Origin of the sequence: Granulicella mallensis (genome assembly GCF_014203225.1) — a bacterium.
Taxonomy (GTDB): Bacteria; Acidobacteriota; Terriglobia; order Terriglobales; family Acidobacteriaceae; genus Granulicella; species Granulicella mallensis_A.
In genome coordinates this window covers 113,478-228,820 of sequence record NZ_JACHIO010000009.1, presented here as the reverse complement: position 1 = coordinate 228,820, position 115,343 = coordinate 113,478, and the positions used below count along the sequence as shown (strand labels likewise).

The window sequence follows — 115,343 nt, the reverse complement described above, 5'->3', positions numbered from 1 at the left end:
TTCCTGCTTGTTTCTGCCGTTCATGCGGAAGAAACCGTTCTGGTCACAATCAAACTCGTCAAGACGGCGAATGCTCCAGCGGACCTGCCCAGCACGATCCATTTCCCTGCAACCTGCAGTGATTGCAAAACGATCGATGATCCTGCTTATGCGAGACAAAATGCTCGGGAGACAATCCTGGCGATGCGTATTCCGCGTTCCACCTTTATCGATCTCCAGGTGGACACGGAGAGCAACGCCTTTGAACGCGTCCTGCTTGAGACTACGGATCTCTCCTTTGAACGGACCTCCAACGGCATTCACTTTACGGTGCCGTCGCAGATTGCCGACCGGCCTAATTCAGGAGAGTTTCAGACACACCTTTATTGGCAGGGAGTAGAGTTGCGCTTCGAACATGGTGATCCGGCCAGGCGCGCTGGTGCCTACGCTACAGGCGATTTTCCAGCGGTGCAACGCGAAGCCGCAAACAATTTGGAGTTTGGCTTGTTGGAAGCAATTCGCGAGCTGGGACTCGATCACTATGTGGACGACCAGAATCTGGGACGGCTCTTTCTCATGGGGTTCGACACAAACTATCCGCATGGACACCTCGACTCTCCGCCGCACTTTCATCTCGCGTTATGGCTGGGAAATTATCGTGGCACGGGGAGTCTGATCCCTCATCTGTATCTCACTCCGGAAGGTTTGATCTCGCATTCTTTAGTGGGACCCTATGCCGGGGCTGGCGATCTGTCGAATCTTGATTACAAGGCAAACCAGAAGTTCACTGCGGTGGATATGCTCGGCCGCCCTGTGTTTTCTCTGATCCTCACGCCGGAAGGCGGAATCAATTTCGCTCGTTACGATGGTCTGCAATGTTCTTTGCGTCCCTTAGCGCAGGGTTTTCAGAGCGGCATTGAGGTGAGCTGCCCGCCCTTTCCAAAGAAAATCATCAAGGTGGAAGACGATCTAAAGACTGGAGAGATAAAAGAGTCTATCGATGGGGAGATCTCGTCGATCTTCCACTACGATAGTGCGAATGGGGCGCTTCTTCAGCCATAACGATGCAGCATCATCCCTGGGGATCTCTTCGGCATTCTCGAAAGGTCGCCAGGGATGAGTGTCAGGATCAAACGGGTATATCTGGTGCCTGAAGACACCGATGGAACTCGTATTCTTGTCGACAGGTTATGGCCCAGAGGCCTTACCAAGGAGAGAGCAAAGGTAGATCTCTGGCTAAAGGACATTGCTCCAAGCACGGAGCTGCGCAAATGGTTTGCCCATGATGCGGCGAAGTGGGTGGAGTTTCAGGAACGCTATGCGGAAGAGCTGAAGTCGAAGGGGGAACCGCTCGCATTGCTGAAGCAGAAGGTGTCGCAAGGGCCGGTGACGTTGGTTTATGGCGCGAAGGATGAAGCGCATAATGAAGCCGTTATCCTGCAAAGAGTGCTCCGACACAAATGACTCGCGCCTTGCCGAAACCGGTCCTTCTCCCGCGTAGCTTTTATCTGGATTCCCCGGAGATCGTCGCGCGTGCTCTGCTGGGCAAACTGATCACACATCATCGTGACGGAGAACGGCTCACGGGCCGTATCACCGAGGTTGAAGCTTACCTTGGCTTCGCCGATCCGGCATCCCATACGTACGGCGGTCGTACAGACCGCAACTCCGTGCTCTTTGGGCCTCCGGGGTTTGCTTATGTTTACTTCATCTACGGAATGCACTACTGCTTGAATGTCTCCTGTCTTCCCGATGGGCAGCCCGGCGGTGTGCTCTTCCGAGCGCTTGAGCCGATCGAAGGCCTTGAGACGATGGCCGAGCTTCGTGGCCTGCAGAGCGGTGTGAAGCCGCAGTTGTTGACGGGAGGCCCCGGTCGTCTCACCCAGGCCCTGGGCATTACGCGCGCACCGATCAATGGCATTGACGTTACGCTTCGTGGTTCACCTCTGCAGATACTCGATGACGGCTACCGCCCGGATCACATCGACGTCACACCCCGTATCGGAATCAGTAAAGCTGCCGATCGGCTTCTGCGCTTTGTCGTGAACAAGAAAAAGTAAGATTACGGCCCAAGGCGTGCCGTCAAAGTTCGAGATTGGACTGTGCCGCAGCAAGCTACCTGAGGTGGGCGGGTTGAGTGAGGCGTTTGTTCTCGGGTAGGATCGAGAGGTAGGAAAAGGAGAATGTTGGGATGAGTGCATCGAGTGAGTCGTCTTGGTTGGAACGCTGGTGGCCGTTGTTGGTGATTCTTTTTGGGGTGACTTGTATCCTGTGGCTGGCGCTGTATTCGCCATCTTACTAAGCTTTGAATCGAAGACGGCTGATCTTGCCGTTTGTGCTGAGAAAGGCCTGGGGGTAGCCCAGGCCTTTCTCTTTTAACAACAGAGCAGGGGGCTGCACCGAAGTCAGGCTCGAGATCTCGTTTCCTGTTGTAGCAGACGGAGCGTAATGACGAACGCTGGAATCAGAAAGGCCATCGACCCGACGACCCACATAATCACCGCACCTGCCGTCTGATCGGAGAGCGGCGAGATATGGAACGGGTTCGGTTGCTCTACGTAGTAGCTATAGACAGGGCGATCGCAGAAGGCCAGGAAGGCTGAGAGCGCCGTGTTGACGATGTCCGCAGCCACCAGGTAGGGCAGGATGTACCAGCCCGGATAGCGTGAGTTCGTCGGCCAGGGGCGAATCAGGGGCCACCAGAAGAGAATCGACGAGCCGAGGAAGCAGAGGTGCTCGAACTCGTGCCAATGCTCGTGCTCCAGCGCGAAGTCGTAGGCCCCTGGGATGTGCCAGCCGAGGAAGATAAAGTTCATCGCGATCCAGGCGACCACGGGCGTGGTGAGGAAGTGGCCCAGGCGGCGCAGGAACTTCAGGCGGAACAACGGTCCCAGCCCACGCATAAGTCCGCGAGGCAGACCGCGCAGAAGAGGTACTATGGGATAGCCTAGCAGCAGCAGCGGCGGAACGAAGGACATCAGGAGCAGATGCTCCACCATGTGCGCGCTGAGGAGGGCATCGGCGAAGCCGTCGAGCGGTGAGCCAATCGCAATCCAGATGATCGCAAGGCCCAGCAGGAAGGTGCCTAGCCGCCAGGACGGAAAGAGCTCCGGCCTGGTCTTCCGTATGGCAAACCAGCCGCGTGTGTAGACGATGGCGGTAAGAAGGATCGCCGTCGTAAGAAAGATAGGCGGCGACCACTCTGCAAAGATAGCCCGGCACTCAGGAGGCATGGGCGTAGGGGAAACACACAGCTAATGCTCCTTGGGAGGGCCTGCGGGCTGTTCACTGGAGGACACCAGATGCTGAGAGGCATCGATGGCAGGGGATAGATCGTCACCGCGCAACGTTGTCAGGAAGTGGACGAGCGCGGTGGTCTCGGAAGGATTGAGTGCGTTGCCGTAGGCCGGCATGTTGCCCCCACCTTGCAGCACCTGGCGGATGATCTGGTCTTCCGTCATCTTGGAGGCAACAGCGTCAAGTGCAGGCCCACGCATTCCACCGGCGCCGCCGATGGAGTGACAGTTACGGCACTGCTTGTTCTGCAGGACGAGCGCGCCCTCTCGTTCGAGGGGAGTACGGTCTTTCAGATAAGCCGCAGGGATCGGGTCACTGGTCCAGGCGTTCATGACCGGGCTCCACGGCGTGTACATTCCGAGACGGGTGAAGGCTCCCAGGATGACGGCGATCACAGCCACCATCAGCACGGCTACAGGACGGCGCGACCAGTGCTTTTCTCCCTCTCCGGAGAGAAGCGGCAGCAGGAGCATGGCTCCAATCCCGAGAACAGGTGCAATGAAGAGCACGGGAGTCTCAAGGCTCGGAGGCAGATAGGCCAGTACCGCGTAGATCCAGAGGAAGGCGAAGTCAGGCTTGGGTGCTGTCTGGATGATAGTGGGGTCCGGCTGGCCGGTAGGGCCGAAGGGGCCGAACCACAGGGCGCAGGCCATCACCGCGAGCATGATGGCTGCGGCGAAGAGCGAGTCCTTCCAGGCGGCATCGGGAACGAAGGGGATGCCGGTCTTTTCGGTGAGGTGGTGATACTCGCTGACGTAGGTCTTCCGGTTGACGAGACGGCCGGGCATCGGCCAGTCATTGATGCCGAGACGCAGCACCATCCAGATGTGCAGGCCGACCATCGCCAGCAGGATGCCAGGAATGACGAAGACGTGCAGCGTAAAGAAGCGGGAGAGCGTAGGACCGGCGATGATCGGGCCGCCCAGCATCAGGCCGACGAGCGGAGCACCGATCAGGGGAACGCGGCTGACGATGGAGGCTCCGATGCCGAGGCCCCAGTAGGCGTCCTGATCGAAGCGCAATACCTGCCCGGTGAAGGCCATGCCGAGGGTGAGAAGGAGAAGGAAGACGCCGATGATCCAGGTAAGCTCGCGAGGAAACTTGTACGCGCCGAAGAGGAAGACCTGTGCCATGTGGATCAGCACGATGGCGACCATGAAGTCGGAGCCCCAGCCGTGCATCGCGCGTAGGAACCAGCCGAGTTTGACGTTGTGGTCGAGGAACTCAAGGCTGTTCCAGGCATGGCCCGCGGTTGGAGCATAGACCAGCGCGAGCAGAATGCCCGTCATGACCTGGAGGACGAGGATGACCGTCGCGGCACTGCCGAAGACGTACCACCAACTGGCCGTGTTGGCCGGGACCTCGTGCTCTGCCGCCTCAATGACAGGGGCTCCCAGCCCGAGCCGCTGCTCGAACCAGTTATAGACCTCGATGCTGCGTCGCTTTAGCTCTGACATGAGCTGCACCTCGGTTTGGGTAATGGAGCCTCTGTTGATGTGGCCCCTTCAAGCTGGACCAATGGCGACTCGTTCTTGGCCTGGTTGGCGAGCGTCGGCATCTTTCCGGCGCTGATGACCAGGCTGCCCGAGACGACCTGGTACTCATACTCGAAGAGACCGCGCTCCGGCGGACCCGACGCGCGGGAGCCATCAGCATAGTACGCGCCGCCATGGCAGGGACACATAAAGAGTTGTGACTGAGCGAACCAGCGGACGGGGCAGCCGAGGTGTGCGCAGTTGATCGCGAATACCTGGAAGGTGTTTCCGGAGATGCGGCGAACCCAGCAGGGAATGTCGCCGGTCTGGCCATCCCAGGAGGTGGTGACAGGATTGCGGAAGTTGACCAGGCGGGTCTCGCCTTCGGGAAAGTCGGCCAGAGGGCCGAGGTTGATCCAGGAGTTGTCGGCAGAAGTCTTCTTCAGCGCAGGCCCCAGAAGATAGCCGAGGATGGGCACGGCCAGAACCGCGCCGACCGCTCCATTTACCAACAACGAGAGCTTGAAGAGAAAGACGCGGCGCGAGTGGCCGGCACTCTTATGGCTCTCCGGATTCGCCGGCTCGGTCAGGGGGGCTCCCGGTGGAATTTGCTGCTCGCTCGGTGTCATCGCGTCTTTGCTCCTGTGCTCTCTTCGTGTTGAGCGATATTCATTCGACCCATGGTTTAAGGGTGTGTGCGATAGGGCTGGCCCGGGTCGGAAACACGCTTTGAGGCAAGCCATGCTGTGATGTCGGTAATCTGCTGATCGGTAAGGGGATGGGCGGAGTCGGTGCGCCAGTCGGGCATTCCTTCGTCGGGCCGGCCGGCGATCATGAGACTGCGCAGGTCCTGATCGCTGATGAGCGCGAGGTAGGAGGGATCGACGATGGAGCCGAGTTTGCCCTTGGTCCCTTGCGCGCTTCCTTCACCCGTCGCTCCGTGGCATCGTGCGCAGGAGGTGGTAAAGGCCTGTTGTCCGTGCTCGGCATCTCCCGGCAGAGTCGCCAGGTAGGGCGGAGGATTCTGGCCTGCAAGAATGTTCGGTGTTCCCCACGTCTGCAGAATGCCTTTCGCCAGCACTGTGACCTGCTGATCGGTCAACATGCCACCCGCACTCTGAGCGAAGGGGGGCATCAGCTTGCCGTTGACTCCCTTAGAGATCGTTCGCTGCAGGTTGTCTTCTCCGGCCACGGCAAGATACACCGGGTTAGCAAGCGCGAGGGCCGCTCCCCCCTTGCCCGTCGCTCCGTGGCAGGCAGCGCAGTTCTCTTTGTAGAGGGTGGGGAAGTCGAGGACCTCTTCGGGGCGTACGACTTCGGGTCCAGGGCCGGGACGGCCATGGATGTGGTTGCAGCCGGTGAGGGCCATGCCGCCCACAGACAGCGTGAGAGTGCCAAGCACGTTAAGTCTTCGCGAGGCAGGTCTCATACGACGAATTTCTTGGGGCGATCTCATTGGTCTTCCTTATGAGAGGGATCTTCCTTGTGAGATTGGTCGCTGTGGATACCGGCACGGACAGAGAAAGGCAGCGCTCGGAACTGTGGCGTCCGTACCTTGACCTGCAGGTTGACGATGAAGCCGCAGACCAGGCCGAAGGCTATCTGCGAAATGACGAACCAGAGCCAGTCGATACGCGCATTGAGGATGGGGCTGATCACTCCCAGCGCCGAGTAGAGAATGCCTGTCCAAAGTAAGGGGGCGACGAAGCCCGCTGTAAGAATGGGTTTGCGCGGAAACATGGGAAGCATCGCGCCGTAGAGCAGGCCGATAAGGATCGAGGTGAGGCCGTGGATGGCGGTAGCGGCGAGAAGACCGTACAAGTGAAACTGGGCCAGGAAGGCGTCGCTTTCGCCTGCCCAGTGAACAAAGCCGCCCGCGGCCAGCAGATTCACGGCATACCAGACGCTGTGATAGCGGATGAGGCCAAAGAGAGCTGCAGGCAAGATCATCGCGATGCCGCCTACGATGCCGCCTTTGAGCCCGGCGGTAACGCTGAAGGTCTCAATCGGAATCAACTTGCGATGATCGACACCGACCGGCAGTTGAGAGCGGGTGGTTCGAGTGCTGGTGATCTCGATGATTCCAGCCTGGACTGGGACGTAGATGTGTTTCTCGTGGGGGAAGACATCGAAGAACCAGCCGACCATGGAGCGCAGAGTAAGAACGAGGCCAAGCAGGCTGACGACCCAATGCGTCACCATGCCGGTAATCGACAGAGCGAGGCCGAGCGAAAGCACCATCGGCCAAGGCGTCGGCTCCGGAAGGAGGACGGTGTCAGCATGGTGCTCCGGGCTATGCTGCTGCTCGGGCTGATTGATTGGATGGTCCTGTTGCATGGCGCTCCTCCTTACCCTTGAAAATCAACAGATCAGCGTCCCAAAACATAGACGACCAGAAATACGACGACCCAGACTGCATCGACGAAATGCCAGTAAAGAGAGAGCACTTCGAGCTTCTTCTCATGTTCTTCTTTCAGGTGCCCGGTCAAGGCGAAGAGAAGCGCGAGAGTGAGCATGATGAGACCCACAACGACATGGGTCGCGTGCAGACCGACGAGCGAGTAGTAGGTCGTTCCGAAGAGGTTGGTCTGGATGGTCAGGCCCTTATCGTAGATAAGGTGGTGCCACTCCAGGGCGGTGGTAACGAGGAAGATCGCTCCCAGAAGAACGGTTCCTGCCAGAAAGGCCGTGCAGCCGCGCAGGTTATTTTTGCGTAGCGCACTACTGGCGAAGTGGACGGTGATGCTGCTGGAGAGCAGGCAGATGGTGCCAAAGATCGGCAGCTCCAGCACCTGCGCCGGGGTTGGCCCGCTGAGGCTCTTGCCGATGTAAAAAATATAGGCGACGACGAAGATGATGAAGATCGCGGCTTCCGCCAGGATCAGGCAGGCCATCCCGATCGTGCCACGATAGGGCAGCGTCCAGGGTGTTTCACTCGATCCGGCGACGGGAATTGTGCTTGATGTATTCATCATTCGTAGTCCGAGTCAGGATCTTCAGGATGTTTCAGGTCCCATAGCGGGCGGCGGCTATTGACCGTTGGCTCAATAGCAAAGTTATAGGCGGGTGGAGGGGACGGTGTGGACCACTCCAGCGTCCAGGCATCCCACGGATCGTGTCCGGCTTCTTTGCCCCGGTAGTAAGACCGCACCATGTTGTAGCAAAAGACCAGAATGCCGGCAGCCTGGAAGATGGCTCCGATGCTGACGATGAGGTTCCACGACTCCCAGCCCCGGCCTGCTTCGTAGGTGTAGATACGGCGTGGCATGCCCAGCAATCCCGGGACGTGCATGAAGTCGAAGGTGAGGTGGAAGCCGATGATGAAGAGCCAGAAGTGCCACTTGCCCAGCGTCTCGCTCATCATGCGACCCGTTACCTTGGGATACCAGTAGTAGAAGGCCCCAAAGATCGCAAACAGGATCGACCCTACAAGTACATAGTGGAAGTGCGCCACCACGAAGTAGGAGTTGCCCAGCTGCCAGTCGAACGGGGCAGCCGAGAGCATGATGCCGGTCAGACCGGCGATCAGGAACTGAAAGAGGAAGCCGACGCAGAACATCATTGGCGTCGCGAAGATGACTTTCCCACCCCAGATCGTCGCCAGCCAGTTGAAGATCTTGATCCCCGTCGGCACCGAGATCACCATCGTGGCAAAGACGAAGAACGTATTGCCGACCGGGCCCAGACCGACGGTGAACATATGGTGCGCCCATACGCTCAAGCTGATAAAGCCGATGGAGACCGAGGCCGCTACCATCGCCGGATAGCCGAACATGGCCTTGCGGGAGAAGACGGGAACAATCTCGTTGACAAAGGCGAACGCCGGCAGCACCAGTACATAGACTTCGGGGTGCCCGAAGATCCAGAAGAAGTGCATCCACAGCACGGCCGAGCCGCCTGCCTGCGTATCGAAGAAATGGGAACCGATGTAACGGTCCAGGGTCAGCATGATCTGCGCGGCGGTCAGGGGGCTGACTGCGACGAAGACCAGGCTGGCCATCACCAGGTAGAGCCAGGGCAGCAGGGGCATGCGGCTCATCTTCATCCCTTTGCAGCGCATGCAGAGGATGGTGGTCACGATGTTGAGCGCCGTGCCGATTGACCCGACACCGCTCAGAAAGACCGCCAGCGTCCAGTAGTCCGTGCTGTGACCGGGAGAGAATACCTTGGCTGTAAGGGGCGCGTAAGCAAACCAGCCGACGTCCGGCGCTGAACCGGCGGCATAGAGGCCGCTTGCGCCGAAGTAGCTGAAGTAGAGCAGCAGTCCGGCAAACGCGGAGATCCAAAAGCTGAACGCATTGAGCCGTGGGAACGCCATGTCCCGGGCTCCGATCATCAGGGGAACCAGGTAATTCCCAAACCCGAAGAGGATCGGCATGCCGACGAAGAACACCATCGTCGTGCCGTGCATGGTGAAGAGCTGGTTGAAGACCTGCGGCGACACAAAATGATTATTGGGAATCGCGAGTTGAATGCGCATCAACACCGCTTCAACGCCGCCGACAAGGAGAAACACCAGCGCGTAGGCGATGTACATCAGGCCGATTTTTTTATGATCGACCGTTGTCAGCCACGCATAGATCACATTCGGCCTTGGAGGGCCCTGCGGGGGAGACTGCGTTTGATCGATTGCTTCCATCACCGGGGTTGCCATTATGCTGCGCTTCCTTCTAGTGAAGCTCTGTGAGATAGGCGGTAATCACGTTCAGATCATGTTCGTTCAAGTGCATGGGCGGCATCAACGAACCGGGTTTCATTGAATCTGGATTGTCGATCCACTTCCTTAGGTTTTCCGGAGTATTCTTGACCGCTCCGGAGGCAAAAGTGTCGCGGCTGGCAAGGTGGGAGAGATCGGGCCCAAACCTTCCTGTCGCTGCTGATCCCGAGACCGTATGGCAGTTGATGCAGGCATTATGCATGAACACGGTCTGTCCTTCGGTGGCGGCGGGATTGCCGGGGAATTCATGCTGTGCGGGCTTTTGCTGCTGTTTAACCCAGGCCTCAAAGTCTTCCGGGGACTGGGCGTAGACCCGCAGCAGCATCTTCGCGTGCTGGGTTCCGCAGTACTGGGCGCATTGGCCGAGATACAGTCCTGGCTCTGTGGGATCCATCCACATGGTATTGACCCGGTTGGGGATAACGTCCATCTTTCCAGCCAGGCGCGGTACCCAGAAACTGTGGGACACATCGGTGGACGACATCGTGAGATACGTCGGCTTAGGGCTCGCCTTATCACTGATGGGAATATGAAGCTCGTTGGCTGTAACGATTCCCAGCTTCGGGTAGCGATACTCCCACCAGAACTGATGCCCGATCACCGTTACATCCATGGTGTTGTCGGGCTTGGGAATCGCTTCGGTCCTGAGGATGACACGCGTGGTGGACAGGAAGAGCATCACAACGATCAGGATGGGAATGACCGTCCAGGAGAGCTCAATCTGGTTGCTGCCATAGATCTGCGCTGGTTCGTGCTCGGAGTCCGTGGGGCGATGCCGGTAGCGAATCAACGCATAGAGCAGCAACCCGCCAACGATAAGAAAGATGGCAAAGGTAACCGAAAGCACCAGCATCGAAAGGCCGAAGATCGAATGCGCTGGTGTAGCGGCGGGAGCAAAGATGTTTGTGGGAGACTGTGCAAACGCCGCGCCGGCAAAGAGAGGGGTGCTGCACGCCGCAACCCTGGTGACAAAAGCAAGGCTGCGTGCGGAGCGACGAGAACCGCCCTTGCTGGAACGTGTTGCCGGAGATCTGGAGAAGAGTGGCAAAGCAGTTTAACCCCGCATGCGTTGAATCGCCCAAAGCACCTGAATACGTATCATGCGTCTGGGACGATGCTAAATCAAATGAGCGAGTTTGCGGGTAAATCCTACCCATAATCGCACCACGACAACGAAGCCGCTTACGAACCTGACAAGGGGACGTTGTATCATCCAACCGAAAGATAGTGGCGGGAAATCTTACGATCCGCGTACTCAATTTGCAGCAGGACATGTGAGATCACGATTGACGCATGTCGATGTTCAACGATCCACCAGACGAAGGGAAGAGGAAAAGATCAGATGCAACTTGGAATGGTAGGACTGGGAAGAATGGGCGCGAACATGGTGAAGCGGCTGGTCGCGCATGGACATGAATGCACGGTCTTCGACATGTCGCCGAAGGTTGTGGAAGAACTGGCGCAGGAAAAGGGCATCACGGGGGCTTCCTCTATGGAGGATCTCGTGAGCAAGCTGGCGAAGCCGCGTGCGATCTGGCTGATGATTCCGGCGGGCGTCGTGGAGAAGGCCATCGCCGAGATCGCTCCTCATCTGGAGTCTGGCGACATTCTGATTGACGGAGGGAACTCTTACTACATCGACGATATTCGCCGCGCCAAGGAACTGGCCCCGAAGGGAATCCAGTATGTCGACGTAGGAACCAGCGGCGGCGTATGGGGACTGGAGCGCGGCTACTGCATGATGATCGGTGGACCGAAGGCTGCGGTAGAACACCTCGACCCGATCTTCAAGACAATCGCTCCCGGTATCGGAGATATTCCGCACACGCCAGGACGCGAGAACGTGGTCAGCACCGCGGAGCAGGGATACCTGCACTGTGGCGATAGCGGTGGCGGACACTTCGTCAAGATGGTGCACAACGGGATCGAATACGGCATGATGGCTGCCTATGCCGAGGGTCTGGGCGTGTTGAAGTCTGCGAACATTGGCAAGCACACGCATGAGATCGATGCGGAGACGACGCCTCTGCGCGACCCGGAACACTACCAATATGACTTCAATCTGCCGGATATTGCCGAAGTATGGCGTCGTGGCAGCGTGATCGCTTCGTGGCTGCTGGATCTAACTTCGTCCGCGCTGGCGGGAGATCCTGAGCTTGCGAAGTTTGGAGGCCGTGTCTCGGATTCAGGCGAAGGACGCTGGACCATCAAAGCCGGAATCGACGAAGGTGTGCCTACGCCCGTGCTGACGGCTTCGCTCTACGAGCGATTTACTTCGCGCGGTGAGGCTGACTTCTCCAATAAGATTCTCTCCGCACTTCGTTATGAGTTCGGCGGGCATCTTGAAAAGCCAGCGGCTAAGTAATACGGAGAGCCACTGCCTGGTTTCTAAAATTACGCCGTCAAACGAAGGGTCAGCCACTTGTGGCTGGCCCTTTGTGTTGTTGGGGATTTGTTTTGAGGGTAAAGCCGTCTATTTTTTCGATAGCTGATGATGGCTTAACCATATCGGGCTACTCGCACATATTTTGTGCAGGAAGCGTCCATTTTTTTCCTGTTTCAGCCTGGGCCTTGTTCTGGGCTTGCCTCGGAAAACGATCTGCGTAGCTCGATTTCGGAATGTAAGTGTTTTTTACAAAAAAAGGTGCCGGTAATTTAGCCTTTTCAGTTACTTCATATGCTTACATTGAAAGCCTCGGCTCAGCGTTTTTGCGTGTTTTCTCTGTGATGTCCGTGCGAGCTTGATTGCGATTTCTCCCTGTAGAAACAAGATGTTTACGATAGTTTCGCGGGATGTTGTGAATGAAATACTCTTGCTAATTTTTGAAAGCTACAGGTCTAACGAGGAATGCGATGGATGTAAAATCGAGTTAGCGGAGGTCTGCGGAAAGTGCCGACAGAGATATGGAATGGAATTGAATTAGCAGCGCAGACCGACATAGGCTGCCACAGGCAGAATAATGAAGATCGTTTTGCCTATGATCTGCCGTTGGGCATCTTTGCCGTTTCAGATGGAATGGGTGGCTGTGCAGGCGGTGAGATTGCAAGCCAGATGGCTGTCGAACAGCTTATTACTGCCTATCGGCTGCTGCATAATTCCACTAGCAGTGCAATTTCCATCTCTGATGCGCTTTATCATGCCGTCGCCAGTGCCAATGCAGCGGTGTATGCGCGCGCAGAAAGCGACCCTTCTCTACGTGGAATGGGGGCGACACTGGTTGCGATTGCTGTCGAAGGGACATCCGCGGTCATCGCGAATATAGGAGACAGCCGGGCCTATTTACTGCGCCAGAACACAGCAACGCAGATTACTCTCGATCATTCCTTTCTCGCGGAACAGGTGAGGGAAGGGACGATCCAGGCCAGGGATGCAGCTAACTCGCCGTTACAGTCCACGATCACGCGTGCGATTGGCATTGGAGCTGTAGTAGAAGCAGATTTATTTGCAGCAGAGCTCGAGCCGGGCGATCGAATATTGCTTGCGAGCGATGGCCTGACGCGTTATGTTCACGACGAGGAGATTGCCGCTATGGCTTCACCATCCATAACTTCCGATGCTGCGTGTGCTGCTCTCATCGAGCTCGCCCGCAATCGCGGAGGAGCCGATAATGTTACCTGCCTACTACTCAACTGGCTTGAGTAGTAGGCAGTAAGTATTTTTACCTTGCCACACTATCCACGCAGCGTAAGCCACTCATCGATCCTGGGGCGAGTACTGAAGCCCCGGGTCCCGAAAGCTCATAGTCCACGACGATTGGCGTTCCGTCCGGCGCCCGCACCGGAGTATTGGCAAGCTCCAAAGCAAAGCTCAGATCGTAAGTGTTAGGCGTAATGCTGCGTTCGATCTTTCCTTTGTCGAGCATCTCAAAGACTGCCCATACCCCAGTAAAAGTAAGTGGAAGATCGTTCGCCGTAAGGCTGGCATTGGCTGCCGTGGCTGCCTGCCAGGTGAACTGCTTCGGAGGATCTTTCAGCGCAAGCGTCTGCGAATCTACCTTCAAAGTAGCCTTCTGCACTCCGTTACTCGGGAGGTTATGTAGTGTGAAGGTGAGTGAAGGTGCGGTAGCGCCCGCAGGGAAGAATGCGGCCGAGAGATCAGCAGCACGGTTGAAGAAACGCAGGAACGCGGGGTTCACCCGTATGGGCGGGTTTGGTGCCTCGCTGTAGTGGGTGCCCTGCTGTACCAGTAACGACTTCAGATTCGTGTTGTAGAACTGCCATAACTCACCCGAGTTAGGTTGCAGCACGGCTGTCACTTCGGCTGGCGTAGCCTGCACGGAGCTTGCAGGGTTGAATGGGAACTTTGAGAACAGTCCATTGACGGCGGAGCAGAAACTTCTGCTGCCTGCGTTGGCGGCGGCTGGTCCGAGACCGTGCAGCAGCGCATCGGCTGAGGTAATGGGAGCTTCCATCAGCGCGAGTGTTACTGCATCGGTGTGTGCCTGCGCATCGATATGGAAGGCCTGCGCCGTTTGTTGTGCAGCAAGATGTGCGGCAGAGGCTGCGGAGGCGATAGGCGCGGCTGCGGCAGGATCAAGCGTGCCGGTGGGCGATGCCGTTACCTGTTGAATGCTGCTACGCAGCGTTAATAGACCGTCCACGTAGTTCTTGTTGCTGGATGTAAGGTACTGGTCTTTGTTTGCCGGAGGCACAAGTGTCTGCGGAGCCTGAAAGGCATCGGAGATGGACTTATCCTGCACCGAGGTGTTGTAAGAAGCTGTTTGGATAAGTGCCAGCAGCGGTGAGTTTGTTCCGGAGACGATACCCAGCTTTGTTCCGGCTTCCGCCAGGCTGCGGGCCTTTACTACATGGGCCTGATCCAAAAAGGCTCGCCACGTCGTTATGTAGTCCGTGTCATATCTTGTGGTTAATTGCTGCTTGAGTGAACCGGTGTCGATGGTTGCCGGGGCCTTATCGCCGAGTACCCAGGCCTCTCCACGGAAGTAGACCTCGGGGTGAGCAAGAGCGTTCTGCATAAAGGTATAACCCGATGGAGTAAAGGCTCCTAACACGATATGCGGTTCCAGAATCGTCTCCGCAGAGTGGGGAAACTGAGCATTGAAGTCGATGGAGGCCGTTTGCCTGCTGGCCGCGGTGAGTATGCTCTGGTAGATACGTTCGAAGCCGCCGAAGCCTGCAAGGTAGGTGCGTGCCTGATTTACGGAGGTGTCGACTGGCTTGATCGAATAAGGATTGTCCAGCGTGAGTTCATCCGCATAGAACGCGAATTGACGCTGTGCGAGAGCGCGGTGTTCGGAGGATATGGTTGCGCCATTCTGCCAGTGGTTGGTTAATACAGGAGCCAGAAAGGCTGACGTGCTGTACTGCGGGTAAGACGTTGTAATCAGGTATCCGCGCAGGGCCTCGTAAGTGCTGTTGTAGTCGGCATTTTGTGGAGGCGTGGCCGGCAGTCCGCCAAGCTCTGCGATAAGGTTATTCTGGGTTCGCGTGAGTAGCAGTGCGCGGAAGTGCTCGAAGTACAACCGGCGTGCGGGTGCAAGCAACGTATTGCCGTGATAGAGGCCCCAGCGATATCCCAGGGGCGCTCCTTCACGCTGCCATTGCTCAAGCTGTACCAGGTGAGAGCGCAGAATATCGAGTTGCTCGAGCTGGGACATGGCCGCGAGCTCGTTTGCTCCTCCTACAGCTTCGTTGTGCGCGAGTTGTTGATCGGCGGCGTTCAGCTGCTTCTCGATCGTATGGTTGTTCGAGTAAGAGACTGTGAATGCTATCAAGAGCAACAACAAGAGAGCTGCAGCTGTCCCGTATACAAAGCGCTGAAACAGAGAAGCCTGCCGTGTCGTGCCACTCCCGGCGAGCGCCGCCGCGTCGCGAAGCACTGCCTGAGGAAAGAAACGCGGCAGAAAGGCCCACTGAGCCGTCTTCTTTGAGGAAGTACGCGGAGCAAAAGAATCCGCAGATGTTGCGCCTTGTTGCGCAGATAAGGCCGAAAATATTCGGGTGGCGCCGGCATCCTGTTGGGCTATTGCTTTTGGAGTGGCTGCCGCCTCTGAGATGATTTGTTCCACCATGTGCGCGCGAACGCCGGTGAAATAAAAGCCTCGCAGCAGAGGGCTCACATGAAGCTGGCTGGGGCGAACTAACTCGATCAGAAATGCAGAGAGTGAGTTACGCAGCTTGCGCATCTCTCGCGGGAACTCGTAGTTCTCCGCTGCGACAGGACCATCAGTCTCACGTGCCAGCAAGGGGAGCCTTGTTCCCTGGAGATCAGACAGCAGCCCGTCGTAGCTTTGCAGGATGGTCGCTGAGGCAGTCTCTGCCCATGTGCTGCCCGGACGTACAGAAAAGTCCCGCGGCGCGGCACCCAGCAGCAGGCTTGCCTCGTCAGTCGACAGGTTGCGTACCCACGCGGCGAAGAAGGGGATGCGATCCGCTTTCGTGAAGAGTACGTAGACCGGCACAGCGGTACCTAGAAATTTTGCGAGCTCGCGTAGTTGCTCACCTGTCTTTGCGGCTAGTGCCGCAAGCTCTGAGGCTGCATTGGCCCCGAGCAGGCGCTCACAGCTTACGCAGACCACGGCAGCGCGCAGAGGTGCGTCTCCGCGAAAAGAGGTTCGCCAGGAGCCTGGACGTGTCTTTGCGAAAAGTCGACGCATCTGCGCAGGAGAGTCGTTGAGCGCGACGCCTGTCTCCGCCAGGAGCACTCCATCGGCAAACCAAAGGTTCAGTGTGGAGGTCGGGCAGACTTCGCCATCACGCATTGCTTCGCCGGCGATCAACTCCGCATTCCAGTCCGTGCGCAGGACGGCTGTTGTCTTGGCGGCATTGGTATCACCCAACAGGTACAACATGGGCAGTGTGTGCAGTGTCTTGCCCTTGCGGCCTGCGGAACCAAGCTTGTTTTCGGCTTCGCGCAGTAGCGCATCCAGCATGCTCGTATTTGCTGTTCTGTTTCCCATCACTATCCTCGCCACTCGGGCCGCACATCTGTCGCTGGAACTTGCAGGGTTCCTTGCTGTAACACGGGGCCTGGCATCCTTTCGTTTTGGGCGAGTCCTGCTGCGCCCACCTTTAGCGACAGGCTGTAAATCACGAAGCAGAGTATTACCACTGCTGTCAGCACCATCGCCGCAATCATCAGGCGGTAGCTCCACCGATCGCGCCCTGTGGCAGTGGGCAGCGGCAGCGTGGCAGGGCCTGGCAGCAAAGTGCCTGCTCCTCCACGAGCGCGAGCGATCTTCTCCTGTGCGGCGCGCAGCAACTGCGCAAGTTCACCCGCGTTCCCGAAGGCGTAGCGTCCCTTGTAGCCAAGCATCAGGCAGTGACAGTGCAGTTCCAGCACATCGGCTACCTTTGTGCTGTTCTCTTCGCGCAGCAGTGCCGCGAAGTTTTGAAAGAAGGTCTCGCCTGCGACGTGTCCACCGAAAAGCTCTTCCTGCATAGGCCGCCGGGCCCAATCTGGGGGAGCAGCGCTCGCAAGGTTAAGCACACTCTCATCAAGAAAGCCGACGGTCGCGAGTACTGCCATCTGAATGTGTTCGCTCGAATACCCCAGACTGCGAGCTTCCTGCATGGCTGTCTGCAGCAGCCTGCGCATATGCTCGCGGAAGGAATGCGTGTCGCCAATGGTCTGCTTGCCATAGCGAATCCGGAGAATCGCGGTCAGGACTTCGCTGAAGAGAGAGGCGATCGTGTGTGTTGCCGCAGCAGGACGAGCAGGTGGTGCAGTCGCCGAGGGTGAACTAACTGCCATAGATAATTTGCGCCTTTCTATCTTCCTGTCGCCAGATCGAATATGAGGAATGGGAAGTCATCGAACGAACCTGCATAGACTCCGGCATCCAGGTTCTGCTTTACGCGCAAGGCTTTCCCGTGAGATTGCCCCACGCAATCCCTCGACGAACAAAGCAGTCCTGCAGGTAAAACACGTGAGCTGATTTTTTATTCCCAGGGATCGGCCAAATAAATCTTTGGCCTACGGAGCAGGCGTAAGTAGAGGCAGGTCCGTTTAAACGGATAAGTCCTGACATTCCCAGGAGATGGGGCTGTCAGGACTTATTCGCCTTGTACGGTGCTTAGGCTTGCAGGTTTTGCAGTGTCAGACGTTGGGCTCGACCACCACTGTGAGGTCAAAGTCCGCTTCGGCAATCTCTCCGGGAATATAAACACCGACGCGCTTGCTTTGGAGGATATGTTCCCAGCAAGGGCCTGATAGATCAATCGCGAAGTATTGTTTGTCCGCTTCTGCGCGAATAGCCGAAGGCGGCACAGGAAGATGCAGCAGGGTGAGACCCGGCAGAGCGCGCCGTACGAGTTCAGGTACGAAGCGTGCGGAGCAAACCTTGATGAGCCTTGGCACACCGTCGATAAGATCCGCTTCGCCGAGATTGGCCCGAATGCCCAGTATCCAGCGGGCGCGCCGCAGACACCGCTCGTCCAGAACATCTGCTTCCTGAATGTAAGGAGCACCTGGAGTGAAGGTGAGCGTGATCGTGTTGGTCGGCATGATCATCTCAAGATGCTTGCGAATGTGCGCATCGAGTGCCCGAAACGCGTGCCCTGGGCTGCGGTGATCGTAATCAGGCAACTCATCGAGTGAAGTTTCCGTGGCAAACGTTGAGAGTGCGCCTGCGAGTCTCGCGAGTTCCAGATAAAACTGCTCGGGGTGCGCGTGGCGTGTAGCGCATAGATGCCGCAATACCGGCGCAGAGGTGGACAGTGCATGGAGAAACCAGTAAGTCGCCACATCGAGCGGGGCTGTGCCGGCTTCAAATCTTCCGCGCGGTCGCATGGCGCGTGAGAGCGGTCCCATCTTTTCGGCAAGAATTTCGAGCAGGCGTTTGCCGAGTAACATCAGCGCTGGGCTAGCGGACATGCGCAGCGTAGGAGCGATGTATTCAGGGTCATACAGCAAACCACCCCGGCCATCGCGCATCAAGCGCGCAAGCGGAATGGTCGACATCTCGGGAGTCACTTCACGTTCCGTAAGCAACGAGAGGTTTCCTTCTCCGAGAGAAACTTCACGTTCATCGATTCCGTTCGTGTTATCTCGCAAAACGCGCGCTATCGTACGGAATCGGAAGGAGTTCTCATTGTGCTCCTCTTTCGACGAATCAAGCACGCTGTAGACCTGGCCAGAAGCATGCGTACCCGGTACTGCCAGATGCAGGATTACAGCGGCGTCTGTCGGAAGTAAGAGTTCTTCAGCGCTGCGTGGTGCTGCTGCGGGAGTTTTTCCGCGGGTTTCAAACGCAAGGCCGTCTTCAAATACGCCTGCCGCTTCAAGCAACACGATTCGCCCGTTCCCCAGGGCATCTTCATCAAGGCGTGCGTGGAGCAGGCCCCACGGCTCAGACCATAGACTCCGTGTGACGAAATCAACGGTGTCTTCATAAAATCGGCTTTGTGCCTGGAAATGCTGGGGGCTCATATACATGCCCTCGGTCCAGACCACTCTGCTAAGAGACTTCATAGTCAGGCGGTTCTCCTGCTCTTCACGTGTGTGGAGTTGATGACGTGCTGTTTGATGGCCTTGGATGCGCCACTATGCCACTTCGGTTTTGCTGCCCTTTGCTTCATACCACACCTACTCTACCGCGTTTGCAGTTACGTATAAATCTAACCGCAAAAAAATATGGCTCAATTTATGAGCTATATTTTGTGGCAGACTTATACCAAACGCGTTGTAATAAACGCGCGCAACTATCTTTGGCTTTGGGTGCCTCCAAACGCAGTGGAGCGTATGAGTTTTTCTGTGGGAGCACTTAGTGGAGTAGGCAAGCGTGGGCAATCAAAAAGAAGATTTCAAAGACAATTCTGAGCAGGGCAGAGCACGTTTTTCCAAAGGTGCTAATCCTTTGAGAGAAGAAGCCTCTTTCGAACAGCTATTAGGGCAGCTCGACATTCAGAGCTCGCGACCTGCGGCTGAAGGCAGCGTGACCCGGCTTTTTTCTCTTGTGAATGATAGTGCCGAGTCGAATCCTGCTGCGGCGGTACAACCTGATGCAGGGAGACAGGAAAGCCAGCTACCTGCAGTCCCCGGCATGAACGCTTCTGAGAGCAAAAGCCGCGAGGTTCCGGCAATACCCCCTACGCAACAGGAACCGCGCAACGAAGCTCCGGGGGATTTCACTCGTATCTTCACGAAGCTGCCCACACCACGCACGGCACAACCTGCCATCCTGAGTGAACTGCCTGCTGTAAACCCGCCTGCTCCCTCGAGTTCTTCTGGAGGAGACAGCTTTACTCAGTTTTTTCAGACAGTTGAACCGGCCAGGGCATCCTCTGTAGATTCGGGCAGATCTTCAAGATTATCTCCGGCAACAGAGCCTCCCGCCAAAGGTACACCTACGCCTGCCGAGACATATCCAGCTCCGCCCTCTTCGGCTTTTTCCGATCCTGTACGCAGCCAGCCTACAAGCGGTGGATTCACTGAATTGCTCAACTCCCTTGGGAGTGATCGGGCCTCTAACTCCAGTAATGCTCCCGTCGATGCGGCGAAGTCATCTTTCGCATCGCCTGCGCGCCGTTCGGATGAAACACGTGCTTTCGGGGATCGCTCCTTTGCGCAGTCTTCTGCCTCGTTTGCCTCTTCATCCGCGCCGGATACTGCTCCGCGTCCGGGTGAATTCACCCAGTTGCTTCAGAGCCTCCAACGCCCCTCCGAGCCCAGGCCGGGAGGCAACCCCACTCCCACCCCTTCATTGCCCGCGCAGGCTCCTTCTTCGGAGCGCAATGCTGCAGAAAATAATCCAACGCCGGAAGCTTCCAGCGACTTTACACGCGTGATGAAGAGTGCGGCTGCCAGATCAAACAGTGAGGCTGCTCCTTCACAACCATCAGCCTCGCCTGCAGTGCCGCCACAACAAAATAGCGCAGCAGCAGGAGGGGCGGTGAATGTTCTCCAGGCTGTGCCGCATATGACTCCCGCCGCGCTTCCTGCAATTGCTGCTCGTACTTTACTGGAGAGGCTTGCGCCCTGGCTGCTTGTGATGAACGGTGTACTGTTGGTGCTGCTTACCGTGCTGGTATCGCTGTTTCTCCTGCATCAACACCACTGAGCTGGTCCAGGGGTGTTGACGCAGATGCATGGCCTTACTGCGGCAGGATGATTAGCTCCATCTGGGGATCCCCAAGTTCGCCTGGAGCATACACGGCAATATTGCGTGCTCGTGTAACCGATTCCCACATCAGTCCGCTTGCTTCGATGGAGAAGTACTGGTAATCGAGGCGTACGGGAATGGCGCGGGGTGGAACAGGCACATGGACGAGCCGGAGACCAGAAAGCGCCTGCCGAATAAGATCTTCGATCTGTGTGCCTGAACCGACCTTCGAGAGCATAGGGAAGCGTGAAATCAATTCTCCCCGTCTTATCGTGGAAGACACGGCGAGATAGAAACGTGCAGAACGAAGATATTCATCCTTGTCGATCACGGCCGCATACACCGTTGGATGCACCAGTTTCAGTGGCAGTGCGATGAAGTTGCTGGGAACGACGGTATCGAGCAACTCACGCAGCAGGGCATCGAGCACCGAGAAGCAAGCCCCGAGATTCTCATGATCGTAGCGGGGTAGATCACGTGCTTCTACTGTGCTTGAAAAGGTCGTAAGGGATCCGGCGAGTCGCAGCATCGCTGTAAACAGCGTCTCAGGATGCACCCTGGTTGCGCCCAGCAGATGCCGCAGGCCAGGCAACTCCGTATTGAGGGTGTACAAAAGCCAAAAGTTTGCGATATCCGATGCGCTAAAGTCGGCAAGACTTTCATTGCGTTGCCGGCGCACCCCTGCAAGTTGGCTGCTGCGTGCGACGAGTAACTCCACAAGGCCGCGCAGAATGCCGAGCAGATAGCTGCTGGCGTGGACATCGAGCAGGGGTGGAACGAACGTAGAGCTCAGTTGATAGAGACCTGCTTCCGTCCGCTCTACAAGCGCGAGCGGCAGAAGTACCGAACCTTCCATCGTCTCGCCTTCAGCAAGGATGGCGAGGTTGTTGCGAGCCAGTGCCACGGGGCGTTCGCTGGCCGTCTGTCCGGTCTCGTCACGAAGCAGTTGCAACTCAGAAAAGAAGCGAGTGCTCAGTCCTCCGCGTTCCGACCCAATGTTCAGACCGCCTTCGCGATGTTGCGGGATGGCCAGAAAGAAGGCGCACCGCTGCCGGCCTTCTGGAAAACACTCTTCGAGAGAACGGGCACGTGGCAAAGGGCTGCCGTGATTCGTGTCGAAGGCGAGATGGTCGGGGAAGAGACCACTGCAGGAGGTAATCTCGAGGCTGCCACCTGCTACGCCGCCACCGTCGATGGCAAGCTCCATGAAACCCCAACTGCGGAATGTGAGCGCATCGACGCGAAAACTCAGTAGGTCCTGAAAAAACCGATCTTGTGCCTGAAGGTGCTGTGGAGATAGAAATACGCCCTTTGTCCACACTACAGGAAGCATTTTAGACATTGTGAAGCGCTCCTTGCGCGCGTTTGAACAGGGCCACTGGTGCATTTGCAGAATTAGCACAACCACTGAGCGGCGTCATGTTGGGTTTTGCTTTGCTTTTGGAGCGTCTGGTAGTTTCCTGCGATGTCAGACCTGCAAAGCTGGTTACGATTATCCCCGAAGAAGGGGTGCAGGACAACAGTCCATCCGTGAATCATAAATCTCAAATTGATTTTCTTGTGAGCCTGGGCGGCGTGAAAACCCTATCGCGATTTTTTTGAGGGCAGCACCCAAAATAAATCGCAGGAGTGGGAATAAACGACGACGGCGCGGGTTTAGACATGCAGGTACGTGACGTAAAGGAGCAAAGTTCAAAGGAATCAGCTACTCGACATCGGCGATGGTCATATTTTCGTCCTGATGCCAATCGTTACTGTTCGGGTGAGGCTTGAACTCGCTCCGTAATTCCTCCGTGCAGTTGTAATGCGCAGTCAACCAGATTTCATGAGGTGCCGCTATGGCAAGAGAAAGTACACAGCATAAGCTTGATCGCGTACGTTCGCCGCGCGTTCAGATTACCTACGACGTCGAGGTGGGTGATGCGATCGAATTGAAGGAGTTGCCGTTCGTGATGGGTGTGCTCGGAGACCTGACCGGTCAGCCGAAGACGCCGCTCGAGGCTCTCAAGGAACGCAAGTTTGTCGAGATCAACCCCGACAACTTCGATACCGTGCTCAAGGGGATGGAGCCGCATCTGGCCTATTCGGTCGCCAATAAATTGAGTGATATGGGTGACGGAGCGCAGATCAAAGTCGATCTGACCTTCGAGTCGCTCGAAGATTTCGAGCCGGTAAATGTTGCACGGCAGGTCGGACCGCTGCGCGAACTCCTCGAGTTGCGCACGCGTCTGTCGGATCTTCGCGGCACCCTCCAGGGCAACGACAAGCTGGATGAGATGCTGCTGGCTGCGGTATCCAACACGGAAACGCGCGACAAGCTGCGTAAAGAAGTTACTAATGGAGGTGCGAATTGAGCACAACCAAGACAGCAGTTGCAGCAGCGACCTCTACGGTCGCTGCGAACGGCGAAGCACAGGAAGCATCTCTTCTCGATCAGATTGTTGCCGAAGGACGCTTCAGCAAGGATGCTGCGAGCCAGGAACGTGGCCGCGACATGATCAAGGAATTTGTGGCCCAGGTACTCGAGGGGCACATGACGGTGAGCCGGGATGCTGAAGCTACTATTCAGACCCGCATTGCACAGATCGACCAGTTGATCTCGCTGCAGTTGAACGAGATCCTCCACCATCCGTCTTTTCAAAAGCTTGAAGGGACTTGGCGCGGCATCCGGTACCTCATGGATCAAAGCGAAACCAACTCCATGTTGAAGATCAAGGTCCTCAATGTTTCCAAGAGGGAGCTGCTCAAGGATCTGCAGAGGGCTTCGGAGTTCGATCAAAGCTCCCTGTTCAAGAAGGTCTATGAAGAAGAGTTCGGAGTCTTCGGCGGTGCGCCCTTTGCCGCACTGATCGGTGACTACGAGTTCGGACGTGGGCCGGAAGATATCGAACTGCTGGAGCGTGTGGCACAGGTGGCTTCGGCCGCACATGCACCGTTCCTCTCCGCCGCCTCGGCTAATCTGCTTAATCTCGAGGACTTTACCCAGCTTGGGAGCCCGCGCGACATCGGAAAGATCTTCGATACGACCGAGTACGCCAAGTGGAAGAGCTTCCGTCAGTCTGAGGACTCGCGATATGTAGGGTTGACTCTGCCTCACGTCCTGATGCGTCTACCTTATGGAAAAGAGACAAAGGCTGTCGACGACTTCGACTATGAAGAGGCAGTCGATGGCACGGACCACTCCAAGTATCTGTGGGGCAATGCCGCTTATGCCTTGGGTGCCCGTCTTACGAATGCATTCGCGAAGTATGGCTGGTGCGCTGCGATTCGCGGTGTCGAGGGTGGCGGCCTTGTAGAGGGGCTTCCTGCTCACACCTTCCGTACCGATGAGGGCGATGTCGCTCTCAAGTGCCCGACGGAGATCGCGGTTACGGATCGTCGCGAAAAAGAGCTTGCCGATCAGGGCTTTATTCCGTTGGTGCACTGCAAGGGCACAGACTACGCAGCTTTTTTCAGCGTTCAGTCCGGCAACAAGCCGAAGCTTTACGACAAGGATGCGGCGAATGCGAATGCCCGGCTCTCCGCTCAGCTCCCGTACATTCTCGCGATGTCGAGATTCGCGCACTATCTCAAAGCGATTATGCGCGATAAGCTTGGCAGCTTCATGTCGCGTGACGAATGCGAGATATTCCTGAACCAATGGATTTCGCATTATGTGTTGTCGAACGATGTTGCGACTCACGCTGCCAAAGCAAAGTTGCCACTCCGTGAAGCTTCGATTCAGGTGTCGGAGGTTCCCGGCAAGCCTGGTGCCTATCGTGCGGTTGCTTTCCTTAAGCCGCACTTCCAGCTGGATGAACTTACCATCTCCCTCCGCCTTGTCGCGGATCTTCCTGAGTCTGCGCGCAGCTAAACCTCGCGCAGTACTTCTCTACAACCCTTTGCAATAGAACAAATAGATTAGGAGAATTTCTATGCCATATGCAGGCGAACTTGATTACTACCTCAACATTCCGGGTTGCCAGGGTGAGTCCCAGACCTCGGGCGCTACCAGCCAGATCAAGGTGAATAGCTTCAGCTTCGGCGGCAACTCCGTGAGCAGCGTGGATGCAACCTCGGGTTCCTCTTCGGGGAAGGTGATCTGCGGCGATCTCAATCTCGATCTGGTAATGGATAAGGGCGGCCCACTGCTGTTTCAGGGAATGACAAAGGGTACGCACTTCGCTACAGCCACACTGACCGGATTGAAGACAGCCGGTTCTGCTCCCGGAGTTTACTTTACTCTCGCGTTGACAGAGGCCTATGTGTCCAGCACACAGTTCAGCGGCCAGTCTTCCATGCCGAACCTGGGCATCTCCCTGTCCTATAACCAGATCACCATCACGTACTACATGCAGTCGGCAACAGGCACCCTCACCTCGACGGGCGCTGTTTCTTATTCGCGTACGACACAGGTAAGCAGCTAGGTATAGAGCAATGATGGATGCACTTTCACTTTACAAGGCCGGGCAATTGGGCCCGGCCATTGAGGCCCTTGGTGTTGAGCTTCGTACGCAGCCTGGTGATATCAGGCTGCGCACTTTTCTCTTCGAACTGCTTTGCTTCGCGGGCGCTTATGATCGTGCGGAGAAACAACTCGATATTCTTGCTGATGCAAATCAGGATGCTTTTGCCGGCGCGCTGTTGTATCGCGCCGCGCTACATGCACAACGCACTCGGGAAGAACTCCTGCTTAGTGGGCAGCTTCCAGCAAGAGATCCTGATCATGGTCCGGTCTCCGGATCATTGAACGGGACAGCTTTCAGCTCTTTTGAAGATGAGGATCCACGATTTGGAACTCATCTTGAGGTCTTTATCGCAGGCAGCTATACCCTTATTCCTTTTCGATATATCCAGCGGGTAGAGATCGCGCCGCCTAAGCGCCTGCGGGATCTGCTCTGGGCTACGGCTATCCTCACGACGACTCCGGATTTTCGTTTGCAGGATCTTGGAGAAGTCCTGCTTCCCGTGCTTTCGCCGGGCAGTTCAACTTTTCCTGACGATCTGGTGCGTCTGGGGCGCACAACGGTATGGCAGAACACAGGCAACGAGGAGGACGAGCTTCCTCTGGGGCAGAAGAGCTTTCTTGTCGATGGTGAAGCCCACTCCTTACTCTCCGTGCGCGAGCTCACTTTTACCCGTAATTCATCGCTTACTGCAGAGGAAAAATAATGCCACTGCGTGACGATCTACTGACACCTATTGCCGGGGATAATCCAGCAGGCGCAAGCCTCCGCTATGACCGGGTCTATGACCAGATCAAAGAGGCTCGTACGGAGGATGACGACTCTCTTCCGACGGGTGCCTGGGAGCGGCAGAGCAAACGTGCTGACTTTAAGGTTGTTGCGAAGTTAGCCGGCGAGGCGTTGGCAAATCGGAGTAAGGACCTGCACCTTGCTGTCTGGCTGGGAGAAGCTCTCCTCAAGCAGGAGGGCATCTCTCCGCTGACGTCTATATTGCAGCTTTGTCTTGATTTACAGCAGAACTTTTGGGAGACGTTATACCCGGAGATTGATGAAGGCGATCCGGGCATGCGCGTTGTCCCTTTGCAGTGGGCCGCAAATCGCTATGCTGCGCTTGTCTATGGTGCCGGGCTTACATTGGAGCCCATTAATTTTTTTGAGTATAAAGCCGCACGTGTTGTCGGTAGGGAAGAAGACGCGAACAATAGCGAGCAGCAGCGGGAAGTCCGCGCCAAAGCGATCGCTGATGGAAAGCTCACAAGTGAAGAGGTAGATGAAGCGATTGCCGCTACGCCGAAGGCGTTCTATGTGGCTCTCGATGGATCGTTGGTCTCCGCTATCGAAGTGCTGCGTGAACTGGATGTCTATTGCGAGGAGAGCTATGGGCAGGAGGCTCCTTCGTTTCGCAAACTGCGGGAGGCTCTCGAAGAGGTACAAAATCTCGTCGGCTCCTTGCTGCGTGACAAGCGTCGGCTGGAGCCCGACCCGGCGGAAGATACATCGGGTGGAGAGAGCGAACGCGAAATCTATGCTTCTGATGGTGAAGCTTCCAGCGCGTTGACGGCCTCCATAGACGAAGAACAGAGATCAAACGATCAGTCTGCTCAGGCTCCCTCCCACTCCGCTTCGAAACAGCCACTGCGCTCGGAAAAAAGGCAGACATCGGCATGCGAAAGTTGGGACGACGCTCTCGATCACATCGAGACTGCGGTGACTTATATGGGGGGCCAGGATCCCAGCAGCCCTCTGGCATTTCTGCTGCGAAGCTCTATGCGGCTCGCTGAGTTACGTGGGATTTCCGTAAGTCGCCAGATGGAATACCTGATAGCTCCCTCTTCGGAGTTGAGGCAGGCCCTTAAAGGAGTGGCTGGTTCTGGGGACTGGCTGGAGCTGCATCGCCAGAGTTTCGAGGCCCTTGGAACTCCCTGTGGCCGCGGATGGCTTGATCTTTATCGTTACCTCTGGACCAGTTGCAGAGCCATGGGCTGGGAGGCACAGCAGCTTTCTATCGCCGTCGCTATGCAGCAGATACTGCGTGAATTGCCGGATCTGCGGGAGTGGACGTTGAATGACGATACGCCAGTTGCGAATGCAGAGACAATGCGCTGGCTTGCAGAAGAGATTGCTCCCCCTATAGCTCACGGTAACCATGAGGAGGAACATCCGGCAGCAGCTCCTGTTGCGATAGCCATGCCTGTGGTCGCACTGGTATCTGAAGGCGAGTCCTCCGGCGCGGCAGAGGCAGAAGACCTCTTCCATACGGCCCAGGAGCTTGCTGCCAGGGGACAGGTTCAGAGTGCCATCCAGATGTTAGCGCGCGATGCGGAGCATCAATCGATTGGGCGTTTGCGATATAGCCGCAACCTTCAGATCGCAGAGCTGTGTCTGCAGAGCGGCAATAGTGCCGTTGCAGTGCCGATGTTGCAGGAGCTTATACGCGAAGTGGAAGATCGCAAGCTTGAAAGCTGGGAACCACGCGGGATCGTTGCAAAGCCTTATGTGCTGCTGCTGCAGTGTGCCTCCGCCGTTACGCTCGACGCGGCCTCTCTCTTTGCGCGCCTGTGCGCCATCGATCCGAGTGTTGCGCTTGCCATTACCCCACCCGCACAGAGCTAAGAAGGGAGACGAGCATGGCAAGAGCGCCTGAGTTATTGGTAACGCAATCTGTACTTGACCGGTTGAGCACGACCGAAGACTGGCCAACGACCCGCGCGCAATCCATTCGATTTCTACGTGACAGCATCAAACGCAATCTTGAATGGCTGCTGAATACGCGCCGTCCTCCTATCGAAGGTATTGAAGGCTACCCTCTTGCCCGCAACACGGTTCTTTATTACGGGCTACTGGATCTTGGCTCTCTTAGTCTCGCTTCAACCGATGACCAGAAGCGTTTGCAGCAAAGAATCGCCGAGATGGTGGAGCACTCTGAGCCGCGTTTGCAAGAGGTGCAAGTGCGGCTTGAAGACGGAGACCTGCAGAAAAAGAAGCTGCGCTTCCATATTGGAGCTCGCATGCAGATGAAGCCTTTGCCGGAGGAGATCGCCTTCGACACCGTGCTGGATCTCGCTACTGGCGAGTATCAGGTGGATTGAAACCATGAGGCCTGAGTTACTGGATTCCTATGAACGCGAACTAGCCTATCTCCGCGATATGGGCGCGGAGTTTGGCCGTAAGTACCCGCGCGTAGCAAGTCGGCTGCTGCTCGAACCGGATCGTTGCGAAGACCCTCATGTCGAGCGGTTGATCGAGTCGTTCGCCTTTATGGCGGCCCGGCTTCATCTGCGCCTGGATGACGATCTGCCTGAACTGACATCCTCGCTCCTCAACCTTATTTATCCGCATTACCTGCGGCCCATTCCGGCGATGACAGTTGTGGAGTGTCAGATCGAGCCTGAGAGTGCTGGCAAACAAAGTTCCTCTCTGATGATGCCTGAGGGGACGATGCTCAATACGCGAAGAAACGTGGATGGCATGACGTGCCGTTTTCGCACCACCTACCCGGTCGAGCTGTGGCCGATCACCGTAGCGGAATGTTCCTGGCGTATGCCCGAACAGTTGCCGCGTCCGGTAAGGATTGCGGGTGCTGCGGCCGCTTTGCGTATGGTGCTGCGCGGCGGCAAGGATGTTAAGCCCGGTGCGCTCGGAATCTCGTCATTACGCTTCTATATCTCTGGTGACAGCAACGTTGTTTTCACGCTGTATGAGTTGTTGGCGAGTAAGTGCATCTCCATTCTACTAAGAGACCCTCGTGCCCCTGAGGGAAGAACGATCACTATCCCGCCGTCGGCGCTTAAGCCTGTGGGCTTTGAAGAAGAGGAGAGCCTGCTGCCTTATCCGAGGCGCTCGTTCGACGGCTACCGGCTCCTGCAGGAGTACTTTGCCTTTCCGCAGAAGTTTCTCTTCTTCGATCTCTCGGGATTGGAAGCTATGTCAGCGTTCGCAGCGAGTGATGAGGTTGAACTCCTGTTTCACTTCAGCCGATTCGAGAGGCCGGAACGTCAGCAAGTTCTCGAGGTCGGTGTCTCAAATGAAACTCTGCGTCTTGGCTGCACCCCGGCTATTAATTTGTTTTCTCAGGCAGCCGAACCGATACTCCTGACGCAGACGCAACATGAGTACCGCGTGACGGCCGATGCGCGCTATACCCGCATGATGGAAGTTTTTTCGATCGACGACGTGCTTGCAACCAGCCCGAGCAAGCGGCAGACTACACCTCTCGCTCCTCTCTATGCCTACCGTTACAACACAATCGCGCAGGAACAGGGAGTGTTCTGGCATGCCAACCGCCGGTATTCATCGTTTGAAGAGAGACAACCTTCGTCCGTGTTTCTGTCGCTTGTCGATCTGAACGGTTCACTCACAGAGCCGGGTGCGGAAGTGCTGACTGTGCACTGCACCTGCTCTAACCATGACCTGCCATCGCAACTGAGCTTCGGTGCCGCGGAGGGTGACTTCGAGGCCGTGAACTTTGCGGGCGTACAGCGCATCCGAGCGTTGCATCGACCCACATCTTCGCTCGATCCGCCTGCGGGCAAAGGCCAGTTGTGGCGACTCATCTCGCAGCTATCGCTCAATTATCTTTCACTCGGAGAAGGCGGCCTGGTAGCGCTGCAGGAGATCCTTCGCATCCATAACTTTTCAGAATCCTCGCAGGTGGAGTCGCAGATTGCTGGACTGATTGCCATGCGAAATAAACGGCATTTCGCTATTATGCGTGCCGATTACGGCAACACTCCGGCACGAGGGACGCGCGTTGAAATAGAACTCGACGAACGGCAGTTTGCTAATGGTGGAGCTTATCTCTTTGCGAGTGTGCTGGAGAGATTTCTCGGTTCCTATGTGTCGATGAACAGTTTTTGTCAGCTGCGAGCAGAAAGCAATCTACGAAAGGAGGGACTGGGAACATGGATGCCACGAGCGGGCAGTCGAGTGCTGCTATAGAAGTTGAAAGTACCCGCGAGCATGAAGCGTTGTTTCATCTGCTGCGTGAAGAACCCTTTTCCTTCCGCTTCTTTCAGTCCGTGCGTCTGCTGGAGAGATTGTTTCCCGAGCGGAAGCCGGTAGGCTATTTTGTCTCTCCTCAGAGCGAGGTCGTGCGCTTCTCCTCACGTACATCACTCAATTTTCCTGCGAGCGAGATACAAAGCTTTCGTGAAAATGATTCGCGGCCCAATGATATGGAGGTCAACTTCCTCGGCCTGACTACCGTCAACGGGCCGTTGCCGCATCCCTATGCAGAGCATCTGCTGGACCGTATGCGCGCGAAGGATTATGCGCCGGGTGATTTCTTCAACCTCTTCAATCACCGTTTTGTCTCTCTTTTCTACCGTAGCTGGAAGAGATATCGCTTCTTTATTGGTTACGAACTGGATAAGACGCGCGGGCAGGTTAGTGGAGACCCGGTCACGGCGAGCCTCTATAGCCTGCTTGGATTCGGCACTGCTGGTTTGTTGCAACGCACTGCCGTGCCCGATGAGGCCATGCTTTACTACGCAGGTCTGCTGGGACGCAATGTGCCGACTTCGCAGGCGCTGAAGCAGCTGCTCAGCGACTTCTTTGAAGTGCCGGTACGAATCGAAGAGTTTACCGGAAACTGGAACCTTTTGCCGGAAGAGGATCTGACCTATCTGAACGATACCGGTCTGCAATCGGAGTCCCTGGGTATCGGCACGATTGTAGGTGACGCCGTATGGGATCAGCATGGCACGGTAACGGTACGCCTGGGGCCTATGCCACTGAAACAGTATCAGGACTTTCTTCCCGGAGGCGTTGCGGCCAGGCAATTGGAAGCCTGGTTGCGGCTCTTCGGACAGGGAGAGTTCGACTTCGCAGTGCGTTTGGTTCTTGCACGCGAAGAGGTGCCAGGAGTGTTGCTAACGCCGGAACAAAACGGAATGGGCAGGCTCGGGTTTGAAAGCTGGTTGAAGAACCGTCCGTTTCTGCACGATGCAGAGGACGCTGTGTACCGCCTGCACTAGCTATTAGTTATTGCCGCAAGCGTTAAAGAAAAAGGAGCAAATACGTGAACCTGAAATCCCTGATTGCGAAACTCAACGACACCTGCCGCAGCGCGATGGAAGGCGCCGCAGGTCTGTGTGTCTCGCGCACGCACTACGACATTGAGATCGAACACTATCTGCTCAAGCTGCTTGATGGGACAGATAGCGATATCGCTCTCATCTTGAAGCAGTATGGTGTGGATAGGTCGCGACTGACCCGCGAACTCGAACGTTCGCTCGACAAGCTGAAGACGGGAAATGCACGCTCGCCGGCATTGAGCCCTCAGTTGCTGCACATGTTTACTGAAGCCTGGACGCTGGCTACGCTCGACTACGAGGCAGGACAGATTCGCTCGGGATTTACTCTGCTGGCTCTGTTGACGAACACTGATCTCTCTCGGACGGTTCGCGAGATCAGCTCTGAATTGCAGTTGATCTCCGTCGAAGCTCTGCGCAACAACTTCTTCAATATCGTTGACTCGTCTCGCGAAGAAACTACGACCATCGGCGCTGGGCAGGCTGTTTCTGCTCCCTCGGCTGGAACTGCCGCAGCCGGTTCGCAACGCCGCACGCCTCATCTCGACCAGTACACCGTGAACATGACGGCAAACGCCGCTGCGGGAAAGATCGACACCGTGCTTGGCCGCGATGTTGAGATTCGCCAGGTGATCGATATCCTGATGCGTCGCCGCCAGAACAATCCGATCCTGACCGGCGAGGCTGGTGTAGGAAAGACCGCGGTTGTGGAAGGCTTCGCTTTGCGCATCGCGGCTGGCGATGTGCCACCACCATTGCGCAACGTACAGCTTCATTCTCTGGACCTCGCGCTGCTGCAGGCAGGAGCAAGCGTGAAAGGTGAGTTTGAGAATAGGCTCAAAGGCTTGATCGAAGAGGTAAAGTCCTCACCCCATCCCATCATTCTCTTCATTGATGAAGCGCATACGATGATCGGCGCTGGTGGCCAGGCGGGGCAGAATGACGCTGCCAATCTGCTGAAGCCCGCTTTGGCACGTGGAGAGCTTCGCACTATCGCGGCGACCACATGGTCCGAGTACAAAAAGTTTTTCGAGAAGGATGCGGCTTTGGCGCGACGCTTTCAGGTCGTTAAAGTCGAAGAACCGATCGAGCCGCAATGCGGGACTATGTTGCGTGGCCTGATTCCAGCGCTTGAGAAGCATCATGGACTGCGCATCCTGGACGAGGCTGTGACTGCCGCAGTGCGTTTGTCGCACCGGTATATGGTCGGGCGGCAGTTGCCCGATAAGGCCGTGAGTGTGCTCGATACAGCCTGTGCGCGTCTTTCGCTCAGCCAGAGCACGACCCCTGGCATCATCGAAGATACGCAGCGCAGGATTGCGGATCTCGAGACACAGACGCGTATGCTGAGTCGCGAAGAGGCTGTTGGAGCGAACCACGTGGAGCGGCTGCGTGAGATTGCCGATGCGCTTCTTGTCGAGCAGGCGAAGCTTGTAACCTGCAATACGCAGTGGCAGCGTGAGATCGCTCTGGTTGAAAAGATTCGTGCGCTGCGGACAGAGCTGGAAGACGCTAACGAAGGCGATCACGATAAGAACACCGCAGCGCCCTCGCGTGTAGCACTTGGAGCGCTCGAGCGCGAGTTGGCTGAGGTTCAGGGCGAATCACCCATGATGCGGGTTGCGGTCGATGCGCAGATCGTAGGGGAAGTCATCTCAGCCTGGACTGGGATTCCACTTGGCAAGATGGTCAAAGATGAACTCGCGACGGTGTTGGAGCTTTCCTCCCACCTGCGTAATCGTGTAATCGGACAGGACTATGCCATGGATGCCATTGCACAGCGGATCCTTACCTCACGGGCTAGTCTTGACGACCCAGGAAAGCCTGTCGGCGTGTTCATGCTCGTGGGGCCAAGCGGCGTCGGTAAGACTGAGACTGCGCTGGCGCTCTCCGACCTGTTGTATGGCGGCGAACGCAACCTCATTACGATCAACATGTCGGAGTTCCAGGAGGCGCACACTGTTTCCGCACTCAAGGGCTCGCCTCCGGGATATGTGGGGTACGGCGAAGGCGGAGTGTTGACTGAGGCTGTGCGTCGCCGGCCATACTCTGTCGTGCTGCTTGACGAGGTGGAGAAGGCGCATCCTGATGTACTCGAGCTCTTCTTCCAGGTCTTCGACAAGGGAAGCATGGAGGACGGAGAAGGGCGCGTCATCAACTTCAAAAATACGGTGTTGATCCTTACCAGCAATGCAGCGACCGATACCATGATGAAGCTGACGGCAGATCCTGAGACGATGCCTTTTCCAGAGGCCTTGGTGAATGCGATCAAGCCGGAGCTGAACAAAATCTTCAAGCCCGCGTTTCTTGGACGCATGTTGATCGTCCCCTACCTGCCGGTTCGGGATGAGGCGCTCAAGCAGATCATCCGCTTGAAACTCGGAAAGATCGTCCGTCGCCTGCAGGAGAATCACAGGATTGTTCTGCGCTACGATGACGCTTTGCTGAGCGAGATCGCAAGCCGCTGCACTGAGGTCGAAAGTGGAGCACGCAACGTGGATAACATCCTGTCGAATACCATGCTCCCCGAGATCTCGCGTGAGCTGCTATTGCGCATGGTGCAGGGAGATGCAGGTACTGCCGTCTCGGTAGGCGTGGGGGAAGCTGGCGCATTCACCTATCAATGGAGCACGGGGAGCGCTGTTGCTGTAGAGGACAACGCCCCTGAGCTTGCCGCCGCAACTGCTTAGTACACAAACAGGAAGTGCCAGGGCTGATCTGTAGCCCTGGCCTACCTTCAGTAAATAGAAAGCGTAAGCGATAGATATGCCAACCTACACACACGATAGACGTCTGCTCTCGCTCACCACGCCGCTGGGTAAAGATGCAGTTCTGGTCGAAAGGTTTTCAGGACACGAAGGTATCTCTTCACTGACAGAGCTGGAGTTGGAGCTGCTCAGCTTTCCTGAGAATCCGATTCAGCCAGCTTCCTTTATCGGCAAGCGCGTTACCCTTGGTATTGCTTATAACTTGAGTGGGCAGCGTTACTTCAACGGAATCGTGCGTAGCCTGAAGCTGATAAGCCACGATGGGCAGTTGGATGAGAGCAATACGCCGGTTTTGGTCTATAAGGCGGAAGTCGTGCCGAACTTGTGGCTGCTGACGCTCAACTCGCAGACGCGGGTCTTTCAGAACAAGACTGTGATTGAGGTCGTAAAGGCTGTGCTTGGCGTCTACAGTATCACGCCCAAGGACGATACTCAGGCCACCTACCAGCCGCTCGACTACTGCACCCAGTACCGTGAAACGGATTATGACTTTGTCGCACGTCTTCTGGAGCAGCACGGTATCTTCTTTTATTTCATCCATACGCAGAGCGACCACATCATGGTGCTCGCAGATAACTCCGCCCAGCTTTCTCCCTGTCCGGTGCAGAGCACCTTCAACTACATGCCGCAGATGGATCTCGATGGCGGAGATTTCTACAACATGTATGTGCATGCCTTCGATGTGCGCACTGCGATGGTCACAGGCAAGCACACACTCTGGGATTACCGCTTCACGCAGTATGCGCGGCAGCCGAGTAGTCCTGCGTCTTCTATAAGTAAAGCTGTTACCGGAGACAACGAGCACGAGAAGTATGACTACGCTGACGCTCCCTCCGCATGGGCAAAGACGGATGCCAGCGATGGCAAGATTCAGACCGTCGAGAGCCAGCTTCAGGACATCGCTCGCGATCGCAGCGATACGGGTTCCGTCGAGATCTTCGGTGTCTCGAACGCAAGCCTGCTTGATTCGGGGAATACCTTCACGCTGGCGATGCACCCGGACGAGGTGCAGAACACCAAGTACCTGGTGTTGAGTGTCGAGCACAATGGCCGGCAGATGCCGCCGTTTCGCACTGACGGCACGGGTATAGGGGAGGGGTATCGTAATACCTTTACCGCACAACCCGCTTCGCTGGTCTACCGTCCGGCGCGCACCATACCGAAGCCACGTGTCAATGGTGTGGTTACGGGTAAAGTTGTTGTCCCGGCAGGTGAGGACTCATACATCGATAAGTACGGCCGTGTCTGCGTGCAGTTCTGGTGGGATCGCACCAGGCCGCCCAATCAGACAGACAATACGCTTCTTCGGGTTGCGCAGGCGTGGGCCGGTTCCGGGTGGGGCACTTACTTCTGGCCTCGTGTTAATGATGAGGTTCTGATCGATTTCATCGAGGGCGATCCGGATGCTCCTATTGTCGTGGGTTCGCTCTATAACGGAGTAAATAAGCCAAAATATGATCCGGCGACCGAATATACGCGCTCCGGTATCCTGACGCGTTCTTCCAAGAATGGCACGGCTGCCAATGCGAACGAACTCCGCTTTGAAGATAAAAAGGGGAGTGAGCAGATCTTCATGAATGCCGAGAAAGATATGGACCATCGAATTGAGATGGACCATCGCAGATACGTCGGAGGCAAGGACTCGCTCATCGTCAAAGGCGGCCGCTATGACGAGATCGACGGAGATCTGCAAAGTAACGTCAAGGCGAATCGGGTTGCAAAGGTAGCTCAGAGCTATTCGCTGCAGGTCGGGCAGAACCACGGAGAAAAGGTTGGCAATAACTACTCTCTCGATGCTGGATCAGAGGTCTATATCAAGTCAGGCATGACGCTCGTCATTGAGAGTGGTATGGAGATATGCCTCAAAGCGGCGGGAGGTTTCATTACTATCGGGCCTACCGGCGTTACTATCTCGGGGATCATGGTCCTGATCAATAGTGGAGGAATTGCAATTCCCGGTACTCCGGTTCCGATCAGTAGCCCGGAAGCTCCGGATGAAGCAGACGATGGAACAAAGGGCGGAAAGATGTAGCAGCTTCTTTCTTCGAGCCTGTTCATTTGTCGCAATTTTACGTACGGTGTGAGCTGACGAAACTATGGAACAATTTGTGACAGTAGGGCGCTGGCGGATAACGGTATTACCAAAGGGATGGAGTCCTGTTGCAGACTTTGGAATCCGCCAGGACCAGTCTGGCTCCGGGAGTAGACCCGCAAACGTCTCTCTTCGTGAGGATCTGCTGAAGGATGAGGATACGCTCTCGGCTTATATCCAAACACAGGCTAAGCTGTTGGGCCAGTATCTCAGCTCTCCGAAGATGGCCGGTCCCCAGCCGACATCCTTTCCTCAGGGCGAAGAGGCTGCCCTTTTCCTGGTGCGGCATGCTCCTGACGAAACAGGTCCCATGCTTCATGCTCAGACGTATGTCCGCCTGGGACGTTGGGTTGGCATCGTGACGCTTACAACTCCCGAGTCTGCCTTGAAGACTGTACGCCCTGACTATGACCTCCTCCTCAAGGGGCTTCAGGTCGTGCTCGAAGAGGGTGGTGGGGCAGGGCAAAATGCAACAAAAGATCCTATATAGGAGATCGAAAGATGTCTTCGGCAACTCCAGATAACCCAATTAGCTCAATAGGCAGCGACCTTCCTGTTCCTTTCGAAGAGATTGAGGTTCTTATTGATTTTATTCCTGCCCCGTCGATGGGCCCTCAACCGGGAGGTGGTCCTCCTATGGCGCTTGGTGCGGGTGTATTCATTAATCGTCTACCGGCTGTGCCGATGCCGGAGTATGTTACCTGCAAGGTTGGCGTGATAGGGTTGCCTCCGGCTGGGGCCGGGGGATTCGGTGGGGTCGTTGCCGGGCTTGCCCAGGGAGCGGGGGGGGCTTCGTAGACCCAAAGGCACGACTCTTTTCAGAAGTTTTGCAAAGGTTTTTCCACATCCCGAATTCTTCCTGAGTGCCCTATGTTTCGGCGACCTTCGCTGCTGCTGGCGCTGTGCGCCCGGTTTTGTCTCTGAGGTCGGGAATAAAACGACCGCTTTCGGGTTTTGCCTAGTGAGTATTGACGAGGCCGGGAAGTTGCAGTCTTCCTCTCTCTGAGATACGGCGGATATCAACGGCCCAAAGCCGCTTGAAACCCCTGCATATTGCTTTGTATTAAGGAATCCAACGATCTGAGGACAATAGTTGAGTATGAGCGATAATCCATTGTCAGCCGCCACCGCCACTCGTATTGGACGATACGATGTGATCTGTGAACTTGGCCGCGGTGGTATGGGCATTGTCTATAGGGCAGAAGATAAACTCATCGGCCGTGAGATAGCGATTAAAACTCTCACAGAGACGACGCCGGACCTGCGCGAGAGGTTTTATGTTGAGGCCAGGTCGGGCATACTGAACCATGCGAATATCGTAACGATCTATGAGATTGGCGAATACGAAGGCAATCCATACATCGCCATGGAGTATGTCGCGGGGGAATCGCTGGAAAAGATTCTCCGCAGCGGTAAGAGGCCTTCTCTGCTGGAGACGGTATCGACCATCGAGCAACTCTGCTCCGGGCTTGGATATGCACACCAGAATGGGGTACAGCACCGCGATGTCAAGCCTGCAAACCTGATCTTACAGCCGGACAGCAGAGTGAAGATTGTCGACTTTGGCATCGCACGATTGGCGGATCAGACAACACGGCTCACGAAAACCGACGCGTTGATTGGTACCTTTCATTACATCGCGCCGGAACGCCTGAAGGGCGAGATGAGCGATGGCCGTTCAGATATCTGGTCTGCGGGCGTGATCCTGTACCAGATGATTACCGGTCAGTTGCCGTTTGACGGGGCGAATGTCTCCACCCTCTACAAAGTTATCAGCGAGCCTTACCCTCCTCTGAGGAACTACAACCAGGATCTTCCCGAAGAGCTTATTGCGATTGTTGAGCGGGCGCTGGCCAAGAATCCCGATGACCGCTACAGCACGGCGGAGGAGATGGCCTTCGATCTGCAGGCTATCTCTGGCAGCCTGCAAAAAGAGCGTATGGGAGATCTGATGATCTCTGCCAAACGCCTGATGGAGCAGGGGCAGCTTGCTCATGCGCGAACTGTGTTGCTTGATCTGCAACGGATCGATTCACAGGATGCCGATGTTCGGCGCATGATGCGCGAAGTACAGGAACAACTTAGCCGAACTCAGAAGACCGAACAGGTGCGACAGCTCGTCGAGCAAGCGGAAGAGGCTGTTTATTCGCAGCGCTATGACGAAGCGATTCAGGTTTACAGGCAGGCTATCAAGCTCGACCAGGAGGATACGCTTCAGCTCGCTGAAAGGCTTGAAAGTATCCAGGGACTGAAAGAAAAGCACGACAAAATCGATCTGCTTCGACAGCAGGCAGTGAGCGCGCGTGGACGTGGCGACCTGATTGGAGCGCAGGACCTGCTTGGGCAGGCGATCACTTTGGATGAAAAGAACACCGACCTTCGCAATGCCTATGCGACTGTTCTGCGCGAGATCGAGAGAAAAAGTAACGAGGAAAAGCTGCAGGAACTATTGCAGATAGCTCGCGAAAGTTATATCTCCAGGCGTTATACGGATACGATTGCGCGTCTGCGCGAAGCAACGGAGTTGGATCCAACCCATCAGGAGGTGCAGCAACTCCTTCATGAAGCCGTCAATCGGCAGGATCAGGAGATCCGCCGCAAACTGAACGAGCAGGTCGCTGCCGAAGTGCAGGACTGCATCTATCGTGAGGATTTCGACAAGGCCATCAAGCAGCTAAACCGGGCTTTGGAGAAGCTGCCGACCGAGACCCTCCTGCTTCGCTTGAAGGTGGAAACGGAAAAGAAGAAACGAGAGTTTCAAGCGCAGCAGGTTGCGCAGGCCGCAACGCAAAAGGCGCAGAATCTCTTTTCGGATGCGCCAGCGGAAGCTCTTGCGGTAGTAGAAACCGCACTGGAGCAGGTGCCGGGCGATGAGCGGCTGGTTCAGCTTAAGTTCCGCCTGGAAGAGCAGATCAAGCGTCTCAAGCGAGAGGAATTGCTGGCTCAAGCGATGAAGTTGGCTCGCGCCGAGATAGACGCAACGCAGTTCGATAAGGCAATCCAGATCCTCGAATCCGTTCGTATCGAATGCGGCACTACAGAAGATGTAACCTCGCTGCTCGAATTTGCAAGGGCTGAGAAACAGGCACTGACGCGTCAGCGGCAGAGCAGCGAGACACGTGCAGAGGCCCAGGCGCTTATGAGCGTAGGAAAGTATGAGGCCGCGATTGCAAAACTCGAGCCCGTTGCTGCAGATATGGAAGATCCCGCGCTCAACGTACTCCTCGTGCAGGCGCAGCAAGCATTACAAGAGGCCTTGCAGCGTTTGGAGTCGATTGAATCCCATGTGCGTTCCTTAGCTGAAACAGATGTGCAGGAAGCTCTTCGGCTGCTGGAGAGTCAACCTCCAGAGGTGATCTCGAACGGTAAGATCAGCACACTGCGGCAGGAGCTCAATAAGAAAGCGAATATCCAGAGAGCGATCCAGACGGCAATCGTCCACTTTGAGACATCCCTGGCAAAGCAGGATTTAAAGGGAAGTATGGATGCCCTCGAATCAGCGCGGCGGACGCATGGGGAGTCTCCTGAACTAGCGCAGGCCATCGCTGAAGCAAAAAGCAAAAGGCTGTCGTTTGCAAATGCTTCACTTACCGCTTCTATGGACGAATCAAGCAAAGCCTTGTTGCGCAATGAGCCAAAAGAAGCCCGAGACGTGTTGCGCCGTCCAGAGAAGCTTGCGGAGTATGCGGATACGCAGGTGCGCTCCGACTGGAAGCTCCAGCTGAAGATGGCGTCGAAGACTCCGAGCACGAAGCCGAGTGCTGGTGAGAAAGCTCTTCCAAACGTTGCAAAAGGGAGGTCCTGGACCTGGGCTTATATCGCTACAGGACTGATCCTTGCGGTAGTTCTGGGGCTCATATGGCGGCGAAGTGTGCGTTCTTCCGTGCCGGTTCCTCTAGCGACGACCTATCTACAGTTGAATGCGTCGCCGTGGGCGGTTGTTCAGCAGGTTACGGATGGGAAGGGGCATAGTGTGGAACTTCCTGCGGGAGACCATAGTACACCGATGCGCCTGGAAGGGCTGCCGGCAGGCGACTATCAGGTTACCTTTCAGAGCGCAGATCAGAATAATCAAGTGGAACATTGTCAACTTACGCTGGAGAAGCATCTTTGCACCAGCACCTTTGCAGAGCCGGATATAAAGCTGCTGCTGTCAGGAGATCAGCCTTGAAACAGGTCTATTTTTACGGAGCATGCCTGGTATTCCTCGCCATGTTGATGCCAGCCTTTGTACACGCGGACGATAACCTCGACAACCTGAATGCTGCGTACAAGGCTGCTCTGGAGAGGAAAGAGCTCGACCGCGCGGCCGATTATATTTGCCAAGCGGCAAAGCTGGATCCTGGCAAGTACGAGAAGAAGTGCGCGGGCGTGCAGAAAGCCATTGCAAAAGAGCTGCCCCAGTTTGACAAATTATTTCTCGATGGCAGGACTAAGTTCGAGAAGAAAGACTATGTCGGTGGAATCCGCGATCTGCAGAAGATCTCCTTTGGTCCACACCACGACGAAGCACAGCAGTTGATTCAGCAGGCAACGAATTTGTTGAATCATCTGTCGCAGCCTGCAGATACCGGGATGCAGAAATTGAAGCAGGTGCAGGCAGCCTATGAAAGTGGTGATTTTCCTACGGCATCGACTGTGGCCGCTTCTATAACAGATGCTAATATCTTGCCCTACATCAAGCAGATTGTAACCAATATCCAAATCTACAATGAATCGATGCAGGAGGGTGATGCCTACATGCAGCAAGGGCAGTATGCTGCTGCGAAGCAGAAATATAGCTTTGCCCTGGTCATCAAAAACAATGGTCCGGGTAATCCCGCAGACAAGTTGCAGCGAATCACAGCACTTTTGGCTGCGGCGGAAAAGCCGCAGGTCGCAGAAAGTGACAGCAAGTCAAAAACGACTCCCGATCCAGGCACGCAGGGCATAAATAACAACGGCAAGCCAGCAGCCAAATCGGTCGATAATTTGGTAAGGATCAAGGAATTTCTTGCAAAAGCACAGGAAGACGAGGCGAAAGGGAATACGGCAGCTGCGATTTCAGCTTACGACCAGGTGTTGGCTCTCGATCCGCAGCAGCAGACTGCAGTTGCAGGAAAACTACGACTGATGGGGGCGACGCAGAAAGACTCTCAAGACCTGGAAGATGCTCTGATCAAGGGGGTTCGCAGCTATGGTCAATCGAACTTTGAAGAAGCACGTGCCGATATATCGCTTTATCTAAAGCAGGGTGGGACTAAGAAGGGAGCTGCCTATTTCTACCTGGGAGCTTCTTTTATGGCCGATGCGTTTTTGTCGGACAAGAATGATTACGACAAGCTGCAACGGAACGCGGTGCTGAACTTCCGCCTGGCAAAGGGGGAACACTTTAAACCTGCGGAGAAATATGTGTCTCCAAAGATTTTGGCGGTCTGGAATCAGACAAGCTTCTAGCAGGGGCTGTCCGTGAAGTGGGAGAACACTGAAGAAGGCTATCGGGAACTCCAACTGCAAACGCTGAGTTCGCAGAGGACGCCAAGTTGACGCAAAGAAAACTCTGCGCAAACTTAGCGTGCTTAGCGGACTCAGCGTTTGCAGTTGGAGCTATAGACGATTTGCCGGGCGCAGCATCCCTGGTGTCTCGTGCAAATTAGAGCGTGACGACGATCTTGCCGATCTGAGCGTTCGACTCCATATAGCGGTGGGCCTCGACGATTTCAGCAAAGGGAAAGGTTTTATCGATGAGGGGGCTGAAGGCGCCTGAAGCGAGATGGTCGAAGATGTATTGCTTCGCCTTGGGAAATACTGGATTGGGCGGGATTTCGAAGAGCGTGTAGCCCCGAATGGTGAGGTACTTGGCGAGTGCGGTGAAAAGAGGGTAGGGCGTGGGCTCCGGTGCCAGGGCTCCGTATTCGAAGATGATTCCCTTGGAGGCTGTGGCTGCGGCGAGCGATTCGAGGATCTTGCCACCGATGGGATCGAAGACGATACGCGCGCCCTTGCCTGAGGTGATCTCGTTGATGCGGGCGACGAGGTCTTCTTCGTCGGTGACGATCACATGATCTGCGCCTCGTTTGAGGAGTTCAGCTTTCTTTGCCGCGGTGCGGGTGACGGCGATGCTGATGGCGCCTTCGGCCTTGACGATTTCAATGGCAGCAATGCCTACGCTACTGCTGGCCGCGGTGATGACAGCAAAGTCTCCCTTAGTGATCTGGCCGAGCCATATGAGCGCACCGTATGCGGTGAGGTACTGCATCCAGATGGATGTGCCTTGTTCATACGAGAGCGTTGAAGGATATTCGGCGATTCCATGCAGGGGAACGACCGCGACTTCGCCGTAGACTCCATGGTCGTTGAGCTTGAAGGTTCCGGGAACGGTGCTGGCGGTCTTGCCGATCCAACTGGAATCGACGCCTGGGCCAACGGCTTCGATGATTCCGGCGGCCTCGTAACCGTTCTTTGCTGGGAAAACAGGTGTCTCAAGGTATTGTCCGTTGCGGAACATGATCTCAGCGCGGTTGAGCCCAAGAGCTTTGACCTGGAGACGGACTTCGCCCGGGCCGGGTTCGGGAAGGGCGAGTTCGTCAAACTGAAGGACTTCGGCAGGGCCGGTCTTATGGAAGCGGACAATCTTTACGGTGTTGGACATGCATACTCCTGACTTACAGCTGTTCCATTTAGATTGCCATGAAACCTCGAAGATGCAGAATCCGTGTTTCCTTGGCGCAACAGCTGGGGAGGCAAAGGATATCGTGCGTTCTCAACGGGCTGATGAACGATGGCCCTTCAGCAGACGGGACCTAGTCAGGTGTATTGGAGCTTGTCATCGAAAATTTATGCTGTGGTGTCTCGATTCGATGGCATCCGGAGATAGTTCGTCATTTCGATTTGTAGAGCAGCTACGCCGACAGGGCGTAGCAGGGAACGATTACGGTGCACCTGCGACGGCAGAGGGCCTCATTAAAAGATTCTAACCAGGGAATAAATATGCATCTATGGTGTTTCTCTCAACAGAAGCCTTTGCCCCCAGATTTTAAATTCATTCGTTGAGCAGCTTGGTTGTCGCTCGAAGGGTGAAGTGTGAAGAAAGCATAATGGATCGGATAGCAAACTCTGAAGTGCTGTGATGGTGCACAACGGTTTGGCATTCATGCTGGAAAAATGTCGGAGCCAACCAGTCCCGAGCTGGTGGTTAGCTGGGTTGCTTGATGTCTCCACGAAAACGTATAGACGTATGAAATACGTAGAGCTTGATCTTTAGGCGATGTTAATAAGACCACGACAAAAGTGACAAAAAAGTGACATTGCGGCGGACTGAATCCATAGCCTGACGTGCTAGATTACATTTGCAACCCTCCATGAAAATCAATTGAAGTGCAACCCAGAGAACGAAAGAGGCGATCTAGAGCTTGTACGATAGACTCCATCATTGCTGACATAGCGTAAGCGGAGATGCTTTCCAGACTTCATCGCTGTTTTATAGATGTGTGTGATTTGCTCTACCCATACATTCATTAGCTTTTTGCGTTCTTTTGTTACGGATTAGCACCACGCAACACATATTTATTTTCAGTTTCCCTGGTCTTTTCCATGGAGCTTACTGTCCAGTGCCTCGTTTGGCTTCAGCCGAGCGGGATGGGCTTGTGCCTTCACTCGCTTTACCGGAGATTAATTTTGCGAATCTTATCGCTTGCACGCTTCTTATTCTTCTGCCTTATTGGATCGTTCTGCGCCTCTACTGTATTGGCGCAGAGTGACATTACCACTTGGCAGGTCGACACTAAGCATACGGGCGTGAACGCAAATGAGACTGTCCTCACTCCTTCGTTCGTCAGCACAAACGGCAACCTTGTTGTTCGTTATGCGGAGAAAGTGGACGGACAGATCTTCGCGCAACCTCTTTATTTAAGTGGTGCGACGAGTGGCCAGCTTCCGGGAAATTGGGCCGATGGCCAGCAGCACAAGGATGTCGTCTTCGTTGTCACGGAGAATGCGACTCTGTACGCTTTCGACGCCGATCAGGAACCTAATTACCGGCCGAACGTTGGGTTTTCAAACCCGATCTGGAGCTTGCATCTTGCTCCGGCAGGTAACAAGACGGCAGTGCCAATGGCTCAGATAGACACTGATTCTGCATTGGACATCAGGCCGTTGTTTGGCGATACCGCGACACCGGTGATTGATCCCAAGGGCGGAATTATCTATGTGGTGTCGGCGCTGAAGGACACCGGGACTCTCCCAGCCTCGCATCCGTATGAGCAACTACTTTGGGCCATCAACCTGAAGACGGGGCAGGCTGTGAACGGTAGCCCCGTGGTGATCAACCCTCAGTTCAATGGCGTATTTGGCGGCGACAATCGCACCCCTTGCTCTCAGGCAAACCACGTGCCCAATACTCCTAGCGATAACGGTTGCGAGAACGATAATGAGCCGGCTGCTCCGGCTGGAACCATCCCGTTCTATCCTCTTCATTCGCACCTGCGGTCAGCGCTGACACTGGACAACTTCAACGGCCACAACACGCTTTATCTGGCCTACGCGTCGCATAGTGATGGACAGCCTTACTCCGGCTTCATCGTTGGATACAACGCGACTACTTTGCAGCAGACAACTGAATTTACGACAACGCCAGATAATACCTTTGAAGCGGGAATCTGGATGGCGGGCGCCAGTCCGGCGATCGATCCTGCGTTAAATAAGATGTATGTCATTACTGGCAACGGCGGCAATTGGGATAATAAGGATTCCAACAACAACCCTTTGCCAGCGATGGGCCTGGACAGTCAAGGCAATGTATTTTCAAAGGGAACCAATTGGCCGATGAGCGTGCTTGCTTTCGATACGACTCCGGCTGGCACCGTAGCGTACCGGGGGCAAAACGAACTGCAGGTCCCTTTTGCTGATACGAGCGTGTGGTTTACACCGGCACAGTGGGACTCTTTCAATAATGGAGATCAGGATCTCGGTGCAGGCGGCCCCTTGCTCTTCGACACTCCCGCTCCTGACGGCAGCACGAAACAGTTATTGATCGGCGGCGGTAAGGCGGGCGTTATGTATGTCCTCGACCGTACGAATCTTGGCGGCATCGATACGTCGCAAGGCGGCACGGTCAGTAGCAGTATCCCGGTTGACTTTCAGGATGACAATGTTGTCCAGGAGATCACCTTTCCCAACGGAACAGGCTTCTTCAATACGCCGGCACTTTTCAATAATCGCATCTACTTTTCGGGAGGCAATTCCGGAGCGCGATCACGTGCGGTTGGCTTCAACCAAACTACGAACACCTATATTTCCAGCACGGAGGATGCCTCGCCGGAGGGTCCTGTCGATAAGAATGCCGGAGTATTCATTTCGGCGAATGGCACGACCAACGGGCTAGTCTGGCAAACTGCAAACGGCATACGTGCCTGGGACGCAAGCAATCTAGCCAAGGGTGCTATCTTCTCGCAAAACAACATTCAGGTGGATGACGGCTCGGGCAATCCGTGCATCACTCCAACATTCTCGCTGCCGATTGTGTCGGGCGGAAATGTGTTTTTCTCCTGCTATCAAAATCCAACCACGACCGGAACGACCACCTCTTCCAGCGGAGCTCCGGAAACATTCGTTCAGCCGTCGGACAATAAGCCCGGGTATCTCTTCGTTTACGGCCAGGCGCCAGTTGCGCCAGGAGCTCCGACGCAGGTTCCTCTCAATGTGTCTGCACAGGCGGATTCCGAGTCGCAGATTACTGTCAGCTGGACCGATCCGGATAGCGGCCAGGCGACTGCGCACACCGGCTTCAATGTCTTTCGCGCGACGTGCTCCACGTGCGTTGCTGTTCAGATCACGTCGACCTCAGACTTGAGCTTTGTCGACACCGGTCTTGAGACGGTTACCGCGACGAACGGTTCAACCTCCACGATTAACTTGACGCCGAATACGACGTATTTCTATACGGTCAAGGCGACTAACAACGCAGGCTCTTCAAACTCGAGCAACATCGCTTCTGCTACCACCTTTCCGCAGTACTCTGAACCGGGGCTGGTTGCATACTGGCCGATGGATGAAGGAATTCTGCAGGGAGAGAGCGCGAACAGCTCCGTAGACCTTACCGGGAACGGTCATACCGCGGTAAAGGATGAGACCGATGGGTCGAATGAGATTGAATCGACTCCCAGCGGCTATATCGGCGGTTCCTGGCAGTATCACGGCACCACGGTCATCGACCGGCTCGTCGTCAAGAATACTTCCGACCTGCAGTTCACTGCGAGCCAGAGTTTCAGCCTCGTCGCCTGGGTCAACCCCACGACCCTGCAGGGCTTCGGCCCTCCGTTGAGCACGAACGGTCTTGATGGCGCTTCGATCATCGTAAAGTCAAGAGACCAGGGGAACGAATATGGTCTTTGGATTAATCTCAACGGCCAATGGGAAGCCCGTAGCGGAACTCCGGGCGGCACTGGAACTGTTATCACCGGCCCGGCAGCAACGGCTGGAGCCTGGACACAGTTGGCACTCGTACAAGACGGCCCCAACAACAAGCGTTACCTCTATGTAAACGGCAAGCTTGCCGGACAGGGAACAGCGCAGGATGCCAGTGGTGGCGGTGACCTGTGGTTTGGTCAACAAAATCTCTTTCCAAATGGCCCTACTGACCAGACTTCTACAGACGGCTTCCAGGGCAACATCGACGAGGTCCGTGTTTATAACAGCGTCCTCACTTCGGCCCAACTGCTAAACGAGTTCTCAGATACCGTTTATCAGGCCACTTCTATTCAGACCCACGCGGGAGTTCCCGTGGGTGTTCCACTCTATCCGTTCGGACCGTCTGGACTTCCCACGACTGAGGCACGCGTTGCACCGAACCGCAGCTACACTCTCCAGCTAAACTTTGCGCAGCCGCTTTCAGCTGCTCCTGCAGCCGTGCTCAACGCTCAGCCGGGCTCCACGCAGGCGGTGCAGGGAAGCGTGAGCTCCGTCACGCTCGACCCAACCAAGATGATCGTTACGGTCACGCTTGCCAATGTGGCAAATGCTCAGGCGCTTCAGTTGCATTTGACCGGTGTCACAAGCGAGGCAGCGCAGAATGAATCCTACGATCTTCCTTTCAATGTTCTAGAGGGAGATGTTACGGGCGATCATATCGTCGATAATGCCGATGCCAGTGCAATTACGACTGTGATCGCAAACAATAACAACAACCCCATCACCGCGATCACGTCAGCTAACGCACAATTCGATCTGAACCTTGATGGAATTGTGAACGCAACGGACGCAAGCCTGGCGACCAGTCTGGCCGGACCAAGCTTGCCTATCCAGACGGATGTACCTCTAGCTGCATTCAAGCAGACCAGTGCTTCGAGCTCTAACGGGGGCAACATTGCCGCACTTGCAGTAGATAATATCGCCAGCGAGAACTCCCGCTGGGAGAGCACGCAGGGCGTCGATCCTGAATCGCTTGTGATTGACCTCAATAGCGCTGCGAATATCCACTCCATTGTTCTGGATTGGGAAAATGCTGCCGGGGCGAACTATGTGCTGCAGATAAGTAACAACCCTGCGGTCTTCCCTGAAGCGACTACGCCAAATTGCAGCTCGCCGAATTGGACGACCCTCGTGAATGTTACGGGCAATACGAGTGGCGGTATCAAGACCTACAGCGGCTTGAATGGCAATGGCCGCTTTGTCCGTATGTGCGGCACGAAACGGACGACAACGTTCGGCTACTCGTTGGAAGACTTCGAGGTCATTGGGTCTTTCGCGTCTGCAGGTGCGACGCCGCCAACCATCACAAGCGCTACGTCTGCCATCGCAACTGTCGGTCAGCCGTTCAGCTATACCATCACTTCCAGCCCGGCCGCTTCGACCTTCAATGCAACCGGCCTGCCTGCGGGGCTGAGCCTGACGGGCGCAGTCATCTCAGGTACGCCTACGGTGACCGGATCGTTCACTATCAACTTGTCGGCTACCAACGCGACTGGTCAAACAGGCACGGCTACCCTTAGCTTGACCGTCAATGCGGCGGCGCCGGTGATTACCAGCGCTACCACTGCGGCTGCAACCGTCGGTCAGCCGTTCAGCTACACCATTACTTCTAACCCGACTGCTTCGACCTTCAACGCAGGCGGTTTGCCTGCGGGGCTGAGCCTGACGGGCGCGGTCATCTCGGGCACGCCTACGGTGACGGGATCTTTCCCCATCACCTTGTCGGCCACCAGCGCCACTGGTCAAACTGGTACGGCTACTCTTAACCTGACCGTCAATGCGGCGGCGCCGGTTATTACCAGTGCTGCCACTGCTACTGCAACGGTCGGTCAGTCGTTCAGCTATACCATCACTTCTAACCCGGCCGCCTCAAGCTTCAATGCGACCGGTTTGCCAGCGGGGCTGAGCCGTAATGGAGCAGTTCTTTCGGGTACGCCGACGGCGACCGGTTCCTTCAGCATCACTCTTTCGGCCACGAACTCGACTGGCCAGACGGGTACAGCAAATCTGATTCTGACCGTCAACGCGGCAGCACCGGTGATTACCAGTGCCACTTCAGCGGCTGCGACTGTCGGTCAGCCTTTCAGCTACACCATCACGTCGAATCCTGCCGCTGCAAGCTTCAATGCAACGGGCTTACCCGCAGGTCTGGGTCGTACCGGGGCATTGATCTCGGGCGCACCCACAGTGGCCGGCACATTCAATGTCGCTCTGTCCGCGACCAGTTCCACTGGCCAGACCGGCACCGCTACCCTGGTTCTTACCATCAGCAACGCCGCTCCTGTCCTTCCGGCAGCGCCTACCGGCGTCACGCCGACGGCGGTATCGGCAAGCCAGATCAACCTGAGCTGGACGGCGAGCACCACTCCGGGTGTAACGTACTCCGTCTTTAGGAGCACAACCTCCGGCTTTGCGCCGTCGTCAGCCAATCAGATCGCACAAGGTCTGACATCCACGACAGACTCAGATACGGGCCTTACTGCCGCAACAGCATACTTCTATATTGTGCAGGCCGTCAACGGCGCTGGTTTCACTAACTCGCTGCAGACTTCGGCGCAGACGCAGGCTGCTTCAGGAGTTACTGAAGTGATTGCTATCAACGCTGGCAGCACTGCAGCTGTGACCAGCGCTTCCGGGAATACAACCTTTATCGGCGATACGGACTTTGTTGGCGGGAATGACGATGCTCCGGGGCAGCCGATCATCATTCCTGCGGCGATTGCAAATATCGCTGCACCGGCTGCAGTCTATGCCGATGCGCATCAAGGTGCCGTCACTTACACCATCCCAAACCTGGCTGCCGGCAGTGCCTATACGGTGGTCCTCCACTTCGCTGAACTCTACTTTGGAGCGGCGAACTCCCGCTTATTCAATGTGTCGATCAATGGAGTTCAGGTACTTCAGAACTTCGACATCTTTGCATCCGCCGGGAACGCTAAATTCACCGCAGTTGTTCAGAGCTTCCCGAACATTACTCCTGTCAACGGCCAGATCGTCATTGCCTTTACCAACGGAATCTCCGATCAGCCGATGGTGAACGGTATTGAGATTCAGACGGGTGGCGCCCCTGTGCCGTCCGCTCCGACCCTGCTGACAGCCATGACGGCTTCATCGACCCAGGTCAATCTCAACTGGACAGCAAGCATCACGCCAGGAGTGACCTACTCTGTATTCCGAAGCACCGTAGCTGGGTTCACTCCCTCGACGGCGAATCGGATCGCACAGAATCTCACTGCCACCAGTTTCTCCGATGCCGCACTCACTGCTTCAACCATGTATTACTACATCGTTGAAGCGGCTAACAGCACCGGAGTGCTTTCGCCACCGTCGCAGCAGGTTTCAACTTCAACGGCCGCTGCGTCCGCGGACGTCATCGCCATCAATGCGGGCAGCTCTATGGTTGTAGGTAACTTCATCGGTGACACTGACTTCACTGGCGGCAACGATGATGCTCCCAACCACGCCATCACCATCCCGGCGGCGATTGTAACTATCGCCGCACCTGCTGCAGTGTATGCGGATGCCCATCAGGGCGCTATGACGTACACCATTCCAAATCTCACAGCAGGCAAAACCTACACTGTAATTTTGCACTTTGCGGAACTATTCTTTACCACCGCAAACTCTCGTCAGTTCAATGTATCGATCAACGGAACCCAGGTACTGCCGAACTTCGATATCTTTGCCGCTGCCGGAAATGCAAGCTTTACGGCGGTTGTACAAACCTTCCCCAACATCACGCCAGTCAACGGCCAGATCGTGATTGCCTTTACCAACGGCGCGCACGACCAGCCGATGGTGAACGGAATCGAGATCAGGTAACACCTGGGCGGGTAATTTTGGGCTGTCGTCTTTCGAGGGTCTGCGGGGATTCATCCTCGCAGACCCTCAAATTGATTTATAAACTCTTAATACTTGAAGAGGAATGGATGTTCTCTCCTTATAAGTGGTTGTGGCGTCAGGAACTGCTCCCTATCCCTGTCTTAATGTTTGTCTTGTCCCAGGGGGGCAATCTTCTGATTGCCCAGACCATCGCAAACAATCCTCAGGGATCGGTGGCTTCCGTCGTTGCTGCTAAAACTTCAGCGGCCGTTACCGAGTCGTATATCGATTATTTAAAAGCGTTCGAACTCTCTGAGACCGGCAGCAAGCCAGCGGCGCTTCGGTTATTAGCGGAGAGCCTGCGTCTGCAACCTGGCAACCTGGTCGCGTCGCGCTTCGCTTTTCGTCTGCTTGCTGAACAGCGAGCCAATACCGCGCTCAGGCTTCAAGGCCATACAGGCGTCATCACATCGGCGAGCTACAGTCCTGATGGAACCAGGATACTGACCACTTCAAAGGACCATACCGCGAGAGTGTGGGATGCTCGTACCGGAGTCCAACTGATGCCATCGCTGGACCACGATGATGAGGTGGTCTCTGCAGTCTTCAGCAGTGATTCAAAACAAATCGCGACCGGTACAGAGGACGGCAAGGTCACGGTCTGGAATGCCATCACCGGTAAAAGATTAGCCACCTCTATGCAGTTCTTAGGGTCCGCCTGGTCTGTGAGCTTTAGCCCGGATGGGAAGATCGTCGCTGCCTCGTCCGACGAAGGGAAAGCGCGTACGTGGGATGCGGCGACCGGTAAGCCGCTGTCCCCGCTGATCGAGTATCACGAGGCTGCTTACCACGTGAGTTTTAGCAGTGATGGAAGGACGCTCCTGATTGCAACAGGAGATAACTTCGCCGATCTCCGCGACCCACGCACCGGGGTACGTATCCGGCAATTGCGTCGTGGCAACGATATTTACAGCGCTCAATTCAGCTCTGATAACAAGCGAATTGTTACGGCGTGCGCAGACTCTACGGCAGAGATATGGGACGCCCAGAGCGGAGCTCCAATCGGGAGCGTTATGAGTCACGGGTTTGGCGTGGGGTCCGCAGAGTTCAACAGCGATGCTTCACTTATCGTTACTGCCTCGAAGGATCATGCCGTACGCATATGGAGTACGAGTAACGATAAATTGACGGTACCTCCTTTGCAGCATCCGGCTCCTGTAGGCCGGGCATCGTTCAGTCTTGACAGTAAATTAGTCGCTACGGTTGCCGGGGATAAGGCGGTTCGACTTTGGGATACGTCCACCGGCGATCAGGTTCAGCTTCCGACCCTTTTGTCTGACGGACCTCCGTATTTCTCCTTTAGCCCGGATGGATTATCTCTGTTGATCGCAGGCGGCTCGTCTGGCTGGGTGATCGATCTGCCTCCAAACGAAGAGGCTCCGTCGTGGGTCGCTGACCTGCTCGACTTTGCGTCCACACTGAATAACTTCGATCACACGATGCAACCGGATCTTGCCAGGATAGAGGCGATTCGAGTTAAGGTGACCGGCTCTAAGGATAGCGATCGCTGGGCACTCTTTGGCAAATGGTATTTCACTGATATTACTCAGCGCCCCATTTCGCCATGGAGTCATGTGAGCCTCGAGAGTTATGTCGACTTGCTTATCGCAAAGGGCGACCGTCCCTCTCTCGAATACGCTAAATCTCTTTCGCGTCCCTTTCCGAGCTGGTTAGCTAAAGTGAACTCGGCGCTTGCGAAGCTTCCGCCTGAGCAGCCTTTAGCGAAAAAGAGTGAGGATTAGGTATAGCGAAGATCAGAAGATGATTGCTTTTCCGAGGGGTAAGCTTTAGCACAAATCTGAAAATTAGACCGGTTATTGATGATGAAGAAAATCTCCCTATTTGTTCTATTGCTTTGTTTTGCCGCGGTCCCTCTTCTGGCCCAGGTTAATACCGGAGAGCTTCGCATTACCCTTACGGACCCTGGTGGACATGGGGTCGAAAGCGCTGTTGTACTCTCCAACGAAGCCAACCAATACTTTCGTCGCCTTGTAACGAACAAAGACGGCAACATCACGATCAAAACTCTTCCCTATGGCGTTTACAGCCTCAAGGTTGAAAAAGAGAGCTTCGCTTCGGTAGCGACATCATTTGAGATAAGATCCGAAATTCCCGTCGAGCGAACTCTTCATCTCGTGATTTCTCCTGTCAGCACCGTCATCCATGTCTCCGCCAGTAGCTCTCTCGTCGATCCAAACGGCCCCTCTTCCATCATGAGGATTGGCTCGGCGCAGATCGAAGACAAAGTGGACTCGCTTCCCGGTCGCTCTGTGCAGGATCTCATCAACTCGCAACCCGGCTGGCTCTATGAAGGCAACGCTGTCCTTCACCCTCGCGGTTCGGAGTATCAAACCCAACTTATCGTTGACGGCGTTCCTCTCACGGACAACCGTTCCCCAGGCTTCGGTCCCGAGATTGAGGCCGATGACCTCGACTCCATCAGTGTCTATACCGCAGGCTTTCCTGCGGAGTACGGAAGAAAACTTGGTGGCGTAGTGGAACTCAACACAACACACCAGCCGCTTTCCGGCCTGCATGGCCAGCTGGTTCTTGGCGGCGGCAGCTACGCCACCCTCCAATCTTTCGGCCAGTTGCAGGACACCTGGGGCAAAAACTCTCTCTTCGCAACTGCTTCAGGTAGCGCTACGAGTCACTATCTCAACCCTGTCGTTCCGGAGAATTTCACGAACAAGGGCACGACGGCAGACTTCGCCGCGAGATACGAGCGTGACTTTACCCCCAGGGACAGCTTCAACCTAAGCGTCCGGCATGAGCTATCTCGTTTTCAGATTCCCAACGAACTGCTTCAGGAGCAGGCTGGGCAGATTCAGAACGGCGATAACTTCGAGACGATCGGCACAGCGGGCTATCAGCACACTTTCTCGCCTAACCTGCTCACCAGCCTCGTCGGCATGGTCCGCGACAATGCTAACGACCTCTACTCCAACCCGCTGTCTACCCCGATCATTGCGTTCCAGAAAAACGACTTCCGTGAAGGCTACTTCAAGGACACGGTATCTTTTCACCATGGCCATCAGGAGTTCAAGGCGGGTGTCGAATCCGACGCCACCTTCCTGCACGAAAAATTCAGCTTCACCCTTACCGATCCCACCCAGTTCGACGACGGAACTCCCACCACGCTTCCGCCCTTCATTCAGAGCAGGCCCGACCTCGAACAATCTGCCTTCGTCGAAGACCTCGTTCGTCTTGGACAGTGGACTTTGAGCGGCGGCCTTCGTTGGGACCACTACCAGCTTCTCCTCAACCAAAATGCCGTCAGCCCGCGCTTGTCCATCGGGCGCTATCTTCCCTCGATCAACACGGTCGTACATGCCTCTTACGACCGCATCTTCCAGACGCCCTCCAACGAAAATATTCTCATCTCGAGCTCAGGCTACATTCAGTCCGTAGATCCTCAAGTCCTGAAGCTTCCAGTCAAACCCTCCGAAGGCAACTACTTTGAAGCCGGCGCAAGCAAGTCTGTGGCGGAGAGGCTGCGGCTCGACGTGAACGTCTATCGTCGCGACGTCCGTAACTACGCCGATGACGACCAGCTTCTCAATACCGGCGTAAGTTATCCCATCGCCTTTGATAAGGCTGTCATCTACGGCGCGGAAGGGAAGCTCGATCTGGTGCACCTGGGCAATCTCACCGGCTATGTCAGCTATTCGTACATGGTGGGCAACGTCTGGTTCCCGGTAACCGGAGGCCTCTTTCTCGGAGACGACGTGAGCGCGGCTCTTACCCAGCTTAGCGGCCATTTCCCCGACTCTCAGGACCAGCGCAACACGCTCCGCACACGGTTCAAATACCAACTTTTGCCCCGCATCTGGCTTGCTGCAGGACTTCTCTCCGGCTCTGGTCTTCCTTTCGAATTTGAAGGCACACAAGAGGATGCTCTGGCTCAATACGGTCCTGATGTCGTCAATCGTCTCAACTTCGATCGCGGCCGCGTAGACCCGTCCCTTTCCGTTCAGGCATCGCTTGGCGCAACCGTCTATATGAGCGAAAAAATCAATTCCCGCTTTCAAATCGATGGAGACAATCTCAACAACCGTTTGAATGTCATCGACTTTGGGGGCCTCTTCTCCGGCAATGCCATCGGTCCTGCGCGAAGCTTCAGCCTCCGCCTCAATACCACCTTCTAGACGTTATGCGCATTTCGTCCTTCAACCTTTTATCGACTACATGCTTCTTCCATCGAGGGATGCGGGTCTCGATGTTTGTTATGGATTTCGGGGTGGCAAACTTAGAAACGTCACGGACATGCTTTGAGGCTAGAATCGACTTGTGAGAACTCCAATCAACAATGCAAGTATCCTTCTGTTGCCGTTATTGCTGACTCTGTCCGGCTGCAGCAAGCCTTCTTTGGATGTGCTCTCCTCCCCGACCGTCATTGGGCCGGCGACTCCCATTGCCGTCCACATCCACGATCCTCATGGTGTTAGCAAGCTCACTGCCACGGTGACACAGAACGGCGCGAAGTATCAGGCATGGGAGACAAACGCCACATCCAAAAACATTGATACGACTTTCAATTTTCAGGTCGGCGTTAAGACTACTCCCCAGTTGCATGACGGCCCTGCCCACCTGGTCCTAGAAGCCACGTCCGGCGGTCTGCTCCATGGCACCTCTCGCTGGGAACGCGACGTCAACGTGGTCACCCAGCCGCCTCTCGTCAGCGCGGACTCCGACCAGCACTACCTGTACCTTGGCATGGCGGACCTGGCTACCATGAACATCACCGGCAACTACACCTCCGCAGGGGTCCGGGTCGGCGACCAGGCCTTCCGTGCGTGGCCGATGCCTGGCGGTAAACCTGGCTTGTTCTCCTTGTTTGCCTTTGCGTGGAACATGCCTGCCAGTACGACTCCGCTGGCCTATGCTTCAAACGGGTCCGGCAACGATGTGACTACGCCGCTGACCGTCGTCTTCCCGAAGAGGGAACAGCCCGTGTATACGCAGCACCAGATTCAGATCTCCGACCAATTCATGCAGAAGGTGCTTAGCGAACTGGATCCCAATGGCACGGGCGATCCTGTCGCGCGCTTCGTCAAGATCAATACCGAGATGCGTCAGGCCAATAACAAGACGCTGTCCGACCTGCGTCTCAAGACTGCCGACCACTTCCTCTGGCACGAGCCCTTCGCGCGTCAGTCGCACGCGCAGGCCGAGGCGACCTTCGCTGACGTGCGCAGCTATATCTATCATGGCCAGAAGATCGATCAGCAGGTGCATCTCGGCTACGACCTCGCCGTTACCCAGCATGTTGGCGTCGAGGCGTCGAATGACGGCCGTATCGTCTGGGCGGCACCCCTAGGTATCTATGGCAACTGCATCGTAGTGGACCATGGATATGGCCTGCAGACCATCTATGGCCACATGAGCCGGATCGACGTGCATGTGGGCGACGAGGTCAAGCGCTCGCAGATCATGGGTCTGAGCGGCATGACTGGGATGGCTGGCGGCGACCACATTCACTTTGCCATGCAACTCGATGGAGTCCAGATCGACCCCAAAGAGTGGTGGGACGCGCACTGGATTCAGGACCACGTCGTTCGCCGTGTCGATGTGCCCGGCTTCGGCAAATAATTACCGGCCACCGCTCGCCGGATTGCGCGGCAGGAGTCGAGTTCGTTCTCTTGCCTGTGGCGGCCCACTCGGCTGATGAATCCGGGCTTAACGTAAATTGGCTGCCCTAATGTCAGCCACAGCGAAAAGTCTGGATTAGTCGGTCGCTCTAAGTTGTTGAGGAGATTTGGAGGCGGGGGTCGGGATCGAATCGACGCATAAAGGTTTTGCAGTTTTGGGGCCTTCGCGCAAAGCATTGAAAATACCGCGAATTCCGTCGAATGAAGTACCCAGGAATCGTTGGTTTTAGCACCCTTTTATCCCTTATTGGCAACCTTAAAGTTTGTATCCGCTAACTCCTATTTGCGGAGTTCGATTGGCCCGCCTGCCCCGATACCTCTTCGGAGTGACCCGGTAGCGCCGCATCCACTTGGCCGCGGTCTTCGCGCTGACGTTGAAGCTGGCCGCGGCCAGCTTCAACGTCAACTCCTGCTCCAGTACTCTTTTTGCTATCTATGTACCGTCAGTCGGGCATTCTGGTGGTTGTCCATTCGGTCTCCTCCGAGATTACTGATTCGTCGTAGAACCAGCTTCTCGCCGTCAGATCGAATGGACTACCTATTGATACTTCACAGCTAGAACGTCCTAAAGATCGAGGAGAATTCGTAGCTGGATTGGCTGACGCCGCTGCACGTGTCCTCGTCTACCGTTGAGCCGGGGCAACCGCCGTTGTCGCGATTGAGCTCCCAGAAGGACAGTAGCGTGACGTATTTGTTCGTTTCTGCCCAGTTCAACATCGTGGTGGCATTGGCAAGGGTGAAATAGTTCGGAGGGGTATCGTCACTTGTTCCGGGCAAGAATGTGAGTCCAACCGTCGAGGTTAACCCAGCGGATTGAATTTGTGACTTCAACGCGGCAGCACCCTCTTCGGATAGTTCCGGCTGATTCTCGTTTGTTCCGCCGAAATCCATGGCCATACCATTGACAATGTTGAGATTAAGGCCAGCTGCTTTGGCGTCGGTGATGTCAGTGAGGCCGCCACCTGTGCCGGGGTCAAGTCCGCCTGGACCGAGCGGAAGAGTGTAGGAGATGATCAGCCCCGGATTAGCCGCCTGCAAGGCAGCCAACGCTTGAGCACGTCTGACCGACTGACCCGAAGTTTCGGAATATTCGACGTCAAAGTCGAGCCAATTGACATGGTACTTGGTGATTAGCTGCTGATAGACCGCCTGAGTCGCCGCAGCTGTGCTGCAATATGCGGCAGCCTCCTGGCCGCCTGCGCCGCCTTGTGAAAGGGCGACGGTTACACCAGCAGCCTGCAAATCTGCAATCGCAGTGCCCATGCTGGTGCTGCCTACCGTGTCATTGGGCAACGGCCCGCTTGCGCCAGGCCAGATCAAGTTGCAGCCATTGTTGTCTGGATCCAGGAAAGCCAGTATGACCGCCTTCGCTCCAGAAGCCGATACGATGCCCGGAATTTGATTGGCATCGCCCAAGTCGCCCACATATTCGAACGGCGCGAAGAGGTTCGTGGCAGTACCGGTGCCCGTGCCAGACGAAGGTGTGACGAGTTTGAACGCCTGCGCAGCTGTTCCATTGCAGGTGTAGATATCCAGATGCACACCGTTTGCGGTAGAGGCGCTCGGCGTGTCCAGGCAGAGACCGCTACCTTGGCCTACAAATTTATAGTAGCCATTTCCTAGCGACACGGCCTCCCATTCCTCATTGGGGTTTCCAGCATAGGTCCACGTCTGTATGAGGCTGCCATTGGTAGTTCCGTTGCCGGTTACATTCCAGGTTTCGGCCGGAGCGTTGACGTTGGCGACGTAATAGTAGCCACTGGCGGTTCCGTTCTCGAACTCCCACTGTTGGTTGGGTTGGGTGCTGTAAGTGCCTTCACCGCAAGCCCACTGCTGCACGGCGGTTCCATTCGCCGTGCCCGAAGCGGTGTCGTCCACGCAGGAACCGCTGTTCTCATTGACGATGTTGTAGGGTGTGCCGGTGGTCAAGGTGTTTTGTGCGTGCATTAACGTGAGGGGCATTAGGAAAACGATCGCGAGGAAGAGAGAACACCGAAGGATGGAGTGCTTTTGACCGACCAGCGTAGCGAAGTTGCAGGTGCGTGACATGTTGCCTCCTTTTGCTGTAGGTGGATGTGCGTTGTGGTGGACAGGGAAGAGAGGGGTATTCAAGCGCACAACTCTCTATAGCCCGAGTCGAGAAGAGTTCGGGGCCTGGTTTTTTGTTCGGGCTTAAACGGAGATCATCCCCCCAATCGTGCGAGAGGGCGCCTCAACTGACCGTACTTCGGTTGAGACCTTGAGGGACGAGTGAGATATGCATCTTTGTTGCTCCTTCGAGTGTGGAGTCAAGATTGCTAAACGTACACAACAGATATTCAGCGCGCAGGTATCTCGTAGGTCAGACTAGTTTTCAAGTCTTTTCGCTACAAGATCCTGCGCACCATGTCTGATAAACCGGAACACTAACAGGCGAAGAATCTCTATGTCAATACAGTTTCTTCTAGTAAATCGATTGTCTAAATATTACTTATGTTTAATATGTAAGTCAGAACGCTAATCTTGCGTTCAACTGCATGGTGCGGCCGCCGATGGTCACTTGAGAGATACTCGTTCCTGTTCCGGCAAAGGTTGAGATGCCGGAAGAATCGGGCGTGCTCTCGGGAGTTAATGTCTGCCTTGGGGGGCCACCCAGATGGTTGCAGTGAAGGTGGATATCAAGGCTGCGCAGCAGCGCCTTGGCCACTCGCGACCCACCACTCTTCTTATCCATTACGAACAGGTTCTTGACGAGTCGGCAGACATGGCGGCAGGGTTGCTCAGCGGTCAGTTGGGCAAGACGATCCCGGCTGAATTTGCTGTGAATTCTGTTGCTGTATGAGGGCTTGTCGGCTTATTGGCAACCAGGGAATATTCACTGTTGCTAAGTTGTTGAGGAGATTTGGAGGCGCGGGTCGGGATCGAACCGACGCATAAAGGTTTTGCAGTTTTGGCAGTTTCATCTAACCAGTTGATAAAATTGGGCCTTTCCGTCGAATGCAGTGCCCCGAATAGAGTGGTTTAGTGCCGTTTTGTACCTTATTGGCTGCCATAAATTTCGGGTTTTTCGTTACCACAACTCCACGTCAGCATTGACTTCGGCAGTTCGAAACCAGAGACGGCTTTGTTCAGCGTTACATTCTTCTATGCATCCCAATCACGGGGCTGACACTTCACGTTACAGCATAGCTAACCTATTCGGAACCAAACCATTCAGCCGTTCCGATGCACGACACAACGCCTTCTCCATTACTGCGATTGCCGGTAAGCTGAAAGGCGGCTCAAGCGGAGGAGGGGCGTCGAAATCTGGCAGTAGTCACTAGACGAGGGTGGACATAAAGCTGGTTGAGCAAAGAGATTATCGACAGACATCGCGGCATGCTTAGAGTGTGAAGCAATCAGGCCCCGGATCAATCGGGAACAATTTTTCGGCTGTTTATTCCATTGGAATCCGTTGAAAGAGAAATAATCTGAGTCGATTATCTTAGAAATCGACGGTTCTGCGTACCCGACCGGTATCGACCTCTCACTGCGCGGGCTGAGGCTGGCGGGTAGCTGATTCCCGATGGTTTCAAGCTAACTGCTGGGACGCCAGCCGTGAACCGCGTAATAATCTGCATCGTTACTGGTACGTTCCCCCACGATTCACGCCTGGGGAATCCTTCGGCTCGATACGCCTATGGGTGCGGCAGTGCCAGCCAAACGGCAATCTCTATGTGATCCGAAACACTCACCTTAAATCTCATCCCAACGATGCGGGCCAAATACGTATTCGCTTTTTCTTCGTCTATAATGGAAGTCATGCCGGTACTCGAACACTTAGATTTCGATATTCCAGAGGGCATTGAGTTGCGGACCGAATTGAGCCTTCGTGCTCTGCAATTCGCAAAGGTAAAGGGACTTCGCTACGACCGGACTGACGGCGCCGCTCCTGGAGTGCTCTTTGGACATAGCGACGAATGCCAGCACGGAAACTTCTATCCGCCCTCTTATCGGGAGATTGCCAATCATCCACAATGGGAAAGGCGACTCGGCAAAGTTCATACGGCCTTCAAGAGAGCGAGAGTACGTGCGAATTGGGACTGGAAGGAACTGGACTGTGCCCATAGTTCTGATGCCCTGCTTATGAACATCTTTTGTCATCCTGGCGTTCTGATCTCCGAACGTGCCCAGGCAATGCTTGGAGTCGACTCTCACGCAGTACCCGAGTTCGGATTTAAGCCGCGCACACCCATACACAATGACAAGCGCGACAACACAGAGATTGATATGAAGATCGACTGTCTGCTGGTGGAAGCGAAACTGACTGAATCAGACTTTCAGTCGGCCAGATGCGGGCTCATATCCCGATATCGAGATCTGGAAGCCGTGTTTGACCTGATCGAGCTTCCATCGCGAAATGGAAAAGTTTGTAGCTACCAATTGATACGTGGCGCATTGGCGGCCCACGCGACCGGCGATTCATTTTGTGTTCTATGCGATGCTCGTCGTCCCGATTTGATCGAGGCATGGTACCGGATCATTCGCGCCGTTCGTTCTCACGAACTCCGTTACCGCCTGAAGTTGCTTACATGGCAGGAATTGGCTGGAGTACTCCCAAATGATTTGCGCCTGTTCCTGGCTGCCAAGTATGGCATTCATCAAAGTGGATGTTAGGTTCCGAGGCTCGGATCTGAGACTTCTTGCGCCGGTGAAACACGACGGATGGTTGTCGGTTTTCGTGCATGGCACGCAAAGGGGTGCCGATCGTGTTGCCGATCAAGGCCTCCCGAGTCCGGCCCAGTTGATATGTACGGTCGCAGTGGCACGCAGACCTGACAGTTATTATTGGGCAATACCACCTGAAGATTCATACCACTTGTCGCAGCGGCAGTTTGAGGAAATGAAGCGCTACATCTCCGACGAGATCGAGCGAATCGGCTTCCTTTCTCCTCCTGAACGCGAGGTGCTCTTGGAACCTAGGGTTGGCCCTGTACGATTGGCTCTGGAGACCGCTCGGGTACTTGGAAATTCGATCGGTAGATGGGCCGAGAGTCGTCAGGAGGAAGTTCCGACTTTTCATGACTTCCCCCAAAGACAGCATCTATTGCGGCAGACTTCGCGCTAGCAGCAAAAGCATCTACGCGCTTAGGGGGATGTTCTCGTCAGTGTGCTGAGCTGATGCCGAGAAGATCTTGAGCATAAAGTCCCCGAAAGCCCACCTTCTGTTGCTGACCCAAAAGAGTAGTTTGCGTCCACCCTTTTTGGGCTTACGAAGAATTTCAAGTAGCTTCATCATGTCTGTGATTGTGCGCCGACTATTCTCAACATTTGCTCGCAGTTGGCCCGGAGACAACGGCTCATACCCGCCTCAACTCTCTCGGCTTTTACGGACAGGATGATTGAATACCTTCATGTCGACTACCTTTCAGAAGCTACCTAAAACCCCTAACCTAACGGAGATGACATATCTTCGCATCAAGCAGAGCGTGCTAACCGGCAGTATCGAACCCTCTTTTTGGCTAACTGAGGAGCATATTGCCACACAACTCGGTGTCAGCAAGAGTCCAGTCCGGGAAGCATTGAATCGCTTGGAGGGGGAGGGATTAATTTCGGATCGAGGCGCGCCGCGGGGCGTCCGTGCGGCAGTTCTCCCGCAAAGAAGTTACCGATCTCTACAACTTGCGGGTTGCATTGGAGCTACATTCGATTTCTGACGCCTCAATCACTCGTACGGTCCTTAGTGAGCTGGCGGAAAGCATTAAGCGCACGGAAGAAATCCTGCAAGCTGGGGATCGTTTGGCACATATCGAAGAGGATCTCCGCTTCCATCGAATTCTCGCTGAGGCCACAGGGAATGGAGAACTATGCAGTGTCTTCGAGAACGTGCAACAGAAGACGTTGCTGTGTCGCTATAGATCGTATGAACTTTCAGCAACGTCGTCACCGTTAGCTCACAAGAAGATCTATAAGGCTCTCAAGCAGGGCCAAATGTTTGAGGCACAGGAGGCGATGCGGAACCACATCGTCTATGTGCGCGATCGCTTGCTGGAAGATATTGACAGTCGTTGAAAGACTCCTGCTGTAGCGCGGCTTGTCATCGCCGATATATCCGAATAGCTGACGCATGAGGATGCGGGGCTGTAATACTAGTTTCATCTTTCTTAGGTTAGAAATCCCTGTGCCATCTTTTTCCGATCAATTCTCCTATTCGCTTCGTTACGCGCAGTACCTTGCCACTGGTACTGAGGAGCAGCAACGTCGCTGGACGCAGGTGTATGACATTGCGCGTCTCGATGCGACTCAACGGGAGCTCATAAGTGGTTTCCAGCGAGCGATGAAGATTCTTGTCCATTCCGGCATCTGGTGTGGAGACTGTGTGGAGCAGTGCCCACTTATCCAGAGGATCGCCGAGGCCAATCCTGTAAAGATCAATCTGAGATTCCTCGAGCGAAAGATGAATACAGAGCTTAAAGAAGAACTGCGCATCAATGGAGGAAGCCGGGTTCCGGTAGTTCTGTTTTACTCCGAGGATGATATGTGATGTGCTACGTCCGGAGATAGGACGCTCAATCGATACCGCGCACTTGCATTGAAGAGGCTAGGGCCAAGCTGCCCGACCGGCATCCTTCCACCCGACAAGAGTGAAGTAGAAGCGACACTCGCTGATTGGCTGAACGATGTTGAGCGTCTGCAACTGATGCTGAGGCTCACTCCGAGACTCCGTGAGAAGCATCAAGACTAGCCTGGCAGATGAGTATCAATATCGCGAGTATTGATGAGTCTGTTCCGCTCCGTCCGCGCAGGCACTTCGTGATCGCGACGCGACTCCACCCTTTCTCAATAGACAATCAGTCATAATAGATAAACTCTGAGAACCAAGCCCGATGATGACCCGCGACCCTGACATTACCGCGCTCCTGCAATCGTTGCACGATGGAGATTCGGTTGGATTGGGTCAGGTGTTGGCTTTGGTTTATGAGCAGTTGCACCGTCTGGCCTCAAGATACATGCGTCACGAGCGCATCGACCATACCTTGCGTACAACGGCCCTGGTGCATGAAGCTTGTTTACGGATATTTTCGTCCGAGATGACCTTCGAAAACCGGGTACATTTGCTTGCGGTTGCGTCCACTGCGATGCGCCGCATACTCGTCGATCATGCCCGGACGGCTCAACGAGGCAAACGTGGTGGTGGCGCTGAAAAGCTGTCTCTAGAAACAGTGGAGAACGAGCAAGCTCTGCTGCTTTGGACCGACCCTGCTCAGATTCTCGATCTGAATGAGGCTCTGGATCAGCTGGCGCTACAAGATGCCCGAAAGGCGCGGTTGATGGAAATGCATTATTTCGGCGGCTTGACTTGCGATGAAGCGGCCGCCGCACTGGCGGTATCCGTGGCAACGGTCAATCGTGATCTCAAGCTGGCCAGAGCGTGGTTGAGGCAGGCGCTGGATGCGCCCGTATCCGTTGCAGAGTAGCCTCGCATTTCGAATCCGTCAGGTAAAGACATGAAGACGATCCTCAGCGCGCAGGAATGGGAGTGTTTGCAGGAGATCTTCGATATTGCTGCGGAGCTTTCCTCGAACGAACGCGATGCCTACCTGGAGCGTGCTTGCGCCGGAGTTCCTCTCCTGCGCCTCCGGATCGAGGCACTTTTGTCGGCGCTTGAGTCAGAGACAAAGATTGGCTCTGTTGTGAGTGGAGCCGCCCTGCAGAAGTTTCAAGCTGAATTGCCTCTTCCTGGAGATCTGCTGGGCTCCTATCGCATTATGGGCGTGGTAGGTCGGGGAGGCATGGGCGTAGTTTACCGCGCTGTCCGCGCTGACGATGAGTATCAGAAAGAGGTCGCCATCAAGGTGGCTGCTCTCGGATTAATGGCTGAAGAACTACGGCAAAGATTTCTCGAGGAACGACAAATTCTCGCCGATCTTGATCATCCGCATATTGCCCGGCTGCTTGATGGAGGAACGACATCTGAAGGGCTGCCCTATGTCGTGATGGAATTTGTGAGTGGTCAGCCGATCGATCATTGGTGCGAAGAACAGGCATTGGGTCGCACGAAGCGGATACGGCTGATGATTTCTGTGGCCAAGGCGGTCGGCTATGCGCATCAGCATCTGGTGGTGCATCGTGATTTGAAGCCGGAGAACATCTATATCACTGGCGAGGGCGAGCCGAAGTTACTGGACTTCGGTATCGCCAAGGCCTTGGTTCCACGCACGGGGCCAGATATAGAGATGATCGATCTCTCGCGCATCATGACACCCGCGTATGCGAGCCCCGAGCAGGTACGTGGTGAGGCCATGACCACGGCGACCGATGTCTATCAGCTTGGTGCCTTGTTGTACCTGCTACTCGCCGGGCGTCTCCCTTTTCGGGACAGCTCTGTCGATCTGGGTGCGCTGGAGCGTGCCATCTGCGAGGTTCCAGCACCAAGTCCGGAGCTGGATGGAGATCTGGACTGTATCGTATTGCGGGCACTTGAGAAAGATCCTGGGCAGAGGTATTCATCAGCCAACGACTTGGCGGACGATCTGGAACGCTATCTCTCAGGATTTCCTGTGGCTGCCAGGAGCGCGTCGTGGCGCTATCGTGTACGGAAGTTCGCCGGAAGGCACAAGCTGCCGGTAGCGGCGAGTGTGTTGGCACTGATGACGCTGATAGGCTTCAGTGTCACCATGTCCGTGCAGGCTCGGCGTATTGCGAGGGAGCGAGACGCGGCTGAGAGAGTATCCGACTTTCTCCAGACTGTATTCACCGCCGCCGACCCATCGGTGGCGCGCGGGCATAGCCTGAGCGCCCGTGAGCTGCTGGATCGTGGAGCTGCCGGAATCGAAGGTCTGCAGGCCGATCCACAGGTGCGGGACAGACTTTTGGACACGCTAGGCAGGTCGTATGCCAATCTCGGTGCCTACGATCGAAGCGATATGTTGCAACGAGAATCTTTGCAACTTCGTCGATCGCTCTATGGTGAACACTCTACCCAGGTTGCGGACACACTGGAACAATTGACGGAGAACGCCGTTCTCCACGATCAGTTTGCCGAGGCAAAGTCCTACGCGAAAGAGTGGGCTCCCCTGGTGCAGTCGCTGTACGGACCGGACAGCCAAAAGTCCGCCGACGCACTTCTGACCATGGCCGAAGTGCAGCTTGTGGAGAGCGACCTGACGAGTGCGGAGGCGAGCTTACGAAGAGAACTCCAGATTGACACCAAGCTGCATGGCGCCGATAGCCCCAAGGCAAGCGCAAGCTTGAATATGTTGGGGAACACGCTCTTTCTGGAAGGTAAGTTCGCTGGAGCTGAACGGGCGCTTCGCCGCTCGCTCAGTATCTATCAAAGGGGAAACTGGCAGGAGTCGCCCAGGGTGATAGACACCCTGGATACGGAGGGGAAGCTTGGACATGTGCTGAGGCTGGAGGAGCGTTATGCGGAAGCGGAAGTTGTGCTGCGTGATGCGCTGGCCTTGCAGCGAAAGATCCAGGGACCCAACCACAGCCGGACCGCTAGTACAGAATCGGGCCTGGGCCTGGTACTTGCCGAACAGGGGCAGTTCGTAGAGGCAGAGGCGCTGGAGCGCGACGCGCTCCGGATACACACAGCAGCGCTTGGTGCCGAGAGCATGAGTGCTGGCGTGGATGAGAGCGCGTTGGGGCGTTTGGCTGTACTGCGGGGCAGGGATGCAGAAGCCAAACCTCTCTTCGAGCACAAAGTTGCGATCTGCAGGCGTCTGTTCGGTGCAGACAATCCGCAACTAGCGCGGGCTCTACTGGATCTTGGCCGCTTACAAGTGGCGATGGGAAGGCTCGATGAAGCAGCGCCCACGCTAAGCATGGCGCTCGCAATGGAGCAGAGGTTCACCGGTGATACCTCACCGTATGCTGCAGCGAACCATCTCGCGCTCGGCCGCCTGCACCTGGCACAGGATGATCTGCCCTCAGCCAAAACAGAGATAGAGCGAGCACTCTCCATCTACCGGAGCGTACAAGTCAATCCGGTAGCAACGGCAGCGGCGGAACAGGCGATGGGCGAGCTTCTACTGCGCGAAGGGCGTCCTGCTGAGGCGCAGCCGGCGCTCGAAGAGGCGTTCCTAAGCGAGAAGGTGAGGCTGCCTGCCGGCAGCCTCGAACTTCAGCAGACGCGAATGCTGCTGCGCCAAGTGGTTCGGTGAGATGTCCTCAGCCGTTGTTGAGCCAAGGAGCATGATTCAAACAGATCAGTAAGGGATCGTCAGAGCAAATCTCCTGGAGCGAAGAGGCTACGGGCGTGTGCCCAGGTTGCTCGTTCCCTTCGCCGTTGGGGTAGCGGGCAGACCGGCGACGATCGGAGTAATCACTGGGGTAGCGATCCCGATCATCTCGGTCACGAGATCACTGTCGAGATTCGTCACCCAGGCGTTGCCCGAGCCGTCGATCGCGATGGCTTCGGGAAAGCTCAGGCCGCCGCCAGTGTAGCCTTTGGTTCCGGAGAGGGCTGTCCCGGCGCTGGAAAGCTCGATCACGGAGTTACCTCCGGAATTAGCTACCCAGGCATTGCCCGAGCCGTCGATCGCGATGGCTTCGGGAAAGCTCAGGCCGCCGCCGGTATCGCCGCCCGTTCCGGAGAGGAATGCCCCGGTATTGGAAAACTTGGTTACGGACTTACCTTCTACATTAACCACCCAGGCGTCGCCCAAGCTGTCGATCGCGATCCCGTCTGGCGAGTCCAGGCCGCCGCCGGAGTAGCCGCCGGTTCCTGAGAGGAATGCTCCGGTGCTGGAAAGCTCGGTCACTAAGTTATTTTGATCAGACACCCAGGCGTTGCCCGCGCCGTCAATCGCGATCGCTTGTGCCGAGACCTGGCCGCCACTAGTGCCGCTGCCAGTGTAGCCGTGGGTTCCGGAGAGGAGTGCCCCAGTACTGGAAAGCTTGGTCACGGCGTCAAATACATTCGCCACCCAGACGTCGCCCGAGCTGTCGATCGCGATTCCCTGTGGCTCGTCCAGGCCGCCGCCGGTATAGCCGTTGGTTCCGGAGAGAACTGCCCCGGTGCTGGAGAGCTTGGTCACGGAGTTACCTTGAAGATTCGTCACCCAGGCGTTGCCCGAGCCGTCGATAGCGATCCCGAATGGCTCATTCAGGCCTCCGCCGCTGCCGTAGCCGTTAGCCCCGGAGAGGAGTTTCCCCGCGCTGGAGAATTCGACTACCGAATTAGCTACGGAATTAGCCACCCAGGCATTGCCCGCGTCGTCGACCGCGATCTCAAAGGGCACACTCAAAGTGCCGGTGTAGTTGATCCCGATGGAGAAGTCGTTGGCGGTGGTAAGGAACGTCTGGAAGGGGCTGGCGTTCGTTGCCAGAGCGAGAAGATTGGAGACATTGGTTCCCGGGTGCTGCGCGATGTTGATGGCTGCCGTTGCCGTATCGGTAGGCTTCGTACTGTAGGTCGTATTGGTGAAGAGGGTGTTGCATCCCGAAGAACTGACTCCGGTGGAGTTGACGCAGGCAGCCAGGATATCCCCCAGGGTATTGATCGTAGTCACAGGAACGACAGCCTTGCTGTTGAGAGGCAAAGTTGCATTGGGCGTTCCGGCGGCCTGGTTCACGAGATTCAGCGCCATATTGAAAGCATTCGCTAGACCGATTGCGGAGAGCGAATGGCCAGAAACCGCGCTGGGCGCACCGATGTGCAGGGGGTCAGTCGCAAACCCGGCCAGAGCGTATGCTGCGGCCACCGTGCTGAGCTCATTCATCGACACGGTCGTAGCGTTCGGGAAGGCGGCGCTGGGCGTCGCGCTGGCACAATCGCCTACCACCGCTAGCAGGGTTGCTGCGGAATTCACTGTGCCGCCAGCTCCCACGCCAGCCAATTGCGGATTGCCGCCAGTCGAGTAGAGGTAGACCTGGGTGGTCGGAGTGCAGGCAAAATCCCCATTGATATCGAAGCTGCCCGCTGCATTCGTGATGACGTAGTGAAGTCCTTTGCTGTCCGCGTGCTCCGTCGCGGCGGTCAGCAGTGAGGTTGACGCATTGCTGCCGGTGCCGGATTTGGCGGCGATGCCGTTGCCGCCATACGCGGCCGTGCTGGCGGCATACATATAGACGTGCGCGCCACTAATTGGCTGCTGGCCGCCATGAACGATGCCTTGAATGTGCATCGTGGTCAGTGTCGGGGTATTGGAAACGTCCCCGAAGTTCGACGAGCAGCCGTTCAGGCCAAGAGATAAAGCCACGCCCAACAAGCTGGCCACGTACGAGAAGGATAAAGGATAGTTTTTCATGGTTCTCCGATAACGGGATGGTGGTTTTATGCTGTGCTATGACTGGAATGCATGCATTGTAGCCACAGCACAGCAGATGAATTGGCGCAGCACGGAGCAGGTATGCTCCGTGCTGCGCGGGTAACTAGCCACACTGCATTAAGAAATACGATTTCCCGCTACTTCCAACCGATCTCATTTTCACTCTATGGCCAACGTAGATGACAAGGACAGAAACAGCAGGAGCTGGACCTCGGATCAGCCTGCTTGTGTCTACGGAGGCAATAACCAGTGCCTTATGGCGTAGGAAGTGGATGCCAGTCGCAACGGTCTAAATCTCCCGCGTCTGCTAAGTTAGCTCCAACGGGTGCAAGTTTCAGTTCAGGTGATGTCGTAATGTCAAGATACTCTGTTCTGAGTTTTTCGCATCCGATGCCTTCATATACGCCCTCGATATGGACCGGCAGTTTGTTCTCGTAACCTTCGAACTTTGCTTCGCCGGCGATCTTGAAAGGCACCTGCAACTTGAATTGCCGATAGGTAGACCTCGCCAGATAGCAGCGCTTCGGTGGCACCGCAACCGGGACCAAGAAGGTCAACTCCTTGGAAGTCTCCGTCGTTTCGCCAAACTCGAAGCTCTGACTGGCTTCGGTGCTTACCTCCACTTTTCCCTCAGCGACGTACGGAATTCCGGTTTCCACCGTGACAGACGCGCCCACCGTGAGCGTCGTTGTCTCATTCCACGTCGATGATTTCGTTTCGGTGTACGTCACGCTAACAGTCGTCACTTGTGTGAGGTCGGTGGGGTTGTTGAGCTCCTGAATCAGCACCGTCTTCACGACGCCCGGCGTTCCGTCGATCGCGTTCTCCAAATCGTAGCTAACCTTGTGCAGCTCAACATCCTCTTCGATTTTGTCTGTTACTCCGGAATGGAAGACTCTTAGCTTCCATTCGCCTTGTGGCGCTACCGCAAAATTGCCGTCATCATAAAGAATGGCAAGCGAATCGCGAATGAACTTTATTTGAGGATGATTGGTGCTCAATGCCCATACAGCGGCGCCCCCCTGATTTCGGATCACGAGGTTCCCATCTGGCTGCATATTGATATTGTGGAAGCCGTTCTCGGTAAAATACGTCGCACCGTCGCTCGTCTTTGTTGACCAAAGGCCAGACTGCACGCCGTAGTAAGAGTCACCGCGATAAATGCAAAAGTTTCCGTCTTCCTGCATCACAGCCTGGAACAAGCCATTTTTCGATCTCAACCATTGCCCCGTCGAAATCGATTCGCCTGACCTCAAAACGTGTTCATTGTGTGCCATTTCATTCCTCTGTGTTCAATCTGATTCGTGTGTCGTTGATAAAGCGTTGACGGTCTCGTAAGGCGTCAGCGCAGTCATCCCAAGGCCACTGCCCCAGGATGGAGGCGGCAACCTTCGAGGTGGGCGATGAAATGATTCGGCCCGCGATCCGGCAGAATATTTCCTTCTTATTCTGTTAAGCGACAACGGTGCCGGAACTCTATCACTCGTCTGCAAATTATTTTTTATAGAAGCAGGAGATTGGATCTTCTCGAAGTCCTTGCATGCGTTCTCGTCCAGAGACTGCATCCTGGAAGCGTTCTCTTCTTCGTGGGAAGAGCCTCTCTTCGACCCGAAAGACCTGCTCATCTCATTTCTCGGCAGTGATCGGCCATGGATGTTGAACGGCGGACGGCCGAGTACATTGCTCAATATCTGAAGGCCAAGATGAGGAGTAGATGCGCGAGATGTTCGTACATCTACTCCGTTTTAACTAGCGCCAGCGGCCAGTCGAAAGGTAGTCGAAGGCTTCTGTTTACGCGGTAAATGGGAGCATGTGTGTAGGTTGACTGCCACTCGTTCTTTGTTTAGCCGCATTTCACCTCACGTTCATCGCGCTGTGGCAGGATCGTTGAATTCCAGAGAAGTCCGGTACCCCTCATGCAGTCCGTACAAGCGTGAGTGTGTCATGCGGAACCCACTGTCCGAACCAATGATTCAGGAGATCAGCAGCATGTTTAAGAGAACCGCGTCGTTCGCCCTGCTTGCCATGGCCCTTGCGGGCATGTGCACAGGTGCGTTTGCTCAGACCAGCACCGAAGGCGCCATCGCTGGCAGCGTGTTTGATACCACCGGTGCTGTCATCCCCGGCGCCAAGGTGACCATCATCAACCAGGGCACGAATGACACGATCAACCTGACTGCCGATGGCAGCGGCTACTTCAAGGCTCCGCTGCTTGAGCCCGGCACGTACAAGACGCACGTAACGGCAGATGGTTTTGGTGGACTGGACAGCACCGTTCTTGTGCAGGTTGGACAGGTGACGAACTTTGCGCCGCACCTCGCGAATGGCGGCACGACCGTGCAGATCTCCGTCTCCGCCGACGTGCCGGTGCTCAACTTTGATGGTCCGGAATTCGCTTCCAACATCAACAAACAGGCGGTCGATAATATTCCGATCAACAATCGCCGCTGGTCCGCGCTTGCGCTGCTTACTCCGGGCGCAACGGTAGACTCGAGCGGCTTCGGCCTGATTCAGTTCCGCGGCATCTCGGATCTGCTCAATAACATCGAGATCGACGGCGCGGATGACAACCAGGCCTACTTCGCCGAAGAGCGCGGCCGTACCCGCGAGGCGTACTCGACCTCGGCGGCTGCCGTGCGTGAGTTCCAAGTCAACTCCGGTGTGTACCCTGCGCAGTATGGACGCGCTGCGGGCGGTGTCATCAACTCCATCACCACCAGCGGCACCAACGCCATTCATGGCCAGGCGTACTTCTACGACCGTGAATCGAAGTTCAACGCCTTCAACGACCAGAGCACGATCCCTGTCGTCGGCGTGAGCGGAGCGGTGACCAACGACCCATTCAAGCCCAAAGACCTCCGCAAGATCTATGGATTTTCGGCGGGCGGTCCGCTGATGAAGGATAAGCTCTTCTGGTTTTATACCTATGACCAGCACAGCCGCATCTTTCCGCTTTCAGGTGTAGCCACCAACCCGGGCAGCGTGAATAACACGACCTCGCCGGGCTTCAACGCTCTGCCGGACGCTACGCTGCCCGGCACTGCCACCTGTAATGCGACGACAGGTGTGCTCGGCAACGCGTCCAGCGTCACGGACACCATCGACGCGCAGGCCTGCACCCTTGCCGCCCGGCTTAAGCTGGGCAGCTACGCAGCCGGCGTCGCGCTCTACCAGTCTGATCTGAATGCGCTGAATTCGGATCTGGGCCTGATTCCGCGTACAGGCTATCAGGAGATCAACACGCCCAAGCTCGACTACCAGATCAACAATAAGGAGCACCTCAGCCTGCTCTTTCACCGTCTGCGTTGGGACTCGCCCGGCGGCGTGCAGACGAATGCGACCGGTGATTACTCACTGAGCTCGAGCGGCACGGACTTCGTCAAGCTCGACTATGGCGTGGCCAAGCTGACCTCGCTTATCCTCTCCAACCTGTCCAACGAGCTGCTCTATCAGTACAGTCGCGAGCTGAACGATGAAGGTCAGCAGCCCTTTACACCGTACGATCTCAATCAGCTGAAGCAGACCGACGGCGATGTCCCGTATCTCTCTCTGAATACGGCCAAGAACGGCGCCTTCTTCGGGTCGCCGTACTACTCGCAGCGCCCAGCCTATCCGCTTGAGCGCAAGTGGCAGGTGGGGGACTCGCTTTATCTGTCGAAGGGTAACAACAGCTTCAAGTTCGGTGTGGACATCGTGCAGAACGATGACTTCACCAATCAGGCGCAGTATTACGAAGGCGACTATATCTATACGACCAACCTGGCGAACTACTTCGCCGATCTTGGATCAAAGGGGCAGGCAACCGGTACCTGCGACGTCAACCAGAGCGCAGCCGCCTCGGCTACGGTCAACGCACTGGGAACATATCCCTGCTACAACAGCTATGAGCAAGGCTATGGGCCGACGACGTTCGACTTCTCCACGCTCGACTATGGCTTCTTCGCGCAGGACAACTACAAGATCACGCCTCGCCTGACACTCGAACTCGGTCTGCGTTATGACTATGAGCAGACGCCGGCGGCGTACTCCAATCTCATCGCGCCTGCGACCCTGAACGGGAGCAACTTCGTTCCGTATAACGGGATCGGCAACAGCCCCAACGACAAGAACAACTTCGGCCCGCGCATCGGTTTCTCGTATGACTTGTACGGTTCGGGCAGGACGGTTCTGCGTGGCGGCTATGGACTCTACTATGGGCGAATCACCAACGGTAACCTCGGCACGGTTCTGTCAAGCACGGGCAGCCCTCTCTCTCAGTCCTCACCTACACTGAAGGCGTCGCAGGGTCTTGGCGTTGTGCCAACCTTTGGCAACCGCTTCACCACAGCTCAGGAGAATGGCGGAGCTTCAGCGTTCTTCCGTGCGCCCAATCTGCAAAACCCGCAGGTCCACGAGTTCGATCTGCAGGTGCAGCAGGATCTCGGCCACGGTACTGTCTTCCAGGTCAGCTATCTGGGTGCGCTTGGCCGCGAGCTTCCCAACTTCCTCGATGTGAACCTGAACCCGGCCAGCCGGCAGAGTGTCAACGTAACCTTCCTGGATACGACGGGCAAAAGTCCCATCCCGAATGGCACTGTCATCCCGACGACCGTGTATACCAAGTACGGCAACACGGCTCTGCTGGGACCGAGTGCTGTCAACTTCAGCGCGATCACGGAGTATCTAAGCAACGTCAACTCCAGCTATAACGCACTCGCGTTTGAGGTGCAGAACCGCTCTCTGAAGAGCCTCCAGTTCGACGCCAGCTATACCTGGTCGCACTCGCTGGACTTCTACCAGAACAACTCTTCGGCTGGCAGCACGCAGAGCTGGTATGACCCCTTTGGCAACCAGCGCGTGAACTACGGCAATAGCTCTTACAACACTCCGAGCCGCTTCGTCGGGTATGCGCTGTATAACTTCCCTGGAACCTCGGGAGGCCCTCGCGCCCTGAAGTACCTGACCAACGACTGGAGCCTGGATGACACGTTCCAGTTCCAGACCGGTCTGCCGTACTCCTTTGGGACGAGCGGCAGCATCTCCTCTACCGCGATTCAGTCCGGCTTCGCTGGTTCTGGCGGGCCGGCGTTCATCCCGCAGCTCGGGCACAATAACCTCTACTACAACCGCATCCTGGTCGACGACGTGCGCATTGAGAAGCAATTCCCGATCACCGAGCGCATGCACCTGCAGGTCTATCTGCAGGCCTTCAACGTCGCCAACCACCAGAACGAGACCGCGGTCAACGGTACGGCATACGCCTTCAGCGGCACCAGCGCGACGGCGGGCACCGCGACCTACCAGACCAACTTCGGGACCGTCAACAAGACCAACAACAGCGGTTTCAGCTACACGCCGCGTCAACTGGAACTCGCGACCCGGCTGTACTTCTAAACAGCTTCGAAAGCGATCCTAGGGGGGCGGTTGCCGGTGCAGCCGTCCCCATTCCTTTGCGCTACACCTTTGAGTGACGGGGTTCAATTTGCTCAGCGCTGCCTAGTCGCCGTTCGGCCTGGCGGCTAGAGTAACGTGTCATTCGTTCCGTGCACGAGATCAGCGGCTGTATAGCCGATATTCTTGAGGGCATTAGGGCTGAGGCGTTCGGCTAGCTGAGAGAAGCAGAGGCTCTGCGGAGTAACGGGCTTTCCCTGAGACTCTATTAATAACCCCGAGGGAAGGGGAGTACCGTGTACGCGGCCTCCCTTACCATCAGGCATACCCTCGCTTCAGGGGCTACGCGCATGTTCTCGACGCGTCGGCGGACTTAGCGGCGGCCCACGCAGGGGACTAATCTGAGCTTTTTGCTTATTGACTGCCACAGCAAAAATACAGCTTCGATAAGTCGCCCTAAGTTGTTGAGGAGATTTGGAGGCGCGGGTCGGGATCGAACCGACGCATAAAGGTTTTGCAGACCTCTCCCTTACCACTTGGGTACCGCGCCTCAACCTACACCGTAACTCCAGGGCGCAGGGTACACTGACTAGCTTGTGGAAGTGTACCGCAAATAGGAGGGTGTTTGGAGCGGGAGACCGGGGTCGAACCGGCGACATCTTCCTTGGCAAGGAAGCACTCTACCACTGAGCTACTCCCGCCCTGCCTCAGCAAGTATAGCCGAGGTTGCACTAAGAATGCAAAGCCTATTGTGCAGCGGATGCTGTGTGTTCCACAGCAAGGCGTTTGCTGGCAATACGCATGTCGCCGGCACGTACGATATGCGGTGTGATGGTGATCAGTAGTTCATCGCTATCGACTTCCTTGTCCTCATTGGTGCCCTGAAAACCAGGTATTTCATTGAGCCCCGGAATACCCGACATGGAGCGCGATTCGTCGCGGGAGATCTCGCTGGCAAGCAGCGCTTCTTTGCCGGCAGGGACGGTGATCGTCGAGGTCAACGAACGGTTTGTCAAAATCGGAATGCCGTCGTTAGAGCCGGTGCCGAGCGCTTCAATCTTCAACTCCAGGGTCAGGCGGACGTCGCCGGAGCGCAGAATTCTTGGAGTGGTCTTTACGGTGATGCCGAGATCTTCATATTGAATCTGCGGGATCGTCACCGTTGAGGTTCCGAGGTATTGCTGGAGTAGCGTATTGAGGTTCGTCCCGCCCACATTGACGCCGGCGAGGGAAGACGGCAGACTATTCGAGCCACCAGAGCTGTAGGTTGACGTTGTGATTGGATAGCGTGTGCCGGCGCGGAAGTTGACAGGCTGATTGTCGTTTGCGCGAACCTGGATGTCATCGAGCGTGCGTGCGTCGCTGGCATTGAGGGACAGGTTGAGGTTAGTGCCGGAGCCGAGGAATACGCCTGCCAATGGCAGGCCGCTGAAGTGGCCCAGCACGCCAATAAGATTGGTGAATTGAGACGCGTTGACGGTGCCGGAGGCGATGAGCAGTTCGAGTTCAGACAGCGCGTCCTTGCCCGGATTGCCAGTCAAGACCAGCAGACCCGCGGCGATCGCCTCTTGAATCAGCGATTCGTTCTGATTGATCAGGTTCTGCGCCTCGGAGGCAACCGGAAAAGCGCCGACAGAGGTGGGCAGTTGCGCTCCTACGTTTTTGGTGTTGCTTTTCTGGACCTCGTACAGGTGAATATCCAGCAGAACGTCGGACCCGCCGTCGAGGAGATCCGCATAGGTTGCGTTCAGAAGACGTAGTGTCCCCTCATCGCCACGGATGAGGATGTCGCCGGCGGTGGGGCTGGCCGTAACATTTTTGAGATCGAAGACATTGCGGGCAACGTTGGCGAGCTCGGTCATCTCTTCGCTGCTGACGCCGGGCATGTAGATCGTCTCTTCGATCTGGGGCACGAGGCGATCGCGGTTTTCCGCAGTGTCTTTCGCAACGAGCGCAGCCTGTGGCTGCACGGCGACGACGAAGACATGCGTCATCTCCTTGAGGACACGGGTCGCATCTGCGAAGTTGACGTTGTCGAGGTCGAACTTGATCTGGGCATTGCTGGCGATGGAGTCGTCGAACGTAACGGTGATGCCGAAGGCGCTGTAGACTGCGCGAATCACATCCTGCGCACTGCCATGCTGATGAAAGCTCTTGGTTCCTGAAGCGGGTTGCAGCTCGATGGGGCCGCCGAAAGAGGCCCCGGCATGACCTCCGGGAAGGTGGGAAGAATCGATGACCCTGGGCTGGGGGGCGGTGTCAAAGTCGAAGTGCTGGGTGACGATGTTGTTTTTTGGATCGATGGCCTTGGCCTCAGCCAGCAGGCTTGCGGCACGCTGATCGTCGCCCATAAGACGTGCTTTGGCGGCCGACTGTACCAGCTCCGAGACCCGATGCTCACGGGTGACGGCGAGCGAAAGTACGTATTCCTGCTTTTCGGGATTGAGCTCCACGGCCTTCGCAAAACTTTGTTCGGCCGCGGCCAAATCATTATGTTCTATGTGTCTTGCGCCTTCGAGGTAGGCATCGTCAGCCTGGCGTGCCTGCTTTTCGGAGATGGGCGGGCGCTTGGCGGTGTACGGAGCGGCAGACGTTGTGGGCCGTGCCGCCAGGGTGCCGGCGGGGGTGCTCACCGGCGAGCTGGACGCGTCCTGCGCATAGGCCCCTGCGCATAGCAGTGCGGAGAGGCCGAGTCCTGCAATGCACGCCATGTTCGACGGGAGACGGCGCGAACTGTGGCGATAGCTGTGGCCTGGCATGATGGAAGTTAGACGAACGAAAAGAGCTATCGTCCCCCGGAAATCCGTCCGCCGGAGACAATTTGCAGCGGGGAGCGTTCAGGACGCACCGGCCGAGGTGGGCGGCGCAGACCTTTCTTGATCTGGGTGGAGTCCATATCGAGCTCAACGAGCGTGCGGCTGAGGGTGTTGCGGTGCATGCCCAGCTCTTCGGCGGCCTTGCACTGGTTGCCTCGGTGGCGCGCGAGTACTTCCAGAATGTAGCGCTTCTTAAATTCCCGCACAGCATCGGCGTAGGCGATGCCTGCATCGTGCATCTGGAGGACGAGGTTGTCGAGATCGCGTTTCACTCGCGGCGTTTCCTTGTGTGGTCTAGGGAACTTTGAAGTTCTTAATCAGTGTGCGGCAGGGAAGCGGATTTGATCCAATCGGGAGCCCTATGCTTGATACGCTCAATGCCCTCGTGAAGGCGTGACTTAAGGTCTGAGGGCATGACGAAGGATACAGCATGCGCGGCGCGAAGAAAATACGGTGAGAGCTTTGAATTTGAAATCCAGGGTGCGGTAGGCAAAAAAGCGGTAAAAGCCATCAGGAGTGCTGTGCCGAGCAGGCAGCCACGCAGCAGGCCAAAGAGCGCTCCCAGCAGACGGTCGAAGAAACCCAGCCCCACGGCCGAGGCGGTACTGCGCAGCATCTTGCCGATCAGGCTGGATACGACCATCGTGGCAATGAGAATCAGCAGAAATGCGGCGAATTGCGCGAGCGGCAATGAGCTGATGAGGCCGGTGAGATGGGTCGCCGCCTCGCGGTAGTACCAGCAAGCCAGCAGGAAGCCCAGAACGAGGCCGCCCAGTGCGAAGGCCTCACGGAAGAAGCCCTGGATCGCGGCCCGAGTGATCGAGTAGACGAGCAGGATGCCGAGCAGCCAGTCGAGTGGGTTCATCCGAAGATGATAGAGCAGATGGCAGTGTTGTTTTTCTGGTTTGTTGTTTCGAGCGGAGGGGGTGCTCGTGTCGCCACGGTATCTTTCATCGTTACATGGCTTTGACCCGCGCGGTTATAGGCGATGCGAGCGAAGAGCGGGAGGAAGCAGGCTCACTCGCTGCGCTCGGAATGACAACCAGAAATGCAAGAACAAAAGCAGAAGCAGATTCCCTGCGGGAATGACAAAAAAGAAAAGCAACAGCAGCGACAAAGGCTGCTGTTACTTTTGCTTTCGTTACTTATGCGGCTGTGCGTGCCTCGCGTCCTTTGGAGCGACCGCCCAGCGAAACGCTGACGATCTTCGAGACACCAGGCTCCTGCATGGTCACGCCGTACATCACATCGGCCTGCTCCATCGTGCGCTTGGAGTGGGTGATGACGACGAACTGTGTCGTCTCCGACATCTCCGCGATGAGCCGCGCGAAGCGGCCTACGTTCGTCTCGTCCAGCGGAGCGTCGACTTCGTCGAGCACGCAGAAGGGCGCGGGCTGGAACTGGAAGATGCCGACCAGCAGCGACAGGGCGGTGAGGGCCTTTTCGCCACCGGAGAGCAGCAGCACGTTCTGCAGCTTCTTGCCCGGAGGTGAGGCGATGATGTCGATGCCGCTCTCGGAGGAGTTCGCCTCGTCGGTCAGCTTCATCATGGCCTGGCCGCCACCGAAGAGCTTGGTGAAGGTGGTCGAGAAGTTCTCGTTGACGATCTTGAAGGCTTCGTCGAACTTCAGGTGCGAGACGTCGTCGATCTCCTTGATGGAGGCCTGCGTGTTCTCGATGGAGTCGAGCAGGTCCTTGCGCTGCGTCTCCAGGAAGCCGTGACGCTCGGAGGTCTCGGTGTACTCCTCAAGGGCCATCATGTTCACCGGACCCATGGCTTCGAGGCGCTGCTTGAGGGCGCGCGCCGCTTCGTCTTCGGTGTGCAGGGCCTCGGCTTCAATGCGCTCGATGGTGGCATCTTCGCGCAGGGTTGCAGGTTCGACCGAGAGATCGTTGATGCAGGTGCTTTCGAGATGCTCAAGGTCGGAGGTGAGCTTGGCGGCGCGTGCCGAGAGCTGCGCACGCTGCTCGCGCAGGGCCTCTGTCTCGTGGCGCAGGGTGCGCAGGCGGGAATCCAGCTCCGTCATCGCGACGCGCAACCCGCTGGCTTCCGCCGTAAGGGTCTCGACTTCGGCGAGTGCCTGGGCACGCGTCTCGGTGAGGCCTTCATGCTGCATGGACAGGGAAGCCGTCTCCTCTTCGCGGCGCTGCTTTTCCGAAGCGGCGCTGGTGATCTGCTGCTCGATCTGCGCGATGCGCTGGGCCTGTCCTTCGTAGAGACGATTGGTCTGCTCGAAGTTGGCGTTGGCGTTCCGGCGGCGCTCTTCGAGTCCGGCCAGAGCGGCGGCTGCGGCGCTGGCTGCGGCCTGAAGCTCTTCGCGGTTGGCGCGCAGCGAAGCGATCTTCTCGGTAAGTTCGGCGATCTGCTGCTCGATCCTGGCGCGGTCGGCTTCGAAGCTTGCCGTCTCTTCCTGCTTGCGGGCGATCAGGTCCTGCTTCTGCTGGCGGGTGTCCTGGTTGCGTCCCGCGGCGAGCTGCCACTCCTGCAGGCGGCGTTCGATGCGAGCCGTCTCGCCTTCCATCTGGCGCAGGGCAGCGCCGGAGTTGGCGCTCTCGCGCTCTGCATCGCGGCGCTCGTGGTTCTTGGAGTCGAGCACACTGGTCGACTCGGCGATCTCGCGTGTCAGTGCAAGCGTGGCCTGTTCATTGCTGGCGAGCTCGGCTTCTACGCCTTCGAGCTTGGCCTGCACCTCTGCCAACTCGCGCTTGAGGGCGAGCGGGCCCTGGGCGCGCGGGCGGCCTCCGGTGACGGTGACGTTATGGAAGGTCTCGCCGGTGGGCGAGAGAAAGAATGCCTGTGGGTTGGAGAGCGCCAGCGTGCGGGCTGTTGCGCTGTCCGGGGCGACGAAGCCGTCGCGGAGCTTGGGGAGGATGACTTCGAGCGAGCGGCCGAAGCCGTCGAGCACGCGAATGCAGTCGCGCAGGGGAACGACGCCGGAGTTCTCCGTGAGCGCCTTGCTGAGCATGCCTTCGGCGAGGGGGAAGTTGGCCTGGGCATCGTTGGGATGGACGAGGAAGGTTGCGCGGCCGGCGACGTCGGACTGCAGCATGCGCACGCCTTCGTTGGCGGCGTCCCAGCTCTTGACGACGATGTAGTTCAACTCATCGCGCAGGAACTCGTCGACGACGTTCTCATACTGGCCGTCGACCTCCAGGAAGTCTGCGAGGGTGCCGACGGGTACGAGTCCCCCAGTCTGGTCACGTTTGGCGTTGGCGCGGAAGATGTTGCGCACCGTGTCGGTGGAGTAACTATGCTCGCGGATCAGAGCTTCGAGCGAACCGCGGCGGCCCATGAGCGTCGCCATCTCGGCGCGCAGCTCGTCGCCGCGGCGGCGGGACTGAGTCTCCTCCATGCGGCGGGCTTCCAGGGTATGGCGAAGCTCTACGATATCCGCTTCAAGCTTCTTGAGGCGCTCTGTGACGCCTTCGAACGACATCTTGATCTGGTTGCGCTGGGAGCTGAGTGCTTCGAGTTCGGCACGCGCTGCTTCCGACTCTCCGACGAGCCGTTCGCTTTCGTTCTCGAGGCCGGCCAGCGCGGCCTCTGCCTGGGCCTGCTCGTTGCGCGACTGGTTCGCACGCTGCATGACCTGCATGGCGCTGCGGCGCTGATTTTCGGTCAGGGCCTCGGTGGCAAGCACGTTGCGTGTGGCCTCGTGGGCCTGGGCCTGCTGCGCATTGGCCTCGTCGCGTGAGGAAGTGGACTCGGAGGTCGCATTTTCGAGGAAGCTGCGCTGCTGCTCGCGCTCTCCGGCGAGCGAGGCCATCTGGGCGCGCGCCTGTTCGAGATCGTCGTTGCCAGAGGTGATCCTCTGCGCCAGGTCGGAGATGCGGTCAGCGTTGGAGGTAGAGCGGGCGGTGATGCGTTCGAGCTCGACTGCGCTCTGGTTGGCGCGAGAACCGGCCTCGCGAATCTGGCTGTCCAGCTCATAGCCGCGAGCGACGCCAACCGAGTGCTCGGAGTCCATCGTCTCGAGCTCTGCGGCCTGGGTATCGATCAAACCGGCGAGACGCGCGATCTCGGTTGCGGTGGCGGACTGTTCGGCGTCCATCTGCGTCAGGCGGCTCGCCAGCACGACGCGCAGCTTGCCGCGCAGTTCGTCGCGCAGGGCTCCGTAGCGCTCGGCCTTGGAGGCCTGGCGCTTCAGAACGGCCATCTGACGTGTGACCTCTTCGAAGATGTCGTTCACACGCGAGAGGTTCTGCTTGGCACTCTCGAGGCGCAGCTCGGCGAGACGCTTCTTGGTCTTGAAACGGGTGATGCCAGCAGCCTCTTCGATGATGCCGCGACGATCCAGCGGCTTGGAGGAGAGGATCTGGCCGATGCGCTCCTGGCCGATCATGGCGTAGCTTTCGCCGCCGAGGCCGGTGCCCATGAAGATGTCCTTGATATCGCTCAGGCGGCAGATCTTGCCGTTGAGCAGGTACTCGGAGTCGCCGGTGCGGAACAGGCGGCGTGTGACGGTGATCTCACCGGCGCGGATGGGAGCGCGGCCGAACTTTCGGCGGCGAATCTTGAGCACGACGTTGTTCGAAGGCTCACTCTGGGCGGCCTCTGCGTTCGTGCCTTCGGTCTTCCTGGCTACCGGGGCTTCAGCTTCATAGGTGGTGCCGGGCTGGGCTTCGGCGACGGCGTCTTCGGTCTCCTGCGCGATCTGTTCGCGCAGCGCGGATTCGTCCCAATCGCCTGCTGGCATGGGAACGAGGGTAGGGCCATCGCTAAAGACTTCGGCTTCGCCTTCGGCCAGCGTTGCGCCGTCGTAGACTTCGGGGTCGACCAGCGTAAGCGAGACCTCGGCCATGCCGGTGGGCTTGCGGTCACGGGTTCCGGCGAAGATGACGTCTTCCATCTTGATGCCGCGCAGAGACTTTGCGGACTGTTCGCCGAGTACCCAGGTAATAGCGTCCGAGATGTTGGATTTGCCGCAGCCGTTGGGGCCGACGATGGCTGCGATGCCCTGGCCGGTGAGTTGCACTTCCGTGCGATCGCAGAACGACTTGAATCCGAGGATCTGAACTTTTTTCAGCTTGAGCACGGGCGGTAACTCCTACGAAGGACGTCAAAAAAAACGCAAATTCAAGCAACCAGAAACAGTGCGGCGATTGGGCTGCTTGTCGAATCGTATGCGGCGAAACCTGCCGAATCAATACGCCTGAGACGAGATATTGTGGATAAGGAGTCCGTTATCCCGTTATGTAGTGCTTAAGGTGCAAAATGGCGCTGCCGGACAATCGGGATGATTCGTATTACATGTGCCGGTTCTATAGAGTGAAGAAGTACCCTTTTCCAAGGCATTCGGGGATTGGCTTGCGTCAGGGCACGTGCATTTCTATAATCCGCATCATCCACCGTAAGCTCCGGATATTCCTGGGGACGCGGTTTCAATGGCGCAACCGCGTCTTATCAATCGAATCGTAAAGATGGGCTTACCGAGGAGTTTTTCTATGAAGAAGGTCGTACTTGCTTCTCTGCTGGCAGTAGCCGGCGCTGCAACCATGATGCAACCCTGCTTTGCTCAGGATGCCCCAGCCGCTGCTCCAGCTGCAGGCCAGACTGGCGGACAGGTCCAGATGTCGGCAGATGAGTACAAGGTTTACAACGATGCCGACACTGCAGCTACCCCTGCCGCTAAAGCAGCCGGGTTTGAGGCCTATCTGAAGGCCTATCCGAACTCTGCCGTAAAGCAGGATGCGCTTCAGAAGTTGATGTTCGCGTATCAGGGAACCAACGATCCGGTGAAGACGTTGGACGCCGCCGATCGTCTGTTGCAGGTTGATCCCAGCAATCTCACGGCGCTGTACCTTGAAGCGTTTTTGCGCCGGAACGCAGCGGATGCTTTGACTGATCCAGCAGCGAAGACCGCTGGATTGGACAAGGCTGCTGGCTTTGCCCAGACGGGCCTGACCGCCACCAAGCCGCAAAGCATGGCGGATGCCGACTTCCAGAAGCTGAAGTCGCAGGCGACGCCGGTCTTTGAGAGCGTGATCGCCGATGACGATATCTCCAAGAAGGACTATGCGGGCGCGATCACGACGTTTAAGACCGAGGTCACCGGTGCACCGGCCGAAGCTACGCAGGCCCCTGGCGCCGTGTTGCAAGATGTATTTTTCCTGGCGACGTCTTACATGAACTCGACACCGCCGGATTACCTGAACTGCGCCTGGTATGCGACGCGCGCGGCTGTGTATGCAGGCCAATATGCATCGGCAATTCAGCCGACAGCAACCTATTGCTATAAGAAGTACCACGGCAAAGACGAGGGTTATGACAAGCTGCAGGCCTTGGTGAAGACCAGCCTGACTCCGCCCGCCGATTTGGCTACAACAGTAACGCCTGCTCCCAAGCCTGCGGATCTTGTGGCGAACCTGATTGCTACGACGCCTGATCTGGCGACGCTGGCGATCAGCGACAAGGAGTTCGTGCTCCAGTACGGCAAGCCGGAAGATGCAGACAAGGTCTTCGGTACCGTGAAGGGCAAGTCAACCCAGTTCCCGGATACGATTGTGGTTGCTGCGACTGCCGACCAGTTGCAGGTCTCGGTATCGGACGATGCGGTGCAGAGCAAGACGGCTGATTTCGCCTTCAACTTTGCAACACCTCTGAAGACGGTGCCTGCGGTTGGCGACAAGATCACGCTGACTGGAACCTATGCTTCCTACACGCAATCGCCGTTGCTGATCACCATGTCAGACGCAACCGTTGTCGAGAAGAAGAAGCCGGCTGCCAAGGCCCCTGTCCACCATACAACGCACCACTAAACTGTGGTTCGCACGCTGAACGGCCTCCTGGAAAGGAGGCCGTTTTGTTGTACGTTGACATTATCTTTGCGGAGTAGGCAACCGCAGCTTGTGTCAGGGCGCGTGCATTTCTATAATCCGCATCATCCACCGTAAGCTCCAAATATTCCTGGGGGCGCGGTCTAACGGCGCAACCCGCGTCTTATCAAACGAATCGTAAAGATGAGCTTACTGAGGGAGTTTTTCTATGAAGAAGGTCGTACTTGCTTCTTTGCTGGCAGTAGCCGGCGCAGCAACCGTGATGCAACCCTGCTTTGCGCAGGACACTCCACCCGCCACTCCTGCCCCTGCCGCAGGTCAGGCTGGTGGACAGGTCCAGATGTCGGCAGATGAGTACAAGGCTTACAACGATGCCGATACCGCAACCACTCCAGCAGCTAAAGCAGCCGGGTTTGAGGCCTATCTGAAGGCCTATCCGAACTCTGCCGTCAAGCAGGATGTGCTTCAGAAGCTGATGTTCGCTTACAGCGGAACCAACGATCCGGTGAAGACGCTGGATGCCGCCGATCGTCTGCTGCAGGTCGATCCGAGTAACCTTCCGGCTCTGACCTTCGAGACCTATCTGCGCCGGACGGCGTCGGATGCTTTGACCGATCCGGCAGCGAAGACCGCTGGACTGGACAAGGCTGCCGGTTTTGCCCAGACGGGTCTGACTGCCACCAAGCCACAAAACATGGCGGATGCCGACTTCCAGAAGCTGAAGTCGCAGGCGACGGTTACCTTTGAAAGCGCGATCGCCGATGATGACATGTCCAAGAAGGACTATGCGGACGCGATCACGGCGATCAAGACCGAGATCACTGGAGCTCAGGATGCGACGCAGGCCCCTGGTCCTGTGCTGCAGGATGTGTTTTTCCTGGCGACGTCCTACATGAACTCGACACCGCCGGATTATCTGAACTGCGCCTGGTATGCGACGCGTGCCGCAGCGTTTGCGGGTACCTTCGCCCCGCAGATCCAGCCGACGGCGACCTACTGCTACAAGAAGTACCACGGCAAAGAGGATGGCTATGACAAGCTGCAGGCCTTGGTGAAGACCAGCCTGACGCCTCCCGCTGATCTGGCAACAACGATCACGCCTGCTCCCAAGCCTGCGGATCTGGTGGCCAACCTGATTGCCACGACGCCTGATCTGGCGACGCTGGCGATCATCGACAAGGAGTTCGTGCTCCAGTATGGCAAGCCGGAAGATGCAGACAAGGTCTTCGGCACCGTGAAGGGCAAGTCGACCCAGTTCCCGGACACCATCGTAGTTGCTGCGACTGCCGACCAGTTGCAGGTCTCGGTATCGGACGATGCGGTGCAGAGCAAGACGGCTGATTTTGCCTTCAACTTTGCAACGCCTCTGAAGACGGTGCCTGCGGTTGGAGATAAGATCTCGTTGACCGGAACCTATGACTCTTACACTCCGTCGCCGCTTCTGATCACCATGTCGAACGCGTCGGTTGTGGAGAAGAAGAAGCCGGCTGCGAAGGCTCCTGTCCACCATACGGTTCACCACACCAGCAACTAAATCGCGAGTAACGTAGCAAAAATGGCCTCCCATAAGGGAGGCCATTTTTGTTTGCTTGGCTGGTGTGGTTCTCCGGCGGTAGTTCTGGGCCGTTCGAACGAAAACGGGAGGAATCATGTTCCTCCCTGCGCTCGGAATGACAACCAGAAAGGCAAAAGCAAACGAACTATTTCTGGTCGGCAAGGCCAAGCATATTGGCGAACAGGCGATAGCTGCCGGGAACCGCTTCGGGCAGTTGGCGGTAGAGTGCGAAAGCACAGTAGGTCCAATGGCCTTTCCCCAGTTGCACCGTCACCAGCCCGCCGCGCTGAGGTTCTTGCCCAGGGTCGTGAGTTTCGGTCACCGCTGTGTAGTGCTTATCCCAGTTCCCGAGGAATCCATGGCCGCGCTCTTCGATCCAGTGATCGAAGTCGGCTGGTTCGATGCGATTGGGAGTCGTGAGCAACGGGGCTCTTGCGTCGAGAAGCCGGACGGGGGCTGTCTCATCGATGACTTTCTCCGCGCTGCCGTCAAGCGTGAGCGGATAGGGCGCATCAGCTTCCGTGAACTCGTACGTCTGGTACTGCACGATGACGTTGCCACCGTTGCGGGAGAAGTCGAGCAAGGCCTGGGTCGGGGCGCCATGCAGGTCAGGATGGGCGTTGTAGGTGCGGACGCCGAGGATGACGGTGTCGAAGTCCTTGAGTCTGTCGGCGGTGAGATCGGAGATAGTGAGCATCTCCGGCTTGAAGCCGATCGAAGCGAGGGCCTCGGGAACATCGTCGCCGGTGCCAGGCAAATAGGCGATGCGGCGGTGTGTTGGAAGCTTGAGATCGACGGGGACGAGCCGGTCGGACGCAGGGGTGAAGTAGTTGGTTCGTGGGAGGTCCCCATAGCCTATGGTGCGATAGCCTTCGCTGTACTTGACGCCCGCTGACGTGACGGCAGCATCGAGGGTGGTGCTGTCAGGCATTGAGGAAGAGAGAACGAAGTGAAAGTCAGCCTGTCCTGGGACGGCTACCTGTGCGATTTGCGTGTGCAGGAGACGGTTGCCAATAGATACGGGGAGGGTCATCGCCTTCTGCGGGGCAGAGGAGGCGGACAGGGAGGCCGTAAGCGCGACCTTTGACTCAGCGCGCGGGATCACCTGTGCATGGGCTGAGAGCGAGAGACTGTAGGCAGGGACCAGGTTCAGCGGTTGCGAGCCGTCGTGGACGATACGGCCTAGCTGAATGGCCGCACCGCGAAAGCTGACGGTCGCCCAGGCGGTCAGTGCTGGTGGGTCTGTAGGGGCATTGCGCAGTTCAGGATCGTGAAGACTGTAGACCGGGGTCTCGATGGAGTCTCGAAAGAAATAGGGGCGAGTGGGAGACGTTGTGTCGCGAGGCGTGGCGTGCAGCGAACGGGTGACGGGGCGGTCGAGGGTGAGGTCGGGAATGCTCTCATGGCCGGGGACCTCGGGACGGACATTGTCGGTGCCGGAGAAGTACCTCTGCGATTGCTCTCCCAGGTCACGCTGGTTTAGGGAAGAGGGTGCGAATCTTGAGGATTCGCTGCTCTGAAGCCACTCATGGGTAACGGACAGTGGGGCTGTGGAGACTGCGGTGCGCAACTGTGAGAGAACGACGACAGCGGAGCCTGCGGTCTGGTCTGCTCCACTGGTGGTGGCGTCGAGTGTGAGCCCGAGTGCGATCGCCAGGGCATCGTTGATCTGAACGCGTTTGACGCGTAGTTCATGAATCACGCTGGCCTTCTCGTCGGCATCTCCAAAAGAGGTCGCTTCGAGGGTGGAGAGGAGGGTGTCGTTCTGCTGCAGTGCGTCCGCCAGTTGTGGAGCGATGGCGCTGGGGTTTGCGGCATCGAAGCGGGAGGTGGCGAACGCTATGCTGGCGCTAAGCTTCGCGAGGCCTGACCGCAGCAGGGGAGGGGCGCCGGGAGCCAGTGACGCGATGCCTTCGATGCTGGTGTCGATGCCCTCGAAGAAGCTGTCTTCGTGTGCCTTCTGATGGGCCGCATCGAGCCGTGAGCCGTAGCGATGGTAGCCAATGTCGAACGCGCCTGCCGGAGGCATGCGCATGCCGTTTCCGATCTGGGACTTCTGCAGGCCGAGTCCGATGCGTGCGAACTGGACATAGCTCTTGTCTTCGAGGAGCTTGTCTTTGTTGCCTTCGTGCACGACGACATCCGCTGAGGGGGTGGTCGTTGTGACCTCTCCCGTGACGTAGTTGGTGAAGCGTGCGGGGGCGTATTGGCCTGTCGCGTAGTCGAAGAGGCCCTGGGAGGTAATGGCCTGCATGGGGACGCGGGCATAGACCTTCAGCGGAGCCCAGGGCAGCAGTCCTTCGGCGATCTGGTCGGGAAAGACCTTCGGATCGGCGGCGGCTTTGAAGACCTCCTGTGTGATCTCGCCCGAGACCTGGTGGTGGCCGTGGCCGTCGGTGACACCGCCGATGAAGACACTTGCGACCACCAGCGGACGATACAGGCGCACGGCGCGTACGGCGTCGTACAGCACGCGTTCGTGCGTCCACTTGGCGAAGGTCTCTTCCTTGGTCTTGGAGAAGCCGAAATCGACTTCGGTGCCGAACATCTGGTTGACGCCGAAGTAACGGTCTGCGCTCAGCAGCTCCTGCGTGCGCAGCAGGCCGAGCGCGTCCTCGAAGTCACCGGTCATGGCGTTCTGTCCGCCCTCGCCGCGATTCAGCGTAAGCATGGCGACACGGGCGCCCATCCCCCGCGAATAGAACGTGAGCATGCCGCCATCTTCATCGTCAGGGTGCGCGACGATCAGCATCAGTGAGGCGCGGGTATTCAGTCTGCGGAGTAGCTGCTCCAGACCGCGCGCGCCCTGGTCGATGGGCAACTCGCGGCCATCGCGCGGGGAGACGCGTTCACCGCGAAGGTTGGCGGGGTCGTTGAAGGCTGGTGTCTGGCTCGAGGACTGTACGGTTGCAGCCGTCAGGAGACAGAGCGCGGTTGCGAATGACACGACTAGCTTCATGAGAATAGCGTCTCATGAGCGGCGGGGTCGTTGCTCTCTTTTGCCATCAGGTAGAGAGCTTTTGTCCGTTATGAGCTGCGAGAGTCGAGTCGTGAGTTACGAGTCGCGATACACTCGGCAAAATGGAGACCGCTGCACCGAAGCTCGAAAGAACGCTCACGCTTAGCGGCGCGGTAAGGCTCAACCTGCTCGACATGATCGGGGTTGGGCCGTTCATTACGCTGCCGCTGCTGCTGGGAGCCATGGGTGGGCCGCAGGCGATGCTGGGCTGGATTCTCGGCGCGCTGTTGGCTGTGTGCGATGGGTTGGTATGGGCGGAGCTGGGCGCTGCGATGCCGGAGGCCGGAGGAACCTACCACTACCTCGGCGAGATGTTTCGCGGTCGGCTGGGCCGTCTGTTGAGCTTCCTGTTTCTCTTCCAGCTCTGTTTCTCTGCACCGCTTTCGGTGGCCAGTGGCTGCATCGGATTGAGCCAGTATGCGACGTACCTTGTGCCGCAGCTGGCTGTGCCACCCGTGACCCACACGTTACGATTGGCTGGATACAGTGCAGTGTTCAGTATTGGGCCGACGACCTTTGTAGCGATTGCCGCTGTGGTGCTCGCCGTGATCCTGCTGTATCGCAACCTGGCGAAGGTGCGTGTGCTGTCGATCGTTTTGCTGTCGGCGGTGCTCGTGACCATCGCCTGGGCTGTGGTCGTGGGATTGATGCATGGGCACATCGCGCAGGTGTTTGCCTTTTCCCCGCATGCTTTTGTGCTGAACCGAGCGTTCTTTGGGGGGCTTGGCTCGGCGATGCTGATCGCAACCTACGACTATTGGGGCTACTACAACGTGACGTTTCTCGGTGGGGAAGTGCGCGACCCAGGACGAACGATTCCGCGCGCTGTGCTGCTGTCGATCGGGATCGTCGCTCTGCTGTACCTCGCGCTGAATGCGAGCGTGCTGTCGGTGATCGGCGCGCCGCAGTTGCTGGCAGCGCAGAACCTTGAGGCTCGCAGGGCTCTGCTGTCGCAGTTTATGCAGGTGGCCTATGCGCCGTCCCTGGGAGCGCATGTCGCGACGCTGCTGGGTAAGCTGGCGGCGCTCCTGGTGATGGTGACGGCCTTCGCCAGCGTGTTCTCGCTGCTGTTGGGCTATTCGAGGATTCCTTACGCGGCGGCTCGCGATGGCAACTTCCTCGCTGCGTTTGGAAGGCTGCATCCGACGCGACGGTTTCCGCACGTGTCGCTCCTTGTGCTGGGCGCGATTGCCTGTGTGTGCTGCTTCTTCTCGCTGGCCGATGTCATCGCGGCCCTGGTTGTTCTGCGCATCCTGCTGCAGTTTGTGCTGCAGCATATCGGGGTGATGCTGCTGCGCCTGCGTCGGCCTGAGATGCCGCGGCCCTTCAGGCTGTGGCTCTATCCGCTGCCCCCGCTTCTCGCGCTCATGGGGTTCGGATATATCGTGGTTTCGCGGCCGAACTTTCATCGTGAGGTGTTGCTGGCTGTCGTCGTAGCGATTGCCGGGTGCCTGGTATTTGCGGTTCGGTCGGCCATGGGACGTCCTGGATCTGGAGCTCGTATATAGCGATCGAGAAGAGTCGCGTCACGCCCCTAAAAACGCAACTTCCGCATAGCCCAACGGGTCTAAGCTAGGGTTGAGGGTCTCCGGACGATGACATTACGGATCGTGCTTCTCGGTCTTGTACTCGGCAGTCTGACGGTCGCTGTGCGCGGACAGGAGATGGCTTCCGCAGAGCGGCAGATGTCTCCAGTTCGGGCTGCAACTCCGGACATGCAGGAGGCGGATGATACTCCGCAGATAGACCCGGCGCAGCAGAAGGCCGCGAAGACGTTTGCGCAGAAGCCCCATGTGCCTGGCGCTCATCCTCCCATAAAGCCCGTCGTGCTGACGCCGCTCACACAGCGTGAGCGGGTACAGCAGATGCTCGACCGGTTTACGTTCGGCGGACGGCCCGGGGAAGTCGACCAGGTGCTCGCGATGGGCGCCGATCAATGGCTGTCTCAGCAGATGAGCCCGGAGACCATCAAAGACCCCGCGCTCGACAAGAGGCTGGCTGCCTATCCGACGCTGACCATGCCGACGACGCAGATGATTACCGTTTTTCCCGACCGGGCGCAGATTGGCCCGGTTGCCGACGGCAAGGTGCCGTATCCCGCCGATCCCTTGCTGAATGCGGCGTATGAGGTGCAGGTCTACAAGCTGCTCCAGGAGCGTGACCAGAAGAACCCTGACGGCAGCGTGAAGCCCAAGGTTGAGCTCACGGATGCGGAGAAGGCCGAGCGCAAGAAACGGGACCAGGCGATGGCGACACGGATCGCCGGAGACCTGTTGGTTCTGCCGAAGCAGCAGCGCATGGCCGCCCTGATCAAGATGCCGGTCGAAGACCGCATCGCCTTTACCGGCAACGGCAATCTAAGCGGCAACCTGCACGACCTGCTCTTTGCGGACTTTACGCCGAGGGAGCGTGAGACGTTCAATGCCATGTCGCCGCAGGTGAACTCGTCCTACAACATCGGCAATGAATTGGCGCAGGCCCGCATCCTGCGCGATGTGTTGTCGGAGCGGCAGTTGCAGGAGGTGATGACCGACTTCTGGTTCAATCACTTCAATGTCTATATCGCTAAGGACTCCGACGAGTGGTACACGACCAGCTATGAGCGCGATGTGATTCGCAAGAATGCGCTGGGCAACTTCCGCGACCTGCTGATGGCGACCGCAAAATCGCCGGCGATGATGGTGTACCTCGACAACTGGCTGTCGATTGGCCCCGACTCTCTTGCTAACGGCGTGAATCCGCAGAATCCAAACTCGAAGAAGGGCAACAAGGGGCTGAACGAGAACTATGGCCGCGAGGTGATGGAGCTGCACACGGTCGGCGTTAACGGCGGTTATACGCAGAGTGACGTGACGGCGCTTTCGGCGATTTTGACCGGGTGGGGTGTGGACCGTCCGAACCAGGGCGGCCCGTTTCTGTTCGATCCCAAGCGCCATGAGCCGGGACCGAAGACGTGGTTCGGCTACGTAATCGACGACAGCGGCAATGTAGCAAAAGTGTCAGCGAGCGGGACGTTTGGCCGAGGCAAGACCGTAGCCAGCGATGACAGCATGAAGCAGGGCATTGCCGCGTTGAACATTCTCGCGTCCAGCCCGAAGACGGCACACTTCATCAGCCTGTTGTTGGCCCAGCACTTTGTGGCGGATACTCCTCCGCCCGCGCTGGTCGATCGGCTGGCGAAGGTGTATCTCTCGAGCAATGGAGATATCAAGAGCCTGTTGCGCGAACTGATTGCCTCGCCTGAGTTCAACTCGCGGCAGTACTTCCACAACAAGGTGAAGACCCCGGTGGAGTTTGTGGCGTCGGCCTTCCGTTCCACCGCGACGGAGCCGCAAAACCCTGGCGCGCTGGTGAACACGATCAAGACGATGGGGATGCCGATGTACTATGCGCTGCCTCCGACGGGCTACTACCTGACCGCTGAGCAGTGGATGAACTCTTCCGCCCTGGTCGACCGGCTGAACTTTGCCTACCAACTGACGAACGGCAAGTTCGCCAATCAGAAGTTCGACGCTCCGAAGTTGCTGGCGATGGGGTTGCTGACACCGACACGCGCGGGCAGCTTTGCCGGTGGGGCTCCCAAGACGGCAGGCACCCCGGCACAGGCAGCGCATGGGGACGCCCGGTTCGTTGGGGTCTCGGCGTCGGTGCAGACGCCTGCTGTAGCCGGCCCGGCGGGAGTTGAGATTGTGCTCCGTGTGCTGGAAGGAACGATGATTGGCGCTCCGGTATCGGCGAAGACCAACCAGCTCATCGATAAACAAATCGATCAGCAGCCCGCAAATGCGAACTCGACGGACACGCTGAACCTGTTGACGGCGCTGGTGATGGGCGCGCCGGAGTTTCAGTTGCGGTAGAGCCGGTTGCAATTGTCGCCCTCGTTTGCGCAGAACCGTCATTCTGCCATGCAGTCCTACAGATCGGTGACTCGCGTAAGACGCCACATGGCCCTCAGCGTGAGTAGGAACCAGAACGCCATCAGGACAAAGCCAACCTCCGTGCCCACGTCTGTTAGAGCGGTAGGAGGACGGTAGCCGGGCGGCAGTAGCTGGGATGAGGAAGAGAGCAGGAGGAGCGTCCAGGTCACGGCGGAGAGCCAGGTCAACGTCCTCGTCCAAGTGCTGGAGCGGGAGAGGCACCAGCTCCAGCCCATCGCCATGACTGCATAGAGGACGGCGGCTATCACCGATACCGGGAGGGATACCCTGGACTCGAAGCTGAGATAGGCGAGGCCGCCTCCTGAGGCAAGATGTGGTCCCAATACATCCCAGAGCGTCTCAAAGTACTGTTCAATGGCCGCTGCGATTAATGTAAGTAGCAGCGTGGGTGCCGACAGCGTTTTAGGAACCCACTGTAGACGCAACAGCGCGAGGGAGACTGCCAGGTCTGATAGCGCGCAGAGATGCCAGGGAAACCAGCCGAGGTGCCATCGCCATGGATGCATGGAGATATAGGCGGCGCGCAGATCAACCGTTTTCAGGCCAGAACCCGGGACACCGGGCAAGAGCAGGCCCGCCATGGTAAGGAGTGCGATGACGTGTACGACGAGCGCAAAGAGGAGGGAGAGTTCGATGGCTTTCTCGGCGAAAGTTTTCTTCATCCCTACCTCGTCTGTTTTCTTGCTTCAGGGCTTCTGATCGTCAGATTTCCGCGACACCCTCAAACAGATCGGTCGACTGCCGCGCTGGCTGCGGCACGGGCGAGGCGAGCAACGTGTAGTACTCTTCGTTGCCGTACTTCTCGAAGATAGGCTTGGTGCGTTCCATCAGCGGGGCCTGCGAGGCGTGAGCGCGGAAGGCTTCCTGCTTGCGCTCGAAGACGGAGCTGATATCGAGCGTGACCGTCCAGGGAGCGGGAATGGGGGAAGGGCGGTCCGGCATAAAGTAGCTCGTCGACAGGTGATAGAGCCGCTGTGGCTGATACAACTCTCCGTGTTCGAGATAGCGCTTCGCAGAGGCTGCCCAATGGAACGCGGCGGTTGTCGCAGCAGAGACCACGGTGTGGTCGGGGTGCGTGTTCAATCCGCCATCGCTGCCAAAGGTGATAACCACCTGTGGACGGAAGCTGCGGATGCGAGCGACAAGCTTTCCGGCTACTTCGGAGAGGTTTGCGAACTCGAGCTGGGCGTCCTGATAGTCGAGCAGCTCGTGGTGTGCGACGCCGAGAACCTTGCAGGAGGCCGCGAACTCCGCACGGCGCATTGCTCCGAGTTCCTTGCCGCTGCTGGCAGAGCCGCGGTGTGTAGCAGCCTGTCCGTCCGTAAGGCAGATGACACTGGTCTCGATGCCACGTGCGGCTGCGAGGGCCAGGGCACCGCCAAAAGCAAAGCATTCATCGTCAGGGTGTGCGACGACACAGAGAAGTTTCAGGCCCACGTTTCCTCCTGTAAAGGTGTGTTGTCGTCAGCGGGGAATAACTCGCGGGGTTCGATATTGTCTTTCGGCACATCCTTGGTACAAACAGCCGCAACCGGGGCGAAGGTGTGGCGATGAAGTTCGCAGGGGCCATGCGCGACGAGAGCCCTGCGATGCTCCGGCGTTCCGTATCCCTTGTGAGAGGCGAGGCCATACTGCGGATACACCGTGTCAAACTCGCGCAGCAATCCATCGCGATATACCTTGGCGACTACCGAAGCTGCGGCGATAGAGAGGCACAGTGCATCGCCGTAGTACAGCTTGGTCTGCGGGCAGGGATGGTCGATTCGCATGGCATCGATGATGAGATGGTCGGGGGCGATCCCAAGCTGCTGTACGGCCATCAGCATAGCCATGCGCGAGGCCTGGTAGATGTTGACCCGGTCGATGGTGGCGGCGTCGACCTCGGCGATGGCGACGGCCAATGCCATGGTGCGAATCTTGCGGTCGAGGCGCTCGCGGTCTTCGCGGGTAAGCTGCTTGGAGTCCTTGAGTCCCATCCGGGCCAGAACGCCGGTCTTCTCGGGCAGAATCACTGCTGCAGCGACGACCGGGCCAAAGAGCGCACCTCGCCCGACCTCGTCGACGCCTGCAATCGACCGGAAGCCCTGATAGCGCAAGGCCTGCTCCGGGGCATCGCTGCACACTAGCTGCTTCAGCATCTGCTGCTTGGCGGTGGCTTTGGTGACGCCGGGCGGAACTGGAATTTGGAAAAGGGCCGACATCGTTGTTTTCGAGTTTAGCGGATTTGTTGTGCGCAAACGAAAGCGGCGACCCGAGGGCCGCCGCTTTTCTGGAAGCGTGGAGAAAAGCTTACTTAGTGCGCTCAACCTCGCGCAGACGGGCAGCCTTGCCACGCAGACCGCGCAGGTAGAAGAGCTTCGAGCGGCGCACCTGGTAGGAGCGGATCTTTTCGACCTTGTCGACAACCTTCGAGTTGTACGGGAAGATACGCTCGACGCCCTGGCCGAAGCTCATCTTGCGAACAGTGAAGCTGCCCTGGGGGCCCTTCTTGACGGCAATGACCATGCCCTCGAACGCCTGAAGACGCTCTTTGTCGCCTTCCTTGATCTTGACCTGTACGCGAACGGTGTCGCCGGCAGCAAATTCGGGGAGGTCGGTGCGCTGGAGCTTGTCAGCCAGCTTCTGCATAATCGGATGGATAGACATGATGTGATTCCTTCGTAAAGTCGCAGGATTCAGTTTACACGAATTACGCAATTTTGCAGAGGGAAATCCACAGGTCAGTTGGAGGATGTTGTTACCTGAAGATCATCCTGAACGGTGTAGCCTGCGGGGACGGCAAAGGTGCTGGGATCGGGTTCATCGCGCGATAGCACGTTGAGATGAATGGCCTGAGTTCCTTCGCGCGGATCTTTCCGGATGACAGAGAGATTCGTTCTCAGATCAGGCGAGTACCAGAACTCTCGCGTCAAGGTAAGCTCCTTGTCGTTTCCTACCGTCGCCGGGGCAATGGTGGTGATTTCGCGGGTCCCGATCGTCGGGAGATTATCGATCGATTGTTGTCCGAGATCCTCTCTTGTCAGGAAACGCCGTCCTGCATCAAAGGCGCCGGTTGGCTGTACTGGATACGAAAACCGAGGATGGTAGCTTGTGCGCGTGCATTGATGAGTCGCGATGGTGCATGCGGTATGCGTATGAGATATCGGATCAAGCACGTAGAACTCGTAGAGTGTCTTCTCTGGATCGACATCCACTGCTGCAAAGTGATGCCGTTCGCGATAGAGCCGTCCCTGGCTATCTCGTGCGATCTTTGACGTCTCGGAGGTTGTGATCGTTCCTCCGCCCTCGATCGGGAGAGTCTTCACGATGGTGTCCGTTCCGGAGAACGGGCGGTTGAGATAGGGGAGCACCTCAATGCCTGGAGTGATGCTTCGCATGCTCCCGTCAGGCCCGCGGGAGGGAGCGCTTTGCGCCTGCAAGGTGGAGAGGCAGGTGGCGGAGGTGATAACGAGCAGGATTGCGATTCGTCGCATGAGGGCTCTTGGATGACGAGCAGAGTCTAGCAGAGCGCTGACCCTGCTTCAAACACATTCTTCTTATCTCTTTCGGAGCCCTCGTTATTGGGTGGGCCGTCCCCTATATACACCGCTTTTCCAATCAGCAGTTATCTGCGCTGATCGCCAAGGCTCCCTGGGTGAGGTACACGCCATGGGGAGGAGCGCCTCCGGATTAGAGCGGATTCAATGCTTTCGATTGAATCCGAGCTTGCTCAGAAACGCGCGGTCATTGTCATTGAGATCGGCTGAAGGCAGCAGGTCGGGCCGATTGGCGAGTGTCTTCGCGAGGGCCGCCTGCCTGCGCCACTTGCGGATAACGCTGTGGTCGCCATTCCCCAATACCTCGGGAATCGTCGTGCCGCGGAACTCTGCTGGCCGCGTGTAGTGAGGGTAGTCGAGCAGGCCCCCAGCGCCGTGGGTGGAGCGGGGAACGCCATCCTCGGTCATGGTATCGGCGGGTTCATCTCCCTCGCCAAAGCTTTCGTATTTTGAGGAGTCGGCGTGGCCCAATACGCCGGGCAGCAGGCGGACGACGGCATCTACGATGACCGCTGCACCAAGCTCTCCGCCGGAGATTACGTAGTCGCCGATGGAGAGTTCGTCGTCACAGAGCAACTGGCTGACGCGCTCGTCCACGCCTTCGTAGCGGCCGCAGATCAGGACGACGCGATCCAGCGTGGCAAGATGGCGGGCCGTGGCCTGGGTGAATCGCTTGCCCTGGGCGGAGAGCAGGATGACGGACTCGCGCGTTGTGTCGCGTTCGGCTTTGGGAGCGATGCCCAGGGACTCGACGCACTCGAAGATGGGTTGAGCTTTGAGCACCATGCCTTCGCCGCCGCCGAAGGGCCGATCGTCGACGGTGCGATGGCGGTCGTAGGTGAAGCTGCGGAGATCGTGGGTATGGGCCTCCGCCTGCCCCATGCGCAGGGCGCGCTCGAGGATACCGTGGCCCAGGATGCCATTATTGGGCGGTCCGCCGAAGAACTCCGGAAAGATGGTGACGATGTCGAAGCGCATGAGAAAGACAGAGTGTAGAGACTAGAGTGTAGAGGATAGAGAAGGCCGGGCTCTACTCGTCTTCCTCGATCATCAACCCTTCCGGCAGATGCATCACGATACGTTTTGCGGCGACATCGACGGATTCCAGATGGGCGCGAACGAAGGGAATCAACAAAGGTTCCACTTCTTCGTCTGTGTTGCCGGGGAGTTCAACGCACAGCAGAGGCGCGGCATCGGGAAGGCGCATTTTCCCATCGGGGGTCGTGGCAAATTGCACGTCGATGATCTTGCCGACGGGCTGTTCGCCGTTGAACAGCGTGCAATCGAGCAGATCGGCGACGTAGAAGGTATCTTCTTCCAGCTCCGGAAGTTCTTCTGCGGGAATCATTACCTGCTGGCTAGCGAGGAGCTCGGCCTGCGAGATGCTGTCGCAGCCTGCCAGCTTCAGCACGATGCGTCCGGCGTTCTTGCCGGTCGGGAGCCAATGGCCTTCGAGTGCTACAGGCACAGCGCTGGGAAGCGGATGTGCCGCATCCTTTTTCGCGAGCGTCACGAGACGGCCCTCATGGAACTGGTCCGTGAGATCCGTCAGGAGTTCGGACAACACCTCACCCTTGCGTCCTTGCGGACGCAGGATGGAAGCGATTGCGACCCATTTTGAAGAGGAGGAGTCCAGTTTTGATGGGTCCTGTTGCGAGTAATCCGTCATTGCTCCTACAGAACCTGAGGATTACTCGACATGGGCGGTCTTAACGCCTTCCGCTTCAATGATATCGAGCGAAAAGCGATGCCGGTGCTTCATGCTGGCGGCACCAAGAATCGTTCGCAGGCAACGGGCTGTCCGGCCCTGCTTCCCGATTACTTTGCCGATGTCGTTGGGGGCCACACGGAGGCGAAGCACCGTGGAGCCCTCGGCATCGGACGCGTCAACGTGAACCGCTGCGGCATCATCTACCAGCGCTCGTGCTATCTCGAGCATCAGGGTCTGCATGTTTGAGATAGCGCTATTGTTCGGATTGGGATCTGATTTTTCGGTCACTCAGTCACCTCTGGGAAGTCGACGTGTGCGACAAATATCGCACCAATTGCTAGGCAGCAGCAATTGGCTCGGTTTCGGCGACCGGTTCAACCGCAGCAGCAGTCGGCGCAACGGCAGGGGTGAGAGGCTTGGACGCATCGGCGGCCGACTCGGTGGCAGGCTTGTACTTAGCTACGAGCTTGCCGACGGTCTCGGAGAATTGAGCGCCCTTGCTGGTCCAATAAGCGATGCGATCACTCTTGAGATCGACGCTTGCCGGGTTGGTGCGGGGATTGTAGGTGCCAACCACTTCGATGGAGCGACCGTTGCGTGCGCGGTCCTTCTCGATAACAACAACGCGATAGTGGGGCTGCTTGCGGGCGCCAACGCGCGCCAAACGAATCATCAACACAGGGGTAGATCCTCTCAAAAAACTCGAATGTCGTTCAGGGCTGGCCGCTGAAGCCGTGGATTTCGATCGACACAGCCGGCGGACGTGTAAGTCCGAACACCTAAGTATCTCGGATTTCAGGTAAATCCGCAATGGAAAAGCACAGCGAGTATACAAAGGTGTCTTGGAAAATGCCGATGCTTGGTGAAGTGTTCGGCTGAATGCACCGTTTTTTCGTTTTTCCTCTTGTTTTTGCTGTTGCTTCTGAGATAGGCCCGGGCTTTAGCCCGGGCATTACGGGATAAACACGAATGGGGCTTTAGCCCCTGGGACAGGCCTTCGCGGATGATAGCGGCTAAATTTCGGGTGGAGCATCAAGACGTCCGGCATAATCCTCTGCCGTATGAATGTGCGGATAACCAATGTAGCGCTCCTCAATCGGGTTATTCACGATGTAGAGGAGTTGATTACGAAGATCTTCGGCATCGATTACGCGATGTGCGTGATAACCCTCTTGCCATATCTCCCCAGCAAACTCCTTCCGCACGGCAAAAGAAAAGCCGCCTTTGATGAGTTGTGCGCAACGTTCGATGGTTTGGTCGGAGGCGGGTGTAAGCAGGACATGAATGTGGTCGGGCATCACGACAAAGCCGTGAAGCAGGAATTTGCAGGTGTCACGGTACCGAAATAGGGTGGTGATGAGAAGTTCAGCGATCGTGGTTCGTTGGAAGATATGTCGTCGTTGATGGGCAACGGCAGTCAGGGCATAGGTTTGAGGTTTTAGGCGCATCGCAGGAGGGCTTGTCCCAGGGGCTAAAGCCCCATTCGTGTTTATCCCGTAATGCCCGGGCTAAAGCCCGGGCCTATCTCAGAAGCAAAAGCAACAGCAAAGACAGAAGCAACAGCAAAGACAGAAGCAACAGCAAAGACAGAAGCAGGTTCTCTAAGGGAACGACAGAAAGAAAAACAGATTTCCACCGGAAATGACAGCAAGAAAGGCAAGAACAGACCTACTTTACCGCAGGGAAAAGGAACTTTAGCACCTGGTCGAAGCGCGCTGCCCAGGCTTCCTCGTCGTGTACTCCGCCGGGAACGCGCAGGTATTTGAGGTCGATGCCATCACGCCAGCCGCGCAGCACCAGTCGCCGGTGCAACAGGTCAGTGTCGCGCAGGTGCCGCAGCCCTTCGGCTGTGCCCATATCGAGCCAGATACGAAGGTGCTGCTTGGGCTGGGATGGGTTCATCAGCGCCAGCAGGCTCCGGTTGTCCCACCAGACGCTCGGCGAGAGTACAGCGAGCTTCCCAAAGACCTCCGGATACTTCATGCCGAGTACCAGCGTGATGAGGCCGCCCAGCGATGAGCCTCCGAGGGCCGTATTGGCCGCGTCGGGCAATGTGCGGAACCGGCGGTCGATCAGGGGTTTCAGGTCCTCGACCAGAAGCCGGCCGTAGAGCGTGCCTTCGCCGCCTCCGAGCCTGGCATCCCGCGTCGGAGTGTACTCGGCGATGCGGCGAGCACCGGTGTTGGCGATGCCGACCAGGATGACCGGTTCGATGAGGCCCTGGCGGGTGAGCCAGTCGGCGGTGGTGTGGGCGCGCCAGGTGCGGTTGGCAGCGTAAGAGGTGCGGCCATCGAAGAGATTCTGGCCGTCGTGTAAATAAAAGACAGGAAAGCGTCTCCGGGTCTCAGTGCGATACGCTTCCGGGAGATAGATTGAGATATCCCTGTCATCGGGCAGAAAGCGCGAGTGAAATCCGCGGAGCACGCGATAGCGGGGATTGCTGTCAAGGTCGTAGGGCAGGGCACCGTCGGAGCTTGTAGAGGCGCCTTCAAAACGCAGGCCGAAGTCGTCCGCCGGGAGAGGCATGAAGTCGGGAGAGACAGCAATGAGTGAATCGTTCAAATCTAAAACACAACCTTCGTGTAGAAGTAAGGCCTCAGAGTATCAGAGGGCCTGCTCATGAAACGGGAATATTACAAGGGGTACTCGGGTGAGTTAGACCGTGAGATGGAGATGCTCGTGTTCGGGCATGACGGTCTGCCGGCGATTGTGTTCCCGACCTCGTGCGGGCGTTTCTATGAGTTTGAAGATCGTGCGATGGTCGCGTCTGTGCAGGACAAGATCGAGGCCGGGAAGCTGCAGCTCTTTTGCGTGGACTCGGTCGATGCCGAGAGCTGGTACAACCGCGACGTACCTCCACGATGGAGAATTGCACGTCATATGCAGTATGAGGAGTACATCCTGAAAGGGGTTGTGCCGTTCGTGCGGCAACGCAATCATCAGCCTCATCTGGTATCGCTGGGTTGCAGCCTCGGCGGCTATCATGCGGCCAATATTGCGTTTCGGCATCCGCATCTGTTCTCCGGGCTGCTTTCGATGAGTGGCGCGTTCGATATGAAGGGCTTTCTGCGTGGCTACTACGACGAGGACTGCTACTTCAATCTGCCGCTGGATTATCTGCCGAACCTGCATGACGCGGGCTATCTGGATCGGATGCGGCATAACACGTATGTTCTGGCGACCGGTGTTCACGACCATTGCTGGAACGACAACGAAAGGCTTGCCACGGAGTTGAGGGCGAAGAATATTCCGGTGCGACTCGATGTGTGGGGCGATAATGCTGAGCACGACTGGCCCTGGTGGCAGAGGATGATGCAGGTTTATCTGTAAACGAAGACAACCGGTTCTGGGGGATTGCGGCTATGGCAGTGAAGAAGATCGGCGTGTTGTTTGGGATGGAAAACACCTTTCCGGGAGCTCTGGTCGAGCGCATCAACTCGATGGAGATTGACAGCATTCGGGCGGAATTTGTCGAGATCGGGGGGATTGAGATGGCTAAGCGCAGTCCTTATGCCGTCATCGTCGACCGAATATCGCACGATATTCCCTTTTATCGCTCGTACCTGAAGAATGCAGCGTTGACGGGGACGGAGGTGATCAACAATCCGTTCTGGTGGTCGGCTGACGATAAGTTCTTCAACTACGCGCTGGCGGAGAAGCTTGGTGTTGCCGTGCCTCGCACGGTGCTGTTGCCGCACAAGAACTATCCGCCGGACACCAACCAGCGCTCCATGCGCAACCTGCAGTACCCGCTCGACTGGGACGCGATCTTTGAGTATGTAAAGTTTCCGGCGTTCCTGAAGCCGCACGACGGCGGCGGCTGGCGCGATGTCTACCATGTCCACAATCGCGATGAGTTCTTCCATGCCTATGACCAGACACGCGATCTCTGCATGACTCTGCAGGCAGAGGTTAGGTTCCAGGAGTACTTTCGCTGCTACGTCGTTGGGCAGGAGGATGTGCGGATCATGACGTACGATCCGCGCAGGGAGCATGCGCAACGATATGTGCTCGATCCGCCGGAGTACCCGAAGGCCCTGCTGGCGCGGGTCAAGAAGGATGCGTTGAAGCTTTGCCGCGCGCTTGGCTATGATCTGAATACCGTTGAGTTTGCGGTGGAGAATGGTGTCCCGTACGCCATCGACTTCATGAATCCCGCGCCCGATGCCGACCGGCATGCGGTGGGAGAAGAGAGCTTCGAGTGGATCGTGGACCATGTCGCGAAGCTCGCGATCAAGAAGGCGAGGCTGGCCGGGGAGCCGATGAAGGATCTGCGCTGGTCGAGCTTCCTGGGCGCTGGGCCCGCGAAGAAGGCTCCGGCAAAGAAGAGTGCTGCGAAGAAGGTTCCAGCGAAGAAAATGGCCGCGAAAAAGGCCGTAACGAAGGGAAATCAATGACGATACGCACGATGTGGATGCCGGGACTATGGACTGCTTGCCTGCTCGCGATGAGCGCTTCCTGTTTCGGTCAGACCAAGACGGTCGACACGCAGCAGCGGGCCGAGAACCTGAGCGGGTCCGTTTACTCCGAGGACGCAGGTGGGGCCAGGCAGGCGATGAGCGATGTGATCGTCGCGGAGTGCACGCGCGGTTTCAAGAGCTGCATGATGATGTCTAAAACGGATGAACAGGGACGATTTTCGATCTCCTCGGAGCAGAACACGAGAGTTCATTACCTGCAGTTTTTGTCGCCGGGCTTCAGTGAGTCCCAGGTGACCGTGACGCTGGCCAAAAACGGCGGTAAGCTCAGTGTTCGACTTGTGAGCAATATCTAGTTTCGCCAGAGGTTGAATCATGCGACCGACCTTCACGCTGGGAATCGAAGAAGAGTATCAGACGATCGATCCGGTGACCCGCGATCTTCGTTCGCATATTGCAACGGAGATGCTGGCGCAGGGGAAGCTGCGGCTTGAAGAGCGCGTGAAGGCCGAGATGCATCAGTCAGTCATCGAGGTCGGAACGCGCATCTGCCGTAATATCGGCGAGGCGCGGGAGGACATCTACGACCTTCGCCGCAACATGATTCGTCTTGCGGAGGAGCATGGGCTGGTGCTGGTGGCCGGGGCGACACATCCCTTTGCCGACTGGCGCTCGCAGGAGATCTATCCCGACCCGCGCTATGCCAAGGTTGTGGAAGATCTGCAGCTGGTGGCACGGTCGAACCTGATCTTCGGACTGCATGTGCATGTGGGGATCGAAGACCGCGAGGCGGCGATCCGCATCATGAACTCGCTGCGGTATTTTCTGCCGCACATCCTGGCGCTCTCGACAAACTCGCCCTTCTGGCTGGGGATGGAGACCGGCTATAAGAGCTATCGCGCGAAGGTCTTCGAGAACTTTCCGCGCACCAACCTTCCGGATACGTTCAATAGCTACTCGGAGTTCGAGAACTATGTGAACCTGCTGATCAAGACCAACTGCATCGACGATGCCAAGAAGATCTGGTGGGACGTGCGTCCCCATCCGTACTTCAATACGGTCGAGGTGCGGGTGTGCGATATCCCTCTGCGTGCCGAAGAGACGATTGCGATTGCCGCGCTGATCCAGGCGACGGCGGCAAAGCTTTGGCAGCTTCATGAGCGCAATCTGGACTTTCGCCAGTACTCGCGTGCGCTGCTGATGGAGAACAAGTTTCGTGCGGTGCGTTACGGGCTTGCGGGGAAGCTTATCGACTTCGGCAAAGAGCAGGAGGTTCCTGAGAAGGAGTTGATTCTGGAGTATCTCGCGTTCATTGACGATGTGCTGGATGAGCTCCAGTGCCGGGATGCGATCGGCTACATTCGCACGATGCTGGAGCAGGGTTCGGGGGCTGACCGGCAGTTGCGTGTGTTTCGAGAGACCGGGGATTTGAAGGCGGTGGTGGATTACATGGCGGCTGAGACGAAGGCTGGGTTGTAGGGAGATCGAGGAGCGCTGTGCGACGCTTTTCCAGCCCATGCCTGGAGCGGTGAGTCATTCATTCGTTAGAGAAGGATGGTCTGTTCAGCACAGCGCGAAGCGTGTTCCCTGATGCTTCAGCATCAGGGAGACGGAGGGAGCCGTAGCCTAAAGGCTACGGCTCCCTCCGTCCGCGACGCTAAAGCGTCACGGTTTGCGCTTCGCGCTATGGGGTAGCGCTGGTTCTTTAACGAACGAATGACTCACCACGAAGAAGCTACGGGCGTGTGCCCAGGTTGCTGGTTCCGTCCGTTGTTGGGATAGCGGGCAGACCGGCAACGATCGGAGTAATCACGGGGGTAGCAAGGCCGATCAGCTCGGTCACGGGGTTACCTTGTTCGGTTCCCACCCAGACGTTGCCCGAGCCGTCGATCGCCAACGCAAATGGGACGTTCAGGCCACCGCCCGTATAGCCGTTGGTTCCGGAGAGGATTGTTCCGGTGCTGGAGAGTTCAATCAGGGAGCCTCCAGCATTCGCTACCCAGGCATTGCCCGAACCGTCGATCGCGATTCCCGCTGCCTCATCTATGGAGCTGCCGGTGTAGCCATTTGTCCCAGAGAGGACTGTCCCGGCGCTGGAGAACTTGGTCACGGCGACACTCTCTTGATTCGCCACCCAGGCGTTGCCCGAGCTGTCGACCGCAATCCCCGTTGGGACTCTCAGGCTGCCACCCGTATAGCCATTTGTCCCGGAGAGGACTGTCCCGCTGCTGGAGATCTTGGTCACGGAGTCACTCTCTTCATTTACCACCCAGGAATTGCCGGAGCCGTCAATCGCGATCCCGCCTGTGGTTTCCAGGCCACCGCCCCTATAGCCGTTGGTCCCGGAGAGGATTGTTCCGGCGCTGGAGATTTCATACACGGACGAACCCTGGAAATTAGTCACCCAGGCGTTGCCGGAGCTGTCGATCGCGATCCAAGATGCTGCGTTTGACGATGTCAGTCCGCCGCCCGTATAGCCGTTTGTCCCGGAGAGGATTGCTCCGGTGCTGGAGAGTTCAACTACGGCACCACCTAATCCATTGATCACCCAGGCATTGCCCGTACCGTCGATTGCGATCCCTATGGGATTGTCCAGTCCGCCGGCGGTATAGCCGTTGGTTCCGGAGAGGAACTCTCCGGCGGGGGAGATCTTGGTCACGGAGTCAACTGCCAAATCAGTTACCCAGGCGTTGCCCGCGCCGTCGATTGCGATCCCAAAGGCGTGGTTCAGTCCGCCGCCGCTGGTGTAGTTGATCCCGAGGGACAGGTCCTTGGGAGCGCTGAGGAAGGGCTGGAAGGGACTGGCGTTGGTGGCGAGATTGAGCAGGGCGGTGAGATTGGCTGCCGGGTGCTGTGCCATGTTGATGGCCGCCGTGGCTATGTCTCCGGGCACCGTGCCGTACGTCGTATTGGCGAAGAGCGTGCTGCATCCCGACGAGCTGACACCGTTGGAGTTGACGCAGGAGGCCAGGATGTTCGCCACCGTGTTGATCGTAGTCACGGGAACGACGGCGTTGCTGTTCAGGGGCAAGGTCGGATTAGGAGCACCGCTGGTCTGGTTCACGAGATTCAGCGCGGTATTGAACGCATTGGCCAGGCCGGTCCCAGAGAGTGCATGGCCCGTTACGGCGCTGGGAGCGCCGATGTGCAGGGGATCGGTGGCAAAACCCGCCAGCGCATACGCGGCAGCGACCGTGGTGACCTCATTCATCGATATGGACGTAACCCCTGGAAAGGCCGAGCTGGCGCAGTCGCCCACCACCGCCAGCAGCGTGGCGGCGGGATTCGGCGTGCCGGCAACGCCTGTTCCGGCCAACTGCGGATCGCCGCCGGTCGAGTACAGGTAGACTTGCTGGCCGGAAGTACAGGCGAACGCCCCATTGATAGCGAAGTCGCCAAAGGTGTCCGTAGTGACGTAGAAGTTCCCATTCGTATCCGCCGGATTTCCCGTGGCGGCGGTCAGCAGCGAGGTCGACGCATTGCCGGTGGCACCTGCAGTCGGTGCGATGCCGTTACCGCCGTAAGCGGCTGTGCTGGCGGCATACATATAGACATGCGCGCCACTGAGCGGCTGCTGGCCTCCATGAACCACGCCTTGAATGTGCATCGCAGTTTGGGCCGGGGTATTGGAAACATCCCCGAAGTTTGCCGAGCAGCCGCTCAGCCCCAGAGCAAAAGCCACGCTCAGTACGCTGGCCACGGACGAAAAAGATAGACGATGGTTGCTCACGAAATTCTCCCACACCGGAACGGTGGTTTTATGCGTACAGCTTATGCAGAACAGGGGCCGAATCCAGATAGAGAGAAAGGGACCGAGCCAAGATAGATTAGCAGTCGGTCGGTAGCACTTTGAACCGCAAGGTGTAAAACTTCATCGGAAATACTGACCTAACGAACAAAGGCGCTCATTCCTGCGCGAAGAGGCTAGTGTGCTGAGTCACCAGCGTTACCCATAGCGCGAAGCGCGTTCCCTGACGCTTTAGCGTCAGGGCGACGGAGGGAGCCGTAGCCTTTAGGCTACGGAAATAGAGGCTTAGCAAAGATGTGGCCTTTAGGCCCGGGTCTTCTTTCGGCTGCGGACAAAAGGCCCGGGGCTAAAGCCCAATTCTTGCTTGGCCACTTGTTCCGTAGCCTAAAGGCTACGGCTCCCTCCGCCCCGCGACGCTAAAGCGTCACGGTTTGCGCTTCGCGCTATGGGGTAATGCTGGTTCTTCAACAAATTAACGACTCACCATAGTGCTCTCTCCGTATTTCTTATGGAAAGCGAGCGGCGGTAGCGATTACCAGCTGAGTTGCATCGTTACTTTTTGTCGGCTGGCCTCCAAGGCTCGTTGCGGGAGGAGTTGGGCTGGCGATGTTATCGAGAAAGATGGACGTAAGCTTTGAGGCTGCGGCGCACGTTACCTCGTCAATATTGGGTTTGTCGAACAGAAATTCCCGCAGCAACGAGCCGTGAACAGAGTCGAATTCGAATAACCTCTGTCGCGGTTTGGTGCTCGCTTCAGCCGAAGCAGTGTGCCCGGGCCCTTCCATGACTTGTGCGCGCAGGACCAGGGGGTAGCGCGCACCTGAGACCAGAACATCATGCAGGACGAATCCTCCTGGCAGTTCAATCGGGATCGATCTGTCTTCTCCCACGGGGCTGAGTACGCGGATAGGCCTTGCCGTGCCCGGATAGGTAAGCAAGACCTGACTGCCGTAGGGCACAAACTGCGTTCGTTGCAGAACCGCAAGATCAGAACGAACCGTGGCAGAGGATTCCGCCTCCTTTAGCGATCCGTAGGTCGCGTAAGGATCAGAGCGAGAACGATCTTCAAGATCGATGAAGTGGCGGATCGTTCCATCGTCCTTGAGGAGAACAAGCACAGGTTGCAGATTGATCTCATCCCAGCCCAGCACGATGAAGTCGCCGGGGCCAAACATCGCAACCTTAAGCGGTTTGAATTTCAGGTCGAGTTGTAGCAGCTTCGCATTGTCGCCGTCATGGTCTGAGAGCGAAAGGAAATAACCTGTTTCGTGTGGGGTGGCCGTCTCGTCGTGCTCGTCACGCTTCACCGCTTCCAGCAGTGTGACTAACTCATCTTCGGCGACGAAGAAGTCTTTGACCGAGATGTCTGTGAACTCCAAAGGAATCTTTCGGTGAATGTCTAACACTTCACCGCTTGGAGAGACCCTGAAAAGTTCAGGTACCGCCAGCGAATTAGGCAATGTGGATTCAGCATTGATATCCACGAAGGTTGTGCCATCCTCCGAACAATGGGCAGAGGATCGAACGTTTTGCCTGGGTAGACTCAGGATGGGCTTCACTTCGGAGAAGCGAAGCGTTTTCTGCCGCCAGGGTGTTGTGGAGACGGCAGGAGCCTTTGGCACAGCGAGTACAGCCTGCGGGGTGCTTTGTGCTCCTGTCGCAGTTGTCATCAGGATGAGGAGGCTCCAGGATGCGAGGCAGAAGGTTTTAGAAAGACCGATCATCACACTGTGCCTGGCCATACCGATGGGCGATCCTCTATTGGGAAGACGGATGGGTTGGGGAATCGCTCGATTATTTTTGCGATGCCTGGAGCAAGGGCACGCTTTGCGGCTGACGACGGGCTTCTTTGCAAGGGAGTACAGCATTCCCCTGGTTTCGTCGGCGGTACATGCAGCTGCGAATACAGGGGTTTCTCCACTCCCGTTGGTCGGTCGAAATGACAGGTTTGGGAGGTAGGTTGTAATCAGTACAGTTGAAGCGCCAGGCAGAGGATGTCCCGGGTTGTCCTGTGCTGTCGTGGCGCTGCCAATGCGGGGGTCCTTCGCGTACCGCTCAGGATGACGACGAAAAACAAACAACGGCAACGACGAAAAACAACAACGACGATGACGAAAACAAGCAACGGCGATGAAGGGAAAGCAGTTACGGCGTTGAGTGTAAAAAGAGCCCGTTATCCTATGAATAAAATGGCCATAATTCCACAAAATAGATGGGTTCTGGCCTTCACAGGCACGTTATCCTTGTATGAATGGTGGGTGAAGAAATGAAGACATTGGATACGTTGCAGGCTATCGCTACTGAAGTAGCGCCCACCGCGGGGACTGATCTGCGTGCCGTTGCTTTTCCGTCCGAGTACGCTCCGGGTGCGCGCAATGCGGTTGTCACCTGCCTCAAGATCAAGCCCGAGGAGAAGGTCACTCTCATTACGGATGAGAGCTGCCTGGAGATTGCGGCGTCGCTTGCCAGCGAGCTCGATCGCGCGGGATGTACGTGGAATGCCTTTGTCGTCGATCGCATCGCGCCGCGCCCGTTGAAGGGGATGCCGGAGGCAGTTCTCAGCGATATGGAAAGCTCTCAGGTCAGCATCTTTGCCGTGCAGGTGCAGCCGAATGAGCTGCTCAGCCGCATGCAGATGACCGATGTCGTCAACCGTCGCCAGATGCGTCATGCGCACATGGTGAACATTACCCCTGAGGTAATGGTGGAGGGCATGCGCGCGGACTTCAATGCGGTCGACCGCCTGAGCCAGGTGGTGCTCGATAAGGTGCGCAAGGCGACTTACGTCCGGGCGACGACGGCTGCTGGAACGGACATCCGCGCGGAGCTCAACCCGAGCTACAAGTGGTTCAAGACCTCCGGCATCATCAGCACGGAAAAGTGGGGCAACCTGCCGGGCGGCGAGTGCTTTACCGCTCCTGGCGAGGTCAACGGCGTCTTCGTTGTGGATGGTGTGGTCGGAGACTTCCTCTGTGCGCGGTATGGGATTCTGCGCGATACCCCCTTGACGGTGAAGATCAGCAAGAATCGCATCACGTCGGTCTCCTGTGCGAACAAGGAGCTGGAGCGCGAGTTCTGGAGCTATACCCATACCGATGAGAACTCGGATCGCGTGGGCGAGTTTGCGATCGGCACGAATATTGGGGTCTCGAAGGTGATTGGAAATATTCTGCAGGACGAGAAGTTTCCGGGGATTCATATTGCATTCGGCGATCCTTATGGCAACCACACAGGAGCTCCGTGGAAGTCGACGACGCATATTGATGTGGTGGGGCTTTCGTTCAACATCTGGCTGGGTGGGGACGAGGGCGAAGAGCAGATCATGAGTGAAGGCAAGTTTCTGGTTGCGGCGTAAGCAAGTGGTCGTGTAGTGGTGTCCTTCGGCAGCAGCGATTGGTGTAGTTGAGGTTGGAAAGGTGCCAGCGGTTTCGGTGGGGATGGAAGGTTTCGGGGTCCTTCGACTGCGTAGCTCGCAAAGTACGCGAGCTACTTCGCTCAGGATGACGATCTTGTGGGAGGGGTGAAAGACCCCATGGTTCTGTGTTGCCTGTTCTGGAATTGTTGTTGCGATGTAAGCTGAGCTGAACCTGATGATCGAGCCCTTTCGCAGTGACTTCAACGCGCGCTTCACGCAGGCGAAGTATGCCGAGTTGTTGCAGCGGCTGAACGAGCGCACGCAGACGCAGGTCGATTTCCGGGTGGCGGAGACGCCGTGTTTTTTCGCTCCGGAGTTGATGGAGCGCATGGCGCACGCGGGTGTCGAACTTACTTCTCAACTGCTGGGCAACGTGCACTATATGCGGGATTCGGCGGCGACGGTTCCCGCGGCGTATCGCGTGCCGAACGAGGATGCACACCCGCACTTCATGGCTGTGGACTTCGGACTGGTGCGCGATGAGTATGGGCAGTTGCAGCCGAAGCTGGTGGAGATGCAGGCGTTTCCTTCGCTCTTCGGTTATCAGGCGGAGTTGTCGCGGGCGTATATCGAGGTCTATGGGCTGGATCGCGATCTTCGTTATTTCCTCGGGGGGCTGGACGAGACGGGCTATTGGTCGCTGCTGCGTGAGGTGATTGTCGGCAGGCACGATCCGCAGAATGTGGTGCTGGCAGAGATTGCACCGGAGACCCAGAAGACTTTACCCGATTTTCGTGTCCATGAGCAGAGGCTGGGGATCAAGACGGTGGATGTCTCCAAGCTCATCAAGCAGGGAAAGAAGCTCTTCTATTGTGATGAAAGCGCGGGACAGTTGGTGCCAATTCATCGCATCTATAACCGCGTGATCGTCGATGAGTTAGAGCGGAAGGGGATTGTGTTGCCCTTCGACTATCGCGATGAGCTTGAGGTGGAGTGGGCGGGGCATCCGAACTGGTACTTCCGGGTGAGCAAGTTTTCGCTGCCGCACCTGGACCATCCGACGGTGCCGCCGGCGATCTTTCTGGATGACTGGTATGCAGGTGTTGGACGTGACCGGTTGCCGGAGGATCGCAGCGAGTGGGTGTTCAAGCCGCTGTACTCGTTTGCGGGTAAGGGAATTCAGTTTGCGCCGACGGATGCCGATCTTGCGGCTGTGCCTCCTGCCGAACGGCATCATTACCTGCTGCAGCAGAGGATGCGCTTTGAGCCGGTGATCCAGACCCCTGAAGGGCCTACGCAGGCTGAGGTTCGCATTCTGTATGTGTGGCCGGAGGGGAAGAGCATGGTACCGATGATGAGCCTGGTGCGGATGGGGCGCGGGTTGATGATGGGGGTGGATCATAATCGCGATCGGACGTGGGTTGGGAGTTCGGCGGGGTTGGTTTTGTAGTCGTTTGTTTTTCGTCGTCATCCTGAGCCGTAGGCGAAGGACCCCCGTATTGGTAGCGGCATCGAAGCATAGGTGAAACCACGAGATCGTACACGAACACTCTTGGTGGATACGCGCGTTTATGCCACCACGAATGCGGGGGTCCTTCGCGTACCGCTCAGGATGACGACGAAAAACAAGCAACAACAAGGGCAAAAACAAGCAACGACAAAAACGTAGACAAGAGCTAGGGTAAGTTGTTAGACAGGTTCCTGAGGACGCTTGATGCCGCTGCTGCAACCCTTCCGTTCCCTTACCGCTACGCAGCGCCGTGCTTTTACGGCATGCTTTCTTGGCTGGACGCTCGATGCCTTCGACTTCTTCATCCTTACGTACTGCCTCGACTCGGTGGCGGCGTCGTATCACGTCAACCTTGAGACTGTGGCGTATAGCCTGACCTGGACGCTCTGCATGCGTCCGCTGGGTGCGCTGCTCTTTGGTCTGCTGGCGGAGAGGTTTGGGCGGCGGCCTACGCTGATGATTAATATCATCTGCTTCTCGGTCTTTGAAGTGGCCTCGGCTTTTGCGCCCACGTTCCATATCTTTCTTATCACTCGTGCTCTGTTCGGGATTGCGATGGGCGGTGAGTGGGGTGTGGGCGCGGCGCTGGCGCTGGAGACGCTTCCTGCGGAGAACCGTGGGTTCTTTTCAGGGCTTCTGCAGGAGGGCTATGTCACAGGGAACCTGTTGGCGGCGGCGATCTATGGGCTGGTCTTTCCGCACCTGCATGGACATGGGTATCTCACCAACTGGCGCGTGATGTTCCTGATCGGTGCACTGCCTTCGCTGCTGGTCTTCTACATTCGTTCGGGTGTGCAGGAGTCGCCGTCCTGGGAGGCGAGCCGCCGCAAATCTCTCGGGACGGCGCCGCACTCACTTGGCTCGGTCTTCCAGCAGATCGTGAAGCATATGCCGCTGTTTCTGTTCCTCGTCCTGCTGATGACGGCGTTTACGTCCTTCAGCCACGGAACGCAGGACCTGTATCCCACGTTCCTGAAGCACGATCATCACCTGACGCCGCAGACGACTTCGATGGTGGCGATCATCGGCAATATCGGCGCGCTGCTGGGAGGCATCTGCTGCGGTGCGCTCTCGGAACGCTATGGGCGGCGGCGCACGATCATCATCGCCGCGCTGCTGGCGATTCCCGTGATTCCGCTCTGGGCCTGGAGCCACACGGCGGCGATGCTCGCGTTGGGTGGCTTTGTCATGCAGTTCATGGTGCAGGGAGCGTGGGGAATCATCCCGGTTCATCTGAATGAGCTTGCGCCGGCGCAGGTAAGGGCGCTCTTTCCGGGGCTGGCGTATCAGTTGGGCAATTTGATTTCATCGCAGAACGGTCACTTTCAGGCTGCGTTAGCTTCGCGATACTTTGGCGGGCGGTTGACGCCGGTGATGGCTCTGACAGTACTGTTGGTGGGATTGGTGGTGGCTTTGGCGACGGGGTTTGGCCGGGAGGCCAGGGGCGCGGACTTGTCTTCTGTCTGAGGCCTAGTGTGGTGAGTCATTCGTTCGTTGGACCAGGGTTACCCATAGCGCGAAGCGCGTTCCCTGATGCTTCAGCATCAGGGAGACGGAGGGAGCCGTAGCCTTTAGGCTACGGAATAAGGGGCTGGCAAAGATGCGGCCTTTAGGCCCGGGCCTCCTTTCGGCTGCGACCAAAAGGCCCGGGGCTAAAGCCCAATTCTCGCTTAGCCCTATTTCCGTAGCCTAAAGGCTACGGCTCCCTCCGCCCCGCGACGCTAAAGCGTCTCGGTTTGCGCTTCGCGCTATGGGTAACCTGGTTCTCCAACAAACGAATGACTCACCACACCAGGCTTGTCTTTTGTTTGGTTTATCTGGTCTTATAGTGGGTCGAGCTGGAGACAGCGCTGGCGCACCTTGAAGGGGTGCCGGGTTGCTCGGGGTTCGCAGGAGAGTTTTCATGTTCGTTGCCGCTATTCCGACCCCCACGAAGCTGCACGCCGCAGAACCGTTTCTTATCCAGCAGGACTGGGCCGGCTACACGCCGGAGCAGCATGATATCTGGCGCGAACTTGTGTTGCGGCGCATGCCGCAGTTGGAGCAGCATGCCTGTGCGGAGTATCTCGACGGCTTCCACCAGATCGGACTGCAGGCCGACCAGTTGCCCGATCTGACTGCGGTGAGCAAGCGGTTGCAGCCGCGTACGGGGTGGCAGTCGACCCCGGTGAGCGGGTTTCTGCCGGCCGATGCGTTCTTCGAAATGCTGGCCGCGCGCATGTTTCCGACGACGACCTGGATTCGCAGCCGGGAGTCGATGGAGTACACGCCGGAGCCCGATATCTTCCATGACGTCTTCGGGCATGTGCCGATGCATGCGCACCCGGTCTTTGCGGACTTCCTGGAGCACTATGGCAAGGTCTGCGCGGGGCTGACGAGTGCGGATGCCCTGGAGCGCATGGGGAGGCTCTTCTGGTTCACGGTGGAGTTTGGCGTGATTCGCGAGCGGGGTGCGATCAAGGTCTATGGCAGCGGGCTGATCTCGTCGCATGGAGAGTGCACGCAGGTGGTTGAGCGGATTGCCGGGTTGGAGATTCGGGACTTCAATCTGGATCAGGTGCTGGAGGAGAAGGTCGATACTGGCAATATGCAGAAGGTGCTGTACGCGATTGAGTCGTTTGAGCAGATTTATGAGGCGACGAAAGAGGCAGAGGCGCGGTTGGGGTAGGGTGGTGGCTTTGCTTGGGCGTTTTGGGTGGTACGAGCGAAGAACGGGAGGAAGCAGGTTCCTCGGCTGCGCCTCGGAATGACAACCAGAAAAGCAAGAGCAACGACAAAGGCAGAAGCAGGTTCCCTGCGGGAATGACAACCAGAAAAGCAAAGGCAGAAGCAGCGACAAAGGCAAGTGCTGCGGTTCCGGTCAGACAGAATTTGCTTCCAGCGCTCATTCCCGTTACCCTTAGTTGTATGAGCTTTTCGCGCATCGCAACCTGTTGTCTTTGCCCCGGCACCGGGGCGTCGATGTTGGTTGCTCGATAGCGAGCACAGATTGACGATTTCCCTAAGTGCCCACGAAAAGTTTCGTGGGCCTTTTTGCTTTGATTCCTGACCTGGAGAACAGACTTGAGCGACACAGCAACCCCCGCGACGCCCGTAGCCGCGCCCAAAGAGACCAAAGCCCAGAAGGTCGAACGCCTGAAGCGTGAGAAGAATCCCTGGAATGCCTGGGATGAGGTGCGGCAGTTTGCGCGCGAAGGCCGCGACAGCGTACTGCCGGAGTGGACCGGGACATACTTCAAGTGGTGGGGCGTCTACACGCAGGGCGATGGCGTCGGCGTGACCGGCGGCGTCGGCGGTGAGGGGAAGGCCAGCGAGTACTTCATGATGCGCATCGGCCTGCCCAATGGCATGCTGACCGCGAAGCAGCTCCACGTGATCGCCGATATCACCGCGAAGTATGCACGGGGCATAGCCGACATCACGACGCGCCAGAACATACAGTTGCACTGGCTCACGATTGAGTCGCTGCCCGAGGTCGTTGACGCATTGACGGCGATTGGGCTTTCGCCCAAGGGCGCTTGTGGTGACGTGGTCCGTAACGTGACCGGCTGCCCGCTTGCCGGGCTCGATGCCGATGAGTTGATCGATGCCTCTCCGCTGGCGGTGGAGATCGCGCACAAGCTGACGGCGAATCCGGAGTTCTATAACCTGCCGCGCAAGTTCAAGATCACGGTTACCGGTTGCCCGCTCTGGTGCAGCTATCCGGAGATCAACGACGTCGCTCTTACTGCGCTGAAGCGCGTGAAGGATGGTAAGGAAGAGATCGGCTATAGCCTGCGTGTCGGCGGCGGTCTTTCGACCGAGCCGCATCTCGCGGTGCGCATGAATGCGTTTATCCCGCAGGACAAGGCCTATGACGCCGTCAAGGCGGTCTGCGAGATCTTCCGCGAGCAGGAAGTGCTGCGTGAGAACCGCACCCGTGCCCGCATCAAGTACCTCTTTATGCGCAATGGCTGGACTGCGGAGACGATGCTGGCGGCGATTGAAGAGAAGCTGGGCTTCAAGTTCGATCCGTGCGAGGAAGGGCCGATTGCCAAGGACCTCTATCGCGACCACGTTGGTGTGCATCGCCAGAAGCAGGAAGGCCTGAGCTACGTCGGGGCGACGGTTCTGAACGGCAGGCTTACGGCTGACCAACTGCACTCGCTGGCCTCGTTGAGCGAGACCTCCGGCGATGGCCAGTTGCGCGCCACGATCGGACAGAACATCGTGCTGGTCAACATTCCTAATGCGAAGATTCCAACGCTGGTACAGGAGATCACCGGGCTGGGCCTGCAGGTTGAGCCGACGGTCTTCTATCGCGGCGCTGTGGCCTGCACCGGCACCGAGTTCTGCAAACTGGCGATCGCGGAGACCAAGGGCTTTACCAAGTGGCTGGTGGGAGAGATGGAAGAGCGCCTTCCGGAGTTCGATCAGCAGCTGCGGCTGCATGTGACGGGCTGCACGAACAGCTGCGGCCAGAGCTGGATTGCGGACCTCGGACTGGAAGGCAAGAAGATCAAGAAGGATGGCAAGATGGTCGATGCCTACTACTTCTGCGTCGGCGGGGCGGTGGGCGAATATGCTGGTATTGCGCGCCAGATCGGCTATCGCGCTACGGCAGAGGACTGCCCGGAGGCTATCGAACGTCTGCTGCGCGGGTATCTGTCGACGCGTGCGGAGGGCGAGAGTCTGCGCAGCTACTTCCGGCGTACCAGCGATGAGGATCTGCGGGCACAGCTTGCGGGAGCGGTGGTTTCGGCGGTCGAGCGCGATCCCGCGCCGGGCCGTGTTCCGGCGAATGTAGGCTAAGGATGCAACGATGAGTCTCTTTCCGATCTTCCTCAAACTTACGGCCAGGCCCTGCGTCGTTGTCGGCGCGGGCCTCATTGCCGAGTCGAAGATTGAGAGCCTGCTGCTTGCGGAGGCACGGGTTACGGTCATCGCTCCCGAGGCGTTGCCGCGCGTTCAGGAGTGGGCTGAGGCGGGGGAGCTTCAGTGGCATCGGCGTGAGTATGCGCCTGGCGATCTGGCCGGAGCGTTTCTTGCTGTAGCTGCTACGGCAACGCCGACGGTGAATCGCGCGGTCTTCACCGAGGCCAATGCGGCGGATATTCTTTGCAATGCGGTCGACGATCCTCCGTTCTGCGACTTCTATTTTCCGTCTGTAGTGCGGCGCGGCGAGTTGCAGATCGCTATCTCTACTGCTGGGGAGAGTCCCGCGCTGGCGCAGCGGCTGCGCAAGGAGATCAACGCGCAGTTGCCGCTGGATACCGGGGAGTGGCTGGCGGAGCTTGGCCGTCTGCGGCGTGAAGTCACGGCGGTGGAACCCATTGGCGAGCCGCGCAAGCTGTTGCTGCATGAGCTCGCACAGCGCGAGGTCTGCGGCTATGATGGCTGCCCTTCGCGGATGAGAGCGCGGCAGCACGCGCAGGAACATGGATTCCTTTCTGCTGAGGAGATTTTGTGATGACCCAGGCGGTGAAGGGAACGGTTTATCTTGTGGGCGCAGGACCGGGCGATCCGGA

Annotated in this window: 82 protein-coding genes and 2 tRNA genes (2 of these 84 cut by a window edge); 47 read left to right on the top strand and 37 right to left on the bottom strand. The window is 57.1% G+C overall.

Annotated features, from left to right (window positions below):
• The 3 genes in view from HDF15_RS12395 to HDF15_RS12385 are tightly spaced (at most 54 nt apart) and all read left to right on the top strand, a layout consistent with a single transcriptional unit that may run on beyond the window.
• On the top strand, nt 1–1,041 hold the 3' portion of the coding sequence (locus tag HDF15_RS12395) for a hypothetical protein (protein ID WP_184255948.1). It extends 33 nt beyond the left edge of the window; the window shows 1,041 of its 1,074 coding nt (coding positions 34–1,074); the start codon falls outside the window, past its left edge; its stop codon occupies nt 1,039–1,041.
• 54 nt (nt 1,042–1,095) lie between these two features.
• Complete coding sequence (locus HDF15_RS12390; protein WP_184255946.1) at nt 1,096–1,443, top strand: DUF488 domain-containing protein; 348 nt, start codon at nt 1,096–1,098, stop codon at nt 1,441–1,443.
• On the top strand, nt 1,440–2,039 hold the full coding sequence (locus HDF15_RS12385) for a DNA-3-methyladenine glycosylase (RefSeq protein ID WP_184255944.1): 600 nt from the start codon (nt 1,440–1,442) through the stop codon (nt 2,037–2,039). Before HDF15_RS12390 ends, HDF15_RS12385 begins: the two co-directional genes overlap by 4 nt.
• A gap of 345 nt (nt 2,040–2,384) precedes the next feature.
• Here the strand turns inward: HDF15_RS12385 and HDF15_RS12380 are convergent, their stop codons facing one another.
• Genes HDF15_RS12380 through coxB form a run of 8 tightly spaced genes read right to left on the bottom strand, consistent with a single transcriptional unit; the run spans nt 2,385 to nt 10,516 of the window.
• Nucleotides 2,385–3,212: a cytochrome c oxidase assembly protein gene (locus HDF15_RS12380; protein WP_184255942.1), complete on the bottom strand. Its 828-nt coding sequence runs from the start codon at nt 3,210–3,212 to the stop codon at nt 2,385–2,387.
• A 21-nt stretch (nt 3,213–3,233) separates the two neighbouring features.
• Nucleotides 3,234–4,733, bottom strand: a complete 1,500-nt coding sequence (locus tag HDF15_RS12375; RefSeq protein WP_184255939.1) for a cytochrome b N-terminal domain-containing protein — start codon at nt 4,731–4,733, stop codon at nt 3,234–3,236.
• Nucleotides 4,721–5,380 (bottom strand): ubiquinol-cytochrome c reductase iron-sulfur subunit, encoded by a 660-nt coding sequence (locus HDF15_RS12370; protein ID WP_184255938.1) that lies wholly within the window; start codon nt 5,378–5,380, stop codon nt 4,721–4,723. Before HDF15_RS12370 ends, HDF15_RS12375 begins: the two co-directional genes overlap by 13 nt.
• Before the next feature lie 56 nt (nt 5,381–5,436).
• On the bottom strand, nt 5,437–6,153 hold the full coding sequence (locus tag HDF15_RS12365; RefSeq protein WP_311733090.1) for a c-type cytochrome: 717 nt from the start codon (nt 6,151–6,153) through the stop codon (nt 5,437–5,439).
• Between the two features lie 50 nt (nt 6,154–6,203).
• Nucleotides 6,204–7,088 carry a hypothetical protein gene (locus HDF15_RS12360; RefSeq protein ID WP_184255934.1) on the bottom strand — a complete coding sequence of 295 codons (885 nt, stop codon included), beginning with the start codon at nt 7,086–7,088 and terminating at the stop codon, nt 6,204–6,206.
• Between the two features lie 32 nt (nt 7,089–7,120).
• Complete coding sequence (locus tag HDF15_RS12355) at nt 7,121–7,726, bottom strand: heme-copper oxidase subunit III (protein WP_184255932.1); 606 nt, start codon at nt 7,724–7,726, stop codon at nt 7,121–7,123.
• Nucleotides 7,723–9,405, bottom strand: coding sequence for a cytochrome c oxidase subunit I (ctaD, locus tag HDF15_RS12350; RefSeq protein WP_184255930.1), 1,683 nt, complete (start codon nt 9,403–9,405; stop codon nt 7,723–7,725). The genes HDF15_RS12355 and ctaD overlap by 4 nt, the downstream gene beginning before the upstream one ends.
• Nucleotides 9,406–9,421: 16 nt before the next feature.
• The gene (gene coxB, locus HDF15_RS12345; protein ID WP_184255929.1) at nt 9,422–10,516 is read right to left on the bottom strand and encodes a cytochrome c oxidase subunit II; all 1,095 of its coding nucleotides are present in this window, start codon (nt 10,514–10,516) and stop codon (nt 9,422–9,424) included.
• Nucleotides 10,517–10,810: 294 nt separating this feature from the next.
• On the opposite strand from coxB, the gene gnd reads away from it, so the two are divergent.
• Complete coding sequence (gene gnd, locus HDF15_RS12340) at nt 10,811–11,833, top strand: phosphogluconate dehydrogenase (NAD(+)-dependent, decarboxylating) (protein ID WP_184255927.1); 1,023 nt, start codon at nt 10,811–10,813, stop codon at nt 11,831–11,833.
• 525 nt (nt 11,834–12,358) lie between these two features.
• Nucleotides 12,359–13,111, top strand: coding sequence for a Stp1/IreP family PP2C-type Ser/Thr phosphatase (locus HDF15_RS12335; protein WP_184255925.1), 753 nt, complete (start codon nt 12,359–12,361; stop codon nt 13,109–13,111).
• Between the two features lie 16 nt (nt 13,112–13,127).
• On the opposite strand, the gene HDF15_RS12330 is transcribed toward HDF15_RS12335, so the two are convergent.
• The 3 genes from HDF15_RS12330 to tssK (HDF15_RS12320) all read right to left on the bottom strand — a co-directional run bounded on the left by HDF15_RS12330 (nt 13,128) and on the right by tssK (HDF15_RS12320) (nt 18,901).
• Entirely contained in the window at nt 13,128–16,388 is a 3,261-nt protein-coding gene (locus HDF15_RS12330; protein ID WP_184255923.1) for an ImcF-related family protein, read from the bottom strand.
• 2 nt (nt 16,389–16,390) lie between these two features.
• Nucleotides 16,391–17,182: a DotU family type IV/VI secretion system protein gene (locus tag HDF15_RS12325; RefSeq protein ID WP_184255921.1), complete on the bottom strand. Its 792-nt coding sequence runs from the start codon at nt 17,180–17,182 to the stop codon at nt 16,391–16,393.
• 345 nt (nt 17,183–17,527) lie between these two features.
• Nucleotides 17,528–18,901 carry a type VI secretion system baseplate subunit TssK gene (gene tssK, locus HDF15_RS12320; protein WP_184255919.1) on the bottom strand — a complete coding sequence of 458 codons (1,374 nt, stop codon included), beginning with the start codon at nt 18,899–18,901 and terminating at the stop codon, nt 17,528–17,530.
• Between the two features lie 571 nt (nt 18,902–19,472).
• On the opposite strand from tssK (HDF15_RS12320), the gene HDF15_RS12315 reads away from it, so the two are divergent.
• Entirely contained in the window at nt 19,473–20,489 is a 1,017-nt protein-coding gene (locus HDF15_RS12315) for a hypothetical protein (protein WP_184255917.1), read from the top strand.
• A 34-nt stretch (nt 20,490–20,523) separates the two neighbouring features.
• On the opposite strand, the gene tssK (HDF15_RS12310) is transcribed toward HDF15_RS12315, so the two are convergent.
• Nucleotides 20,524–21,873: a type VI secretion system baseplate subunit TssK gene (tssK, locus tag HDF15_RS12310; RefSeq protein WP_184255915.1), complete on the bottom strand. Its 1,350-nt coding sequence runs from the start codon at nt 21,871–21,873 to the stop codon at nt 20,524–20,526.
• A gap of 23 nt (nt 21,874–21,896) precedes the next feature.
• Here tssK (HDF15_RS12310) and HDF15_RS25535 point away from each other — a divergent pair, with 23 nt between their 5' ends.
• From HDF15_RS25535 to HDF15_RS12240, 15 genes are all read left to right on the top strand, one after another.
• Nucleotides 21,897–22,133 (top strand): hypothetical protein, encoded by a 237-nt coding sequence (locus HDF15_RS25535; protein ID WP_221314399.1) that lies wholly within the window; start codon nt 21,897–21,899, stop codon nt 22,131–22,133.
• Nucleotides 22,134–22,369: 236 nt separating this feature from the next.
• A complete protein-coding gene (gene tssB, locus HDF15_RS12305; RefSeq protein ID WP_184255913.1) occupies nt 22,370–22,885 on the top strand; it encodes a type VI secretion system contractile sheath small subunit in 516 nt (171 codons plus the stop codon).
• Nucleotides 22,882–24,384, top strand: coding sequence for a type VI secretion system contractile sheath large subunit (tssC, locus tag HDF15_RS12300; protein ID WP_184255911.1), 1,503 nt, complete (start codon nt 22,882–22,884; stop codon nt 24,382–24,384). The genes tssB and tssC overlap by 4 nt, the downstream gene beginning before the upstream one ends.
• Nucleotides 24,385–24,445: 61 nt before the next feature.
• Nucleotides 24,446–24,937, top strand: coding sequence for a type VI secretion system tube protein Hcp (locus HDF15_RS12295; protein ID WP_184255909.1), 492 nt, complete (start codon nt 24,446–24,448; stop codon nt 24,935–24,937).
• Between the two features lie 10 nt (nt 24,938–24,947).
• Nucleotides 24,948–25,682, top strand: a complete 735-nt coding sequence (locus HDF15_RS12290; protein ID WP_260331026.1) for a type VI secretion system accessory protein TagJ — start codon at nt 24,948–24,950, stop codon at nt 25,680–25,682.
• On the top strand, nt 25,682–27,589 hold the full coding sequence (tssA, locus tag HDF15_RS12285; RefSeq protein WP_184255907.1) for a type VI secretion system protein TssA: 1,908 nt from the start codon (nt 25,682–25,684) through the stop codon (nt 27,587–27,589). The genes HDF15_RS12290 and tssA overlap by 1 nt, the downstream gene beginning before the upstream one ends.
• A gap of 14 nt (nt 27,590–27,603) precedes the next feature.
• Nucleotides 27,604–28,065: a type VI secretion system baseplate subunit TssE gene (gene tssE / locus HDF15_RS12280; RefSeq protein ID WP_014266052.1), complete on the top strand. Its 462-nt coding sequence runs from the start codon at nt 27,604–27,606 to the stop codon at nt 28,063–28,065.
• Nucleotides 28,066–28,069: 4 nt separating this feature from the next.
• Complete coding sequence (gene tssF, locus HDF15_RS12275) at nt 28,070–29,914, top strand: type VI secretion system baseplate subunit TssF (protein WP_184255905.1); 1,845 nt, start codon at nt 28,070–28,072, stop codon at nt 29,912–29,914.
• Nucleotides 29,878–30,951 (top strand): type VI secretion system baseplate subunit TssG, encoded by a 1,074-nt coding sequence (tssG, locus tag HDF15_RS12270; RefSeq protein WP_184255903.1) that lies wholly within the window; start codon nt 29,878–29,880, stop codon nt 30,949–30,951. Before tssF ends, tssG begins: the two co-directional genes overlap by 37 nt.
• A 44-nt stretch (nt 30,952–30,995) precedes the next feature.
• The gene (tssH, locus tag HDF15_RS12265; protein ID WP_184255901.1) at nt 30,996–33,698 is read left to right on the top strand and encodes a type VI secretion system ATPase TssH; all 2,703 of its coding nucleotides are present in this window, start codon (nt 30,996–30,998) and stop codon (nt 33,696–33,698) included.
• A 76-nt stretch (nt 33,699–33,774) separates the two neighbouring features.
• Nucleotides 33,775–35,808, top strand: a complete 2,034-nt coding sequence (locus tag HDF15_RS12260) for a type VI secretion system Vgr family protein (RefSeq protein ID WP_184255899.1) — start codon at nt 33,775–33,777, stop codon at nt 35,806–35,808.
• Nucleotides 35,809–35,884: 76 nt separating this feature from the next.
• Nucleotides 35,885–36,358: a hypothetical protein gene (locus HDF15_RS12255; RefSeq protein ID WP_311733089.1), complete on the top strand. Its 474-nt coding sequence runs from the start codon at nt 35,885–35,887 to the stop codon at nt 36,356–36,358.
• A gap of 11 nt (nt 36,359–36,369) precedes the next feature.
• Nucleotides 36,370–36,666: a hypothetical protein gene (locus tag HDF15_RS12250; protein WP_184255895.1), complete on the top strand. Its 297-nt coding sequence runs from the start codon at nt 36,370–36,372 to the stop codon at nt 36,664–36,666.
• Nucleotides 36,667–36,967: 301 nt separating this feature from the next.
• Complete coding sequence (locus HDF15_RS12245) at nt 36,968–40,039, top strand: serine/threonine protein kinase (RefSeq protein ID WP_184255893.1); 3,072 nt, start codon at nt 36,968–36,970, stop codon at nt 40,037–40,039.
• Complete coding sequence (locus HDF15_RS12240; RefSeq protein ID WP_184255891.1) at nt 40,036–41,304, top strand: hypothetical protein; 1,269 nt, start codon at nt 40,036–40,038, stop codon at nt 41,302–41,304. Before HDF15_RS12245 ends, HDF15_RS12240 begins: the two co-directional genes overlap by 4 nt.
• A 196-nt stretch (nt 41,305–41,500) precedes the next feature.
• Here HDF15_RS12240 and HDF15_RS12235 read toward each other — a convergent pair whose 3' ends face one another.
• Nucleotides 41,501–42,499 (bottom strand): zinc-dependent alcohol dehydrogenase family protein, encoded by a 999-nt coding sequence (locus HDF15_RS12235; RefSeq protein ID WP_184255889.1) that lies wholly within the window; start codon nt 42,497–42,499, stop codon nt 41,501–41,503.
• Between the two features lie 1,025 nt (nt 42,500–43,524).
• Here HDF15_RS12235 and HDF15_RS12230 point away from each other — a divergent pair.
• From HDF15_RS12230 to HDF15_RS12215, 4 genes are all read left to right on the top strand, one after another.
• Nucleotides 43,525–50,136, top strand: coding sequence for a malectin domain-containing carbohydrate-binding protein (locus HDF15_RS12230; RefSeq protein WP_184255872.1), 6,612 nt, complete (start codon nt 43,525–43,527; stop codon nt 50,134–50,136).
• A 107-nt stretch (nt 50,137–50,243) separates the two neighbouring features.
• A complete protein-coding gene (locus HDF15_RS12225) occupies nt 50,244–51,938 on the top strand; it encodes a WD40 repeat domain-containing protein (protein ID WP_184255870.1) in 1,695 nt (564 codons plus the stop codon).
• Between the two features lie 78 nt (nt 51,939–52,016).
• Nucleotides 52,017–54,344, top strand: a complete 2,328-nt coding sequence (locus HDF15_RS12220; protein WP_260331025.1) for a TonB-dependent receptor — start codon at nt 52,017–52,019, stop codon at nt 54,342–54,344.
• A gap of 142 nt (nt 54,345–54,486) precedes the next feature.
• Nucleotides 54,487–55,788, top strand: coding sequence for a M23 family metallopeptidase (locus tag HDF15_RS12215; protein ID WP_184255868.1), 1,302 nt, complete (start codon nt 54,487–54,489; stop codon nt 55,786–55,788).
• A gap of 614 nt (nt 55,789–56,402) precedes the next feature.
• Here the strand turns inward: HDF15_RS12215 and HDF15_RS12205 are convergent.
• The gene (locus HDF15_RS12205; RefSeq protein WP_184255864.1) at nt 56,403–57,896 is read right to left on the bottom strand and encodes an RICIN domain-containing protein; all 1,494 of its coding nucleotides are present in this window, start codon (nt 57,894–57,896) and stop codon (nt 56,403–56,405) included.
• 439 nt (nt 57,897–58,335) lie between these two features.
• A complete protein-coding gene (locus HDF15_RS12200; protein WP_184255862.1) occupies nt 58,336–58,560 on the bottom strand; it encodes a hypothetical protein in 225 nt (74 codons plus the stop codon).
• A 1,067-nt stretch (nt 58,561–59,627) separates the two neighbouring features.
• On the opposite strand from HDF15_RS12200, the gene HDF15_RS12195 reads away from it, so the two are divergent.
• The 6 genes from HDF15_RS12195 (at nt 59,628) to HDF15_RS12175 (ending at nt 65,974) form a co-directional block, all read left to right on the top strand.
• On the top strand, nt 59,628–60,482 hold the full coding sequence (locus HDF15_RS12195; RefSeq protein WP_184255860.1) for a PGN_0703 family putative restriction endonuclease: 855 nt from the start codon (nt 59,628–59,630) through the stop codon (nt 60,480–60,482).
• 737 nt (nt 60,483–61,219) lie between these two features.
• The gene (locus tag HDF15_RS25900) at nt 61,220–61,522 is read left to right on the top strand and encodes a GntR family transcriptional regulator (protein WP_311733088.1); all 303 of its coding nucleotides are present in this window, start codon (nt 61,220–61,222) and stop codon (nt 61,520–61,522) included.
• Entirely contained in the window at nt 61,446–61,877 is a 432-nt protein-coding gene (locus HDF15_RS25895) for an FCD domain-containing protein (protein WP_311733087.1), read from the top strand. The genes HDF15_RS25900 and HDF15_RS25895 overlap by 77 nt, the downstream gene beginning before the upstream one ends.
• 109 nt (nt 61,878–61,986) lie before the next feature.
• Nucleotides 61,987–62,349 carry a thioredoxin family protein gene (locus HDF15_RS12185; RefSeq protein WP_184255858.1) on the top strand — a complete coding sequence of 121 codons (363 nt, stop codon included), beginning with the start codon at nt 61,987–61,989 and terminating at the stop codon, nt 62,347–62,349.
• A 343-nt stretch (nt 62,350–62,692) separates the two neighbouring features.
• Entirely contained in the window at nt 62,693–63,283 is a 591-nt protein-coding gene (locus tag HDF15_RS12180) for an ECF-type sigma factor (RefSeq protein ID WP_221314398.1), read from the top strand.
• Nucleotides 63,284–63,313: 30 nt separating this feature from the next.
• A complete protein-coding gene (locus HDF15_RS12175; RefSeq protein ID WP_184255856.1) occupies nt 63,314–65,974 on the top strand; it encodes a serine/threonine-protein kinase in 2,661 nt (886 codons plus the stop codon).
• 87 nt (nt 65,975–66,061) lie between these two features.
• Here the strand turns inward: HDF15_RS12175 and HDF15_RS12170 are convergent, their stop codons facing one another.
• Together HDF15_RS12170 and HDF15_RS12165 are read right to left on the bottom strand one after the other, a co-directional pair.
• A complete protein-coding gene (locus HDF15_RS12170) occupies nt 66,062–68,062 on the bottom strand; it encodes an NHL repeat-containing protein (protein WP_184255854.1) in 2,001 nt (666 codons plus the stop codon).
• Nucleotides 68,063–68,337: 275 nt separating this feature from the next.
• Complete coding sequence (locus HDF15_RS12165; RefSeq protein WP_184255852.1) at nt 68,338–69,360, bottom strand: ETX/MTX2 family pore-forming toxin; 1,023 nt, start codon at nt 69,358–69,360, stop codon at nt 68,338–68,340.
• Nucleotides 69,361–70,072: 712 nt separating this feature from the next.
• Between HDF15_RS12165 and HDF15_RS12160 the strand changes: the two genes are divergently transcribed.
• Nucleotides 70,073–73,456, top strand: coding sequence for a TonB-dependent receptor (locus HDF15_RS12160; RefSeq protein ID WP_184255850.1), 3,384 nt, complete (start codon nt 70,073–70,075; stop codon nt 73,454–73,456).
• 472 nt (nt 73,457–73,928) lie between these two features.
• Here HDF15_RS12160 and HDF15_RS12155 read toward each other — a convergent pair.
• The 6 genes from HDF15_RS12155 to smc all read right to left on the bottom strand — a co-directional run bounded on the left by HDF15_RS12155 (nt 73,929) and on the right by smc (nt 81,305).
• Nucleotides 73,929–74,003: transfer RNA gene (locus HDF15_RS12155), tRNA-Cys, on the bottom strand.
• A 76-nt stretch (nt 74,004–74,079) separates the two neighbouring features.
• A tRNA-Gly gene (locus tag HDF15_RS12150) sits at nt 74,080–74,154 on the bottom strand.
• Between the two features lie 45 nt (nt 74,155–74,199).
• Complete coding sequence (locus HDF15_RS12145) at nt 74,200–76,212, bottom strand: hypothetical protein (protein ID WP_184255848.1); 2,013 nt, start codon at nt 76,210–76,212, stop codon at nt 74,200–74,202.
• Between the two features lie 26 nt (nt 76,213–76,238).
• The gene (locus HDF15_RS12140) at nt 76,239–76,541 is read right to left on the bottom strand and encodes a helix-turn-helix domain-containing protein (protein WP_014265980.1); all 303 of its coding nucleotides are present in this window, start codon (nt 76,539–76,541) and stop codon (nt 76,239–76,241) included.
• Between the two features lie 41 nt (nt 76,542–76,582).
• Nucleotides 76,583–77,134 (bottom strand): CvpA family protein, encoded by a 552-nt coding sequence (locus HDF15_RS12135; protein ID WP_184255846.1) that lies wholly within the window; start codon nt 77,132–77,134, stop codon nt 76,583–76,585.
• Nucleotides 77,135–77,414: 280 nt separating this feature from the next.
• A complete protein-coding gene (gene smc, locus HDF15_RS12130; protein ID WP_184255844.1) occupies nt 77,415–81,305 on the bottom strand; it encodes a chromosome segregation protein SMC in 3,891 nt (1,296 codons plus the stop codon).
• 409 nt (nt 81,306–81,714) lie between these two features.
• Between smc and HDF15_RS12125 the strand changes: the two genes are divergently transcribed.
• Both HDF15_RS12125 and HDF15_RS12120 read left to right on the top strand, forming a co-directional pair.
• On the top strand, nt 81,715–83,028 hold the full coding sequence (locus HDF15_RS12125) for a hypothetical protein (RefSeq protein WP_184255842.1): 1,314 nt from the start codon (nt 81,715–81,717) through the stop codon (nt 83,026–83,028).
• Nucleotides 83,029–83,254: 226 nt separating this feature from the next.
• Nucleotides 83,255–84,580 carry a hypothetical protein gene (locus tag HDF15_RS12120; protein WP_184255840.1) on the top strand — a complete coding sequence of 442 codons (1,326 nt, stop codon included), beginning with the start codon at nt 83,255–83,257 and terminating at the stop codon, nt 84,578–84,580.
• A 166-nt stretch (nt 84,581–84,746) separates the two neighbouring features.
• Here the strand turns inward: HDF15_RS12120 and HDF15_RS12115 are convergent, their stop codons facing one another.
• Nucleotides 84,747–87,560, bottom strand: a complete 2,814-nt coding sequence (locus HDF15_RS12115) for a PIG-L family deacetylase (protein WP_184255838.1) — start codon at nt 87,558–87,560, stop codon at nt 84,747–84,749.
• 122 nt (nt 87,561–87,682) lie between these two features.
• On the opposite strand from HDF15_RS12115, the gene HDF15_RS12110 reads away from it, so the two are divergent.
• Together HDF15_RS12110 and HDF15_RS12105 are read left to right on the top strand one after the other, a co-directional pair.
• On the top strand, nt 87,683–89,128 hold the full coding sequence (locus tag HDF15_RS12110; protein WP_184255836.1) for an APC family permease: 1,446 nt from the start codon (nt 87,683–87,685) through the stop codon (nt 89,126–89,128).
• Nucleotides 89,129–89,215: 87 nt separating this feature from the next.
• Complete coding sequence (locus tag HDF15_RS12105) at nt 89,216–91,477, top strand: DUF1800 domain-containing protein (protein WP_184255834.1); 2,262 nt, start codon at nt 89,216–89,218, stop codon at nt 91,475–91,477.
• Nucleotides 91,478–91,533: 56 nt separating this feature from the next.
• Here HDF15_RS12105 and HDF15_RS12100 read toward each other — a convergent pair whose 3' ends face one another.
• From HDF15_RS12100 to HDF15_RS12050, 11 genes are all read right to left on the bottom strand, one after another.
• The gene (locus HDF15_RS12100; protein WP_184255833.1) at nt 91,534–92,220 is read right to left on the bottom strand and encodes a hypothetical protein; all 687 of its coding nucleotides are present in this window, start codon (nt 92,218–92,220) and stop codon (nt 91,534–91,536) included.
• A gap of 40 nt (nt 92,221–92,260) precedes the next feature.
• Nucleotides 92,261–92,995: a PIG-L deacetylase family protein gene (locus HDF15_RS12095; RefSeq protein ID WP_184255832.1), complete on the bottom strand. Its 735-nt coding sequence runs from the start codon at nt 92,993–92,995 to the stop codon at nt 92,261–92,263.
• The gene (locus HDF15_RS12090) at nt 92,986–93,759 is read right to left on the bottom strand and encodes a ribonuclease HII (protein WP_184255831.1); all 774 of its coding nucleotides are present in this window, start codon (nt 93,757–93,759) and stop codon (nt 92,986–92,988) included. Before HDF15_RS12090 ends, HDF15_RS12095 begins: the two co-directional genes overlap by 10 nt.
• A gap of 88 nt (nt 93,760–93,847) precedes the next feature.
• Entirely contained in the window at nt 93,848–94,204 is a 357-nt protein-coding gene (rplS, locus tag HDF15_RS12085; RefSeq protein WP_221314397.1) for a 50S ribosomal protein L19, read from the bottom strand.
• A gap of 74 nt (nt 94,205–94,278) precedes the next feature.
• Nucleotides 94,279–95,031 carry a hypothetical protein gene (locus HDF15_RS12080; RefSeq protein WP_184255830.1) on the bottom strand — a complete coding sequence of 251 codons (753 nt, stop codon included), beginning with the start codon at nt 95,029–95,031 and terminating at the stop codon, nt 94,279–94,281.
• Nucleotides 95,032–95,238: 207 nt separating this feature from the next.
• Complete coding sequence (trmD, locus tag HDF15_RS12075; RefSeq protein ID WP_184255829.1) at nt 95,239–96,072, bottom strand: tRNA (guanosine(37)-N1)-methyltransferase TrmD; 834 nt, start codon at nt 96,070–96,072, stop codon at nt 95,239–95,241.
• Nucleotides 96,073–96,124: 52 nt separating this feature from the next.
• Complete coding sequence (rimM, locus tag HDF15_RS12070; RefSeq protein ID WP_184255828.1) at nt 96,125–96,763, bottom strand: ribosome maturation factor RimM; 639 nt, start codon at nt 96,761–96,763, stop codon at nt 96,125–96,127.
• Between the two features lie 21 nt (nt 96,764–96,784).
• Nucleotides 96,785–97,093 (bottom strand): KH domain-containing protein, encoded by a 309-nt coding sequence (locus tag HDF15_RS12065; RefSeq protein ID WP_311733086.1) that lies wholly within the window; start codon nt 97,091–97,093, stop codon nt 96,785–96,787.
• Between the two features lie 49 nt (nt 97,094–97,142).
• Entirely contained in the window at nt 97,143–97,478 is a 336-nt protein-coding gene (gene rpsP, locus HDF15_RS12060; RefSeq protein WP_184255992.1) for a 30S ribosomal protein S16, read from the bottom strand.
• Between the two features lie 340 nt (nt 97,479–97,818).
• The gene (locus tag HDF15_RS12055) at nt 97,819–98,253 is read right to left on the bottom strand and encodes an REP-associated tyrosine transposase (RefSeq protein WP_184255826.1); all 435 of its coding nucleotides are present in this window, start codon (nt 98,251–98,253) and stop codon (nt 97,819–97,821) included.
• A 220-nt stretch (nt 98,254–98,473) separates the two neighbouring features.
• Nucleotides 98,474–99,367, bottom strand: coding sequence for an alpha/beta hydrolase (locus HDF15_RS12050; RefSeq protein WP_260331024.1), 894 nt, complete (start codon nt 99,365–99,367; stop codon nt 98,474–98,476).
• Nucleotides 99,368–99,424: 57 nt separating this feature from the next.
• On the opposite strand from HDF15_RS12050, the gene HDF15_RS12045 reads away from it, so the two are divergent.
• From HDF15_RS12045 to HDF15_RS12030, 4 genes are read left to right on the top strand one after another with little or no spacing between them, the layout of a single operon-like run.
• Nucleotides 99,425–100,135 (top strand): esterase family protein, encoded by a 711-nt coding sequence (locus tag HDF15_RS12045; RefSeq protein ID WP_184255824.1) that lies wholly within the window; start codon nt 99,425–99,427, stop codon nt 100,133–100,135.
• A 38-nt stretch (nt 100,136–100,173) separates the two neighbouring features.
• Nucleotides 100,174–101,202, top strand: coding sequence for a RimK family alpha-L-glutamate ligase (locus HDF15_RS12040; RefSeq protein WP_184255988.1), 1,029 nt, complete (start codon nt 100,174–100,176; stop codon nt 101,200–101,202).
• A complete protein-coding gene (locus HDF15_RS12035; RefSeq protein WP_184255822.1) occupies nt 101,199–101,579 on the top strand; it encodes a hypothetical protein in 381 nt (126 codons plus the stop codon). The genes HDF15_RS12040 and HDF15_RS12035 overlap by 4 nt, the downstream gene beginning before the upstream one ends.
• A gap of 19 nt (nt 101,580–101,598) precedes the next feature.
• Nucleotides 101,599–102,702 (top strand): carboxylate-amine ligase, encoded by a 1,104-nt coding sequence (locus HDF15_RS12030; RefSeq protein WP_184255820.1) that lies wholly within the window; start codon nt 101,599–101,601, stop codon nt 102,700–102,702.
• Nucleotides 102,703–102,958: 256 nt separating this feature from the next.
• Here HDF15_RS12030 and HDF15_RS12025 read toward each other — a convergent pair whose 3' ends face one another.
• Nucleotides 102,959–104,953 (bottom strand): NHL repeat-containing protein, encoded by a 1,995-nt coding sequence (locus HDF15_RS12025; RefSeq protein WP_184255818.1) that lies wholly within the window; start codon nt 104,951–104,953, stop codon nt 102,959–102,961.
• Nucleotides 104,954–105,477: 524 nt separating this feature from the next.
• Nucleotides 105,478–106,641, bottom strand: a complete 1,164-nt coding sequence (locus HDF15_RS12020) for a hypothetical protein (RefSeq protein WP_184255816.1) — start codon at nt 106,639–106,641, stop codon at nt 105,478–105,480.
• A gap of 596 nt (nt 106,642–107,237) precedes the next feature.
• On the opposite strand from HDF15_RS12020, the gene HDF15_RS12015 reads away from it, so the two are divergent.
• The 7 genes from HDF15_RS12015 to cobA all read left to right on the top strand — a co-directional run.
• Nucleotides 107,238–108,326, top strand: a complete 1,089-nt coding sequence (locus tag HDF15_RS12015) for an aminopeptidase (RefSeq protein WP_184255814.1) — start codon at nt 107,238–107,240, stop codon at nt 108,324–108,326.
• Nucleotides 108,327–108,561: 235 nt separating this feature from the next.
• Nucleotides 108,562–109,776 carry a hypothetical protein gene (locus HDF15_RS12010; RefSeq protein ID WP_184255812.1) on the top strand — a complete coding sequence of 405 codons (1,215 nt, stop codon included), beginning with the start codon at nt 108,562–108,564 and terminating at the stop codon, nt 109,774–109,776.
• A 264-nt stretch (nt 109,777–110,040) separates the two neighbouring features.
• Nucleotides 110,041–111,303: an MFS transporter gene (locus HDF15_RS12005; RefSeq protein ID WP_184255810.1), complete on the top strand. Its 1,263-nt coding sequence runs from the start codon at nt 110,041–110,043 to the stop codon at nt 111,301–111,303.
• Nucleotides 111,304–111,739: 436 nt separating this feature from the next.
• Complete coding sequence (locus HDF15_RS12000; protein ID WP_184255808.1) at nt 111,740–112,504, top strand: phenylalanine 4-monooxygenase; 765 nt, start codon at nt 111,740–111,742, stop codon at nt 112,502–112,504.
• Between the two features lie 395 nt (nt 112,505–112,899).
• The gene (locus HDF15_RS11995) at nt 112,900–114,627 is read left to right on the top strand and encodes a nitrite/sulfite reductase (protein ID WP_184255806.1); all 1,728 of its coding nucleotides are present in this window, start codon (nt 112,900–112,902) and stop codon (nt 114,625–114,627) included.
• 10 nt (nt 114,628–114,637) lie between these two features.
• Entirely contained in the window at nt 114,638–115,285 is a 648-nt protein-coding gene (locus HDF15_RS11990; protein ID WP_184255804.1) for a bifunctional precorrin-2 dehydrogenase/sirohydrochlorin ferrochelatase, read from the top strand.
• Nucleotides 115,285–115,343, top strand: the start of a protein-coding gene (gene cobA, locus HDF15_RS11985; protein WP_184255987.1) for a uroporphyrinogen-III C-methyltransferase. 745 nt of this gene lie beyond the right edge of the window; 59 of the gene's 804 nt are visible here — the first part of the coding sequence; the start codon lies at nt 115,285–115,287; the stop codon falls past the right edge of the window. The genes HDF15_RS11990 and cobA overlap by 1 nt, the downstream gene beginning before the upstream one ends.

What these genes read in the sequence shown, in the direction of transcription:
- HDF15_RS12030 (WP_184255820.1), top strand. Translation starts at nt 101,599, where the DNA reads ATGCGACCGACCTTCACGCTGGGAATCGAAGAAGAGTATCAGACGATC.
- HDF15_RS12330 (WP_184255923.1), bottom strand. Translation starts at nt 16,388, where the DNA reads ATGGGAAACAGAACAGCAAATACGAGCATGCTGGATGCGCTACTGCGC.
- HDF15_RS12195 (WP_184255860.1), top strand. Translation starts at nt 59,628, where the DNA reads ATGCCGGTACTCGAACACTTAGATTTCGATATTCCAGAGGGCATTGAG.
- HDF15_RS12165 (WP_184255852.1), bottom strand. Translation starts at nt 69,360, where the DNA reads ATGGCACACAATGAACACGTTTTGAGGTCAGGCGAATCGATTTCGACG.
- HDF15_RS12035 (WP_184255822.1), top strand. Translation starts at nt 101,199, where the DNA reads ATGACGATACGCACGATGTGGATGCCGGGACTATGGACTGCTTGCCTG.
- HDF15_RS12055 (WP_184255826.1), bottom strand. Translation starts at nt 98,253, where the DNA reads ATGCGCCTAAAACCTCAAACCTATGCCCTGACTGCCGTTGCCCATCAA.
- ctaD (WP_184255930.1), bottom strand. Translation starts at nt 9,405, where the DNA reads ATGGCAACCCCGGTGATGGAAGCAATCGATCAAACGCAGTCTCCCCCG.
- HDF15_RS12250 (WP_184255895.1), top strand. Translation starts at nt 36,370, where the DNA reads ATGTCTTCGGCAACTCCAGATAACCCAATTAGCTCAATAGGCAGCGAC.
- HDF15_RS12100 (WP_184255833.1), bottom strand. Translation starts at nt 92,220, where the DNA reads ATGAAGAAAACTTTCGCCGAGAAAGCCATCGAACTCTCCCTCCTCTTT.
- HDF15_RS12115 (WP_184255838.1), bottom strand. Translation starts at nt 87,560, where the DNA reads ATGAAGCTAGTCGTGTCATTCGCAACCGCGCTCTGTCTCCTGACGGCT.
- tssB (WP_184255913.1), top strand. Translation starts at nt 22,370, where the DNA reads ATGGCAAGAGAAAGTACACAGCATAAGCTTGATCGCGTACGTTCGCCG.
- HDF15_RS12015 (WP_184255814.1), top strand. Translation starts at nt 107,238, where the DNA reads ATGAAGACATTGGATACGTTGCAGGCTATCGCTACTGAAGTAGCGCCC.
- HDF15_RS12145 (WP_184255848.1), bottom strand. Translation starts at nt 76,212, where the DNA reads ATGCCAGGCCACAGCTATCGCCACAGTTCGCGCCGTCTCCCGTCGAAC.
- rplS (WP_221314397.1), bottom strand. Translation starts at nt 94,204, where the DNA reads ATGTCTATCCATCCGATTATGCAGAAGCTGGCTGACAAGCTCCAGCGC.
- HDF15_RS12045 (WP_184255824.1), top strand. Translation starts at nt 99,425, where the DNA reads ATGAAACGGGAATATTACAAGGGGTACTCGGGTGAGTTAGACCGTGAG.
- rimM (WP_184255828.1), bottom strand. Translation starts at nt 96,763, where the DNA reads ATGACGGATTACTCGCAACAGGACCCATCAAAACTGGACTCCTCCTCT.
- HDF15_RS12225 (WP_184255870.1), top strand. Translation starts at nt 50,244, where the DNA reads ATGTTCTCTCCTTATAAGTGGTTGTGGCGTCAGGAACTGCTCCCTATC.
- HDF15_RS12005 (WP_184255810.1), top strand. Translation starts at nt 110,041, where the DNA reads ATGCCGCTGCTGCAACCCTTCCGTTCCCTTACCGCTACGCAGCGCCGT.
- trmD (WP_184255829.1), bottom strand. Translation starts at nt 96,072, where the DNA reads ATGCGCTTCGACATCGTCACCATCTTTCCGGAGTTCTTCGGCGGACCG.
- HDF15_RS12170 (WP_184255854.1), bottom strand. Translation starts at nt 68,062, where the DNA reads ATGAAAAACTATCCTTTATCCTTCTCGTACGTGGCCAGCTTGTTGGGC.
- tssF (WP_184255905.1), top strand. Translation starts at nt 28,070, where the DNA reads ATGAGGCCTGAGTTACTGGATTCCTATGAACGCGAACTAGCCTATCTC.
- HDF15_RS12175 (WP_184255856.1), top strand. Translation starts at nt 63,314, where the DNA reads ATGAAGACGATCCTCAGCGCGCAGGAATGGGAGTGTTTGCAGGAGATC.
- HDF15_RS12200 (WP_184255862.1), bottom strand. Translation starts at nt 58,560, where the DNA reads ATGGATAAGAAGAGTGGTGGGTCGCGAGTGGCCAAGGCGCTGCTGCGC.
- HDF15_RS12380 (WP_184255942.1), bottom strand. Translation starts at nt 3,212, where the DNA reads ATGCCTCCTGAGTGCCGGGCTATCTTTGCAGAGTGGTCGCCGCCTATC.
- HDF15_RS12295 (WP_184255909.1), top strand. Translation starts at nt 24,446, where the DNA reads ATGCCATATGCAGGCGAACTTGATTACTACCTCAACATTCCGGGTTGC.
- tssA (WP_184255907.1), top strand. Translation starts at nt 25,682, where the DNA reads ATGCCACTGCGTGACGATCTACTGACACCTATTGCCGGGGATAATCCA.
- HDF15_RS12010 (WP_184255812.1), top strand. Translation starts at nt 108,562, where the DNA reads ATGATCGAGCCCTTTCGCAGTGACTTCAACGCGCGCTTCACGCAGGCG.
- HDF15_RS12235 (WP_184255889.1), bottom strand. Translation starts at nt 42,499, where the DNA reads ATGTCCAACACCGTAAAGATTGTCCGCTTCCATAAGACCGGCCCTGCC.
- HDF15_RS12390 (WP_184255946.1), top strand. Translation starts at nt 1,096, where the DNA reads ATGAGTGTCAGGATCAAACGGGTATATCTGGTGCCTGAAGACACCGAT.
- HDF15_RS11990 (WP_184255804.1), top strand. Translation starts at nt 114,638, where the DNA reads ATGAGTCTCTTTCCGATCTTCCTCAAACTTACGGCCAGGCCCTGCGTC.
- HDF15_RS12205 (WP_184255864.1), bottom strand. Translation starts at nt 57,896, where the DNA reads ATGTCACGCACCTGCAACTTCGCTACGCTGGTCGGTCAAAAGCACTCC.
- HDF15_RS12315 (WP_184255917.1), top strand. Translation starts at nt 19,473, where the DNA reads ATGAACGCTTCTGAGAGCAAAAGCCGCGAGGTTCCGGCAATACCCCCT.
- tssE (WP_014266052.1), top strand. Translation starts at nt 27,604, where the DNA reads ATGGCAAGAGCGCCTGAGTTATTGGTAACGCAATCTGTACTTGACCGG.
- HDF15_RS12110 (WP_184255836.1), top strand. Translation starts at nt 87,683, where the DNA reads ATGGAGACCGCTGCACCGAAGCTCGAAAGAACGCTCACGCTTAGCGGC.
- HDF15_RS12220 (WP_260331025.1), top strand. Translation starts at nt 52,017, where the DNA reads ATGATGAAGAAAATCTCCCTATTTGTTCTATTGCTTTGTTTTGCCGCG.
- rpsP (WP_184255992.1), bottom strand. Translation starts at nt 97,478, where the DNA reads ATGATTCGTTTGGCGCGCGTTGGCGCCCGCAAGCAGCCCCACTATCGC.
- HDF15_RS12370 (WP_184255938.1), bottom strand. Translation starts at nt 5,380, where the DNA reads ATGACACCGAGCGAGCAGCAAATTCCACCGGGAGCCCCCCTGACCGAG.
- tssK (WP_184255915.1), bottom strand. Translation starts at nt 21,873, where the DNA reads ATGTCTAAAATGCTTCCTGTAGTGTGGACAAAGGGCGTATTTCTATCT.
- tssK (WP_184255919.1), bottom strand. Translation starts at nt 18,901, where the DNA reads ATGAAGTCTCTTAGCAGAGTGGTCTGGACCGAGGGCATGTATATGAGC.
- HDF15_RS12355 (WP_184255932.1), bottom strand. Translation starts at nt 7,726, where the DNA reads ATGATGAATACATCAAGCACAATTCCCGTCGCCGGATCGAGTGAAACA.
- HDF15_RS12325 (WP_184255921.1), bottom strand. Translation starts at nt 17,182, where the DNA reads ATGGCAGTTAGTTCACCCTCGGCGACTGCACCACCTGCTCGTCCTGCT.
- HDF15_RS25900 (WP_311733088.1), top strand. Translation starts at nt 61,220, where the DNA reads ATGTCGACTACCTTTCAGAAGCTACCTAAAACCCCTAACCTAACGGAG.
- HDF15_RS12375 (WP_184255939.1), bottom strand. Translation starts at nt 4,733, where the DNA reads ATGTCAGAGCTAAAGCGACGCAGCATCGAGGTCTATAACTGGTTCGAG.
- HDF15_RS12245 (WP_184255893.1), top strand. Translation starts at nt 36,968, where the DNA reads ATGAGCGATAATCCATTGTCAGCCGCCACCGCCACTCGTATTGGACGA.
- HDF15_RS12090 (WP_184255831.1), bottom strand. Translation starts at nt 93,759, where the DNA reads ATGTCGGCCCTTTTCCAAATTCCAGTTCCGCCCGGCGTCACCAAAGCC.
- HDF15_RS12360 (WP_184255934.1), bottom strand. Translation starts at nt 7,088, where the DNA reads ATGCAACAGGACCATCCAATCAATCAGCCCGAGCAGCAGCATAGCCCG.
- HDF15_RS12135 (WP_184255846.1), bottom strand. Translation starts at nt 77,134, where the DNA reads ATGAACCCACTCGACTGGCTGCTCGGCATCCTGCTCGTCTACTCGATC.
- HDF15_RS12080 (WP_184255830.1), bottom strand. Translation starts at nt 95,031, where the DNA reads ATGCGACGAATCGCAATCCTGCTCGTTATCACCTCCGCCACCTGCCTC.
- tssG (WP_184255903.1), top strand. Translation starts at nt 29,878, where the DNA reads ATGGATGCCACGAGCGGGCAGTCGAGTGCTGCTATAGAAGTTGAAAGT.
- HDF15_RS12260 (WP_184255899.1), top strand. Translation starts at nt 33,775, where the DNA reads ATGCCAACCTACACACACGATAGACGTCTGCTCTCGCTCACCACGCCG.
- HDF15_RS12120 (WP_184255840.1), top strand. Translation starts at nt 83,255, where the DNA reads ATGAAGAAGGTCGTACTTGCTTCTTTGCTGGCAGTAGCCGGCGCAGCA.
- HDF15_RS12105 (WP_184255834.1), top strand. Translation starts at nt 89,216, where the DNA reads ATGACATTACGGATCGTGCTTCTCGGTCTTGTACTCGGCAGTCTGACG.
- HDF15_RS12125 (WP_184255842.1), top strand. Translation starts at nt 81,715, where the DNA reads ATGAAGAAGGTCGTACTTGCTTCTCTGCTGGCAGTAGCCGGCGCTGCA.
- HDF15_RS12180 (WP_221314398.1), top strand. Translation starts at nt 62,693, where the DNA reads ATGATGACCCGCGACCCTGACATTACCGCGCTCCTGCAATCGTTGCAC.
- gnd (WP_184255927.1), top strand. Translation starts at nt 10,811, where the DNA reads ATGCAACTTGGAATGGTAGGACTGGGAAGAATGGGCGCGAACATGGTG.
- HDF15_RS12000 (WP_184255808.1), top strand. Translation starts at nt 111,740, where the DNA reads ATGTTCGTTGCCGCTATTCCGACCCCCACGAAGCTGCACGCCGCAGAA.
- HDF15_RS12160 (WP_184255850.1), top strand. Translation starts at nt 70,073, where the DNA reads ATGTTTAAGAGAACCGCGTCGTTCGCCCTGCTTGCCATGGCCCTTGCG.
- HDF15_RS12020 (WP_184255816.1), bottom strand. Translation starts at nt 106,641, where the DNA reads ATGACAACTGCGACAGGAGCACAAAGCACCCCGCAGGCTGTACTCGCT.
- HDF15_RS12290 (WP_260331026.1), top strand. Translation starts at nt 24,948, where the DNA reads ATGATGGATGCACTTTCACTTTACAAGGCCGGGCAATTGGGCCCGGCC.
- HDF15_RS12385 (WP_184255944.1), top strand. Translation starts at nt 1,440, where the DNA reads ATGACTCGCGCCTTGCCGAAACCGGTCCTTCTCCCGCGTAGCTTTTAT.